This window comes from Serratia sp. Ser99 (assembly GCF_024519545.1).
GTDB lineage: Bacteria > Pseudomonadota > Gammaproteobacteria > Enterobacterales > Enterobacteriaceae > Serratia > Serratia liquefaciens.
In genome coordinates, this window is sequence record NZ_JALJRT010000012.1 from 1 (window position 1) to 113,444 (window position 113,444).

Below are 113,444 nucleotides of genomic sequence, written 5' to 3' on the forward strand. Positions count from 1 at the left end.
CACTGCCAGGCATCAATTAAGCCAAGAGGCCATCCGCAAGGATGGCCTTTTTGCTGTGTGCGAAAGAAAAAGGCGCAGCTAGGCTGCGCTTTTTAACCAGTTCCCGATAAAGTCAGCGATGCACTCTGGGTCATTAAGATCCAACAGTGGGACATTGCCAGTGATTGGCCGATCGCTGGCAATGGCGATCACAAACTCGTCCAGCATATCCTCCAGTGGTTTACACACCTCTTCACGATAGAGAATGATTTTACTGATGGGCTCATGCTTGAACCCTTCGACTAAAATGATATCCACCTTGCCAGTATCAAAACGACTCGCCAAATATTGCAGATCCAGTGGGGGTTGTTCCGGCGTTTCTGTCATTAATGCCCAGCGGTTATTGCTGGCGACCAACGTTTGGTCGGCACCGGCTTTGCGCAGTTCATAACTGTCTTTGCCGGGGGTATCGACATCCATATCATGGTGAGTATGTTTGATCAGCCCTACGCGGATTTGCCGCTGCTTTAATAAAGGAATCATTTGTTTAAGCAGAGTGGTTTTGCCCGTGCCGCTATAGGCAGCAATGGCCAGTAGAGGGGGTTGGTAAGGGCTATTCATGGATAATTCCCCAACGTTGGCAGTCCTCAAGGGTATTAAGATTGTGGAAGGCCGATTGTTGCCCTTTGAACTCCACCTGCAGTGCACCCGCAGCGTCCAGGAACAGCATCAGCTTGCGTTCCCCGCGGGCCAGATAATCTTCCAACGGAGTCGCCAGACTGGTGTGCAATAGCGCTAGCGTTGGGTGAGCCCGTTCCCCATCACTGGCATAGGCGGCTATCGCACTTCCTTTTTGTTGCCAGAGTTTCTCGATAAGCGTTGCAGGAAAGTCAGGAACATCACAGGGGACAAAGGCCACCCACTCGGTCGTTGCGTATTTCAGGCCGGCCAGCATACCGGCGAGCGGGCCTGAAAAGTCAGGGATCAGATCGCCAATTATCGGCAGGCCACTTTCCCTATACCGTGCTTGATTGCGATTGGCGTTGATGGCTATCGGCCCGACCTGTGGCCGTAGCCGGGCAAGCACATACTGATACAGGGGGATGTCGGCAATGGGAACCAGACCTTTATCTTCCCCACCCATGCGAGTGGCACGCCCTCCGGCCAGAATAATGCCGGTAATCTCTTCATGCATATTTCAAATTCCGCATTGTAACTAACGCCATGATTGTAGCGCTAAAGCAGGTATGGCATCAGGATTTACCTTTATTGACAAGCTGCTTCTTTCACTGCGTTGGCAAGCCTGTTACTTTGTGTGTTTATTGATTCTATTGGACAATATTGCGATGAAAACGCACCGCGTAAACGAGCTGATTGAGCTTCTGCACCCGGCCTGGCAGGAAGATCCGGATCTTAATCTGATCCAGTTTTTACAGAAGTTGGCGCAAGAAGCTGGCTTTCAGGGCAATCTGACTGAACTGAGCGATGATATCCTGATCTACCATTTGAAAATGCGCGGTAGCGCCGGCAATGAACAGATCCCCGGTCTGAAAAAGGATTATGAGGAAGATTTCAAAACGGCACTGCTACGCGCCCGTGGCGTGATCAAAGATTAGCATTCGTGCGCCGGGGTGAAGCCGTTGCTCGTGCAACCCGTCATTAATGCTACTATTTCTCAATCCCGGCATTGTGATGTCGCCCAAACGAAACCGAATGTTGTTATGAACAACTCAGCTTTTAATTTTCAGACCCTGTCGCCCGACCTGATTATGGACGCGCTGGAAGGGGTTGGCCTGCGTGTAGACTCCGGGCTAACGGCGCTTAACAGTTATGAAAACCGCGTCTATCAGTTTATGGACGAGGATCGTAAGCGTTATGTGGTGAAGTTTTATCGGCCCGAACGTTGGAGCGCGAAACAAATTGGTGAAGAACATCAGTTCTCCCATGATCTTGCTCTGGCGGAGATCCCTGCAGTTGCCCCATTAGTTCTGCAGGGCAATACGCTGCATACGCACAACGGTTTCTTTTTTACGGTTTTTCCCAGCGTTGGCGGGCGGCAGTATGAGATCGACAATCTCGATCAACTGGAGTGGGTTGGCCGTTTCCTGGGGCGCATTCATCAGGTGGGCAGCGAAAGCCTGTTTGTTGAACGTCCGACGATGGGCATCGAGGAGTACCTCACTTTACCGCGTCAGGTCTTGGCGGGCTGCGAGCTGTTGCCCAAAGCGCAGCGTGACAGCTTTCTTGCAGCGACTGACAAGCTGATTGAGGCGATCAAACAGCATTGGCATCAGGATTGGCAGCCGCGGCGTTTGCACGGTGACTGCCATCCGGGCAATATTCTGTGGCGTGATGGCCCACTGTTTGTTGATCTTGATGACGCGCGTAACGGGCCAGCGATACAGGATCTGTGGATGTTGTTGCACGGTGAGCGTCGCGATCGTTTGATGCAGTTAGATATTTTGTTGGAAGCGTACTCAGAGTTTGCTGAGTTTGATCAAAGTGAGTTGGCGTTGATCGAGCCGCTGCGTGCTATGCGTATGGTTTACTACCTGGCATGGGTTGCTCGCCGCTGGCAAGATCCTGCGTTCCCTAAAAGTTTTCCGTGGATGGCGGAGTCTGATTTTTGGTTATCTCAGACGGCGGCATTCACCGAACAGGTTAAGCTGTTGCAGGAGCCCCCTCTGCAGCTGATGCCAATGTATTGAAGCTTTAACACAATGGAGAGTTTAGTCTTATGAAGAAAATTTGGTTGGCGCTCGTTGGCATGGTAATGGCATTCAGTGCCTCGGCTGCGCAGTTTAGCGATGGTACCCAGTATGTCACCCTGGACAAGCCAGTGACGGGTGAACCTCAGGTACTGGAGTTCTTCTCCTTCTATTGCCCACACTGCTATCAGTTCGAGCAGGTTTATCACGTTTCCGAAAATGTGAAAAAAGCGCTGCCTGCGGGCACTAAAATGACCAAGTACCACGTTGAGTTCCTGGGGCCGTTGGGTAAACAACTGACTCAGGCATGGGCTGTTGCAATGGCCCTGGGTGTGGAAGATAAAGTCAGCCCGCTGATGTTCGAAGCGGTGCAGAAAACCCAGACCGTACAAACGCCTGATGATATCCGCAACGTGTTTGTGAAAGCAGGCGTGAGCGCGGCTGATTATGACGGGGCTCTGAACAGCTTCGTAGTTAAATCCCTGGTGGTTCAACAGGAGAAAGCTGCAGAAGATCTGCAACTGCGTGGCGTACCGGCGGTATTTGTTAACGGCAAATACATGGTCAAAAATGACGGCCTGGACACCAGTTCGATGGATGCTTACGTGAAGCAATTCGCCGACGTGGTTAAATTCCTCAGCGAGCAGAAGTAACCGAAATTTAAAGTAAAAAAGCCGGCTTAGCCGGCTTTTTTTTAACTTCTATTGCCGTTTCAATCTATCCAGCAATCTGTCTTTATCCTGCCACAGCGTGTTCAGCCAAAGCTGGAAACGTCGCTTGAACTGCTTATCGTTAAAGTAATCGCCATGCATGCTTTCCTCGATTGGCAGCAATTCAACCCTTACCACAATGCGTTTTAACCGGCCGCACAGCATATCCATAAAAGGCCGCTCAGTATTATCTGGATAAAGCAGGGTGACGTTTAACACCTTATCGAACTGCTTACCTAATGCACTGAGTGTAAAAGCAATACCGGCAGCTTTAGGGGCTAATAAATTACGGTAGGGCGAACGAGTTTTAATTTTCTTGGCTTCGGTAAAACGCGAGCCCTCTACAAAATTAACGATGGTGGTCGGGCGTTTACGAAACTTCTCGCAGGAACGGCGTGTGGTCTCGATATCATTACCGCGCTTTTCCGGGTGTTTGAGCAAATAGGCGCGCGAATAGCGTTTCATGAAGGGCATATCCAGCGCCCAGCAGGCCAGACCGACAAAAGGGACCCAGGCCAATTGCTGTTTAAGAAAGTACTTATTCATTGGAATATGGTTACGGAACAATACGCACAGCACCACAATATCCGACCAGCTTTCGTGATTACTGATCAGCAGATACCAGTTTTTTCGATCCAGGCCTTCCAACCCTTCTATATCCCAGCGCAGTTGGCCGTTAATACGTAATAGCAGCGATAACCCCAGGCACCAGCACCACATCATAAAGTCGGCGAAGGCGGAGATACGTCGCCATACGGCAGGAAAGGGCACCAGTAACTTAATGACGCCGGCGATCGTAATGGGGATCGAACACAGTACGGTGACCAAAATGGCGAGCAGGCTGGAAACGATAAAAATAACAGGGGATAGCAATCTTGGCATGGTTATAGGCTGACGGTTGGTGAGAACAGCGTTACATGCCAGTATGCATGAACAAAAAATATTTTAACGACATTATAGGGGGAAAACTCCTGCCAGCAGTAGCTGTTTTAGAGGGGAAGAAATAGGCATTTGCTGCGTTTTCGTGCAACTTGCTCACCTTGTGCTATGGTAATTGAGGCGCCAAATTTGATTAATAGTGCGATTAAAATCGGGCGCAAGTTATATCCACAAATTGTGTAAAAGTCGATAATAACCTTCAGTTAAAATAGCACTGTTTAACGCAGTGATTTTAATAGGATTTTTATTTCCCATTATAACGATAAACTCATCGTTATAATTTGTTGTCTTTTCTATGCACAAAGTTATCCACAGGCAGGATCTTGCGGATCGCTTTGCAGAATCACATGATTTTCGCCCTTAATGCACGCTAAGGTTCGTCTCAGGCGGCCAGCTATGGCATGCTTACCGTCATGTCCGATCACGATAAAGAAACGCTATGGCCCAGATTGCAGAAAACCCATTAATCCTGGTTGACGGTTCCTCGTACCTCTACCGCGCTTACCACGCCTTCCCTCCGCTGACCAACTCTGCGGGTGAACCTACCGGGGCAATGTATGGCGTGCTGAACATGCTGCGCAGTCTATTGCTGCAGTACCAGCCAAGCCATGTTGCGGTGGTGTTTGATGCCAAAGGAAAAACCTTCCGCGATGAGCTGTTCGCAGAATACAAATCGCACCGGCCGCCGATGCCGGACGACCTGCGCGCGCAAATCGAACCGTTGCACAAAATGGTCAAGGCGATGGGGTTGCCGCTGCTGGTCACGCCCGGCGTAGAAGCCGACGATGTGATTGGCACTTTGGCACTGGAGGCAGAAAAAGCCGGCCATGCGGTGCTGATCAGCACCGGCGATAAAGACATGGCGCAGTTGGTCACACCGAACGTCACCCTGATCAACACCATGAACAACACCATCCTTGGTCCACAGGAAGTGTGCGATAAGTACGGTATTCCGCCGGAGCTGATTATCGACTTCCTGGCGTTGATGGGTGATTCCTCGGATAACATCCCTGGCGTACCTGGTGTGGGCGAGAAAACCGCGCAGGCGCTGTTACAGGGGCTTGGGGGGCTGGATGCGCTCTATGCCAACCTCGATAGCATCGCCACGCTCAGCTTCCGCGGCGCCAAGACCATGGCGGCCAAGCTGGAACAGAACAAAGAGGTGGCTTACCTCTCCTACAAGCTGGCGACCATCAAAACCGACGTCGAACTGGATCTTACCTGCGCCGATCTCGAAGTATCAGCGCTGGATGTCGATGTGCTGCAGCAGTTGTTTAAACAATACGAATTTAAACGCTGGCTGGCGGATGTTGAAGCCGGTATTTGGCTGGAAGGTAAAAAGGGTACCGGCGTGAAAGCTGCCAGTGCGCCAAAGGCTACGGCGGTAGCAGACAAAGCACCTGCCGAAGCGACGTTATCGCAAGAAGGTTATGTCACCATCCTGGATGAAGATACTTTCGTGCAGTGGCTGGAAAAGCTGAAAAAAGCCGAGGTATTTGCGTTTGATACCGAAACCGACGGTTTGGACACCCTGACCGCCAATCTGATCGGCCTGTCGTTTGCCATTGCACCGGGCGAAGCCGCCTATTTGCCGGTAGCGCATGACTATCTCGATGCCCCGGCACAGCTGGATCGCGATTATGTGCTGGCCACCTTGAAGCCGCTGCTGGAAGACGAGAAAGCGCTCAAGGTCGGGCAAAATCTGAAGTTCGATATGGGCCTGCTGGCGCGTTACGACATTACCCTGCGCGGCATTGCCTTCGACACCATGCTGGAATCTTATGTGCTGGACAGCGTGGGCGGTCGTCACGATATGGACAGCTTGTCCGATCGTTACCTCGGCCATAAAACCGTGACCTTCGAAGAGATAGCCGGCAAGGGGAAAAAGCAGCTCACCTTCAACCAGATTGCACTGGAGCAGGCGGCTCCTTACGCTGCCGAAGATGCCGACGTTACCTTGCAATTGCATTTGGCGATGTGGCCGCAATTGAAGGAAAGCGCCGAGCTGCTGAAAGTATTCAATGAGATTGAAATGCCGCTGTTGCCGGTGTTGTCGCACATCGAACGCACCGGGGTGCTGATTGATCAAAGCATTCTGGCCACGCACTCCATCGAATTGACCAAACGCCTGGCCGAGCTGGAAATTCAGGCTCATGAACTGGCGGAAGAGCCTTTCAATCTGGCGTCAACCAAACAGCTGCAGGCGATCCTCTACGAAAAGCAGAAGCTGCCGGTACTGAAGAAAACGCCGGGTGGTGCCCCTTCTACTAACGAAGAAGTGTTGGCCGAACTGGCGTTGGATTACCCGTTGCCTAAGGTGATCCTGGAATACCGTGGCTTGGCGAAGCTGAAGACGACCTACACCGACAAGCTGCCGCTAATGATCAATCCGGTCAGTGGCCGGGTGCATACCTCTTATCATCAGGCGGTGACGGCTACTGGACGTCTCTCCTCGAGCGATCCTAACCTGCAGAATATCCCGGTGCGTAACGACGAAGGGCGCCGGATCCGCCAGGCCTTTATTGCTCCTGAGGGTTACCGCATCGTTGCGGCCGACTATTCGCAAATCGAACTGCGCATTATGGCCCATCTGTCACAGGATGAAGGGTTACTGAAGGCCTTTGCGGCCGGTGAGGATATCCACCGTGCCACCGCAGCCGAGGTATTTGGCCTGCCGCTTGATAAAGTGACCCACGAACAGCGTCGCAGCGCCAAGGCCATTAACTTTGGCCTGATTTATGGCATGAGCGCGTTTGGTCTGGCACGCCAATTGGGCATTCCGCGTGGTGAAGCGCAGCGCTACATGGATCTCTACTTCGAGCGCTACCCGGGCGTATTGGAATATATGGAGCGTACCCGCCAGCAGGCTGCCAGTCAGGGCTATGTAAGCACGCTGGACGGCCGCCGTCTCTATCTGCCGGATGTCAGCTCCAGTAATGGCATGCGTCGCAAGGCGGCCGAGCGCGCGGCGATTAACGCCCCTATGCAAGGGACTGCCGCCGATATCATCAAACGTGCGATGATCGAGGTGGACGCCTGGTTGCAAGCTCAGGAAGAGCCGCTGGTGCGTATGATCATGCAGGTACACGATGAATTGGTGTTCGAGGTGCATGAATCGGTGCTGGAAACCTCTAACCAACGCATTCGCGAGCTGATGGAAAATAGCATGACGCTGGCTGTCCCACTGAAAGTGGATGTCGGCGTGGGAGCCAACTGGGACGAAGCCCACTGATTGCGCGGCCGTTCGCTGGCCTCGTTCTTAAAGGATGGGCTAACTGGCGATAACCTAAGCAGTTTTTGTAATTAAGCTACAGGATACGGCGATTGTTTCCCCAACCTCGCCGTTATTACGCGCCAAACTGTGTAAGTAAACTACAAAAAATTCTTTTGCACTGCGAAAAAATCATGTAGAGTTACTGGCGTAGGGTACAGAGGTAAGATGTTCTATCTTTCAGACCTTTTACTTCACGTAATCGGATTTGGCTGAATATTTAGCCGCCCCAGTCAGTATTGACTGGGGCGTTTTTTATTGTAAAAACAAAGCCAAACCATAGGTTCTTCTTATTCGTCCCGCGACCTCTTTCCTTCAGATTTTCCCCCGAAATGGCCTGCTCATCGGATTCTCAATACCAAGTCATCATAAGTATTTGTGATGGATTTCAGTCAGAACTGTAATTAGATAACGAAAATAGCCTGGCGCCCGAATAACGCGCATAAAAAAGCCGATGCGTTTCCACATCGGCTATTGCAGCGCAGCGGCTTTTTATTCGCCGGCGGCTTCATCATCTTCCGGTAGCACTTCCGGCGGGATCTCGTTAAACCAGGTGTTCAGTTTCTGGCTCAGTTTGTCGACGCCCATTTTTTTCGGTGAGGAGAAGGCCTCAACCTGGATATCACCCATAAACGGCACTACCGCTTCACGCACCATATTCAGTTGCGCCTTACGTGCGCCGGATGCCAGTTTGTCCGCTTTGGTCAGCAGAACCAGAACCGGCGTGCCGACATCGACAGCCCATTGGATCATCTGCTGGTCGAGATCTTTCAACGGATGGCGAATGTCCATCAGCACCACCAGGCCTTTCAGGCAGTTGCGCATTTGCAGGTATTCACCCAGCGCCCGCTGCCATTTGCGTTTCATCTCTTCAGGCACTTCGGCGTAGCCATAACCCGGCAGGTCGACCAGGCGAATGCCTTCTTCCACTTCAAACAGGTTGATAAGCTGGGTACGCCCCGGCGTTTTACTGGTACGCGCCAGGCTTTTCTGGTTGGTCAGGGTATTTAACGCGCTGGACTTACCGGCGTTAGAACGGCCGGCGAACGCAACTTCAATACCTTCATCCCCCGGCAGATGGCGAATATCGGGCGCACTGGTGACGAAATGGGTCACATGATAATTGTAATTCTTGCTGGTCAAAATTTTTCGTCTCCGTGAGGATGGCTAACTGGTTGGCGATTATAACTGCATCAGCGCTAAAAATGGTGTGTTTCTCTGTTTTTAAGCGCCGGGCCAGTTGGGTGTGGCAATTTATGTGGGGCAGGCTTGTGAGACATTTGCCATTCGAATAGGGGGTAATGTCGCTTTTATTCGAAAGTTGTTTTTATTCTTTTTATTATAAAACATGATGTTAATTCTCCGATGCGTATTTTTATCAGCCTATTACGCAGCGGGTGCCTTGAGCCTGACCCCTGATAGCGTAAAGTAAGTTGCAGCACAGGACTGTGCAGGATTAAGGAACATCCGGGAAGGGTGATAAATCTCAGGGAGAGCACGGGACGTGCTAATGAGTGCCAGGACGAATAACCGAAGGAATGGGTCTATTTGCATCGGAATTTGCAAATAGCACAGGGATGGTGAAGTTACCGCAATTGGGATGCCGGCAGGAAGCAAACTCAGGAAGAGTGGACACGAACGGATTTCGCCATGGATGATTTTCCCTTCAGGATGAAGGAAGTAGTGCGGCAGGGAATGCGCTTACAGCAAAAGGAAAAACCTGGATGTTGAGTGTGCGCACGGAATGCGTAGCAGGAATATCCTTCGAAAGAGGGTGCAAAAAGGCGGCGGGTTTAACCTGCCGCCTTTTTTCTTTGTTCGCTTTCTGCTAGATTCCGCCGCAATCGTATAGCATCTATCTCTATACTGAATCTACATACCTAAGAGCATACGCTATGAACCAGCCATCAAAAGCACCTCGCGCCCCACGCAGCAGCGCGGCGACGTCGAAAACCAAAAAGAAAAGCCGTGTGGAGCTCGATCAGGAAGCCCGTGAGCGCAAGCGTCTGAAAAAGCGCCGTGGTCTTGCTTCCGGTTCTCGCACCCAGGTTGAGTCTGCCAATCAAAAGAACAAGGCCGACGCGCAGACCAAAGATCCGCGCATTGGCAGCAAAGTGCCGGTAGCGCTGGTGGTCGAAGCCAAGCCAAAAGCCAAGCCGCAGCCAAAACCTAAGGCCGAAGCCAAACCACGTCTGTCCCCGGAAGAAGAGCTGGCGAAGCTGGAAAATGATGAGCGTCTGGACGCACTGCTGGATCGTATTGACGACGGCGAGACGCTGAGCGCAGAAGATCAGAGTTATGTTGACCAGACTCTGGATCGCATTGATGCCCTGATGGAGCAACTGGGCATTGAGCTGGGCGACGATGAAGACGACGAAGAAGAAGAGAAAAAGGAAGATATCCTGAAACTGCTGAAAGGCGGTAACCCGAAAGACGTAATTTAACGCGTCATGTGGCTGATCCCGTCAATAGCCCTACTCTTGATGTGTTATCTGCTGTGGTTATTCGGTAAACTATGGCGGCTGTCTAAACGCAAAAAGCGTTTTCGCAGCGCTTCCGCGGCCAGACAGCGTAGACAACTGCCCATCTCCCGGCCCGGTAGGAAAAAATATCGGAAGGAGTGAGCATGTCAGAGCAGGCAATTGTCTGGGATCTGGCCCTGATCCAGAAATATAACTATTCAGGGCCGCGTTACACCTCATACCCCACAGCGCTGGAATTCAACCAGAGCTACGACGAAGCGGCGTTTCAACGCGCCGCGGTGCGTTATCCTGAGCGCCCTTTATCGCTGTACGTGCATATTCCTTTCTGCCACAAGCTCTGCTATTTCTGTGGTTGCAACAAGCTGGTGACGCGTCAAACGCACAAGGCCGATGAATATCTGGCGGTGCTGGCGCAAGAGATTGCTCAACGTGCACCGTTGTTTGCCGGGCGTAAGGTCGGCCAGATGCACTGGGGTGGCGGTACGCCAACCTATCTGAGCAAGGCACAAATCAGCCAGTTGGTAACGATGCTGCGCCAACACTTTGATTTCCTACCCGATGCCGAAATGTCGATCGAAGTCGATCCGCGTGAGATTGAGCTGGATGTGCTCGATCATTTACGTAGCGAAGGTTTTAATCGCCTGAGCATGGGGGTGCAGGACTTCAATAAAGAGGTGCAGCGGCTGGTGAACCGCGAGCAGGATGAAGCCTTTATCTTTGCCCTGATTGCTCGCGCTAAAGCGCTTGGCTTTAATTCCACCAATATCGATCTAATCTACGGCTTGCCAAAGCAAACGCCGGAGAGCTTTGCCTACACTCTGCAGCGGGTGGCAGAGCTAAGCCCCGATCGCCTGAGCGTATTTAACTATGCCCATATGCCGAACCTGTTTGCTGCCCAGCGCAAAATCAAAGATGCAGATCTGCCGAGCGCGCAGCAGAAACTGGATATCTTGCAGCACACCATAGCCTCCCTGACCGAATCGGGTTATCAGTTTATCGGCATGGATCATTTCGCACGACCGGACGATGAGTTGGCGGTGGCACAGCGCGAAGGAAAACTTCATCGTAACTTCCAGGGGTACACCACCCAGGGCGACAGTGATTTGCTGGGGCTGGGTGTCTCCGCCATCAGCATGCTGGGGGACAGCTATGCGCAGAACCAGAAAGAGCTGAAGGTTTATTACAGCAGCGTTGAAGCGCAAGGTCATGCACTGTGGCGCGGCCTGGCCATGACCGAAGACGACTGCTTGCGGCGTGAGGTGATCAAAACGCTGATCTGCAATTTCAAACTGGACTATCTGGCCATAGAACGTCAGTTCGACATCAACTTTGCCGATTATTTTGCCGAGGATTTGCAATTGTTGGCGCCGTTTGAACGCGATGGGCTGGTGGAGCGTGACGAGCAGGGCATTCAGGTTACGCCGCGTGGCCGGTTACTGATCCGCAATATTTGCATGTGCTTTGATATCTACCTGCGTCAACAGGCCCGCACTCAGCAATTCTCTCGGGTTATTTGATGAGTAAAACATCGGCCGCTTTCGCGGCCGTTGTTTTAACTGAAGAAATTAATCAGTGCGGCGCACAATACCGCAGCAACGGCTGCCTGCGGCGTGTGGCTGGCGGCAGAACCAAGTTCTGCGCCTTGAGAAATGAATGCGATTAACGAATCCAGCATGGAAGCCTCCAGGGTGTGCGCCCCGATCATACTGCGGCCTCTTCGGCTGTAAAGCCTGAAATAGCCGTTTTTTTGTGCGCTTGATTGTATTTTCTATCATCAATGCCGCAAACTATTCCATTCCCAATTCTTTCAACTTACGCGTTAACGTATTGCGCCCCCACCCCAGCAAACGGGCGGCTTCCTGCTTATGCCCTTGGGTATGACGCAGTGCAGTGGTGAGCAAGGTGCGCTCCATCTCCGGTTGCGCTTCCGACAGCAGGTTTTGATGACCGGAACGCAGCGCGCGGTCTGCCCACTGTGCCAGCAGCGTGGCCCAACTGTCGGGCAGGCTATGCCCGGTCGTTTCCGGCGCAGAGGTTTCAAACAGCTCACTCGGCAGATCCTGAATCAGCACCTCCTGCCCAGCGGCCATCACGGTTAACCAACGGCAGGTGTTCTCCAACTGGCGAACGTTACCTGGCCATGGCAGGCGCGTCAGTGCAGTTTCAGTCTCCGGGTGCAGGTTTTTCGCTTCCACACCCAGCTCCTTTGCCGCCACCTGCAGGAAGTAACGCGCCAGACGCGGAATATCCTCACGGCGTTCACGCAACGGCGGAAGGTGCACGCGGATCACATTCAGGCGGTGGAACAAATCCTCACGGAATTTACCTTCCTGTACCCGCATTTCCAGGTTCTGGTGGGTGGCGGCGATGATGCGTACGTCAACCTTCACCGGGGCATAACCACCGACCCGATAGAATTGGCCATCTGCCAGCACCCGCAGCAAGCGGGTTTGCACATCCAGCGGCATATCGCCGATTTCATCCAGGAACAAGGTCCCGCCGTCGGCCTGCTCAAAGCGACCCTGACGGATTTGGTTGGCGCCGGTAAAGGCCCCTTTTTCATGCCCGAAAAGTTCGGACTCGATCAGGTCTTTGGGGATCGCCGCCATATTCAGCGCGATAAAAGGCGATTTGGCGCGCGGACTGTGACGGTGCAGGGCATGGGCAACCAGCTCTTTACCGGTACCTGATTCGCCGTTGATCAGTACGCTGATCGACGAACGCGACAGGCGCCCGATGATGCGGAACACGTCCTGCATCGCCGGGGCTTCACCGATGATGTCTGCCACCGGATCGTTGGCCGGTTGGCTGCGTGCAGGCTGCTGCTGCTCCTGATAATGGCTGATGGCGCGTTCTACCAGCGCTACGGCTTCATCGATATCAAAGGGTTTCGGCAGGTAATCGAACGCCCCTTGCTGGTAGGCGCTGACGGCGGCGTCGAGATCCGAATGTGCGGTCATTATGATGACCGGAAGCATCGGATGACGCTGTTTGATCTGCTTGAGCAACGCAAGACCATCCATACCCGGCATGCGGATGTCAGACAGCAACACGTCAGGAGTTTGCGTGGCCAGGGCTTCGAGCACCGCATTGCCACTGTCGAAGGTCACGCAGCTCACACCGGCTCCAGTGAGCGCACGTTCAAGCACCCAGCGGATGGAGCTATCGTCATCGACGATCCAGACTATCCCTCGTTGCATAGAAAACCTCACTGGCGAATAGGCAGGTAAACCGAGAATTCGGTATGTCCTGGCCAACTGTTAAATTCAATTTTTCCGCAATGCTGATCGATAAGATTACGGGCGATGGATAACCCCAGGCCGGTCCCGCCTTCGCGGCCGCTGACCATCGGGTAAAATAGCGTGTCCTGCAACTGCGCCGGCACACCGGGGCCGTCATCTTCTACGTCGATACGTGCCGCTAACCGGTAGCGGGTGCCGTGCAGGGTGATCTGGAAAGCGGTACGAGTGCGCAGCGTGATGGTGCCACCTGTTTCTCCCAGCGCCTGCAGCGCATTGCGGGTGATGTTCAGCAATACCTGTTCGATTTGATCCGGGTCGTGCGCCATTTCAGGCAGGCTCGGGTCGTAGTCCCGCACCAGCGTCACGTTATCCGGCTTCTCAAGCGACACCAGTTGGCACACACGCTCTGCCACCTGATGAATGCTTTGGGTTATGTGCTGGCCCGGTCGCTGTGGGCCGAGCAGGCGATCGACCAGGTTGCGCAGGCGATCGGCCTGCTCAATGATCACCTTGGTGTATTCGGTCAGCGACGGATCGGGTAGCGCCTTGGCCAGCAATTGAGCCGCACCGCGCAACCCGCCAAGCGGGTTTTTAATTTCATGCGCCAGGCCTCGGACCAGATCGCGGGCTGCCACCTGCTGGGCGTGCTGAAGTTGTTCCTGGCTCAAACGGCGTTGGTTATCCATTGGTGCCAGCTCGATCAGGATATAGCCATCAGGCAACGCCTGAGCGGTCAGGGAGAGGATATGCGCACGCCCGTCAACCACCAGGGTCACTTCGTTATCGGTAAAGCCCTGACCGGCATGCAGGCTCTCACGCATCAGATCGACGTTCAGTGAGAAATAACCGAGCAAATCGGGTAACGGTGTACCGAAAAGTTTACGAGAACTTTGTGCCAGCAGTTGTTGTGCTGCCGGATTGGCGTAATGAACCGCCAGTGAGTCATCCAACAGCAGGATGCTGTTGATGAGAGAATTGAGGATCTGCCCTGCGTCGGGCAGCTTGCCAGTTGCCATATATGCCCTTTATCTTTCAAGACGCAGCGTTGTTGGCTGCTCTTACTCACACCAGTCACTTGGCAGACCAAGCTCCTGTCGGTTCGCTCGGTTGCCGCCTAGCTGCACCGTGAAATCTCTTGGGCATAGCAGACGACTGCACCTTTTTAGTGCATTTATCCTACTCCATCCGTTATGCACGCGGTATGGAATAGTTTTGCAGAAAATACGGTGGAGAAAAAAACCCATCCGAAGATGGGCTGAAAGTTTCCACGGCAACAAAAAAAGACAACTAAATCTGGGCGCCGCCCGCAGACGGCGCGGTAAAACTTAAACGCTGTAGTACAGTTCGAATTCAACCGGGTGTGGCGTCATGCGAACGCGGTCCATCTCTTCTTTGCGCAGATCGATGTAAGCATCGATAGCGTCGTCGGTGAATACGCCGCCACGGGTCAGGAACTCGCGGTCTTCGCTCAGTGCTGCCAGCGCTTCATCCAGGGAGCCTGCAACTTTTGGAATTTCAGCTTCTTCTTCCGGTGGCAGGTCATACAGGTTTTTGTCCATGGCGTCGCCAGGGTGGATTTTGTTAATCACACCGTCCAGGCCTGCCATCAGCAGGGCCGCGAAGCACAGGTACGGGTTAGCCGCTGGATCCGGGAAACGGGCTTCGATACGGCGCGCTTTCGGGCTGGCAACCACTGGGATACGGATGGAAGCGGAACGGTTACGGGCAGAATAAGCCAGCATGACCGGAGCTTCGTAGCCTGGGACCAGACGCTTGTAAGAGTTGGTGGTCGGGTTGGCCAGGGCGTTGATCGCTTTAGCGTGCTTGATGATACCGCCGATGTAGAACAGGGCAGTCTCAGACAGGCCGCCGTATTTGTCGCCGGCGAACAGGTTAGTCCCGTTCTTGGACAGCGACATGTGGCAGTGCATGCCGGAACCGTTATCACCGAACATTGGCTTCGGCATGAAGGTCGCGGTTTTGCCAAATGCGTGAGCCACGTTGTGAACCACGTATTTGTAGATTTGGATTTCGTCGGCTTTCTTGGTCATGGTGTTGAAGCGGGTTGCCACTTCGTTCTGACCTGCGGTTGCCACTTCGTGGTGGTGCGCTTCAACGACCAGGCCCATTTCTTCCATGGTCAGACACATGGTAGAACGGATGTCCTGTGAAGAATCGACCGGAGGAACCGGGAAGTAACCGCCTTTGACTGCCGGACGGTGGCCTTTGTTGCCGCCATCGTATTGGGTGCCGGAGTTCCATGCGCCTTCGATATCGTCGATGGCCACGTGGGAACCGCGGATGCTGCTGCCGAAACGAATGTCGTCAAACAGGAAGAATTCTGGCTCTGGCCCGAACAGAACGGTGTCCGCGATGCCGGAAGAGCGCAGGAAATCTTCTGCACGCTTGGAGATGGAGCGTGGGTCACGATCGTAGCCCTGCATGGTGCCTGGCTCGAGGATGTCGCAGCGAATGATCAGGGTAGATTCTTCGAAGAACGGATCCAGTACCGCAGTGCTGGCGTCTGGCATCAGCACCATGTCAGATTCGTTGATGCCCTTCCAACCGCCGATCGAGGAACCGTCAAACATTTTACCTTCTTCGAAGAAGTCGGCATTTACCTGATGAGCAGGGATGGTGACGTGTTGTTCTTTACCCTTGGTGTCAGTGAAACGCAGGTCTACGAATTTCACTTCATGCTCATTCAGCATCGTCAAAACGTGTTCAGCGGACATACTTAACTCTCCCGGATTTATCATTGTCGTCGTCGTGGAACGAATCTGTGAAACTGGCTTTTTTTGCCTTGAAAAGACTAAAGCGAAAACTGTGCCAACTTTGCTAAAGCGCTTTAATCGCCTTTCTGCATGGGTTTTGCACAGAATCAGTATGCACCATCAGTGACGTTTTGCACTTAAATGGTGCAATCAGTGCGGGGTGGGGCACTGTAATGGTGCAAAAGTGCACCGGATGCTGCTTTTTGCACCGTGAAAGGGATCACATACTGACCTGTACACAGTTGTTTATAAGAGACTGTTGTGATCTTGTTTAGTCCCTCGCTTAATACGTGTACAATAGCGCGCTATTTCTAATGCCTGAGGCAAAGCTGTGATCGAAAATTTGCGTAACATCGCCATTATTGCCCACGTTGACCATGGTAAGACCACCCTGGTTGATAAGCTGCTGCAACAATCCGGTACTTTCGGAGAGCGTGTAGAAGCCACCGAACGCGTAATGGACTCCAACGATTTGGAGAAAGAGCGTGGGATTACCATCCTCGCAAAAAACACCGCCATTAATTGGAAAGACTACCGCATCAACATCGTGGATACCCCAGGACACGCCGACTTCGGCGGTGAGGTTGAGCGTGTGATGTCAATGGTTGACTCGGTGCTGCTGGTTGTGGATGCAATGGATGGCCCAATGCCGCAAACCCGCTTCGTGACCAAAAAAGCCTTCGCTAATGGTCTGAAGCCGATCGTGGTAATCAACAAGGTTGACCGTCCGGGCGCACGTCCTGATTGGGTTGTTGATCAGGTCTTCGACCTGTTCGTTAACCTCGACGCAACCGACGAGCAGCTCGACTTCCCAATCATCTATGCTTCTGCATTGATGGGGATCGCCGGTACTGACCACAATGAGATGGCGGAAGACATGACTCCGCTGTATCAAGCGATCGTAGACCACGTGTCTGCGCCGCAGGTTGAGCTCGAAGCGCCATTCCAGATGCAAATCTCCCAGTTGGACTACAACAACTACCTGGGCGTGATCGGTATCGGCCGTATCAAGCGCGGTAAAGTGAAGCCAAACCAGCAGGTCACCATCATCGATAGCGAAGGTAAAACTCGCAACGGTAAAGTGGGCAAAGTGCTGGGCCACATGGGTCTGGAGCGTATCGAGTCTACCCTGGCTGAAGCGGGCGACATCATCGCTATCACCGGTCTGGGCGAGCTGAACATTTCCGACACCATCTGTGACACCTCTGCAGTGGAAGCACTGCCGGCGCTGTCTGTAGATGAGCCGACCGTAACCATGTTCTTCAACGTCAACACCTCACCTTTCTGCGGTAAAGAAGGTAAGTTTGTGACTTCGCGTCAAATCCTTGAGCGTCTGAACAAGGAACTGGTGCACAACGTGGCACTGCGCGTTGAAGAAACTGAAGATGCTGATGCATTCCGCGTATCTGGCCGTGGTGAACTTCACCTGTCGGTTCTGATCGAAAACATGCGTCGTGAAGGTTTCGAACTGGCGGTATCCCGTCCGAAAGTAATCTTCCGTGAAATCGATGGTCGTAAACAAGAGCCGTTCGAAAACGTGACCTTGGACATCGAAGAACAGCACCAGGGTTCAGTCATGCAAGCCATGGGTGAGCGTAAAGCTGACCTGAAAAACATGGATCCAGACGGTAAAGGCCGTGTGCGTCTCGACTACGTGATCCCAAGCCGCGGCTTGATTGGCTTCCGTAACGAGTTCATGACCATGACTTCCGGTACCGGTCTGCTGTACTCCACCTTCAGCCACTACGACGACGTGCGTCCGGGTGAAGTTGGCCAGCGCCAGAACGGCGTGCTGATCTCTAACGGCCAGGGTAAAGCGGTAGCGTTCGCCCTGTTCGGTCTGCAAGATCGCGGCAAGCTGTTCCTGGGTCACGGTGCGGAAGTGTATGAAGGCCAGATCATCGGTATTCACTCACGTTCCAACGACCTGACCGTGAACTGCCTGACCGGTAAGAAGCTGACCAACATGCGTGCTTCCGGTACTGACGAAGCCACTACCCTGGTTCCGGCTATCAAAATGACTCTGGAGCAAGCTCTGGAATTCATCGATGATGACGAACTGGTAGAAGTCACGCCAACCTCGATCCGTATCCGTAAGCGTCACCTGACGGAAAACGATCGTAAGCGTGCAAGCCGCGGTCCTAAAGAAGCCTAATCGCCGATTTAGTCTGCAACACTTAGGGCGCGCCAGCGCCCTGAGTTTTTTCCTCTGTCTTTTCTCATTTCTGCCGCGTGCTATACGCTTTTCCATCCGCTCTCTATTCAGCCTCTGCTTTTCCCGCTACAGTAAAATCTCACCGGCCCATCAGGAGAGGACTATGTTGTATATCTTTGATTTAGGTAATGTGATCGTCGATATCGATTTCAAACGTGTACTGGGTGTATGGAGCAGTTTGAGCGGTACGCCATTGGCGGTCTTGTCCGAACGTTTTGCTATGGGCGAATTGTTTCAGCAGCACGAGCGCGGTGAAATCAGCGATGAAGACTTTGCCGAAGGGCTGAGTGCCGAAATGGGGATTGCCCTCAGTTTCGAGCAGTTCGCTACCGGTTGGCAGGCGGTGTTTGTCGCCCTGCGTCCAGAAGTGATCGACATCATGAAGCGCCTGCGCAGCGAAGGTCACCGGGTGGTGGTGTTATCGAACACCAACCGCTTGCACTGCAATTACTGGCCGCAGCACTACCCGCAGGTGGCCGAAGCCGCCGATCATCTCTATTTGTCGCAGGATCTTGGCATGCGTAAGCCGGACGCCAACATTTATCTGCACGTACTGGATGCAGAAAATACCTCGCCGGACGACGCGGTGTTCTTTGACGATCACCCGGATAACGTCGCCGCGGCACAGGCGCTTGGCATCAAAACGGTTCACGTGACCGACCGCGACGTAGTACCGGCTTATTTTGCCCAATGACCGCAAAGGGTTAAGCTTAAGGCGTACAAACTGACATCAAGGAGTGGCCATGTCGTTTTTCCGCCGCAAGAAGCTGCCCGCTTCGATCAAACCCAGCGTCACCTTTTTACGACTGCTGATTAAACGCGTCGACAGCGATGGCCTGACCATGTTGGCGGGCCACCTGGCCTACGTCTCACTGCTGTCACTGGTACCTCTGGTGACCGTGGTGTTTGCGCTGTTTGCCGCGTTCCCGATGTTCTCCGACATCAGCGTTCAACTGAAAAGCTTTATCTTTTCCAACTTCATGCCGGCCGCCGGCAACGTAATTCAAAGTTATCTGGAGCAGTTTGTCGCCAACTCCAACAAGATGACCGCCGTCGGGACCTGCGGCCTGATAGTCACTGCGCTGTTGCTGATCTCGTCGGTGGACAGCGTGCTCAACACCATCTGGCGCAGCAAGAATCAGCGTCCTATCGTGTTTTCTTTCGCCGTGTACTGGATGGTGCTGACCCTGGGGCCGCTGTTGGTGGGGGCCAGTATGGCGATCAGTTCCTATCTGCTGTCGCTTAACTGGCTGGCGCAGACCGGCGTCAACAGCCTGGTGGATCAGGTGCTGCGTATTTTCCCGCTGATCCTGTCGTGGATATCGTTCTGGCTGCTGTATTGCATCGTGCCGACGGTTAGGGTGCCACCCAAGGATGCGTTGATTGGCGCACTGGTGGCCGGTTTGCTGTTTGAGCTGGGCAAGAAGGGGTTTGCGCTGTATGTCACCATGTTCCCGTCTTATCAGCTGATTTACGGCGTGTTGGCGGTGATCCCCATTTTATTCCTTTGGGTCTACTGGAGCTGGTGTATCGTGTTACTCGGTGCGGAAATCACGGTTACCATTGGGGAATACCGCGACTACCGACAGCAAAAGGCACAACAACAGGAACAGTCATCAGAAGGGCAGTTATGATTGCGTTAATTCAACGGGTATTAAATGCCAGCGTCACGGTGGAAGGCCAGACGGTAGGCAACATAGGCCCCGGTTTGTTAGTGTTATTGGGCGTGGAGCAGGACGATAACGAACAGAAGGCCGAGCGCCTGTGTGAGCGCGTATTGGGGTACCGCATCTTTGGCGATGAGAACGACAAAATGAATCTCAACGTCCAACAGGCAGGGGGCAGTTTGCTGGTGGTCTCGCAGTTCACGCTGGTGGCCGACACGCAAAAAGGTATGCGTCCGAGTTTTTCTCGCGGTGCGGTACCGCAAGAGGCCGATCGGTTATACCAATATTTTGTTGGCCAGTGCCGCGAACGCGGTATCGAAACCCAAACCGGTGAGTTTGCGGCCGACATGAAAGTCGCGCTGGTGAACGACGGGCCGGTGACGTTTTGGCTTCAAGTCTAAGATTCTGAGAGAGAAGGCGTCTATGTATCACCTACGAGTACCGGTAACAGAGCAAGAACTGAAAGAGTATTACCAGTTCCGCTGGGAAATGCTGCGCAAGCCGTTGCACCAGCCGGTGGGGTCGGAAAAGGATGCCTACGACGCCATGGCACATCATCAGATGGTGGTGGACGAGAGCGGAAAAATTGTCGCCATTGGGCGACTGTACATCAATGCCGATAACGAAGCCGCGATTCGTTTTCTGGCGGTAGACCCGACGGTGCAGGACAAAGGCCTGGGGACGCTGGTAGCCATGACGCTGGAATCCGTGGCGCGCCAGGAGGGCGTGAAGCGCGTAGTCTGTAGCGCCCGTGAAGACGCGGTGGATTTCTTTGCCAAGCTGGGTTTCATTAATCAGGGTGAGATCACCGCGCCGCAAACCACGCCGATTCGCCATTTCCTGATGATCAAACCGGTGGCGACGCTGGACGATATCCTGCATCGGCCCGACTGGTGCGGTCAGCTGCAGCAGGCCTGGTACGATCACATTCCGCTCAGCGAGAAGATGGGGGTGCGCATCAGCCAATATACCGGCCAGCGCTTTGTCACCACCATGCCGGAAATTGGCAACCAGAACCCGCACCACACGTTGTTTGCCGGCAGCCTGTTCTCTCTGGCCACCTTGACCGCCTGGGGCCTGATCTGGCTATTGCTGCGTGAGCGCCATCTCGGTGGCACGATCATTTTGGCTGATGCCCATATTCGTTACAGCAAGCCCATCACTGGCCGACCGCGTGCAGTGGCGGATCTCAGCTCGTTGAGCGGCGATCTGGCCCGTTTGGCCCGTGGCCGCCGCGCTCGCGTGCAGGCGGAAGTCCATTTGTTCGGTGACGACGACAAAGGTGCGGTATTTGAAGGCACTTATATGGTGTTGCCGGCCGAGCCGGAAGTGCCCCTGGATCAGGGCGGCTGTGAGGCGATAGACAGTTAATACCCAGGCCCTCTCTATGCGGAGAGGGCCTATCCAGAATTAAGGCAGTTGCTGGTTGACCGTTTGGCCATCGGCGGCAGTGGCCTGCAACCTGCCCTGCAATGAAGCCTTAAATGGCCCATCGCTGTTCAACAAACCTTTCAACTGTAATTGCAGATTACCGTCGCCTTCCAGCGGTACTGCTTGCCATCCCCATTGTTGTAGCGTATTCAGCGGTACCGAACGCCCATTCAACGACAGCGTAAAAGGCTTGCCCGGCAGCTGCTCGACGGTGGCTTTGGCATCCAACAACCCCTGCGGCATAAAGGCGCTGAGCTCGGTGACGTTGATCTGCTCGTCATTGGCGTTCAGCGCCAGCGATGGTCGGCGCACGTCAATTTTGTTGAAGGTAGCTTCACTGCCGTTCAAATTCAGCGTGCCGGACCAGATGCCCCACTGGTGATCGCGCGCCAGCAGCAGGTTGCTGCCATAACCGTCCAGTGCGGTGATCTGGAAAGGGAAGGCCGGGTTGATATCGATGATCAGGTTACGGTTGGTGGTCAGTTTATTGACATACACCTCCGCCAGCCAGTTCGGCAGCGGTTGTAACCACAATGCGCGCCAGTCTATAGGCAACGTATATTCCAACGCAGCGACCGCGACCTCATCCAGCTGCAGGCGGTTGTTGGCACGCAGCCAGTTGCCCGAGGTGCGCAATAACCCACCTTCCCAGCGGGTGGTGAACTGCTGAATGGCGATGCCGGCCGGCGAGAGTCGCATATTCATGATCGGATCAATCAGATGGAAACTGCCATTGATCAGGTCGCTGGCGTTAAAGTTCAGCGAACCGTCCTGGCTGCTCCAGCCGCCCTGTTGGAAGGTGACATTTTGCAGTGACAGGTCGAGATCGTTAAATGCCCACTCCTTGCCTTCCAGCCGTGCATCTATCAGATCAAAACGTTTGAGCGTGACGGGGGGCAGAGCGGTAAAACGTTGCCAGAACTGTTCCAGTGTCAGGGGAGTTTGCATGCGCACGCCGCTGAGCCTCAGTCGCTCTACCTGCCAACTGCCGTCGGCGGCGCGAGTGGCTACGCCGGTCAAATCCCCCTGCGCCAGGTCGGCGCCGAAATTGCTGAGCAGCAGCTGATTTTGTTTCCGCTCGCCCTGAACCAGCACCTGAGAGGCCGGGATGCCATTGAGCGTCATCGAGCCGGCACTGAACTGGAACTGATTGTTATCACCTAATGGATGGCCGGCTTTGGGTTGCCATGGCGTGATGCCGGCGTTGACCTGCTGCGCGTTGAGCTGCCAGGTTTCATCGTTGGATTGCAGCGCCATATTGCTCAGTTGCAGCACGTCGGCCTGTATTGGCGTTGCTGCGTCCTGCTGCTGCAGATTCAGCGTGCCGTCACGCAGCGTGACGCTATGGAAATGACGAGGTTCGGTAATTTGGCGCAGGCTGAGACCGAGGTCCAGACGTTTGGCCACCAGTGATTGAGGCTGATTTTTTTTGGCCAACTGAACGTCTTCCAGGCTGATTTGGCCCGGCTGGTTCCATGAGTGCGAGATTGCCGCCACCGACAGGCGGTAGTCGCTGTTATCGCTGACCCAGCGGCTGACCCAGCCCGCGGCCCAACGGGTTTGCCCTATGACGTACAACAGTGCAACGGCCAGCACGACCAGCAGCAGCAACGTCAGCAACAGTTTTCCGATAAATTTCATCGTCTACATCCGCGTCGGTCAAAAAAGATACCCTGTTTATGCCGCAATTGGCCGGGCATCTCAAGTGCAATGGTCTGATAGGCAATAAAAAACGGCCGCAAGCGGCCGTTTGTCACAAGGCAGTTCGATGGATTATTGTTTCTCGTGTTCCTGCGGGAACAGCAGGTTCAGCGCGATGGCAGTGATGCCGCCGGCAGCAATGCCTGAGGAGAGTAATGTTTTCAGCCAGTCCGGTGCGAACTGCAAGATCAACGGTTGCTGGGAAACGCCCATCCCCACGGCCAACGACAGCGCCATGATCATGATTGCACGGCGGTTCAGACGCTCTCGCGACACGATACGCACACCGGATGCGGCGATGGTGCCGAACATCACCAGGGTGGCGCCGCCCAATACCGGCTCAGGAATGTGTTGTACGAAGCCGGCCACCGCCGGGAACAGCCCCAGCGCGATCAGCATCAGTGCCACCACGAAGCCGACGTAGCGGCTGGCGACGCCGGTCAGTTGGATCACGCCATTGTTTTGACCGAAGCAGGAGTTAGGGAAGGTATTAAACACCGCCGACAGCATGGAGTTCAGGCCGTTGGCCAGTACGCCGCCCTTAAGGCGCTTCATATACAGTGGGCCACTCACAGGTTGTTCCGACACGTCAGAGGTCGCGGTGATATCGCCGATAGTTTCCAGCGAGGTGACCATAAAGATAAGCATCAGCGGCAGCAGCAGATTCCAGTCAAAACCCAGACCGTAATACAGCGGGGTCGGGATGATGATCGCCGCCGTCTCGGGGGTGGGCTGGCTTTCTGGCAGCATGCCCATGGCCCAGGCCAGCAGATAACCCACCGCCATGGCAATCACCAGTGAGGCGACGCGCAGGTAGGGATTGCGCTGACGGTTAAGCAGAATAATGACCAGTAATACCGCGCCGGCCAGCAGCAGATTTTTGGGGGCGCCGAAGGTACCTCCGTTCATCGCAGCATAGCCGCCGCCGATGGAAGTCAAACCGACCTGAATCAGAGACAAACCGATAATCATCACCACAATGCCGGAGACCAGCGGGGTGATAATGCGCCGTGCCAAGTGCAACACGCGTGACAGCAGGATCTCGGTGCAGGAGGCGACCATCAGCGTACCGAACAGCGCAGCCATCATGGTGGGAACGTCCGCGCCGCCATTTTTCAGCGCCAGCCCGCCCATGATCAGCGGCGAAACAAAGTTAAAGCTGGTGCCCTGAATAGACAGCAAGCCCGAGCCGACGGGTCCCCAGGTTTTGATTTGTAAAATAGAGGCCAGGCCGGAGGCGAACAGCGACATGCTGATAATGTGCTGAGTGTCCTGCGCCGGCAGACCCAGTGCCTGACAAATCAACAGGGCCGGTGTGATCACGGCAACGAACATCGCCAGCAGGTGCTGACCGGCGGCGAACAGCGTTTGCGGCAGCGGTGGGCGATCTTCCAGGCGATAAATCAGTTCACTGTTGCGGGGAGTGGCGGATGCTTTTTGCGCAGCATCGAACTCGGCGGATGGCTGGGTCATGGTGTGGCATTTCCAGAAACGGCAAAGCAGGCATTTTAATGATTTGGCCCATAAAAGCAAACGGTTGCGCGTTAATGCTTTGTTAGCAGTATCGTCACTTATGTCGCATTTTCGTTCATTTTTTCTTGTGTTATCAGCGTTTTTTACTTCTAATCCTGCACTCATCAAGTTTTAAAAACTAAGCGGTTTTCTCTAACTTATTATTTATTAATTGGATCTTTTCCCTTACATGGAGTAACTGGATGTTTCATCTTGATACTTATGGCACGTTAGTCGCAGCAACATTGGTTCTGCTCCTTGGGGGCAAATGCGTCACCAGCATCCCCCTGTTGAGGAAATACACCATTCCCGCTCCTGTCGCCGGTGGTTTACTGGTGGCACTCCTGTTGTTAGCCCTGAAAAAGTTCGTTAACTGGGAAATCAGCTTCGATATGTCGCTGAAAGACCCGTTAATGTTGGCCTTCTTCGCCACCATCGGTTTGAACGCCAACCTGTCGCGGTTGCGCGCGGGTGGCAAGGCATTAATGGTATTCCTGTTTGTGGTGCTGGGCCTGCTGCTGGTGCAGAACGCTATCGGCATCGGCATGGCGAAAATGCTGGGTCTGGACCCGTTGATGGGCCTGATCGCCGGCTCGATTACCCTGTCCGGCGGTCACGGTACCGGGGCGGCCTGGAGCAAGCTGTTTATCGAACGCTACGGCTTTGAAAACGCCACTGAAGTGGCGATGGCCTGTGCCACCTTCGGTCTGGTTCTGGGTGGCCTGATCGGCGGTCCGGTGGCGCGTTACCTGGTGAAGCACTCTTCCACCCCGGAAGGCTCGCCGGATGACAGCGTCCAGCCAAGCGGTTTTGAAAAACCGGAGAGCGGCCGTTTGATCACCTCGCTGATCATGATTGAAACCATCGCGATGATCGCCATCTGCCTGAGCCTGGGGCAGTTTATCTCCGGCTTGCTGAGCGGTACGGTATTTGAATTACCCAACTTTGTTTGCGTGCTGTTCGTTGGGGTGATCCTCAGCAACACCCTGGCCTTCACCGGGTTCTATACCGTGTTTGAGCGTGCGGTGTCGGTGCTGGGCAACGTTAGCCTGTCGCTGTTCCTGGCGATGGCGTTGATGAGCCTGCGTTTGTGGGAGCTGGCTTCTCTGGCGCTGCCAATGCTGGCGATCCTGGCCGTACAAACGCTGGTGATGGCACTGTACGCAATTTTCGTTACCTACCGGGTGATGGGTAAAAATTACGATGCAGCGGTGTTGGCTGCGGGCCACTGCGGTTTCGGCATGGGAGCCACGCCTACGGCGATCGCCAACATGCAGGCGATTACCGATCGCTTCGGTCCATCGCACCTGGCGTTTCTGGTGGTGCCTATGGTGGGGGCGTTCTTTATCGATATCGCCAACGCGATTGTGATTAAGCTGTATCTGCTGTTGCCGGTGTTTCCGGCGATTGGCTGATTAACCGGTCGTAATAACGAAAAAGGCGCCTATCTGGCGCCTTTTCTCTGCCTGAAAATCAGGCGTTGGAGTAACGTGCTTTCTCCGGTAGCCAGCGTTCAATCAGGGCTCTGGCATGCTCCTGGTACTGCTGGTGTATATGGCGGGCGACGCGTTGTACTTCCGGGATCATCGCCTGATCGCGCAGCAAATCCGCCACTTTGAACTCCGCACTGCCGGTTTGGCGGGTGCCCAACAGTTCACCGGGACCGCGGATTTCCAGATCGCGCTGGGCAATAACGAAACCGTCATTACTGTCGCGCAGCACCTGCAGGCGCTTTTGCGCCGTTTTGCTCAACGGGGTTTTGTACAACAACACGCAGTGAGACGCTACGGCGCCACGACCCACGCGCCCCCGCAACTGATGCAGCTGAGCCAGCCCCAGTCGCTCCGGGTTTTCGATGATCATCAGGCTGGCGTTGGGCACGTCGACCCCCACCTCGATCACCGTCGTCGCCACCAACAGCTGCAGCTCACCCTGTTTAAAGGCCTGCATTACCGCCTGTTTCTCTTGTGCTTTCATGCGACCGTGCACCAGCGCCACTTTCAGCTCTGGCAGCGCGGTTTTCAATTCTTCCCAGGTGGCTTCGGCTGCCTGGGCTTCCAGCAGTTCGGATTCTTCGATCAGCGTACAAACCCAGTACGCCTGGCGGCCTTCTTCCATGCAGGCGCTTTTCACCCGCTGAATAATATCGGCGCGCCGGGTGTCTGGAATGGCAACGGTAGTGACGGGCGTTCTGCCCGGTGGCAGTTCGTCGATCACCGAGGTGTCGAGATCGGCATAGGCGGTCATTGCCAGCGTGCGTGGGATTGGCGTGGCGGTCATGATCAACTGATGGGCATGGAAGCCTTGTTCTTCGCCTTTCTCCCACAGTGCCAGCCGCTGGTGTACGCCAAAACGGTGCTGTTCATCGATGATCACCAGCGCCAGACCGGAAAATTGCACCTGTTCCTGGAAGATGGCGTGGGTACCGACCACCATGGAGACCTGCCCGCTGGCAATTGCCTCTTGCTGTGCGATACGCGCCTTGCCTTTTTGCTTGCCAGCCAGCCAGCCAACCTCTAACCCCAGCGGTTCAAACCACTGACGGAAGTTATTGGCGTGCTGTTCGGCCAGCAGTTCCGTTGGGGCCATTAACGCCACCTGCTTGCCGTGAGCGATAGCGCGCAGTGCTGCCAGCGCGGCCACCAGCGTTTTGCCGGAGCCAACGTCGCCTTGCACCAGGCGCATCATCGGGAAGCCTTTTTGCATATCGGCTTCGATATCGGCCACTACGCGATCTTGCGCGCCGGTGGGGGCAAAGGGCAACTGGGCGAGGAATTGCTTTTTAAGCCGGTCGTCGGGCATTAACGGCAGGGCCTGATAGCTCTGCGCACCGGCTCGTACCGCCAGCATGCTGAGGTTATGCGCCAACAGCTCTTCCAGGATCAGGCGTTTTTGCGCCGGATGCTTGCCCTGTTCCAAATCCGCCAATTGGATATCCGGCGGCGGGCGGTGCAGTGTATGCAGCGCCTGTGGCAGGCTCATCAGACCGCCGCTCAGTTCCGGCGGCAGCAGTTCGGCAATAGCGCAGGTATCCAGCAACTCCAGCGCCTGATCGGTCAGCTTGCGCAGCGTGGCCTGGCGTATGCCTTCGGTGGTGGGATAAACCGGTGTCAATGACTCTTGCAGCTCAACTTCGCTGCTTTCCCCTTGAATGCGATATTCAGGGTGAATAATTTCGGCGCCGTGGTTACCGCGTTTGACTTCACCGTAGGCGGTCACGCGACGGCCGGTGGCCAGGCTGTTTTTCATCGCAGCGTTGAAATTGAAGAAACGCAGGGTGAGTAGGCCGGTACCGTCGCTGATCTGGCAGGTTAGCATCCGCCGGCGTCCAAAACTGATGTCGGTACGCAGCACTTCGCCTTCCACCGTGGCAAAAATGCCAGGCTGCAGATCGTTTATCGGGTAGAGGCGGGTGCGGTCTTCATAGCGCAGCGGCAGGTGCAGCAGCAGATCTTGAATGGTTTCCAGGCCAATCTTGGCCAGTTTGCCCGCCTGGCTGGCGCCAACCCCGGAAAGCGTAGTGAGTGGGACAGCATCCAGCAGACGGCCTTTCATTTGCGTACCGTCGCCTGCATGGCCGCCCACCATTCGGCATCGGCGACCACCTGGCCCTGTTGATCGATATGAGGGCGCGGCAGCTTTTTACGCTTGGCCACGTTGGCCAGCACCGGGTAGCCGCCTTCAAACAGCAGACGTTGTTGTTCTTCTGCGTCGAGCATACTGTGCTCACGGCGATACAGGCCGGCATTTTGCCGCTGGCGTTGCGCTTCGTACAGGATCAAGGCTGAGGCAACCGACACGTTGAGTGACTGCACCATACCGATCATCGGAATGATGATGTCCTGATCGGCAAGCGCCAGCGCTTCTTCGGTAATGCCAGTTTTTTCCTGGCCCAGCAGGACGCAGGTAGGGCGAGTGTAATCCACTTCGCGAAAGTCTACCGCCCGGGCGGAAAGGTTAGTCGCCAGGATCTGCATGCCCTGGCCTTTCAGATGAGTTACGGCGTCGCCGATAGTGCGATGGGTTTGAACATTGACCCAGCTGTTGCTGCCGGCGGCGGAGGAAACCAGGGTTCGCATGCGTGTAGTTGGCCACACGGCATGCACCTGATGCACGCCGACAGCGTCGGCGGTGCGGATAATGGCGGAGACGTTATGCGGTTTGTGAACCTGTTCCAGGCAGACGGTTAAATCCGGCTGCCGGGTGGCCAGCATTTCACAAATCCGCGCATAGCGTTCAGGGCTCATAAGCGCTAATTTCGGTTACGGTTAACTTTGATGACATCCGGCATGATACGGATTTTACGCATAATATTTGCCAGATGGATGCGATCGCGGGTGGTCAAGCGGATAAAGGCGCTATAAACCCGGCCGTCTTTCTCTTCGGTATTCAGGCTTTGAATATTGGACTCAGCTGCATTGATGGCTGCCGTCAGGTTGGCCAGTGCCCCCTGATGGTTAAACATGTCCACTTTGATCTCGGCAATGAATTCCTGCTCGATGTCTTTATCCCACTCTACCGCCATGAACTTTTCAGGCTCTTTCTGGTAGCCGCGGATATTACGACAGGATTCATGGTGGATCACCAGGCCTTTACCTGGGCTGACGTGGGCGATAATTGGGTCACCCGGAATAGGTCGGCAGCATTTGGCAAAGGTGATCAGCACGCCGTCTGCGCCCTTGATCGCCAGGTTACGAACGCCGGAAGAGGTGCCCAGATTGGACTGATCGCCCTGCAGGTTTTTCGCGACCACGACGCTCATGGCATTGCCCAGGCCGATTTCAGCCAGCAGATCGTCCAGCGTCGCCAGCTTCATGCGATCCAACTCGTGTTGGATATTTTCCGGCGGGATCTCGGCCAGTTTGCGACTGCCGCCCAACGCATGGTTTAACAAACGGCGGCCGAGGCCAACCGAATCATCGCGCTTGAGGTTTTTCAACATCTGGCGAATTTTAGCGCGCGCTTTGGAACTGACGACAAAGTTCAGCCAGGCGGCGTTTGGTCGTGCGCCCGGAGCGGTGATGATTTCGACCGTCTGGCCGCTGGTCAGTGACTGCGACAGCGGGTATGGCTGACGATCAACCCGTGCGCCAACGCAGGCGTGGCCGATATCGGTATGCACCGCGTAGGCGAAATCGACCGGGGTGGCGCCCGCAGGCAATTCAACGATGCGGCCTTCCGGGGTGAAAACGTAAATCTCATCCGGGAACAGATCGGATTTGACGCTCTCAATAAATTCAAACGAGCTACCGGCGCTCTGTTGCAGCTCCAGCAGGCTCTGCATCCAGCGCTGGGCTCGGATTTGCGCGGTGGTGCCGGTTTCACCCTGTTCTTTTTCTTTATAAGCCCAGTGCGCGGCGACCCCCATTTCGGCCATCTGATCCATATCTTCGGTACGGATCTGCACCTCTACCGGAACGCCATGCGGGCCGATAAGTGAAGTGTGCAGCGATTGATAGCCGTTGGCCTTGGGAATGGCGATATAGTCTTTGACCCTGCCAGGGCGCGGTTTATACAGGCTGTGAGCCTGACCCAGCACGCGGTAGCAGGTATCCACCTCTTTCACGATCACCCGGAACGCATAGATATCCATAATCGAATGGAAGCGCTGTTCTTTCAGGTGCATCTTGAGGTAAATGGAATACAGATGTTTTTCTCGCCCGCTGACGCGGCAGGGGATGCCGGCTTCGGTCAATCGCCCCTCGATTTCGGCGAGAATCTTCTGGATCATCTCTTTACGGTTACCGCGGGCGGCTTTCACCACTTCTTTGATTACGCGATAACGGTTCGGATACAACGCCTCGAAACCCAGCTCTTCCAGCTCGGTTTTCAGGTGGTGAATACCCAGACGATGGGCCAGTGGGCTGTAGATTTCCAGGGTTTCACGCGCAATACGCCGCCGTTTGTCGGGGCGCAGCGAACCTAAGGTACGCATGTTGTGCGTGCGGTCGGCCAGTTTGATCAACACGACGCGGATATCCTGCACCATCGCCATGATCATCTTGCGGAAGTTTTCCGCCTGGGCTTCTTTTTTGTCCTGGAATTTCAGTTTGTCGAGCTTGGATACGCCCTCAACCAATTCGGCGACGCTTTTGCCGAACAGCTGTTCCATATCCTGATAGGTGGCCGGGGTGTCTTCGATGACGTCATGCAGCAGGGCTGCCATCAGCGTCTCATGATCGAGACGCATTTCCGCCAGAATACAGGCCACAGCAACCGGGTGAGTAATGTAGGGCTCACCGCTGGAGCGTGTCTGTCCCTCGTGAGCATCACGTGCAACGAGGTATGCCTGTTTGAGGCGCTTAATCTGCTCCTCAGGCAGGTAACGTTGAATCAGCAGATTCAGGCTTTCAAACAGGTACAAGGCAGGCTCGCAGTCTAATTAATTAACGACGACCTTCAGCAATCGCGGTAACCGCTTGAATTTCTGCGGCTTCCTGCTCTTGCTGCTCCTGACGATCGCGAACATCGAGGATCTGGCTGGTGATCAGGCCTTCTTCGATTTCGCGCAGTGCGATAACGGTGTACTTGTCGTTTTCTTCCGGAACAAGTGCATCTTTACCGCCAGTCTGGATTTGACGTGCCCGACGAGCAGCGACCAACACCAGGTCAAAACGGTTACCAATTTTCTCTACAGCGTCTTGAACAGTTACGCGTGCCATATTTGTGCTACTCCACAGGTGACGAAAAGACTGGGCATAATACTGAAACTGTCTTCAGTCTGCCAATAGTTTGCTGATTAAAGCGTCATGCCGCAGTAATTGGCGGCCTAAACGCAGGCGTTCGGCGCGAATTATGGTTTTCAGATCGGACAGGGCCAGATCGAAATCATCGTTCACGATTAAATAATCATACTCCGCGTAGTGCGTCATTTCCGCCACGGCTTGCGCCATGCGTTTGGCGATCACTTCATCAGAGTCTTGTCCGCGTCCACGAAGGCGACGGCCAAGTTCTTCCTTCGACGGCGGCAAAATAAAGATGCTGCGCGCCTGGGGCATTTTGGCACGAATTTGTTGCGCGCCCTGCCAGTCGATATCCAGGAAAACGTCTACCCCGGTCGACAGCACCTGCTCAATGGCAGCGCGTGAGGTACCGTAATAGTTGCCGAACACTTCGGCGTGCTCAAGAAACGCATCCTGCTCAATCATTCGGCAGAATTCTTCTTTTGAGACGAAGAAATAATGATCGCCATGCTGTTCACCCGGGCGGCTGTCGCGCGTGGTGTGCGAAACCGAAACCTGCGTGTCGTACAGCGGTTGCGTCTTTAACAAAGCCTGAATCAGACTTGATTTCCCTGCGCCACTAGGGGCAGAGACAATATAAAGCGTGCCTTGAGCCATGATGATATTCGTTGATATGCCAATAACAGCGGATGTGTATTTTCTCCGCACAGTATACACGGCTAACGTGCCGGATGCAGCGTTAGCTCGCATTTTGCCCGCCGCTTTATGCTGAAAAAACCTCAAACAGGGTGGTTTGCGCAGCGTATCGCCAAATTTTGACGGTTTTCTGCAATGCCGGCAGGCGTTAATCGAACCGCTGCGCAGAACGCCTCATGGGCCATTGTCTTGCTTTCCTCTTCCGGCTTTACTGCCGGTTATCAGGGAGGTGAAAGATGCGCAAAAGTGTCATGAGAATAGGGATGATGCTGCTGGTCGGTTTGCTGTGCAGTGAGACTGTTCGGGCGCAAGCCTGTCCGGCGTGGCGCCCGGTGCGGATGCAACTGGAGATAACCGCCTTAAAAAACCAGCTTGAACGCTGGGACGTAGCTTATTACCAGCAGGGCAGCAGTTTAATTGAAGATGAAGTCTACGACAGCCTGCGCGAAAAGCTGCGGTTATGGCAGCGTTGCGCCGGGGTAGCGCCGGAGGAGGGGGCTGGCCCGCTTTTACCCGAAGGCAAGGTGCCGCACCCGGTGGCGCATACCGGGTTGCGGAAATTGCCGGATCTTGCCGCCGTCGACCAATGGTTAAAGGGGCGTAGTGATGTCTGGGTTCAACCCAAAGTGGACGGTGTCGCCATCACGCTGGTTTATCACGACGGAAAACTGACGTCGGCGATCAGCCGAGGGAACGGACTGAAAGGCGAGAACTGGCTGGAAAAAGTGCGGACTATTCCTGCGGTGCCGGTCAGTATTAAGGGGGCCCCGCCAACGTTGATTCTGCAGGGCGAGCTGTTTCTGATGGTGAACGGTCATCAACAAAAGGTCAGCGGCGGCATCAACGCCCGTGCCAAGGTCGCCGGTGCGCTGATGAAAAATAAACCCTCGCTGCTACTCCAACAGATTGGGCTGTTTGTCTGGGCCTGGCCCAACGGTCCGCAGGAGATGGCGCAGCGTTTACGCCAGCTTGCTGAAATGGGTTTTCCTCTTGCCCTGACTTTTTCGCAGCCGGTGAACTCCTCGGCGGAGGTGCAACAATGGCGAGAGCATTGGCATAAAACCGCTTTGCCTTTCGTCACCGATGGTGTGGTGATCCATCAGGCACACTCACCCCAGGGGCTCTACTGGCAAGCCAGGCCCGGTGATTGGGCCGTTGCCTGGAAGTATCCGCCCGCGCAGCAGGTGGCGCGAGTAAATGGCATTGATTTCAATATTGGCCGCACCGGAAAAATCGCCGTGGTACTGCGGCTTGACCCCGTCAGGATGGACGATAAATGGGTAACGCGGGTTAACCTCGGCTCGCTATCACGTTGGCGAAAATGGGCGGTTGTGCCCGGCGATCAGGTTGCAATCAGCCTGATGGGACACGGCATTCCACATCTTAATAACGTGGTCTGGCGCGTAACGGACCGGTCGCTACCCAGTGCGCCGTCTGCTGAACGTTATCACGCGTTGAGTTGTTTCAGTTGGCGGCCGGATTGCCGTCAGCAGTTTCTTGCCCGACTGGTGTGGTTGAGCGGCCCGCAGGGGTTAAGTTTGCGCGGCGTTAGTGAATCCACCTGGCAGACGCTGATCGATCAGGGGTTAGTGCGGAATTTGCTGGATTGGCTGTTGCTGACGCCGGAACAACTGATGGCCGCGCCCGGGATCGGCGGTAAGCGAGGGCAAAGCATTCACCGGCAATTTCAGCAGGCGCGACAACAACCGTTCGCGCGTTGGCTGCTCGCTTTAGGTATACCGCTCTCCCCGCAGCAAACGATGGCGCTGACAAACTGGCATCAGGTCCAGCAAATGTCCCCCGTGGCGTGGCGGAAAATCGTCGGTATTGGTGCAAAAAGGGCACAACAGATTGCCGATTTTCTCCAGCACCAGCCAGTCTTGGCGCTGGCCAGCACCCTGGGCTCACAAGGGATTGTGGGTTTTGCCGGCGCGCCTTGATGTGATGTTTCTCTTGGAGTCCATCAACAACGGGATTGCCTATGCTGTTATGGTGCCCTTATTAATGATCCGGATGCTGATAGTTAAACACCGGCAGACCCAGCCGAAAGCGCAGAGCAATCAGTCGGGCGCTGAGGCCGGCCACCAAAGTGATGATCACCACCATATTATGTGGCAGGCTGAAATGTTGCAGACCGATGTACAGCCAGGCGGCGGCGAAGGAGATACCGGCGTAGATTTCTTTCTGGAATACCAACGGAATGCGGTTGCAGAGCATATCGCGCAGAACGCCGCCGAACACGCCGGTGATTACAGCGGCAATCGCGGCAATGATGGCGCCGTGGCCCATGTCCAGCGCGACCTGCGCGCCGATGATTGAAAATACAATCAGCCCAACGGCGTCCAACACCAGAAACAGACGACGCAGGTGGCGCATCAAGGGGGCCAGCCAGGTGGTGACGATCGCGGCAATGGCAACGATAACGATATATTCAGGATGTTTGACCCACCCCAGGGGGAAATGCCCGAGCAACATGTCGCGTACCGAACCGCCACCGATTGCTGTGGCAGAGGCAATAATAATGACGCCAAACATGTCCATTTGGCGGCGGCCGGCAGCCAGTGCGCCAGTCATGGCTTCGGCAGTAATACCGATGATATAAAGAATGCTCAATAACATAAGATATTCACAGGGTAGGCGGGAATGAGAGTCATGGTGGCAGGGTAATGGCCGCGAGGACATAGCACCACTGAGTTTTTCTAACCGATGGCAATTCGGATTACTTTAGTTAATCCATTTTTTGTTTTATTTGCTTATCCATTGCCTTTTTGAACCTTATTCGTTTCAAGAATGGATTAGATATTTCGCATTGGTTTCTATTGCTGACTATGCTTTTTGCATGCGATCCCGAGACCGCTTGGCGGTGAGGGATCTCTGGCTGATGATGGTGTTTACTGAGGAACATGAAGATAAATGAAAGCTACTTCCCTGCTGGCGGCGGCTGCCGCTGTGACCATCCTGTTGAGCGGTTGCGTTGCGCCGGTTCAGAACGCTGGGCCGCAAAAATCGGCGACCTGCCAGGTTGGCGATCCTATGGTCCAAACTACGCTTTATTTTGGCCTTAATCGCCCTGCGGGGCCGGCGATCGGTGCTGCCGAATGGCAGAATTTTGTCGATCGGCAAGTGACGCCGCGTTTTAAAGATGGGTTATCGGTATTTGATGCCAAAGGACAGTGGTTGGGTAATGACGGCAAGCTGGCGCGCGAAAACAGCAAAGCGCTGATGCTGATTCATGCGCCAGGCAAGGAAAGTGAAACCCATATTGAGGCATTGCGCAGCAGCTATAAACAACAGTTTGCACAGGATTCCGTGATGCGGGTTGATGCGCCCGTGTGCGTCGCGTTCTGATAAGCTCCCGGCCCGCAGGCCGGGATAGTGTTTACAGTACCAGTCCGGTGATGGCTGCCGAAAGCAGGCTGACCAGCGTGGAACCATAAACCAGCTTCAAACCAAAACGAGAAACCACGTTACCTTGTCGCTCGTTAAGCCCTTTGATTGCCCCGGCGACGATGCCGATAGAGGCAAAGTTGGCGAAAGACACCAGGAATACCGACAGAATGCCCAGGCCGCGCGGTGACAGCTCCGTAGCGATTTTCTTCAGTTCGATCATTGCCACAAACTCATTGGCCACCAGTTTGGTCGCCATAATGCTGCCCGCTCGTAGCGCATCCGGTGCCGGGATACCGATCAGCCAGGCCAGTGGATAGAATACATAGCCCAGGATTTGCTGGAAGCTGATGCCGAACACGGCGGAGAACAGAGCGTTTACCGCTGAAATCAGCGCAATAAAGCCAATCAGCATGGCGGCGATAATCATCGCGATTTTGAAGCCCGCCAGGATGTACTCGCCCAGCATTTCAAAGAAGCTCTGGTCTTCATGCAGCTTGCTCAGTTTCAGTTCGGGTTCATCGTCCAACTGATAAGGGTTGATGATCGACAATATGATGAAGGTACTGAACATGTTGAGGATCAGCGCGGCTACCACGTATTGCGCATCGATCATCGACATGTAGGCACCGACGATGGACATGGATACCGTCGACATGGCGGTGGCTGCCATGGTGTACATGCGACGCGGCGAGATATCGCCGATGATGCCCTTGTAGGCGATAAAGTTTTCAGACTGGCCGAGCACCAGCGTGCTGACGGCGTTGAAAGATTCCAGTTTGCCCATGCCGTTAACCTTGGACAGCAGGGTGCCGACCAGACGGATAATCAGCGGCAGAATGCGGAAATGCTGCAAAATACCGATCAGCGCGGAAATAAAGATAATCGGGCATAACACGCCCAGGAAGATAAACGCCAGCCCGTCTTTACTCATGCCACCAAACACAAAGTCGGAACCCTGTGCGGCGTAGGTCAGCAGCGTTTCAAAGAAACCGGCAACGTGCTTGATGACGCTCAGGCCGCTTTCTGAATGCAGGAAGAAATAGGCGAGTGCGCCTTCAATGACTAAAAGCTGAATAATATAACGCAGGCGGATTTTCTTGCGGTCATTACTGACCAGTAGTGCCAGGGCGATGATCACCACCAGGGCAAAAATAAATTGCAGAATTTGCGGCATAAAGAGTCCGTACGGCTTAACGGGCAGGAAAAAACACATTTAGCCACAGCTCTCCCGGCCTTTCATTACATTACGTGATAATTAGAACAAAATACTTTCGGTAAGCCGGGTAAGTTGCCGATTGTCATCCTCTCTTACTTATCGGCAGTTTTTCATAAATAAATTCAACGCGAATTTCACGGCGAGAGTCGCTTGTGACCCGGTTTTTTACGGCTGTACTATACTTCAGTCTTTGCGATGGCTTATAAATCGCATGGTTATTTTTGGCTTCACGACACATCGCGACATCCGGTTCTATAACGGAGGCTTTATGGCCTTTTTGCTGAGGAGAACTGTATGAACCAGATTTCAGGCAAGGTTGTGATTATTACCGGCGCCAGTAGCGGATTGGGCGAGGCGACAGCTCGCCATCTCGCCGCTCGGGGCGCAACGTTGGTATTGGCAGCGCGTCGCAAAACGCGTCTTGATGCATTGGCGAATGAAATCATCGCGGCCGGGGGTAAAGCGCTCGCGGTAGCGGTAGATGTCACTCGCCGTAACGACGTGGAGGCAATGGTCGATGCCGCAATAACGGAATTTGGGCGCGTTGATGTGTTGGTGAACAACGCAGGGTTAATGGCGATAGCCCCGCTGAGCGCCACCCGGGTCGACGAATGGGAACGGATGATCGATATCAACCTCAAAGGCGTGCTGTATGGCATTGCCGCTGCGCTACCGGTGTTTGAGCAACAGCAGAGCGGTCACTTTATCAATGTCGCCTCCGTCGCCGGTCTGAAGGTGCTTAGCCCGGGCGGCGCCGTTTACAGCGGCACCAAGTTTGCGGTACGTGCTATTTCCGAAGGCTTGCGTTATGAGGTGGGGGCACATATTCGCACCACCATTATCTGTCCGGGAGCCGTGGATTCTGAACTGAAGCTCGGCACCTCAGACCGTGAAAGCGTGAAGTTCGTTGAGGAGTTTTATCAACAAGCCATCCCGGCGGATTCCGTAGCGCGTGCCATCGCTTATGCCATCGAGCAACCGGCGGAGGTGGATATCAACGAAATTGTTTTGCGGCCAACCCAAGAGCTGTATTAAGCCGCATACCACCGCCGCCCGTTTCAGGTGTAGTCTTCTGCGCCATAAAAAAAGCCCGCGGGTGCGGGCTTAAGCGAATGAAGCAATGTATTACTCGATGTTCTGGATCTGTTCGCGCATCTGCTCGATCAACACTTTCAGCTCGATGGCTGAAGTGGTCACTTCGGCATTGATGGACTTGGATGCCAGCGTGTTGGATTCGCGGTTGAACTCCTGCATCATAAAGTCGAGGCGACGGCCCACGGCTTCTTTCTTCTTCAGGATGTTGTGCGTTTCTTTTACGTGAGCTTCCAGGCGATCCAGCTCTTCGGCAACGTCAATACGCTGCGCCATCAGCACCAGCTCTTGCTCCAGGCGGGTGTTTTCCAGCTGCACCTGGGCTTCTTCCAGTTTGCTGACCAGGCGCTCACGCTGCCATTGCAGAATGTTGGGCATTTGGGCGCGAACCTTGATTACTTCAGCGCTCACGCCTTCCAGACGCTGTTCGATCAGCGCTTTCAGTGCGGTGCCTTCGCTTTCGCGAGCCACAATGAAGTCATCGAGTGCACCATCCAGCGCTTGCATCAGTTGTGCACTGATGGCGTCCAGATCCTGCTCTTGAGCAGACATCACGCCAGGCCAACGCAGGACGTCGATAGGATCGATTTCCCCTTCGTCGCTCTGCATTTTTACCCAGTTGGCGGCTTCAACCAGCTGCTTGGCCAGTTTTTCGTTCAGGATCATCGAGCTTTGCGCGCTCGGATCCAGCTCAAAGCGCAGGTTGCACTCCACTTTGCCGCGGGTCAAACGACCACGAATGCGTTCGCGGATCACCGGTTCCAGGCTGCGGAATTGTTCCGGCAGACGGATGTAGGTTTCCAGATAGCGTTGGTTAACGGAACGCAGCTCCCAAGCTGCGCTGCCCCATTCACCCTTGATTTCTCGCCGAGCGTAGGCTGTCATGCTGCGGATCATTGATGCGTACCCGTAATAGGAAAAGATGGAGCGATTATAGCGTTGGACCTTCGGGCAGGATAGGCATTACGTCACGAAGCCCGTATAATGCGCAGCCAATCGTTGATAAGAAGCCGGAGAGAGCCCATGCGTCCTGCAGGCAGAGCACCACAACAAGTTCGCCCACTGACACTGACCCGTCATTATACCAAACACGCAGAAGGCTCAGTGCTGGTTGAGTTTGGCGATACCAAAGTTTTGTGCACCGCCACGGTAGAAGAGAGTGTGCCGCGCTTCCTGAAAGGTCAGGGCCAGGGTTGGATCACCGCTGAGTACGGCATGTTGCCGCGTTCCACCCACAGCCGTAACGCCCGCGAGGCCGCAAAAGGCAAGCAGGGTGGCCGTACGCTGGAGATCCAGCGCCTGATCGCCCGTTCGCTCCGTGCAGCGGTAGATCTGAAAAAACTCGGTGAGTTCACCATCACTCTCGACTGTGACGTATTGCAGGCCGATGGCGGTACCCGTACCGCGTCCATTTCCGGCGCCTGCGTTGCGCTGGCCGATGCGTTGAATGCGCTGGTGGCCAACGGCAAGCTGAAAGCCAACCCGATGAAAGGGCTGGTGGCGGCAGTTTCCGTCGGTATCGTTAACGGCGAAGCGCTGTGCGATTTGGAGTACGTTGAAGACTCTGCAGCAGAAACCGACATGAACGTGGTGATGATGGAAGATGGCCGTATGATCGAGGTGCAGGGCACCGCCGAGGGCGAGCCGTTCAGCCATGATGAACTGTTGGCGCTATTGGCGCTGGCCCGAGGGGGCATCGATACCATCTTCCAGGCGCAGAAAGCGGCGCTGGCAGACTAATTTTTTAAGGCGACTCAAGAGTCGCCTTTTTTACGCCCGGCGATCGGGCGGCAGTATTAACAGATCTAACCGACCAGACGAGGAGAAGCAGTAATGAAAGCCTATCAGCGCCAGTTTATCGAGTTCGCGCTTAACAAGCAGGTATTGAAATTCGGCGAGTTCACCCTGAAATCCGGCCGTACCAGCCCATATTTCTTTAATGCCGGCCTGTTTAATACCGGGCGTGATCTTGCGCTACTCGGGCGTTTCTACGCTGAAGCTCTGATGGATTCCGGTATCGAGTTCGATCTGCTGTTTGGTCCTGCTTACAAAGGTATCCCGATTGCCACCACCACGGCGGTGGCTTTGGCAGAGCACCATGAGCGCGACGTGCCTTACTGCTTTAACCGTAAGGAAGCCAAGACCCATGGCGAAGGTGGCACGCTGGTAGGCAGCCCGCTACAGGGCCGCGTGATGCTGGTGGATGATGTGATCACTGCCGGTACGGCTATCCGTGAATCCATGGAAATCATCGGTGCCAGCGGCGCAACGTTGGCCGGCGTGCTGATTTCACTCGATCGTCAGGAACGAGGTCGTGCGGATATTTCGGCCATTCAGGAAGTTGAGCGTGACTATCACTGCAAGGTGATTTCCATCGTGACGCTGAAGGATTTGATTGTTTATCTCGAAGAAAAGCCAGAAATGGCGGATCACCTGGCGGCGGTGCGCGCCTATCGTGAGCAGTACGGGGTCTAACTCAGTATCTACGTTACCGGGCGCGTAAAATGCGCCCGGTAACGGGTTTATTGCAGCTGTGCCGCCAGCAGTGGCCAGCGGCCATCGAACTCTTGGGTTGGGCGATAGCGGAATTCAGATCGCACGTAGCGCGACAGCATCCCCTCGCAGAACGCCAGCAGCTGGCTTGCCAGCAGCGTTTCGTCCACGATAAAGCCTTTGCCTTCCCGCAGTTTTCGCTCTTTCAGTACCTGACGCAATTGCGCTTCAATGCGTTCAAACAGCTGGTTGATGCGGCCTTGCAGGCGATCCTGTTCAAACATCAGCGCATGGCCGGTCATGATTCGCGTCAGGCCAGGGTTGCGTTCGGCGAACCCCAATACCAGCAGCAAAATCAGGCGCAGACGGTTAAAGGTCTCTTTTTCATCCTGCAAAATCAGGTTGATGCGCGTGATCAGGCTGTCTTCAATAAACTCGATCAGGCTGTCGAACATCCGTGTTTTGCTGGGAAAGTGCCGGTACAGTGCAGCTTCGGAGACTCCGACGTTAGCGGCAAGTTTAGCGGTGGTAATACGTTGGCTACCGTCGCTGGACTCCAGCATCTGGGCTAATGCCTGCAGTATTTCCTCGCGCCGATTCCTTTTGATATTTTCTTTTTCTGCCATGTCTGATTAGACCCTTGCTAAAACTGCTTAGACTTTCGGAAACCCGGGCACCGGCCGTTGCAGAGAACGCTCTGTGCGGCTTATGTGATAGCTTTTTTACGATGCTGGGGTCAGCGGCCTTAACGACCTGTATTCTCCGTGCGCCCTGGTGTGCGCTGTAATCGTAGTCGGCCAAATCTTGCCATGGAGCTGTCCTTCTCTCCGGGGTAGCAAGATTTAAGGCGACAATTCCTTGTCGTCGGTCAGGTATCAGGCAGCGCTTAGTGGCGGCCTGAGTGGCCAAAGCCACCGGCACCGCGTTCGCTGCTGTCGAACTCTTCTACCAGATTGAATTCAGCCTGTACTACCGGCACGAACACCATCTGCGCGATACGTTCACCTGGCTCAATAGTGAAGGATTTCTGACCACGGTTCCAGACGGACACCATCAGCTGGCCCTGGTAATCGGAGTCGATCAGGCCGACCAGATTGCCCAGCACCACACCGTGTTTATGGCCCAGGCCGGAACGCGGCAGGATCACTGCGGCAAGATCGGTGTCGGCAATATGAATAGCCAGGCCCGTTGGCAGCAGCGTGGTTTCACCCGGCGCCAACTCGACAGCGCTGTCCAGGCAGGCACGTAGATCAAGGCCTGCGGAACCTGGGGTGGCGTAGGTCGGTAAAGGGAAGTCCTTCCCGATACGCGGGTCGAGGATTTTAACGTCGATTTTTTTCATCATAACGGCTGACTATCTCGTCTATTAAACGTTGGCCAAGGAGTGCCTTGTCGCTCAGCGGCAGGCGCTTTTCTCCATTCTGCCAAAAAAGGTGCAAGGCATTGGTGTCACTGTTAAACCCATGCTCTGCAAGCGATACATCGTTAGCGCAAATTAAATCCAGTTTCTTACGCGCCAGTTTTTGTCGCGCGTATTCTTCCACATTCTGGGTTTCGGCAGCAAACCCCACGACAAAAGGCCGATTTTTGGTCATCGCGGCGACGCCGGCAACGATATCGGGGTTTTTTACCATTTTGAGGATGATTTCATCACCCTGTTTTTTTATTTTTTCATCGGAAATCTGCTCGGCGCGGTAATCGGCCACGGCAGCGCAAGATATAAAAATATCCTGTTGGCCGGCACGTTGCTGGACCGCCTGCTCCATTTCCAATGCGCTGTTCACGTCAACCCGAGTGACCCACGGTGGCGTCGACAGAGTGACCGGCCCCGCGATCAGCGTGACCTGTGCACCGCGTACGGCAGCGGCGCGCGCTATGGCAAAGCCCATTTTACCTGAGCTGTGATTACTGATGAAACGCACTGGATCCAGCGCTTCGCGCGTTGGGCCGGCGGTGAGCATAATCTTTAAATGTTTCAGATCTTGCGGTGCGGAGAAATGGCTGTTCGCCAGTTCGACGATTTCCAGCGGATCGAGCATGCGGCCTGGGCCGACGTCGCCACAGGCTTGGCTGCCGCTGTCTGGCCCCCATAGCAGCATTCCGCGCGCTTGTAGCGTTTGCAGATTGGCCTGGGTGGCGACGGCGCGGTACATCTGCTGGTTCATGGCGGGTGCGGCAGCGATCGGTGCCGCCGTGGCCAGGCAGACGGTGGTCAGCAGATCGTTGGCCATTCCGGCGGCGACGCGCGCCAGCAGATCGGCGGTAGCCGGCGCCAGAATCACCAGGTCCGCCCATTTGCCGAGCTCAATATGGCCCATGGCCGCTTCGGCGGCGGGATCCAGCAGATCGTCCGATACCGGGTAGCCGGAAACGGCCTGCAGCGTCAGCGGCGTGATAAAGGCTTTCGCCGCGCCGGTCATTATCACACGCACTTCCGCGCCTCTGTCACGCAGGCGGCGTACCAGTTCTGGGCATTTGTATGCGGCGATGCCGCCACTGATGCCAAGCACAATATGTTTGCCGGAAAGTCCCGTCATCATGATTGTCCGATTGAATCCGAAAGATGTGGCATTTTAGCATAACCGCCCGACAGGTGAGTGATTCCGCTATGCCTGCAACGAGTTACATTGTGCTTTGCGCAGCACTTCGCAATGTTATCAAACACCTGTCGTTGGCCGCGTCACTGCGTGGCATGCTGTGGCGTTTTCGGGAGGGTGTTAATGAGCAGTCAGGTAATCACCCTGTGGCCGGGTACGTTGGCGCCACGGGAAAAATTGTTGCGTTACGGGGCCTCGGTATTGTCCGACGCGGAACTGCTGGCCATTTTCCTGCGCACCGGCTTTCCCGGCGTGCATGTTATGCAGTTGGCGGAGCAGTTATTGGAGCAGTTTGGTTCGCTGTATCACCTGATGTCGGCGGAACATTCGGTTTTTTGCAGTCACAAGGGGCTGGGTAATTCCAGTTATGCCCAACTGCAGGCGATTTCGGAGCTGGCGTTCCGCTTCTTTTCCAGCCATCTGGCCCAGGAAAATGCCATGCTCAATCCGAAGATGACCCAGCATTATCTGCAAAGTTTGTTGGCTCACCATGAGCGAGAAGTGTTTTTGGTATTGTTTTTAGACAATCAGCACCGTGTTATTCGCCATCAGGAGATGTTTGCTGGTACCATCAGCAGCGTCGTCGTATACCCGAGAGAAATTGTGCGCGAAGCGTTGAAGGCTAATGCGGCCGCCATTATTCTGGCGCATAATCATCCTTCGGGTAAGGCTGAACCCAGCCACGCCGACCGTTTGATAACTGAGCAAGTGGTTAATGCCTGCCTGTTATTGGAGATCCGAGTGCTCGATCATTTGGTTATAGGTCGGGGTGAATGCGTCTCTTTTGCCGAACGCGGATGGCTTTAAGCGATTTTTTCGCGATCCTTATGGGATCTTTAGCTGTTCGGGACTTGAGCACTTACGCTTCAGAGCGTATACTACGCCACCTTTGAGAATCTTGGGTTTGGCGCAAGAGCCTATCTCAGCAGGTTTCTAACCTGATGTGTGGTTTCTGACCTGATGACGAGAGTCTCCTCAGTATGAAGTTTGCTGAGATGGGCTCTAAAAGCCTGACGAGGCGGCCATACCCTATACGAAGCTCGAGCTGATTTGATTTTTGGAGAATAGACATGTCCCGAGTCTGCCAAGTTACTGGCAAGCGCCCGGTGAGCGGTAACAACCGTTCCCACGCAATGAACGCGACCAAACGCCGTTTTCTGCCGAACCTGCACTCACACCGTTTTTGGGTTGAGGCTGAGAAGCGCTTTGTAACTCTGCGTGTATCTGCTAAAGGTATGCGTGTTATCGATAAGAAGGGTATTGAGACGGTCTTGGCCGATCTGCGTGCCCGTGGTGAGAAGTATTAAGGAACTGAATCATGGCTAAAGGTGTTCGCGAGAAGATCAAGCTGGTTTCTTCTGCTGGTACTGGTCACTTCTATACCACCACGAAGAACAAGCGTACTAAGCCGGAAAAATTGGAACTGAAGAAATTCGATCCAGTTGTCCGTCAACACGTACTGTACAAAGAAGCTAAAATTAAATAATTTTAGTGGATTAATAAAAACCCGGCCTCGGCCGGGTTTTTTGTTTTATAAAGGTAGGAAATCAACGGGAGAGCGCCAGATGCCTGAATTACCAGAAGTTGAAACCAGCCGACGCGGGATTGAACCTTATCTTGTCGGTCACAGCATTCAATATGCGGTGGTGCGTAATGCCCGCCTGCGCTGGCCGGTTTCCGAGCAAATTCTGGCGCTGAGCGACCAACCGGTGCGCAGCGTGCAACGCCGTGCCAAGTATCTGCTGATTGAACTGGACCACGGTTGGATTATTGTTCACCTGGGCATGTCCGGCAGCCTGCGCATGCTGGCTGAGGAAACCGAAGCCGGCAAGCACGACCACGTCGATCTGGTGATCAGCAATGGCATGACCCTGCGCTATACCGATCCCCGCCGTTTTGGCGCCTGGTTATGGTGCGAGGATCTGGCGGCCAGCAACGTGCTGGCGCACCTGGGGCCGGAACCGCTAAGCGAAGCCTTTAATGGCGCTTACCTGTACGAAAAGTCACGCAACAAGCGCACGCTGATCAAACCCTGGTTGATGGATAACAAGTTGGTAGTCGGGGTAGGCAACATCTACGCCAGTGAATCGCTGTTTACCGCCGGGATCTTACCAGACCGTCCAGCTGGCTCGCTGAGCAAAGCGGAGGCGGAGTTATTGGCGGAGACCATCAAGGCGGTGTTGCTGCGTTCAATCGAACAGGGGGGCACCACGCTGCGCGATTTCCTGCAGTCAGACGGTAAACCGGGTTATTTCGCGCAGGAGTTGCAGGTGTACGGCCGTGCGGGGGAGCCTTGTCGCGCATGCGGCACGCCGATTGAGTCTGCCAAACACGGGCAGCGCAGCACATTTTTCTGCCGTCGCTGCCAGCGCTGATTAGTGTTCGGCGAGCTTTTCGAACAATGCCTGAGTGACTACGGCCGGCAGGAAAGGTGAGATATCGCCGCCGTGCCGTGCAACTTCCTTCACCAGGGTGGAGGAGATGAACGACCACTCTTCGGAAGGCATCAGGAACACGCTTTCCAATGTCGGCATTAAATGGCGGTTCATGTTCGCCAACTGCAATTCATATTCAAAATCAGAGACCGCACGCAAGCCGCGTACCAGAATATTGGCATTCTGATGGGCGGCAAAGTGCGCCATCAGTTCACTGAACCCCAGCACTTCCACGTTATCCAGATGCGACGTCACCTGGCTGGCCAAGGCTACGCGTTCATCCAACGTGAACAGCGGCTTTTTGCTCGGGCTGGCGGCGATGGCCAGGATGACGTGATCGAACATCAAAGATGCGCGTGTCACCAAATCCAGGTGGCCGTTAGTCATGGGATCGAAAGTACCGGGATAAATGGCTTTACGGGTCATGATTCACTTCTCTGAAAAGTTGCGGCCCAATGCCCAGAGTGCGGCATATTTATTGAAGGTATATTGCGCGTTGACCACGGCTAACAGCAACCCCTGTTTACCGTCTAGAAAACCGGCACGCAACAGCCAGGTTTTGCAAAAGGCGCCAAGGGTGTGGGTCAGTATCGACAGATAGCCGCAGCGCTTGCCTGCCTGGTGGCGTTGAATGGCCCACTCTTCGGCATAACGCAGCTGTTTGCGTTGAAAGGCAAAGAAGTCACGGCAGGTCAGGTGCAGCAGATCGCCGCTAAGGGGCACCACTTTCGCCCCGTCAGTATTGAGCGACTCGTGCACCAGATTGTCATTATAGCGATAACGCCGATTGGCATACAGGCGGTTGACGCGGTCGGGATACCAGCCGCTGTGGCGCATAAAGCGCCCCAGGAACAGGTTGCGGCGTGCGCAGCTGTAGACCTTATTCTCATCTGGCGCGGCCAGCGCTTGTTCAATAGACTGGCGCAATTCCGGCGTAACGCGTTCGTCGGCGTCAATCATCAGAATATAGTCGTGGCTGGCGTAACTTTGAGCCAGTTGCCGCTGTTTGCCGAAGCCCTGCCAGTCGGTATGGGTGAATACTTTGGCACCCAAGCTTTCGGCAACGGCGACGCTGTCATCCTGGCTGCCAGAATCGAGCATGATGATTTCGTCTGCCCAGGCAACGGAGTGCAGGCAATCCGGCAGCAGCCCGGCCTCGTTCTTGGCGATAATCACCACCGACAGGCTTTTACGGTCGCTCATTTAATGGCTCCGAGGCGGCAGGTGCGGTTCCAACAGTTGCAGCAGGCGTTGCAGCGCTCCCTGATTTTGATACAGCACTTCCACCGCGTGGCGGCCGTAATAGCGACGATAGTCTTCGTCGGTGAGCAATGTAGCCACTTCCTTGACCAGTGATTCCTCGTCGGTCACGGTGATCAACCCTTCCGCTTGCGACAGTTTGGCGCAAATGTCCTTGAAGTTGAAGGTATGGGGACCCATCAGTACCGGAATGGCATGTGCCGCGGCTTCCAGCGGGTTGTGTCCGCCACGTTCCACCAGGCTGCCGCCAACGAAGGCCAGATCGGCAATGCCGTACAGCAGCATCAATTCGCCCATAGTATCGCCGATCACCACCTGAGTACCGCCGGAAGGGATTTCACCGCTGCTGCGCAGGGTGTAACTGAAACCAGCTTTTTGTACCAGATCTTTAGCGGTAGCGAAGCGTTCCGGGTGGCGAGGCACCAGGATCAACAGCAGGTCAGGGTGTTTCTCCAGCAGTTTTCGGTGTGCAGCCAGCAGAATGCTTTCTTCACCTTCATGGGTGCTGGTGGCGATCCACACCGGGCGACGCGGCGCCCATTGACGGCGTAAAGTGACCGCGCGTGCGGCCAGTTCTGGAGTAACGGAAATATCGAATTTCAGGCTACCGGTAACGGTAAGCTGTGAGCGTTTCAGGCCAAGTTCGATAAAGCGCTCGCCATCTTCCTGATTTTGCGCGGCGATCAGCGTAATGCGGCGCAGCATATCGCGGACAAAACCGCCGATTTTTTTATAACCGGCGGCTGAGCGGGCAGAGAGACGGGCGTTGGCGATCACCAGCGGAATTTGGCGCTGATGCAATGCGTTAATCAGGTTGGGCCACAGCTCGGTTTCCATGATGATGACCAGCTTGGGATTCACCTGATCCAGGAAACGGCGCATCGAGCCAGGCAGATCGTAAGGCAGATAAACGTGGTGAACGTCTTTACCGAAGGCGGACTGCACGCGTTCTGAACCTGTCGGGGTCATCGTGGTCACAGTAATCGGTAAATAGGGGTAGCGGTGGCGTAGCGCGCGGACCAAGGGGATGGCGGCCAGCGTTTCACCCACGGAGACGGAATGCAGCATAATCCCGCCCGGCGCGACTTTACCGGCGCAGAAGCCATAGCGTTCTGCCCAGCGTTTACGGTAGGCTGGAGCTTTGCGGCTGCGCAACAGTAAGCGGAGCCAGATCAGGGGTTGGATAAGGTAGAGTAGTACCTGATATAAACGCAGCAACATTCTATCAATTTCATTTATATGGGTTATTCAGAATAGTACCATAACTGGAAGGGAAAGGCGCTAATTTGGTAACCTTGGGTGTCAGTTTCAGACAACAGGCGAGAGATTTCGCTGATAGGCTTGGAATGAAGAATATTTTAATTATTCGCCGTGACAATATTGGCGATCTTGTTTGTACAACCCCGTTGATCGAAGGGGTGAAAATTGCCTATCCGGACGCCAAACTTTATCTGTTAATCAATAAAGTTAGCCAGGATGTCGTTAAAAATAACCCGCATCTGGAAAAAGTCTTTGTCTATAAAAAAGCAAAGCATAAGGCGAAAAATGAAACCACGCTGGGGGTTTATTTCGAACGGCTGATGATTTTTCTTCAGCTGCGTAAAATAAAATTCGACGCGGCCATCCTGGCCAATCCGGTACCCTGCAAGTACAGCCTGCGATTGGCAAAAATGGCCGGGGTCAGCAATATCATTGGTGCAGATTTAGGCACGCCTGATATTCATCATCCTTTCCGCAAGGCGAATTTCAGCGGAAAACATCAGGTAGAACATACCTTCAGCTACCTCTCGGCTATTACCGAACAACCCATCCCTATCCCGCCGGTGCGGGTGTTTCTGACCGCGGAAGAGCGTCAACAGGCTGCGCAGCGGTTGCAAGCCAGCTTACCGTCGGTCGAGCGGATTTGTGCCGTTCATATCAGCAGCCGCAGCCCTAAGCGGCGCTGGCCGATCGAACGCTATGCTGAAATTATCAATCGTTTAGTTGCTGAACCCAACACGGGGGTCCTGATTTTTTGGTCGCCTCAGGGCACGCTGACGCCGGATGATATTGGCGATCAGAAACGGGCAGAGCAACTGTTGGCGCTGTGCCAGAACGAGCGTGTGGCGCTGTACCCAACGGCGTCGGTGCGGGAATTACTGGCCGGTTTTGATTTATGCGACAGGGTGTTGTGCAGCGATGGTGGGCAGATGCATCTGGCTGCCGCGTTGAATAAAGATATGGTGGTGTTCTTTGGCGATACGGATAAAGAATCCTGGCACCCATGGTCCGGCCGCTATCACATTTTGCAGACCGAATCGGGTGACTGTATTGATGTGCCCGTTGATGATGTGTGGGAAAAAATACAGGCGTTCAATTAATTAAAAATAAGGCAGGGTTTCCCCTGCCTTAATTATTTTTTGAGCGATAAATATTGCTGACAAATAGGCTGTAACCCATAGCTCAGCAGCTGTTGGTGATTAATCTCCGGGGGCGAGGCATACATTTTCGCCATTTTTTCCGCCAGCGATTTTTCATTGAGCTCCGCCAATGCGTTTTCCATTCCCGCTTTTTCCAGAATTTCCGCAGGACCGCCCGGGCAACGGGTGCTGACCACCGGCGTATCGCACAGCAGCGCTTCAACCAGTACGTTGCCAAAGCCCTCACTGTCGGAGCTCAGCACCAGCAGGGATGCGTGGCGAATAAACGGGTAGGGATTGGCCTGGAAGCCGAGAAACAGCACGCGTTCGGCAATGCCTAACTGGTTCGCCAGTTGCTTCACCTGCGCGATATGGGATTCGCTGCCGGTGCCGATCAGCGCCAACGGCGCCTGTATACCCGATTGGGCATAGGCTTTCAGCAGGCGATCGTGCCGTTTGTGCGGATGAAAACGCCCAACGTGCACCAGGTAATCTTTGCCCGCCAACTCGCAGGGCTCTGCCGCCTGCTGCTCGATGCTGGCAATGTCGAACGGATTATTGATCACTTCCAGTCTGCTTGGCTGGATCGGCAGGTTCCGCTGTAAATCGTCCCCGACGGCTTTTGATACCGCAACGATATTTCTGCCTTGGTAAACCGCCGCGATTTTTCGCTGTTTCAACCAGCGATCCAGCCCCTTGCGGTGGCCCAGATAAGAGGTTGAAAGGATGCCGTGAATGCAAAACCACAGGCGATCTGACGAGAGCAGTTTGCTGCGGCTGACGATGCGATCGGTTTTATGCAGGTTGGAGAACACCAGATCATAGGCGCCCTGTTGCCGTTCGTTATCTGCGATGGCCTTGTCCAACGCGGCGGCGCGGCGAGACAGCTCGGTCAGTTTACGCCATGGCGAACGGCTGCTGTCCGCCACCACCTGGTAGTGAATGCCGGTAGGGATAGGGTAGTTACAGACATCGCGCAATGAAATCAGGCTGACGTCATTGCCCATTTGCTGCATGCCCTGGCACAGCGTCAGCACCACTTTTTCTGCGCCGCCGCCGGGCAGACCGTCGATAATCATCAGAATACGCATAGTTAATCCAGCAGCCGGTTATAAAGGGATATCAGCTGTTCCGACAGGTGTGCCGGGGTAGCCGACATGATACGTAATCTTGCGGCTTCACCCATGGTGGAACCCTGAGCCTGATGTGGCAACGCGGTGATCGCCTCGATCAGCGCCGGTACGTCGAGGGCATCGGTCACAAACCCATTTTGCCCCTGAGTGATAAACTCGGCACCGCCACAGGTGGTGCTGGTGATCACCGGCAGTCCACAGGACATGGCTTCAAGAATCACATTGGGGAACGGGTCGTACAACGTCGGTAATAACAGCGCATCGGCAGCCTGGTAGAAGGGCAGTGTTTGTTTCTGCACTCCCATAAACCGCACCCGTTCGCTGCAACCGAGCGACTGCGCCAGCGCCTGATAGCGTTTTTCAGCCTTATCCTTGCCTACCACCAGCAGATAGCTGTCAGTGGCCGCGACGGCGCGAATGGCGGCGGCCAGCCCCTTGCGTTCAAAACCTGAGCCGACAAAAATCAGGCAGTGCGCCTGTTGCGGGATCTGGTATTGCTGACGTAGCTGCTGTCGCTGTTCGGCATTGGCGGGCAGAAATTTTTGATTATCAATGGCGTTGTAGATCACCGTGATTTTATCGGCGGGAACGCCGAAATCATCGATGATTTCCTGTTTAATCATTTCGGCGTTGCAGATAACCGCTTTCAGCTCTGGAGCGGCATACATCGCCCGTTCTGCACACATCACGTAACGGTGGTAGCGGTTGGAGAACAGCCACTTGCGGCGCCATTCCGGCAGCAGGCGCGCCCGCTGCAATAACCAGCGGCGATGCACGCCATCGCCGGCGCGATAAATATCGCAGCCCGGAATGCGCTCATGGCTTTGCACCAAATCGAAGCGTTCCTTTTGCCACAGGGCTCTGGCCGCGTCGGCAAAGCCGCGTTCACGGCTGATGCGGCCAAATTTCAGCGGATTGCACAGGTGAATGTGCCAGTTCGGGTTGGCATCACCCTGCCATTCGCGGGTGATGACGTTAAGATCCAGGTCCTGCTGTTCCAGCGCCTCCAGGGCGCGTGAGACGAAACGCTCAGCTCCACCGTCCGGGCGGTATTTTTGGCGAACGATCGCCAAACGAAATGCTTTCATGCCAGCGTGCTCCGCGCGGCTGCAATCACCGCGTCTGTAGGAATAAGGTCCAGATAACGTTCATCGGTGCCGGTATCAATGGCGTCTGGATCGGGCAAGGTGCCATAATCACCGGCCCATATCACATGGCCAATGACCTGCCATGGACGCCAGAACACCAGCTTGGAAGGGCCAAACAGCGCGACGCAAGGGGTCTGCAGCGCGGCGGCCATGTGCATAGGCACCGAATCTACGCCGATAAACAGTTTAGCGTGGTCGATCAGGGCGGCCAGTTGCCGCAGCGTCAGTTGCCCAGCCAGGGACACTACACCCTGTGGCGGATAGAGCGCCAGAATGCGCGCCACCATTTCGCGTTCTTTTTGATCCGGGCCAGAGGTGATCACCAATGAGTGACCGTCGGCCTGCAACGCGCTGATGGTGGCGGCCATTTTTTCTTCGCTCCAGCATTTGAAGAACCAGCGGGAAGTGGGTTGCACCACAATGTAATCGCCGGTAATGCCCTGTTGCTGCAACAGCTGCTCGCAGGCTTGCCAGTCCTGAGATGGATAGCTCATGGTAACCTGCTGACTGACGCCTGGCAGGCCAAGCGGCTGTAACAGAGACAGGTTTTGTTCAACGGTATGCAAGCGGGCATGATCGCTGACCGGTACCAAATGCGTGTGGCAGTAGCGCCATAAAAAGCCCTGACGCTTGGGGAAATCAAATCCCAGCCGGATACGTGCGCCGGTCAGCCGGGCGAGAATAGCGCTACGCCACTGATCGGCCAGGTTGACCACCAGATCGTAATGCCGGGCCTTAAGCTGTCGGATCAGATTCAGTTCATGACTCAGGTGCGCTTTCGTACCCTGTTTTTTCCATTGACGATCGATCACGAAGACGTTCGACAAGGCCGGATGGCTGGCCAGCATATCCTGGGTTTCTTTATACAGCAGTACGTCGATCTGCGCCTGCGGGTAGTTTTGCTGCAGGGTATTGATGACCGGCGTAATCAGCAACATGTCGCCGTGGTGGCGAAGTTTAACGATCAAAATACGCTGTATCGAGGTATCAGGAGCAAGGGCTGGCGCGTCGTTCATCATGAGTCGCTTTCAGGGAAACCAATCTTTGATTCTAAATGACCCGATCGCATGTGGCTACTGTTGCACGGTTTTCTTGCCGTGAAGAGAAAAAATAGGCTTGGGAAGTGACAAATTGCCTTCAACGTTGTCAAAACCAGGCACTAAAGTCGTTTGCCCTGGCGAAACGCCCTGCGTAACATAATGCATTCTGTTGATATCAGGCCCGATATTTATGACCAAACCGGCATTTCTCATCACCATTGATACCGAAGGCGACAATCTGTGGCAAAACCACGATCGCATTTCGACCGATAACACGCGCTTTTTGCCGCGCTTTCAGGCGTTGTGTGAGAAATATGGCTTTAAGCCGGTGTACCTCACCAACTATGAAATGGCGATGGATGCAGAATATGTCGAGTTCGCTCGCGATGTGATTGCCCGCGGCACCGGCGAAGTGGGAATGCATCTGCATGCCTGGAACAGCCCACCGCTGACGCCGTTGACCGAAGATGACTGGCGACACAAACCTTATCTGATCGAATACCCGGCCGAGCAAATCCGAGCCAAGGTCGATCACATGACCAAACTGCTCGAAGACAGCTTCCAAACAAAAATGCTCAGCCATCGCGCCGGGCGTTGGGCGTTTAACGAATACTATGCCGCCTTGCTGCTGGAGTATGGTTATCAGGTGGATTGCTCGGTTACGCCGCGCGTTAACTGGCAGTACTCACCGGGCAACCCGCAGGGTAACGGCGGCACTGACTATCGCCATTTCCCATCGCAAGCCTATTTTATCGATCCGGAAAATATCGCCAAAGCGGGTTCCTCATCTCTGCTGGAAGTGCCGATGAGCATTCAATATAAGCATTCTGCGCTGATGAATACGCTGAAGCAGGGTTACGATCGGCTGCGTGGCAAACAACGTTCGCCGTCGGTTAACTGGCTGCGCCCAAGCGGCGGCAACCTGGAAAAAATGAAGCTTGTGGCTGAGCGCTGTTTGGCGCAGGGGCATGATTACGTGGAATTTATGCTCCACTCTTCCGAGTTTATGCCGGGGGGCAGCCCAACCTTTAAGACCGAGCAGGATATTGAAGTGTTGTACCGTGATCTAGAGCAACTGTTCGTCTGGCTGCAGCAGCGTACGGTTGGTATGACGCTGGCCGAGTATTATCAACTTAAAGTGAACTGAGATGTCGAAGCAATGGAAATTAAAGTTGGCGAATGCCTGTCTCCGACTTTATACAAAACTTGGTAGTAATTTTAAAGATAAGCGTTCGTTTGATAAAAGCCGTGAGTTTGAGCGTATTGTTATTTTCTCGACAACCGCGCTGGGCGATTTGATGTTTAATACTCCGGCGATTCGCGCTATCCATGAACGCTATCCCGCTGCGGAGATTACTCTGGTCTCAAGTCACAAGAATAGAGGTCTGGTAGGAACTAGTCCTTATTTTAGTAGTGTGATTTATTGGGATCACAAAGCAAAAGATATGCTCAGCGTGATCTGCCAGCTGAAGAAAAAAAGACCGCAATTGGCAATAATTCTGCACTCTAAAGCGCCTTATGATGTCATCACTGCGATATTCGCGGGTTGTGAATACGTATTTAAGGACGTCTATAAGAACGATTTGGCGGGCATGGACCAGTGGCTGACGGGCATTAGCATTCGTGGCAAGGGTCATTTGATTCAGCGTAAACTGGAGCTAGTGGGGTTATTAGGTTGTGACACTGATAACCGAGAAATGTTTATCCCTGTAGATTTTCCGCAACAGCAAAAGCAGCTGAATAAAATTGTGGTGGGCTTCCAAATGGGGGCTTCTGAATCACTACGTTGTTGGCCAGTAGCCAGATTTGTCGGCTTGGCAAAAATGCTGCTGGCGCATTCTCCAGATTACAGTATCGCCCTGATTGGAACGCCGAAAGAACAAGATATTGAGTGTGAATTTATGGCGGGGTTGACGGCGGAAGAGCGAGAGCGAGTGGTCAGCTATATTGGAAAAACTACCCTACCACAACTGTTGGCGGTGATGAAAAACATGGACGTACTGGTTACCGGCGATACCGGTCCGTTACATCTGGCTATTGCGTTGAAAACGAGAACTGTCAGCCTGTTTGCGAGTGCAAATCCAGAACAAACGGGGCCCTATCAGAATCCTGAACTTCATCGGGTGATACACGTCCCGGTAGAAACACAGCAGCTGGGAGCAGAACAACGTTATCAACCCTTAAGCATCATTACCAGTCAAGAGGTGATGGAGAAGGTAATAAAGTTGCTCGGTGAAAAGTCAAAGGTTTAGATAATTACAACAGAATAGCGCCATCATTGATAATGATGGCGCTATTTGATTACGGTAGGTGAGGTTTCAGTCTGGTGGACATAATGACACCCAAAGGGAACCAGAATAGATACCAGGATTCAGATGGGTTACCTACGACGAACATGCCCTGCGAGGTATAAAATAGCAGCATGAAAATAAACAGCGCTGCTTCCAATCGCATGCCGTTGCGCCGGCGTCGCAGTGTTAACATGCAGCTATAGCCCAAAACCGCGAATAACATACCCAATCCGACTAGACCACCCTTCAGTAATGATCCCAAATAAAGGCTGTGTGTAGTGGTTATATTTTCACCAGAGTAATTGGTGAAAGCCAGCTCTGAATTGAAGCCATAACCAAAATAAGGTGCTTGGCTTACCAGGTCGAAAGTATGAAGCCAGATGCTAAAACGTAAGAAACTCTGCACATGTATCTCTTCAAAACGGGCTAACACTAATTGCCCAATTTCGGATGAAAAAATTGTTATCCCAATGGCTATTAAGGCAATGAAGAAACAGGCGACATGTTTGAGTTTCAAATGTTTATAGGGTAATACCACCAGCATCGCAATCAGTAATGAAAGCACGGGTCCACGGCTTTGAGTGAGCAGCATCGTGCCTAAAAATATTGGAATGGTGAGCAAAATCATCCGGCTCTTTTTTTCGCGGAATATGATCAGGCTTAGTATCACCCCGATTCCGGCTAACCCTGCCAGATCAATCACATTTTCTGGGCCTGGATTACTTTTTGATACTTGTCTGCTGATCAAGATATCGTGATAATCAAAAGTGATTGAGAACAGGCACAGACTAGTTAATCCTAAAACAATGCATATAAACAATAAGTTACGTTGCATTCCATTAAGTATGGAGATCAGCATGGCCAAATAAATTAGCAGGTAAACGCTGTGCGTCAGGGTTGATTCGATATTGGCAGGATCGTTTGACCACAGGTTGCTAAAAGAAAAGTAAAGCAGCATTGCAGCAGTAAGGCCCAGGCCGCGACGGATTTCATTGCTACGGAAGAAAGTCAGCCGAAAGTCTTTATCAAAATAAAGAGTAATGACGAAAAAAATAGCCGAAAGATGAAACAAATTATTAACTTTCGTATAGCTATAGAAAATAGCGCTGAAAAATGAAAAAAGGAAAAAAAATACCACATACAATTTTTGTACGTAGTAAGGGTTATTTGAAAGTTTCATCCGGGTCGACCTTGTCGAAAATATCATTACTGATGGCACTGGTGATGGAAAGGTTTTTTATAATAATATTCTTGGCCTTCATCAATTTGCTGGCATGGCTGAAAGAAGGCATAACTTGCACGGTAACCTTGTTTTCGAGCTCGGTTGGCAATTTATTATCTGCAGACTCATAAAATCGCGGCTGGTGGAAATTATTCATATCCAGCCCAATGATATACAACCGTTCAAAACCTAAGAAAGTCAGGATCTGTAAAGCCCAGTAAGCTACCGTTCCAGCGTCGAAGATGCCGCTGCGAATATCGTGATTGAAGGCAATATCCTTTCGATCAGTGGCGAAAATGACATCACGATTATCTTGGTAGACTGACCAGAGTTCATCATTGGTAATTTTGGGTTGATAGATTTTGTATGCAGCATCCTCTATCACAGCAAAGCGGCATTTCACTCGCTCCAGCCCGAACCTGTCGATGATTTTAGCCACGCAGTGCACCGTGGTAAACAGCGTCAGCCGTTGATCATCGATAATATCGCTGATGATTTCCGGTTTTTGATCTATAAAGCCTATATCGACAATGACATAAAATCTAAAATCCACTCTGTCGTGCAGAAAATAAGCGCCATTGACGCCCATTGCTGGCATGCTCGGAAATTTTTCCAAGTGAAGATTTTTCACTGACGGACCGGTGGCTGTTAGCAAGATATCACCAGCGAATTGTCCCTTTAAATCGGCTAACTGTTCTAGCGGTACATGTTGCTTTTTGTACCGTAGTTCGACGATTTCTCCGCTGGCAGCGCGTTTAATTTTTACGTAGGGCCAGAGATTTTCGTTATGCCGAAAAGGACGAGTGTGAGTATAGCGATATATCTGCTTGAAGAATGTTCCCATTATACGGCCATCCTTTCACAAATGAGCTCAGCAACTTTTTGTGCGGTAATGTCTGCCATACTGTTGCCATGAGTGGGGCGACAGGCGTATTGATTCTGACCGTAACCACCGATCAATCCTGGATCGGTGGGACCAAACAGCGTGATATTCGGCCTGTCTAGCGCGGCGGTCAGGTGGCTAAGGCCGGTATCAACCGAGACCACGCATTTCGCACCGGCCAGCACTTCGGCCACCTGCTGCAGACTGAGCTTGGGTAAAACCTCGACGTGCGGGAAACCTTCCGCCAGACGCAGTGCGCGTTGACGCTCGTGCTCTGCGCCCCACGGTAGTTTGATCTTCAAACCGGTTGGCTCAGTTAACGCGATCAGATCGCGCCAGTGTGTTTCCGGCCAGTGTTTCTCATCGCGAGTGGTAGCATGCAAAAACACCAGATACTGGCCGGCATCGGCCGGCAGATGGCTGAGAAAGCGGGCCGCAATGGCGTAATCGCCGACGCTGTCGGGTTTTTCATAGCCCAGGCTTTTGGCAAACAGCTCGCGCGTACGCTCAACGGCATGTTGCTGTTTGTCGATATCGTAGCGGTGGTTGTAGAACCAGCTGGCGAAGGGCTCACGGGCGCTTTTGCTGTCCTGACCGTGTTTGCTACCTTTGGCGATGCGAGTGATCAGCGCGGCGCTTTTGATTAGCCCCTGGGCGTCGATCACCGCGTCGTAATTTCGCTCCTGCACCACGCGTTTAAAGTCGCAGCGTTGCTGGCGAGTTTCACTGCCAAACCAGTTTTTGCGCCAGCGGCGAATCGCCACTGGGATCACGCGGTCCACCGCCGGATGCCAGGTGGGGATTTGGCTGAAGCTTTCCTCAACCACCCAATCAAAGCGAATACCGGGAATGGCCTGCATGGCGTCGGTGAGCGCAGGTAGCGTGTGGAGCACATCTCCCATGGAAGAGGTTTTTACAATCAACACCTGCATGCTTATTCCTCGCTGGCGGCAAGTAACGGCGTCAGCGCGTCCAACACCTGCTGTGGCTGAATATCGATCAGGCTTTGATGGTAACCCTGATCGGCATCGCCTTTGCGTATCTTATGGTAACCGCTAATTAAGCGGATCACTTTGGCCTTGTCGGACAGCGGCGGCGTGAAGTCCGGGCTGCTCGGGCCGTACAAGGCTATCAGCGGTTTATTCAACGCCGCCGCAACGTGCATCAAACCTGAGTCGTTACTGACCACGGCCGAACAGGAGGCCAACAGGATCACCGCTTGCTCCAGCTGAGTTTCCCCAGCCAGGTTCATGCAAAAGCCGCGGGCGTCGTCATCCAGCGCAGCGCGGATCTGTTCGCCCGCCTCGTTATCCTTGGCGGAACCGAACAGGGCGATTTGATAACCCTGATCGATCAGCTTCTGTGCCAGAGCGGCATAGTGATAATGCGGCCAGCGTTTGGCCGGACCGAACTCGGCGCCGGGGCAAAAGCCGATGATCGGCCGATGATCGGTCAGGTTGAAGGCGGCGGTAGTTTCGGCAATCTCTTCGTCGCTGACCTGCAGTTGCGGCCACAGTAGCGGCTGCGGCAGATCTTCTGCGCGTTGAATACGTTGCTTGTCATAGGCTAGCGCGACATAACGCTGCACCATCAGCGGGAAGGCGGCCTTGTCCAGTACGCGAATATCATTCAGCAGGCCATAGCGCATTTCCCCGCGCCAACCAACGCGCCGTGGCACCTGGGCAAAGAAGGGCACCAGCGCAGATTTGAAGGAGTTCGGCAGCACATAAGCGCGATCGTATCCGTTAGCGCGCAGGGCATGCCCGAGACGTCGACGCTCACCGAGTGCCAACGCGCCGTGGCCTAACGGCATCGACAGGGCCTGGTTGACCTCCGGCATACGCGCCAGCAATGGACGGCACCAGGCCGGCGCCATCACATCAATTTCTGCCGTCGGGTGCTCGGCCTTCAGGGTGCGGTAGAGACTTTGCGACATCATCATATCGCCAACCCATGAAGGGCCGATAACCAGTATTTTCATACCCTACGTTTGTTCCTTCAGCTTAGGCGGTGCGGTTCAACCAGGCCATGTACTCTTTCACGCCTTCGGCGACCGTTTTGAACGGTGCGTCATAGCCGGCGGCGCGCAGCTTGGTCAGGTCGGCCTGGGTAAACGCCTGATAACGACCTTTGAGTTTTTCCGGGAACGGGATGTTTTCCACTGCGCCTTTCTGATGGAAGTCGACTACCGCGTCGGCCACCGCCTGGAAGGTTTCCGCACGGCCGGTGCCGCAGTTGAAGATGCCGGAGACGCCGCTTTTCCAGAACCACAGGTTCACTGCCGCTACGTCGCCGACGTAGATGAAATCACGCTTGAAGTTCTGGCTGCCGTCGAACAGTTTCGGGTTCTCGCCGCGGTTGATCTGGCTGTTCAGGTGGAATGCCACGCTGGCCATGCCGCCCTTGTGGCCTTCGCGCGGGCCGTAGACGTTGAAGTAACGGAAGCCGCAGATTTGCGAGTCTGCCTCCGGCAGAATTTCACGCACGTACTGGTCGAACAGGAATTTCGAGTAGCCGTAAACGTTCAGCGGCTCTTCAAACTGGCGCTCTTCGATAAACTCTTCACGACCGCCGTAGGTGGCTGCAGAAGAGGCGTACAGGAACGGAATTTCGCGATCCAGGCAGTAGTGCAGCAGATCTTTAGAGTACTGATAGTTGTTGTCCATCATGTACTTGCCGTCCCACTCGGTGGTGGACGAGCAGGCACCTTCGTGGAAAACCGCGTCGATTTCACCCAGATCGTCACCGGCCACGATATTGGCGATGAAATCTTCTTTGTCGATATAGTCGGCGATGTCGAGATCGACCAGGTTGGCGAATTTGGTGCCATCTTTCAGGTTATCTACCACCAGGATATCGCGATACCCTGTGTCATTCAGCGCTTTAATGATATTGCTGCCGATCATGCCGGCGCCACCAGTGACGATAATCATTGGGTTACCCCTGTTATTCTGCCCGGTGGGACACGGTGTCCCACGCTCAATGCCGCTTATAATAGCATTTCATGCCGCTGCAAACATCGGACGGGCTCTGAATATCCCGTGATGTCGAGCACTGCAGTACTTTGCCGTGATATCTGCTGCAATTTTCATATTCTCTCCCGCTGATTCTCGTCAGTTTGGTTACAAATCAGTAAAATATGTTGAAAACAGCCCAATCCTGGAGATAACCGAATGTCCGCGTCTTTTTATCAGCAGTTGGAACAACAACTTGAGACCACCCGTAGCGAGGGATTGTTCAAAGAAGAGCGCATTATTACTACCGCTCAGCAGGCTGATATCGCCGTAGCCGACGGCAGCCATGTGATCAATTTCTGCGCCAACAACTACCTGGGCCTGGCTAACCACCCGGCGATGATCGCGGCGGCCAAGGCCGGTATGGACAGCCACGGTTTCGGCATGGCGTCGGTGCGCTTTATTTGTGGCACCCAGGATAGCCATAAACAGCTGGAAAAAAAGCTGGCCGATTTCCTCGGGATGGAAGACGCCATCCTGTATTCCTCTTGTTTTGACGCCAACGGGGGTCTGTTCGAAACCCTGCTGGGTCCGGAAGACGCCATTATCTCTGATGCGTTGAACCATGCTTCGATCATCGACGGTGTCCGCCTGTGCAAGGCGAAGCGCTATCGCTACGCCAACAACGATATGACTGAATTGGCCGCACAGCTGAAGCAGGCCAAGGCTGACGGCGCACGGCACATCATGATCGCCACCGACGGCGTGTTCTCCATGGACGGCGTGATCGCCAACCTGAAAGGCGTGTGCGATCTGGCGGACCAATATCAGGCGTTGGTGATGGTGGATGACTCCCACGCGGTTGGTTTCGTTGGCACCAACGGGCGTGGCACCCACGAGTATTGCGAAGTGATGGGGCGCGTCGACATCATTACCGGTACCTTGGGCAAGGCGTTGGGCGGCGCTTCCGGCGGCTATACCGCGGCGAAGAAAGAGGTTGTGGAGTGGCTGCGTCAGCGGTCGCGCCCTTATCTGTTCTCCAACTCGCTGGCGCCGGCGATTGTTGCAGCGTCGATCAAAGTATTGGAATTGCTGGAAGAGGGCGATGCACTGCGCGATCGCCTGTGGGCCAATGCGAGCCTGTTCCGTGAAAAAATGACCGCGGCGGGCTTTGAGCTGGCCGGGGCCGATCACGCCATCATCCCGGTGATGTTGGGTGAAGCAAAACTGGCGCAGGAATTCGCCAATGCGTTGCTCAAGGAAGGCATCTATGTAACAGGTTTCTTCTATCCGGTGGTGCCGAAAGGCCAGGCACGCATCCGTACCCAGATGTCTGCCGATCATACCCCGGAGCAAATTGAGCGTGCTGTTGCGGCGTTCATTCGTATCGGTAAAGATCTTGGCGTTATTGCATAAGGTAAAACCATGAAAGCATTGTCAAAACTGAAAGCGGAAGAAGGGATTTGGATGACCGATGTGCCTCAGCCGGAGCTGGGTCATAACGACATCATGATTAAAATCCGTAAAACCGCGATCTGCGGTACCGATGTTCATATCTATAACTGGGATGAATGGTCGCAGAAAACCATCCCGGTGCCTATGGTCGTCGGCCACGAATACGTGGGTGAAGTGGTTGCCATCGGCCAGGAAGTCAAAGGGTTCAACGTCGGCGACCGCGTTTCAGGCGAAGGCCATATCACCTGCGGCCATTGCCGCAACTGCCGGGGTGGCCGCACGCACCTGTGTCGCAACACCACCGGTGTGGGCGTGAACCGTCCAGGGTCGTTTGCTGAGTATCTGGTGATCCCGGCGTTCAATGCCTTCAAGATCCCGGACAATATCTCCGATGAACTGGCGTCAATCTTCGACCCGTTCGGCAATGCGGTGCACACCGCGCTGTCGTTTGATTTAGTGGGCGAAGACGTGCTGGTTTCCGGTGCCGGCCCGATTGGCATCATGGCCGCAGCAGTATGTAAGCACGTTGGCGCTCGCCATGTGGTGATTACCGACGTCAATGAATACCGTTTGGATCTGGCGCGTAAAATGGGCGTGACCCGTGCGGTGAACGTCAGCAAAGAAAACCTGAACGACGTGATGGCCGAGTTGGGCATGACCGAAGGGTTTGACGTTGGGCTGGAAATGTCCGGTGCGCCACCGGCGTTTCGTTCGTTGCTCAATGCGATGAACCACGGTGGGCGTATTGCCATGCTGGGTATTCCACCGTCGGATATGTCGATCGACTGGAATCAGGTGATCTTCAAAGGGCTGTTTATCAAAGGGATTTACGGTCGTGAGATGTTTGAAACCTGGTATAAGATGGCGGCGCTGATTCAGTCTGGTTTGGATCTGACGCCTATCATTACTCACCGTTTCTCGATCGACCAATTCCAGCAGGGCTTTGATGCCATGCGTTCCGGCCAGTCCGGGAAAGTGATTTTGAGCTGGGATTAACAGTAAAAAGGGCCGGAATTCCGGCCCTGATTTTATGCTTTAGGTTTGTCTGGCGTTGAGTCCGTCCAGCGTTGCCACTGACGTTTAATGAAGGTCACGGCCGGCGACTGGGTAACGCTTTCGCCGATCACACTCATGACCTTGCCCGCGTTGACTTTTTCCTTCGGCAACTTGACCTTACACTGTTTGATCCCGCCATTGAACGGGTTCTTCGGCTGCGGTTTCTGCGGTTTGACCGGTGGTGGAACATAGCTGCCGCCACTACCGCCGCCCTGTGGTTCGTTCAGCAGCGAGCTGGGTTTCACCAACACGATGTCGCTTGGCAGCGTAGGCAGCATTTGCTGCAGCACTTTCACCGTCGCCGGCCGCGGGTGGCCAATGGCAATAGCGGAACCGTTGCGCCGTGCCAATTCGACCGCCCGGTTGAACTGGCGACGGATATCAGCTTCGCTGGCCGTATCGTCCAGGAACACCTTACGCTTGATCACCTTCACATGGGTGCCGGCCGCCGCTCGGGTGGCCTGGCTGTTGCCGATGGTCATGCTGTCGAGGAAATAGAGCTGATAGCTGTCGAGCGCCTGCATGACTTTCTGCATACCGGGCAAGCTGGAGGTCATGGCGCTGCCCATGTGGTTATTCATACCTACCGCATAGGGCACATTATTGACCGCATTGCGGATAATGCGCTGGATTTCTTCGCTGCTCATGGAAGGCTGCAGCGTGTCACGCTCCAGCGGTTGCTTACTGAGCGGCGCCATCGGCATATGGATCAGTACTTCCCGGCCCTGACTGTGGGCGCGGGTGGCCATTAAGCGGGCATGGGGGGCATTGGGCAGCACTGCAACGGAGATGGCCGTCGGCATTTGCAGCACCGCACCCTCTTCGTGCGGGCGATAGCCCACATCATCGATGACGATGGAGAGTTTCCCTGCCTGTGCGGCGCAGACCTGCAGCAGACAGCCAATCAAGACGGCAGTACGGATTTTGTTATAGCGCAAATCTATCTTCCCAACCACGGTAGTGGGTTAACGGCCTGACCCTGGCGACGAATTTCGAAATAGAGCGATGGCGTTCCCTGGCCTCCGCTGGTACCCACCAAGGCTATCGGTTGGCCGGCGCGCACCTGTGCCCCGACGTTAACCAGTGCACTTTGGTTGTAGCCGTACAGGCTCATGTCACCCTTACCGTGTTCGATGACGACAACCAGGCCATAGCCCTGCAGCCAGTCGGCCAGTAGCACGCGACCGTCGGCGATAGCTTTCACTTCGCTGCCTTCGGCGGCGGAGATCACCATGCCTTTCCAGCGTAGTTCACCTTGCAGCTGTTCACCGAAACCATGCAACGTGCGGCCGCGGACCGGCCATATTGCCTGCCCACCCGGTCTGCCAAGGCCGCCGGTACGGGCCATCAGTGAACGGTCGGCTTCGCTTGGCTTATAGCTGGTGCCGGTTTTCTTCGCCTGCTGTTCTTTGACGCGAACCTGCTCGCGAACCTTGGCGGCCTCACGCGCTTCGCGTTCCGCTCGGGCACGGGCTTCTCGTTCGGCACGGGCAATCTTGTCGCGCATGCGGGTTTCGTTCTGGCGCAGTTCCACCAGACGCTGCTGATCTTTTTCCAGCGAGGCTTCCAGCGCGGTCAGCGTTTTCTTACGTGCACCGCGTGCCTGCTCCAGTTTCTGCTGCTGCGTTTGTTGTTCGCCTAGCAGCGATTTCTGTTGGCCCTGCTTGGCCACCAGCGTGGTTTTTTGCTTTGCCAGCTCGGCGCGGGTTTGCTTCAGTTCTTCAATGGTTTGCTGACGCGCGTCGTTCAGGTAGCCGAAGTAAGCCAAAATACGCTCGCTACGCTGGCTCTCTTCACCGCTGAGGATCAATTGCACGGCGCTGTGCTGGCCCTGGCGGAAGGCGGCATCGAGCTGTTTGGCGAGGATTTCCTGCTGGGTGGATTGCTGCTTTTGCAGCTTGGCGATTGAGGCATTCAGGCCGGAGATATCTTTCCCCAGTTGGCTCAATGTGCTTTGGGTGTCACGCAGCAGGCGGCTGGCCTGCGCGATGGTTTTTTCTTGCTGCTTAAGCTGATCCTGCAATGAGCTGCGCTGTTGCTGCTGCTGCTTAACCGCCTTTTCTTTCTCGGCGATGCTTTGCTGGATGTCTTTGAGCTGGGATTTATTGTCTTCCGCCGCCTGGCTGGCTAACGGCAACAACAAGACGCCAGCGTAAAATACGCTGGCGCACAGGGTGGTTAACTTCCTTGGCGCGGTGCGTTCAGGCAGCGGCTGGCTGCCTGGGGTTGCGCTTCGGGTTACCCTTGATAGTGCAAAAAACGCCTTTTCCCTCATAGGGAAGGATTATTCCACGATGAACAGCGGCTTACCAGTCATCTCTTGCGGGATTTCCATTCCCATCAGCGTCAGCATGGTCGGCGCGATGTCCGAAAGCTTGCCGCCGTTGACTGCGCGGGCAGGCTTGCCGATGTAAATCAGCGGTACCGGAAGGCTGGTGTGGGCGGTGTGCGCCTGACCGGTCGCCGGATCGCGCATTTGCTCGGCATTACCGTGGTCGGCGGTGATCAGCAGTTGCCCGTCGACGGCTTTCACCGCTTCGACGACCTGGGCGATGCAGCCGTCCAGCGTTTCCACCGCTTTCACTGCCGCGTCGTAAACCCCGGTATGACCCACCATATCGCCATTTGGATAATTGCAGATGATGGCGTCGTACTTGCCGCTGTTAATGGCGGTTAGCAGTTTGTCGGTCAGTTCGGCGGCGCTCATTTCTGGCTGCAGATCGTAGGTCGCGACCTTCGGTGAGTTGATCAGCACACGTTCTTCCCCGGCAAACGGCTCTTCAACGCCGCCATTATAGAAGAAGGTGACGTGGGCGTATTTTTCGGTTTCCGAAATGCGCAGCTGGGTTTTGTCGTGCTTCATTAACCATTCGCCGAAGGTGTTGTTCAACGATGCCGGCGGATAGGCGCAGGGAACTTTGATGTCGGCCGCGTATTCGGTCAGCATCACGAAATCACCAAAGTTGATGACTTTGGCGCGTGGGAAACCGTCGAAATCCGCATTTACGAAGGCACGAACGATCTGGCGTGCGCGATCGGCGCGGAAGTTCATGAAAATCAGTGCGTCACCGTCGTGCAGTTCGGCCGTGGCCTCCCCGGCAGTCTGGAGAACGGTCGGCTTGACGAACTCGTCGTTCTCGCCGCGCTGGTAAGCGGCCTGCAGGGCAGCAACGGCGTTGTCGGCGACAAAGTCGCCCTTGGCCTGGGTCAGTAAATCATAAGCCAGTTGAACGCGATCCCAGCGGTTGTCGCGGTCCATGGCGTAGTAACGGCCGATCAGCGATGCGATACGCCCGCAGCCGAGGCTGGCAAAGGCATCGCTAAAGCGTTGCAAGGAGGGTTCAGCACTGCGTGGCGGGGTATCGCGACCGTCGAGGAAGGCATGCAGATAAACGGCTTTTGCACCGCGTTGCGCGGCCAGTTCAATCATGGCCAGAATATGGTCTTCGTGGCTGTGCACGCCGCCCGGCGACAGCAACCCCATGATATGCACTGCTTTGCCGGCCTGCACGGCCTTATCGACCGCCGCCGTCAGCGTTGGGTTAGCGAAGAAATCGCCTTCTTTGATTTCTTTATCCAACCGGGTCAGATCCTGATAAACGATGCGCCCGGCCCCCAGGTTGACGTGGCCGACTTCCGAGTTGCCCATCTGACCGTCAGGCAGGCCAACATCCAGCCCGGATGCGGCGATAAGAGTATGCGGCTGTTGTTGCCACAGGCGATCCATCACCGGCGTTTTGGCGTTCACAATGGCGTTGTCCTGTTGCTCCTCACGGTGGCCGTAGCCGTCCAGGATCACCAGTACCATCGGTTTTTTGTTGCTCGACATTGCATTAACCTCATTATGAATTTTAAGTTGTGAATAGCCATCTGCCCGATGCCGGAGCGATGGCTATTCACCCTAAAAACCGGCCGATTTTACAACGCCGACGGTTAAAAAGAGCCCAGAGAGATCAAAGTTGCGGTCAACAAGGGCGGCTTTTAGGCTGTGGCGCAGAGAATTTCTCAGCGTAGCCCGCAGTTTCTGCACTAGCACTTGCTTATTGGCTGTATTTGCTGCACTCGGCAGGTATACTCTGGAACCTTGAGTTATTTTTTCCTTAAACTGACGGGAGTTGTTACACCCCATGCTGCAAGAAATTATGCAATTCGTTAGCAAGCATCCCATACTGAGCCTGGCCTGGATCGCCCTGCTGGTTGCGGTGATCGTCATGACCTTCAAGAGCAGTTTCTCCAAGGTGAAAGAGATCACCCGTGGTGAAGCCACCCGACTGATTAATAAAGAAGATGCCGTTGTGGTGGATACCCGCAGCCGTGATGATTTCCGCAGAGGCCACCTGGCCAACGCCATTAACCTGACCGCCAGCGAAATCAAAAGCGGCAGCCTGGGCGAGCTGGAAAAACACAAGGCTCAGCCAATCATCGTGGTGTGTGCCAACGGCACGACTTCACGTGAGCCGGCAGAAAACCTGCACAAGGCGGGCTTTGAAAACGTCACTACGCTGAAGGACGGGATTGCCGGCTGGAGCGGGGAAAACCTGCCGTTAGTGCGCGGTAAGTAATTGTTTAACGTAGTTGAGGTGGTAATCCATGGCTAACATTGATATCTACACCAAAGCGACCTGCCCGTTCTGCCATCGCGCTAAAGCGCTGCTGAACAGCAAGGGCGCCGCGTTTAACGAAATCGCCATCGATGGCGATAATGAAAAACGCGAAGCGATGATTGCGCGCAGTGGGCGCACCACCGTGCCTCAGATTTTCATCGATGGCCAACATATCGGCGGCTGCGATGATTTATATGAACTCGATGCTCGTGGTGGTCTGGATCCGCTGCTTTAAGCGGGCCGCTACCGGTTACTGAGTGTCAATAAGGACGTTTAACCAAGGGTATTACACACATGTCAGAACAAAACAGCACAGAGATGGCTTTCCAGATTCAGCGCATTTACACCAAGGATATCTCCTTCGAAGCGCCAAAAGCGCCGCAGGTTTTCCAGCAGGAATGGCAGCCAGAAGTTAAACTGGATCTAGATACCGCTTCCAGCCAGTTGGCTGACGAAGTGTATGAGGTTGTACTGCGCGTAACCGTGACGGCGTCTCTGGGCGAAGAAACTGCGTTCCTGTGTGAAGTGCAGCAGGCGGGCATCTTCTCCGTAGCGGGCATCGACGGCACGCAGCTGGCGCATTGCCTGGGCGCATACTGCCCGAACATTCTGTTCCCGTATGCGCGTGAGTGCATCACCAGCCTGGTTTCTCGCGGTACATTCCCGCAGCTGAACCTGGCACCGGTTAACTTTGACGCGCTGTTCATGAACTATCTGCAGCAGCAGGCGGAAGGCGAAGGTGCCGCACCACATCAGGATGCCTGATGAACAGCGTCAATGCTTCAATGACAGTGATCGGTGCCGGCTCGTACGGCACCGCATTAGCTATTACGCTGGCGCGTAACGGCCACTCCGTGGTGCTCTGGGGCCATAACCCCGAGCAGATTCAAAAAATGCAGCACGATCGCTGCAATCAGGCCTTTCTTCCCGACGTCACCTTCCCCGATACGCTGTTGCTTGAAGCCGATTTGGCCCGTGCGCTGGCGGCTAGCCGCGACGTGCTTGTGGTGGTGCCAAGCCATGTATTCGGTGATGTGCTACGCCAGTTGAAACCGCACTTGCGGTCGGATGCCCGTATCGTTTGGGCGACCAAAGGGCTGGAGGCAGAAACCGGTCGGCTGTTGCAGGACGTGGCGCGCGAAGCACTGGGCGAAGCCATTCCGCTGGCGGTGGTCTCCGGACCGACGTTCGCCAAAGAGCTGGCTGCCGGGCTGCCTACCGCCATTGCGTTGGCCTCTACCGATGCGCAGTTCGCCGATGACTTGCAGCAGTTGCTGCACTGCGGAAAAAGTTTCCGCGTCTACAGCAACCCCGATTTTATCGGCGTGCAGTTGGGCGGGGCGGTGAAAAACGTGATTGCCATTGGCGCTGGGATGTCAGACGGTATCGGGTTTGGTGCCAATGCCCGTACCGCATTGATTACCCGCGGCTTGACGGAAATGACACGCCTTGGCTCTGCGCTGGGTGCCGATCCCTCGACCTTCATGGGCATGGCCGGGCTGGGCGATCTGGTGTTAACCTGCACCGATAACCAATCGCGCAACCGCCGCTTCGGTATTATGCTGGGGCAGGGAAAAGGCGTGCAGGAAGCGCAGGACAGTATAGGTCAGGTGGTCGAAGGCTATCGCAATACCAAAGAGGTATTGGCGTTGGCGCAGCGGCACGGCGTTGAAATGCCGATTACCGAACAGATTTACCAGGTGCTGTACTGCCATAAAGATGCCCGCGAGGCCGCGCTAAGCCTGTTGGGGCGGACCAGAAAAGACGAAAAACACAACGCTTGACCTATAAAATAGAATGCGGGGCGGCATGCTGACCCCGGCAACTGAATTGGGCTGCCTGATTGCTATGCGATGAGGCAGCCTGTTTTGCAAGGCGGAGAGGAACCTGATGTCGTCAGAAGAGTTAGAGCAGGTCTGGAATAGCATTAAATCAGAGGCGAGAGAGCTGGCTGAGTGTGAACCGATGCTGGCTAGCTTTTATCATGCGACGTTGCTCAAGCACGATAACCTGGGCGGTGCGCTCAGCTATATTCTGGCAAACAAGCTGGCAAATCCCATTATGCCGGCCATTGCGGTGCGTGAAGTGGTGGAAGACGCCTACTTAGCCGACCAGCAAATGATCGCTTCGGCCGCCCGTGACATCCTGGCCGTGCGCCTGCGAGACCCGGCGGTAGATAAATATTCAACGCCGCTGCTGTACCTGAAAGGTTTTCATGCGCTGCAGGCCTACCGTATCGGCCACTGGCTGTGGCTGCAGGGGCGGCAGGCATTGGCGATATATCTGCAGAATCAGATTTCGGTCGCTTTCGGCGTGGACATCCACCCGGCGGCCACGATTGGCTGCGGCATTATGCTTGACCACGCTACTGGTATCGTGATCGGTGAAACTGCCGTAGTAGAAAATAACGTGTCTATTCTGCAGTCGGTTACCCTTGGTGGTACCGGAAAGACCAGCGGCGATCGCCATCCGAAGATCCGTGAGGGCGTAATGATTGGCGCTGGGGCTAAAATTCTCGGCAATATCGAAGTGGGTAAAGGCGCTAAAATCGGTGCTGGCTCGGTGGTGCTGCAGTCTGTACCTGCGCATACGACCGCCGCGGGCGTGCCTGCACGCCTCGTCGGCCGGCCAGAAAGCGATACGCCGTCGATGGATATGGACCAGTACTTCAACGGTACCAATCACGGCTTTGAATACGGTGACGGGATTTAATCCGGTGAGTTGACGAATAAAATCGGGGGAGCTTTGGCTCCCCTGATTTGTTTCTTCGCAGGGTTAACCCTGTTTAGGGAAGTTGGTGATGTCTTTAACCATGTCGTCGATCGCGGCTTTGACGTCTTCCGCTGTTACCGGTGAGCTGTCGTTGCTGACGGTTTTACCATAGGCTTTACGAGCGACTTCCAGCACCGTTTTGCCGGTGTCCTGATCGATCAATTCACCTTCGATATACAGCGTGGTGTTTTGGGTTCTGTGACCGCTGGCCGCCATGGTGCTGGCAACCACAGCCGCGACCGGTACCACCTCATAGAATTTCATATCTTCGTTTTCTGCAGACACTGCCGTGATGGCGAGTTTAGCCACCAGCACGCGTGACCCGGCCGGACTATTGAGTACGGTAAAGCGATCTTGAAGCGCGGTTTTAATCCGCTGAGAAGCGTAAGCCTTTATTTTATTCAGCGTATCTTGGCTAACGCGCGTCGTCGGTTTTTCAGCAGGGAAATAGACTACTGGCTCAAAATACAGGCCGCGGTAGTTGGACTCTTTGTAGCTTGGGTCGATCCAGCGCAGCGTTTTGTGGCCGCTTGGTGATGTGGTTTCCTGCAATTTGCTGTAGTCAGACAGGAATCCCGAGTACTGATCCGTTTTGGTTACTTTGGACGAACAGCCCGCCAGTAACAGGCCCGCTGCCAAAACCGCCATGGCAACGCCCAAACGTTGTTTTTTCATACGATTTCCTATGATGAATGTCGATTACCCTTACAAAACATAGCTTATTATCCTCCGGGGCAGTGAATGTTTTCGGCGCTCGCCGTGCCCTGTTTCTGCATTCTTTTGACAGTATCGTGATACGCCGCTGGTTTTAGGCACTCAGCGTTCGCGAAAGTGAAAGCAGTGCCTTTTCTGCTTGCTCCCGCGTCGTCTCCAGCGCCATTTGCCACTGCGGCAACAGCGGCCAGAGATCTTGCTGGTTTTCGGCCTGCTGGCACCAGACAAAACGATCGTGCCAATCTCCGAGTGCGCTTTGTGCCGTTTTCAGGCTGGCGACGGTTTCAGGCGTGATGAGGGAGAGTTGAGAATAGGCTTCGGCAACATAACGCAGACGCTTAACCAGCAGGCGCAGTTGGTGCCGATCGTAATGTATGTCGGCCAATGCCAGGCGTAGCTGTTTTACCTGGAGGCGCAGGCGGAGGGCAACACGACGTTTGATGTGTCGGGGTTGAGTTCGGTGGAAGGTTTTTGGCCAGGTATGTAGCAGAGTGGGAAAGTGGGTCAGCAACGGTTGTGACATCAGCGCGAGTTTACGGCGGTACAGCTCGGTTTTGCGCGTATTGGCCTGCCATGCCAACGGGTGTTGTTCCAGTTCGGCGATCAGCACTTCCAGATCGCGTATCGGCGTAGTGATTTTTCCCAAGTCGGCAGCAGCGCTGCTGAGGCCAGTTACGCCGGGGATACCGCGCAATGGTCGCAGCAGACTTCTGATACGCTGCAGGTTGATGCGTACGTCGTGCAAGGCCTCAACGTCTGAGGTGTCCTGCAAACGCAGCAGCGCCTGATTCAGCGCGCGCTCGAGCCTGCGTAGCTGCTCAGTAATGCTCTTAGCCAAAGCCATGCGATGTCCCCGGAGAGGCAACCTTTCAGTATTATCGTCTCCGCAGGAACGGTTGTCATTGATTAAGACTTAATCAGCGCGCCCGCGTAGTCCAACTGCCGCCAGGCTTCGTACACGACTACCGCGACAGCATTGGACAGGTTCATGCTGCGGCTTTGTGCCTGCATTGGGATGCGGATTTTCTGTTGTGCCGGCAAGGCGTCAAGGATCTCGGCGGGCAGACCGCGAGTTTCCGGTCCGAACAACAGGTAGTCGCCGGCCTGGTAGCTGACTGCGCTGTGTGCCGGGGTGCCTTTGGTGGTCAGGGCAAACAGACGCTGCGGATTTTCGCTGGCGATAAAGGCGGCGTAGTCGGCATGACGTCGGATACTGGCGAATTCATGGTAGTCCAGCCCGGCGCGGCGAAGGCGTTTATCGTCCCACGGGAAGCCCATTGGCTCTATCAGATGCAGTTGAAAACCGGTATTGGCGCACAGACGGATGATATTGCCGGTATTGGGTGGAATTTCAGGTTCGAATAAAACGATGTTCAGCATGTAAAAAGCCCCTCATGACGAGGGGCGCAGAATAGCAAAATCTTACCGGCCTGTCTTAGGCTATCAGCGTTGGTGGAGCGGTAACCACAGCACCAGACGCAGGCCGCCGAGCGGACTGTCTTCCGCTTTCACCCAGCCACGGTGCTGGTTAACTGCCGCCTCTACGATGGCCAGGCCCAGACCTGTCCCGCCGGATGCGCGATCGCGTGCTTCATCGGTTCGATAGAACGGTCGGAATATTTGCTCGCGATCTTCCGCGCTGACACCGGGACCGTCGTCGTCGACCACAATGGTGATGCCTTGGTTGTCTGCGCTGAACGCCACGGCAATATGGGTGTTCGAATAACGCAGGGCATTACGCACGATATTTTCCAGCGCGCTATCCAGCGCACCGGCGTTACCGTACAGGGTCCACGGGCCGGGAGGGGAGGTGATCTCCAGCTGTTTGCCCATTTGTTCGGCTTCGAAGCTGGCGTCGTCCAGCACATCGGCCCACAGTTCGTTGGCCAGCAAGCGCTCACGCACCAACTCACTTTTCTGTTGCCCACGCGACAACACCAGTAAATCGTTAATCATCGAGTCCAGGCGCTGTGCTTCGGTTTCGATACGTGCCAGCTCGTGCCCTTCGCCGTGGCGACGGCGCATTAATGCCGTGGCCAGCTGCAAACGGGTTAGCGGCGTGCGCAACTCATGCGAAATATCGGAGATCAGCCGTTGCTGAGCGGTCATCATGCGTTCCAACGCGCTGACCATTTGGTTAAAACTGGCGCCGGTCGCCAGGAACTCTTGTGGCCCGGCCTCCAGCTCAGGATGCTGTTTCAGGTTGCCACGTGCGACATCGTCCGCCGCATTCTTCAGCTTGCGCGCCGGTTTTGCCAGGCTCCAGGCCAGCCATAGCAGCAAGGGGGCGCTGATCAGCATAGTGACGATCAGCAGCAGCAGCGGCCGGTCGAACATCAGGTTGATAAAATCGGATTGTGGGCTGTTGGCAGGGCGGATCAGGTACAGCTGGTAGTTGTCTTCACCATCCCGCACCGAGAAAGGGCCGACCAGTTCGACACGGCCATATTTCTTCTTCTTCGGATGATCGGCGTTATCGGATTGGCCGATAAAATTGCGCACCAACTGCATTTCGTTGCGCTGCATGTTGCCAATCACCCGGCCTTCGCTGGTGACCAGTAGCAGGCGCTGCCCTGGCGGGGCCCATTTTTCAATGGCGCGGAATAAGCGTCGCCACCACATCAGATCGTTGGCCGGATCGTTTTGCAACTCGGCCTCGACGTGTTGTTCCAGCATCAGCCCCTGCCGCTGTTCGCTGTCCAGCAGCGAGGTCATTTGGCGGGAGTCTAACTTGGGCACCATCAACACCAACATCAGCACCAGGGCCAATGTGAACCAGAAAATGGCGAAGATGCGTGCCGTCAAACTGTTGATCATGTTGCAGATACCATTAAGTAACCCCGACCACGCAGCGTTTTGAACCACGGATGACCGTCTTTGCGGTTCGGCAGCTTACGTCGCAGGTTGGAGATGTGCATATCGATAGCGCGATCAAAAGGCGTCAGTCGTTTACCCAGTACTTCCTGGCTCAGCAGTTCGCGTGACACCACTTGACCAAGGTGCTGCGCCAGCAGGTACAGCAGGGTAAATTCGGTGCCGGTGAGATCCAGCGTTTGGCCGTCGAAGCTGGCTTCCTGGCGACCCGGGTTGAGCTGCAGGCCGTCTACGTCCAGCGTTGGTGCGCCGGTATCGACATTCTGCTGTTGTTCGCTCCAGTTGGAACGGCGCAGAATTGCGCGGATACGTGCCACCAGTTCGCGATCGTTAAAGGGTTTTGGCAGGTAGTCATCGGCGCCCAGTTCCAGGCCCAAAACGCGGTCAAGTTCACTGCCGCGAGCGGTCAGCATGATGACCGGCGTCTGGTGATGCTGACGCAGCTCTTTCAACGTATCGATACCGTTTTTCTTCGGCATCATGATATCGAGCAGTAGCAGATCGATGGAGCTGTCCAGTAGCGACAACGCCTGTTCGCCATCGTAAGCAACCACGATGGTAAAGCCTTCCATTTCAAGCAGTTCTTTTAACAGCGAGGTCAGCTCGCGGTCGTCGTCAACTAACAGAATTTTATTCATTATGTTTTACCTCCTGACGCAAAATACGTCATCAACTGTTGGCATTCCATGACTTTACGTAGTTTTACATGCACTGACGCATGTTTGCAGGTGCAGCAGTACACTGCTCCTCGTTGATTCGCAAAGTGAGAAAGCACGAGGATTTGAAATGCGTAAGGTGACCGCATTAGTTATGGCATCAATGCTGGCAATAGGTTCTACCGCTGCGTTCGCTGCCGACACTACATCGGAAACTGCACCGACTCCCGGAAACGATGCGACCACCAGAACACCTGGCCAACACCACATGTTTGACGGTGTCAGCCTGACTGAACAACAGCGCCAGCAAATGCGCGATTTAATGCGCCAGGCGCGCCACGATCTGCCAGGTGTCAATGTAGCTGAAATGGAAGCCATGCATAAGCTGGTGACCGCAGACAAATTTGATGAAGCCGCCGTGTATGCCCAGGCGGAACAGATGGCCCAGCAGCAGGTTAAGCGTCAGGTCGAAATGGCCCGGGTACGCAACCAAATGTATAACCTGCTGACGCCACAGCAAAAAAGCGTTTTAGACCAGAAACATCAGCAGCGCATGCAGCAGATGGAGCAACAGATTTCTGGTTTGCAGCAAACTTCTGCCCAGAAGTTAAGTACGACTGAGTAGTCCCCTGTTTTTTCCTTGCCATAGACACCATCCCTGTCTTCCCCCGCCATGATGGCGGGGTTTTTTTTATCCATCAATTACAGCTTGATAGCCCGCCAGGCAACTCTGCAAGGTTAAACCACAGAGTATGGACCATGACGACGTTTAGCGCCGGTCGCACGGATTGTTTGCATCGATATGGCGACATCCCTTCGCGATATGTACTGCGTTGGCGGCGGTTATCTGAAGGGCTTTTTTGCTCACCATTCCGTTATACTGGCCCTCTGAACGTTTAACCGGGATGGGTTATGGAACCGCAATATGCGCGTTTGGTTAAATCCGCCGCGTTAGCGGCCACCGTTTTGGCCTCAACGCTGTTACTGATCAAAATTGTCGCCTGGTACCGCACCGGTTCGGTGAGCCTGTTGGCCGCGCTGGTGGATTCGCTGGTAGATATTGCCGCGTCGCTGACCAACCTGCTGGTGGTACGTTACTCGCTGCAGCCGGCCGATGAGGAACATACCTTCGGGCACGGCAAGGCCGAATCGTTGGCGGCGCTGGCACAAAGCATGTTCATTTCTGGCTCGGCGCTATTTTTGTTTCTCACCGGTTTTCAGCATCTGTACTCACCGGAAACCTTGCGTGACCCTGGCATCGGTATTGCCGTGACGATAGTGGCGTTGGTCAGCACCCTGCTGTTGGTCACCTATCAGCGTTGGGTGGTAAGAAAAACTCGCAGTCAGGCCGTCCGAGCAGATATGCTGCATTATCAGTCAGATGTCATGATGAATGGTGCTATTCTTATAGCGCTTGCGCTAAGCTGGTACGGTTTTCACCGGGCAGATGCGCTGTTTGCACTGGGAATAGGCGTCTACATTCTTTATAGCGCGCTGCGAATGGGTTATGAAGCCGTGCAATCGCTGCTGGACCGGGCATTGCCGGACAACGAGCGCCAGGCGATTATCGACGTGATCTCCTCATGGCCTGGGGTCAAAGGCGCGCACGATCTACGCACTCGCCAGTCCGGTCCGACGCGTTTTATTCAGCTGCATCTGGAGATGGACGATGCGTTACCGCTGATGCAGGCGCATATTCTGGCTGAACAGGTGGAACAGGCGCTGTTGCACCGTTTCCCGGGGGCTGATGTTCTTATCCATCAGGATCCTTGTTCTGTAGTGCCCGCGGGCCGACAGGGGCGTTGGGAGCTATAATTAATGCAGGACAACGGGAACTCGCACAGCGGATAGATAATGGCATTAGCTCCGCGTGCCATGACGCTTTTTTACCGCAATATTGCGTGACTTGAATCAATTCAGCTGGGTGTTTTTGCTATAATATCCAGCAATAAAGCCGTAAAGCTGGTTTTCTGCAGCCGGAGAGGTTTCAAGACAATCGGCGAATACAGAATTCTTAAGAAATTGCATCTACAGTTCAGAGGTAGTCATGATCAAGAAAATCGGTGTACTGACGAGTGGCGGTGATTCGCCGGGTATGAACGCTGCTATCCGCGGCGTTGTGCGTGCTGCACTTTCGGAAGGTCTGGAAGTTTTTGGTATTTACGATGGCTACCTTGGCTTGTACGAAGATCGCATGGAACAATTGGACCGCTATAGCGTGTCCGATATGATCAATCGCGGCGGCACTTTCCTCGGTTCAGCCCGCTTCCCTGAGTTCAGAGACGACAGCGTACGCGCCAAGGCAATTGAGAATCTGAAAAACCGCGGTATTGATGCGCTGGTGGTGATCGGCGGCGACGGTTCCTATATGGGGGCCAAACGCCTGACGGAAGAAGGTTTCCCTTGTATCGGCCTGCCAGGCACCATCGATAACGATGTGGCCGGTACCGACTACACCATCGGCTTCTTCACCGCGCTAGAAACCGTCGTGGAAGCTATTGACCGTCTGCGCGATACCTCATCTTCTCATCAGCGTATTTCCATCGTTGAAGTGATGGGACGCTACTGTGGCGATCTGACGCTGGCGGCGGCGATTGCCGGCGGTTGTGAATTTATCGTATTGCCTGAAACCGAGTTCAACCGCGAAGACCTGGTCTGCGAAATCAAGGCCGGTATTGCCAAAGGCAAAAAACACGCGATTGTGGCGATCACCGAACACATCTGCGATATCGATGAGTTGGCTCGCCATATCGAACAAGAAACCAAGCGTGAAACCCGCGCGACCGTGCTGGGCCACATTCAGCGCGGCGGCTCGCCGGTAGCTTATGACCGTATTCTGGCTTCCCGCATGGGCGCTTACGCGATTGAGTTGCTACTGCAGGGCTACGGCGGTCGTTGCGTCGGTATCCAGAACGAGAAGATGGTGCACCACGACATCATCGATGCGATCGAAAACATGAAGCGTCCGTTCAAGGGCGACTGGCTGGATACAGCGAAAAAGCTGTACTGATCCCGCATTAATTCAGCTCGAGAAGCCTCCGCACGCGGAGGCTTTTTTTATGCCCGTGGTAGTTATATTCCAGAATCGTCTAGCCCAACATTTTTTATTCTTTAATTGGCGGGAAAGTTTCTGGCAGGCTCTGATGCTAAATCAACCGATTGAGGTTGTGATTAATTTTCCTGGGAGAGCGAGTCGATGCGTATGCGTAAATGGGGTGTAGGTCTGACAATAATGCTGCTGGCGTCCGGCGCCATGGCGAAAGATATCCAACTGCTGAACGTTTCGTACGACCCGACACGCGAGTTCTATCAGGAATATAACACCGCATTCGGTAAATATTGGCAGCAGCAGACCGGCGATAAAGTGACGGTACGTCAGTCACATGGTGGCTCCGGCAAGCAGGCGACCTCGGTGATTAACGGCATTGAAGCCGATGTGGTCACGCTGGCGCTAGCCTATGACGTGGATGCCATTGCCGAACGCGGACGCATCGATAAAGATTGGATCAAACGCCTGCCGGACAACTCGGCACCTTATACCTCGACCATTGTATTTCTGGTGCGTAAAGGCAACCCAAAACAAATTCACGACTGGCCAGACCTGATTAAGCCGGGCGTCTCGGTGATCACCCCGAACCCGAAAACTTCCGGGGGCGCACGCTGGAACTATCTGGCGGCCTGGGGTTACGCACTACACCAGAACAATAACGATCAGGCCAAAGCGCAGGAGTTCGTTAAAAACCTGTATAAGAACGTCGAAGTGCTGGATTCCGGCGCACGCGGTTCAACCAATACTTTCGTAGAACGTGGCATCGGGGATGTGCTGATCGCCTGGGAAAACGAAGCTTTGCTGGCGGAGAAAGAGCTGGGTAAAGACAAGTTTGAAATTATCACCCCAAGCGAATCGATTTTGGCGGAGCCGACCGTCTCGGTGGTGGATAAAGTGGTTGATAAGCGCGGTACCCGTGATGTGGCGACGGCTTACCTGAAATATCTGTATACGCCGGAAGGACAAACCATCGCGGCGAAAAACTACTACCGTCCGCGTGACGCGGCTGTGGCGGCCAAGTTTGCCGAGCAATTCCCGAAACTGAAGCTGTTCACGGTGGATGATACCTTCGGCGGCTGGACTCAGGCACAGAAGGTACACTTCGCCACCGGCGGTGTGTTCGACGAAATCAGCAAACGCTGATGCCTTGATGACAATAATAAAAAACCCCGGCTTGCCGGGGTTTTTTATTTAGCAGCCAGAGAAAGAAATCAGGCTTTTTTAGCAGCGGCAGCGGCTTTGACGATCACAGCGAAAGCATCGGCTTTCAGTGATGCGCCGCCAACCAGAGCGCCGTCGATGTCCGGCTGGGTGAACAGCTCGGCGGCATTTTTATCGTTCACAGAACCGCCGTACTGGATGATCACTTCTGCAGCTACTGCAGCGTCCTGTTTAGCGATGTGATCGCGGATAAATTTGTGTACTGCCTGAGCCTGCGCAGGGGTGGCGGATTTACCGGTACCGATAGCCCAGATTGGCTCATAAGCGATAACCGCGCCTTTGAAGGCTTCTGCGCCCTGAGTTTTCAGCACGGCGTCGATCTGGCGTGCACAAACTTCTTCGGTTTTACCCGCTTCGTTTTCTGCGTCGGTTTCACCGATGCACAGCACTGGGATCAGGCCGGCTTTTTTCAGCACGGCAAATTTCTCGGCGATCGCTGCATCGGTTTCTTTGTGGTAAGTACGACGCTCGGAGTGGCCGATGATGATGTATTGCGCACCGATATCTTTCAGCATGTCGGCGGAAACTTCACCGGTGAATGCGCCGGACAGGTTCACGTCTACGTTTTGAGCGCCCAGAGCAATGCGGCTGCCGGCCAGTGCGTGTTTCGCCTGGTCCAGGTACATCACAGGCGGTGCGATAGCGACGCCACAGCCGTCAACGCTGCTCAGCTCATTGCGCAGAGCGGCGATCAGTTCGTTAACCATGTGAGTGCTGCCGTTAAGCTTCCAGTTACCCATAACTAATGGATGACGCATGTTTTTTCCTCCAACAAGGGAACGCGAGAGTCGAAATAACCACTGCCGGACCGGCAGTTTACCTGCCCAACAGTATAGAGATGATTAAGCGCGAAGGCTTTGCTTTTCGTCATTAAATAGCCTGCCGTTACGGCTCGGATAACGTCAGCTTAACCGGTTCAACAGCGAAAGTTACTCCTTTATCGCCGTTGTCTGCCACTACATAGCGGATCGCACCGACCTGCTGTTGGTAAAAGCGCTGGCCTTTGCCTTTTTCCAGCAGGTTGGCCACTTTACTCAGGCTTTTTTCCACCGTCAGCGTCGGTTCAAACTGGCGCATCAACGCGGCCATATAGCTGACGGCAATGGTGCGAGCGGCTTTTTCTTCGTTGCTCTGCTGTAGCGGCAGGTGGGTAATTTGCAGCGTTTTGATTTTTCCGGTGCCTTTTTCCAGCGCGGTTGAGGCATAGAGATTTTCGTTTAGCTTGCTGGCAGCGCGCGTCAACAGCGGCGTATCGTCTTCGGTCGTGGCAATAGCGCGGAATTCGCCGATCGGTAGCGTCGGGTTATCGCGGTTATATTTTTCGCGGAACTTCACCACCGTCAGATCAAACGTTGGCGCTCCGGCCAGCAGGTAGGGCGCGGTAGGCGAAGCGTTGGCGGGGGCATCCGGCGGATCGGCCCAGGCGCTGCCGATGCCCAGCAACAGGCAGGCAATGGCGATGGTTTTTCTCAGCATGGTATACACGGCATCAATGGCAAAGATGGCTCCGATTAAAGCGAGAACAGAGGGGGGTGTCAAAGATCCCGCGCCATTATCGCTCGCTGACAAGAAAGCTGTGCGTTACTCCGCGTAATGCAGGGCAGAAATCTTCGCCCGGCAGCGCCTATGTTACACTGCACGGCAGAATATGGGCAGGCAAACAACGCAGGATTCAATGACAATACAACAGTGGTGTTTTTCGTTTAAGGGCCGAATTGGGCGGCGTGATTTCTGGATTTGGATGGTGCTGTGGGTAGTGCTGATGGCGGTGGCTTTTTCACTCGCCAGCAATAAGCTGGTGGATATCCAAACCATCGCCTTTTTTATCGTTGGGCTGCTGTGGCCAACGGCGGCGGTGCTGGTGAAGCGTTTGCATGACCGCAATAAAGCCGGTTGGTGGGCGTTGTTACTGATCGTGGCTTGGTTGCTGGCGGCGGGTAACTGGCAAATGCTGGCGCCGGTTTGGCAGTGGGGCGTGGGGCGTTTTATCCCGACGTTGATCATTGTGATGATGATGATCGATTTGGGCGCGTTTGTCGGCACGCCCGAGGATAATCGTTTTGGTCCGCCGGCCAAACCCGTTAAGTTCGGCGCGGATTAAAACCAGAGGCTATCAATTACCAATAGTGTTCGCTGGTGATATGGCCCGGTTTGCGGCGCAGGTGCTTGCGCATCTGGCGCTGATCTTTCAGCGTTTGCTGGGTATCGCGCACCATTTGCGGGTTACCGCACAGCATGACGTGGTCAGTTTCGGCGTCGAGGGTCAAGCCTACCGCCGCTTCCAGCCGGCCATCCTCAATCAGCGCGGGTACGCGTCCCGTCAGCGAGCCAGGGACTTCTTCACGGCTGACGATGGTTTGAATGCGCAGTTTGCCATTGTAACGCTGTTGCAACTGCTGCATCAGCGGCAGGTAGCTGAGGTCACGGGCAAAGCGTGCGGCATGCACCAGCACCAGGTTTTTGAAGCGCTCCAGGCCTTTGCCTTCCTGCAGAATCGACAGGTAAGGGCCGATGGCGGTACCGGTGGCCAACATCCACAGGGTGTCGCATTCCGGCACCTCGTCCAGCACGAAAAATCCGGCGGCCTCTTTGGTCACCATCACGTCCGAACCCGGCCGTAGCTGATTGAGCCGTGGGCTCAGTTTGCCTTCCGGCACGGTAACCAGGTAAAACTCCAGATTCGGATCGCTGGGGGCGTTGACGTAAGAATAGGCGCGCTGCACGCGTTCCCCGTCAACTTCCAGCGCCAGCTTGGCAAACTGCCCGGCAATAAAGGGATCTATGGGGGCGTCGACGATAATGCTGAACAGCCCGTCGGTCCATTGTTTGACTTGCGTAACCTTGCCATTAACCCAATCAGCCATACTCTAAAGCTCCAATGGTCGAATCAAATAAGCGCAATGTCGTGAGCCGGAAATAGCATGCGCAGTGCGCTCTATGCGATAGCCATGGCCAAACAGGCGGTGAAACAGCTGCAGCTCCGAGTTGCACAGGCTGCTGCAGGCGGTGGCCGCTACGCCGATAGGGCAGTGGTTTTCCACCAGCAATGTGCCCTCCGGATGCTCAAGCAGTTCGGCCATATAACCATCCTGCTGCCGCAGACGCACCAGCCGGGCAAGCTTGGCTTGATGACAGGTCTCTTCCGACAGCTCTTCGGCATAGCGCTGATAAAGCTTTTCTTCGCGCTCGCCGAGTAACTGTTCCACCCCTTCAGCGCCAAACAGCGGGTGAGCGGATCCCAATAACGCCGTCGCTAACGTATCGTGGTCATCGGCAAACCGGCTATGGCCTTCATGGGTCAGTGACCAGTAGCGCGTCGGGCGGCCCACTTTGGTTCGTGCTTCCTCGTAACAAACCAGCTCACGTTTTTCCAGGGATTGCAGATGCTGACGAATGCCCATGGGGGTGATATCCAGATGCTCGGCCAGCATTTTGGCAGAGTGTGGCCCCAGGGTTTTTAACTGCAACAAAATCAGCTCTGGTGTCTTCATAATCCAAATCCCTATGGTGTTATTTTATTTCAAGATGATGAAAATAATTATCGATTAAATGCTAAAGCTAAACTACTGAAAATTTACCCTTTTTAACCCTTAAGCGGTAGACGTACAGTTTAATTTACGAGGCTGGTTGCCTTTGCTGCCACTGTGACGCAGATCAATATCTGTCTGAAACTCGCTAAAAAAATCAGATTTGTTAGCTTATGCCGCCATAGAGGGCTGCTCGCCGTTCTGGCTGAAAGTGGGGCCATACCGGGACGCTGTGACGAGTTAAAACGTTAACGAAGATAATGAGAAAAATAGAAAACTTTCACCTGCTGGTGATGCTTATCCTGTTGGTGGCCGTCGGTCAGATGGCACAAACCATTTATGTTCCTGTTATTGCTGATATCGCCAAGGATCTGTCGGTGCGCTCCGGCGCAGTGCAGCGCGTGATGGCGGCGTATCTGATGACCTACGGGTTCTCGCAGTTGATTTACGGCCCGTTGTCGGACCGCATAGGCCGCCGTCCGGTGATCCTGGCCGGGATGATGATCTTCCTGATGGGGGCCCTGGGCGCGCTGTTGTCCAACAGCCTGACGATGCTGGTTGCCGCCAGCGCCATTCAGGGGATGGGCACCGGCGTGGCGGGGGTGATGGCGCGTACCATGCCGCGCGACCTGTATGCCGGCACTTCACTGCGGTATGCCAATAGCCTGCTTAATATGGGCATCCTGGTGAGTCCGCTGCTGGCACCGATCATCGGCGGTGCGTTGGCGATGCTCTTTGGTTGGCGCGCCTGTTATGCCTTCCTGTTGGTATTGTGCGCCGGTGTAGCCTTCTCCATGTTCCGCTGGCTGCCGGAAACCCGGCCGCCGCAAACCGAAAAACGGCGCATGTTGGCGAGTTTCCGCAAGCTGCTGGCTGACGGCACGTTCAGTTGTTATCTGGTCATGCTGATTGGTGCGCTGGCGGGGATCGCCGTATTTGAAGCCAGCTGTGGCGTGTTGATGGGGGGCGTGCTGGGTCTGAGTGGCCTGACCGTCAGTCTGCTGTTTATTCTGCCGATCCCGGCGGCGTTCTTTGGCGCCTGGTATGCCGGTCGCGACGGTAAAACATTCCATACTCTGGTGTGGCATTCGGTTATAAGCTGCCTGTTGGCGGGTCTGATGATGTGGATCCCGGGCTGGTTTGGGGTGATGAACATCTGGACGCTGATTGTGCCGGCTGCGCTGTTCTTCTTCGGCGCGGGGATGATGTTCCCGTTGGCCACCACCGGTGCGATGGAGCCGTTCCCCTATCTGGCCGGCGCGGCGGGGGCATTGGTCGGTGGTATGCAGAATATGGGGTCTGGTTTGGCGACCTGGCTTTCCGCCATGCTGCCGCAAACCGGGCAGTTCAGCCTCGGTCTGCTGATGTTTGCCATGGCGCTGCTGATATTGCTGTGCTGGTGGCCGCTGTCGAATCGAATGCAGCATCAGGGCCATACCGCATAAAATGTGTAGGGAGTTTGATGACAAAGTGGTCTGTGGACCCGAGATACTCGGGCCTAGCGCACCGAGGGGCCATTATGGGACACATCCCTGTGTCCCACCCTACGGGCCGACTGGAAGTCGTTCCCATTTGCTCCCGGCAAATGGGTCGGCGGGCAAGCCGCTACGACCCCATCGGCACGCTCTCCCTAATAACGGGCTTTGTCAGCAGTCTGAGGGCGCCAATCGGCGCCCTGTTTCATTACAGCAGGAACTCGTGCAGCGCCGGATCTTTGCGATCCAGATAATGGGTCGAACGAATGCGGCGGATAGTGCGTGATTTACCGCGGATCAGCAGGGTTTCCGTGGTGGCCATATTTCCCTGGCGGCTGATGCCTTCCAACAGATCGCCCTTGGTGATGCCGGTTGCGGAGAAAATAACGTTGTCGTTGCGCGCCATGTCATCCAACACCAGCACTTTGCCGGCTTCGATGCCCATCGCTTTGCAGCGTGCCAACTCTTCTTCGCCAATACGGCGATTTTCGGCGCTGTCGCCTTTCACCTGATGGCGTGGCAGCAGGCGAGCCTGCATATCGCCATCCAATGCGCGGATCACCGCGGCAGAAATCACCCCTTCAGGCGCGCCGCCGATGCCGTACATCACGTCGACTTCGCTGTCCGGCATACAGGTCAGAATAGAAGCCGCCACGTCACCGTCAGGAATGGCAAATACGCGAACCCCGAGTTGTTGCATCTGGGCGATAACGCCGTCGTGACGCGGCTTGGCCAGAATGACCACGGTCAGTTGAGTCAGCGGTTTGCCCAGGCAGGCCGCCACCTTATTCAGATTTTCCGCCAGCGGCAGGTTAAGATCGATAGCGCCGCGTGCCGCCGGGCCAACCACCAGTTTTTCCATATACATGTCCGGCGCGTGCAGGAAGGTGCCGCGATCGCCGACCGCCAGCACCGCCAATGCATTGGGCTGGCCCATGGCGGTCATGCGGGTACCTTCAATCGGGTCGACCGCGATATCTACCGCATCGCCCTGACCGCTGCCGACCTGCTCGCCGATATACAGCATCGGTGCTTCATCAATTTCGCCTTCGCCGATCACGATGCGGCCATCGATATCCACTTTGTTGAGCATAATGCGCATTGCGTTGACCGCGGCGCCGTCGGCGGCATTTTTGTCGCCGCGTCCCAGCCATTTGTAGCCCGCCAGCGCGGCGGCTTCGGTAACACGGGAAAATTCGATGGCTAATTCACGTTTCATGGCAAAACCTGTCTGTGAGAAAGGAAGAAAATATCGGCAAAGTTTATCACAGCGGGCGACGGCGGGGGCGGGGCAAAAAAAAACGCGCCGCCCGAAGGCAGCGCGTGATCAGGTTAACCAAGCAAAACAGCGTTAGTCGTGCTCTTCCCACGCTTGTGCGCGGGCAACCGCTTTTTTCCAGCCGCTGTAACGGAAGTTACGCTCGGTGGTTTCAATGCTTGGACGGAACTCGCGTTCGATAACCGCCTTGCTCTTCACTTCATCCAGGTCATTCCAGTAGCCGATAGCCAGGCCCGCCAGGAATGCGGCACCCAACGCAGTCGATTCACGCACTTCAGGGCGCTCGACACGGGTACCGAGGATGTCTGACTGGAACTGCATCAGGAAGTTGTTGGCGACCGCGCCACCGTCCACACGCAGCGATTGCAGACGGGTATTGGAGTCTGCCTGCATGGCATCCAGCACGTCGCGCGTCTGATACGCAATGGATTCCAGCGTTGCACGGATGATGTGGTTGCTGTTCGCGCCGCGGGTCAGGCCGAAGATCGCGCCACGGGCATACGGGTCCCAGTAAGGAGCGCCCAGGCCGGTGAAGGCCGGGACCACATACACGCCGTTGCTGTCTTTCACCTTGGTGGCGAAGTACTCGGAGTCGGCCGCATCGCTGATCAGTTTCAGTTCGTCGCGCAACCACTGGATAGAAGCACCGCCGATGAACACAGCACCTTCCAGCGCGTAATTCACTTCGCCGCGTGGGCCGCAGGCGATGGTGGTCAACAGGCCGTGGCTGGAGCGTACCGCTTCTTTACCGGTGTTCATCAGCAGGAAGCAGCCGGTTCCGTAGGTGTTTTTCGCCATGCCCGGTTGAACGCACAGCTGGCCGTACAGCGCCGCCTGCTGGTCACCGGCGATACCGGCGATAGGAATACGCGTACCGCCTTTACCACCGATGTTGGTCTGGCCATACACTTCAGAAGAAGGACGGACTTTAGGCAGCATGGCGCGTGGGATATCCAGCGCTTCCAGCATGCGGTCATCCCAATCCAGCTCATGGATGTTGAACATCATGGTACGTGAGGCGTTGGTGTAATCGGTCACATGCACCCGCCCTTGGGTCATTTTCCACACCAGCCAGGTATCGACGGTACCGAACAGCAGCTCGCCGCGTTTGGCGCGTTCGCGGGCGCCTTCAACGTTGTCGAGGATCCATTTTACCTTGGTGCCGGAGAAGTACGGGTCAACCACCAGGCCGGTGTTGTGCCGGATGTATTCTTCCAGGCCGTCACGTTTGAGCTTTTCGCAGATGTCGGCGGTGCGGCGGCATTGCCAGACGATGGCGTTGTAAATCGGTTTGCCGGTCTCTTTTTCCCAGACGATGGTGGTTTCACGCTGGTTGGTGATGCCGATACCGGCGATCTGATCGGAATTGATATCGGCTTTCGCCAGCACTTCCACCAGCGTGGAGCTCTGTGATGACCAGATCTCCATAGGATCATGCTCAACCCAGCCGGCTTTTGGGTAAATCTGCGTGAACTCGCGCTGGGATACCGCAACAATGTTGGCATCGTGGTCGAGCACTACGGCACGTGAACTGGTGGTACCCTGGTCGAGAGCAACAATGTATTTTTTTTCTACAGTCATGATCTTAGTCCTGCTGTTGTTAACCGTTTTAAAACTGTGCCAATCACGCTTTACGCTGCTGGGCCTTGGCGGCGGGTTGTTCTTCGTCTACACAAACGTCACACGGTAGATTGCGGCCAATGAGCATGCGGTAGCCGAAGGCACCCAGGCAGGCACCGATGATTGGACCAAAGATTGGCACCAGGAAGTACGGAATATCACGTGCACCGGTGAAGGCCACTTTGCCCCAGCCGGCCAGATAAGCGAACATTTTCGGGCCGAAGTCACGCGCCGGGTTCAGCGCAAAGCCGGTTAATGGTCCCATAGAGGCGCCGATCACGGCAATCAGAATACCGATCAACAGCGGGGCCAACGGGCCGCGCGGGATGCCGTTGCCGTCATCGGTCAGTGCTAGGATCAGGCACATCAGGATTGCGGTAATGACCGTTTCAACCAGGAACGCCTGGCCAACGGAAATGTGCGCATTCGGGTAGGTAGAGAAGATGCCGGCCAGGGCCAGGCTTTCGTCGCTGCCGCGTACCATATGATTGGCCGCTTCGAAATCGAAGAACAGGTTGTAGTACAACCCGTAGACCAGGGCTGCTGCACAGAAGGCTCCGGCGATCTGCGCAACAATGTAAGGCAGTACTTTGCGTCCGTCAAAGCAGGCGAACAACCACAGCGCAATGGTCACGGCCGGGTTGAGGTGCGCGCCGGAGATGGCAGCGGTCAGATAGATGGCCATGGCGACGCCCAGGCCCCAAATGATACTGATTTCCCATTGGCCGAAGCTGGCGCCTGCCAGTTTCAGCGCGGCAACGCAGCCTACGCCAAAAAAGATCAACAGACCGGTGCCGAGGAACTCAGCGATGCACTGGCCTTTTAGGGTCGGACTGGTGGTTTGGCTCATAATGTTGTTGTCCTGCAAAACGGCGGTTATAGGTTTATAGGCTCGGAAGGTGTATCGATCCGTCCTAGGGGTACAGTTTTTTTCATCTCGTCCAATTATTAATTGAGGACGTGATGTAAATTTATCGTTAACGAACATAAACGAGAAATAGCGAAATCAAAATGTGTGTGCTTCGTCATAAAATTGAGCGAATTCGCGTCGTTTTGTGTTCTTTCTGCTCCATAAAACTGTGATCTGACCAGTGCTTTTATCCCCGACTGTTAACAAATCAATTTATGACCGAGAGGCATTTTCGGTTTTTGCTGATGGTGGGGGCAGGAAAATTGCAACAGACTGCGCGATGAGCCGGATGTTGCTAGACAGCCGGGGACAGGCTACTTACAATCGTTTTTATCGAAAGAAGCGTTTTATCGAGACAGGCGCGTTATTTTCAATAAAAGCGTGTGTCACTTGGCGCGATGCATATTCGCAGCAGTTGCAACCTGAGTTGCGGCCGTTACCTATAGATGTACGCCTTGCTATCATGAGGGGACTGAAGAATGTCATTTGAAGTATTTGAGAAATTGGAATCAAAAGTTCAGCAGGCGATCGATACCATCACCCTGCTGCAGATGGAAATTGAAGAGCTGAAAGAAAAAAACAATACTCTGTCTCAGGAAGTTCAGGCTGCCTCCGGCAACCAGGAATCGCTGGTACGCGAGAACCAGCAACTGAAAGAAGAGCAGCACGTATGGCAAGACCGCCTGCGCGCGCTGTTGGGCAAAATGGAAGAAGTCTGATTCCGTATTGCACGATCGAAAAGGGCGCCTGAGGCGCCCTTTTTCATGTCGGAAGATTACTCTATATCGAGCGGGTCTTCGGACAGAATAATACCGGTGTTGTCGGCATACAGATGATCGCCGGAGAAGAAGGTCACGCCGCCAAAGTTTACGCGGATGTCGCTTTCGCCGATGCTTTCACTGGCTGCGCCGACCGGAATGGCCGCCATCGCCTGAATGCCGATGTCCAGTTCTTCCAGATCGTCCACCTGGCGTACCGCACCGTAAACCACGATGCCTTCCCATTCGTTCTGGGTAGCCAGGCGCGCCAGTTCTGCGTTGATCAGGGCACGGCGAACCGAACCACCGCCATCAATCACCAGAACACGGCCGCGACCGTTTTCTTCAAGCAGCTCGAATAACAGGCCGTTATCCTCAAAGCATTTCACCGTAGTGATTTGCCCGCCAAATGAAGTACGCCCGCCAAAATTGGAGAATAGAGGTTCAACAACGTTTACCTCTTCATGATAGATGTCGCAAAGTTCGGAAGTATCGTATTTCATAGGATTTTACGTCTGTTTGCCGCTGGAATAACCAGTATATCCCTTTATCCGCCCTGTTGGCAAAATCATCAGTTCGATGGCTAACTGAGCACCACGCCAATCGCGAACAACACATTGGCCAACAGCGCCGCTTTGACCATATGTTCCAGCATCGGGCGCATGCCTGCCGGCGTTGGATCGCGTAACACGCGCAGGCCGTGGCGCACCAGTAACGGGATAGCCAGGACAAACAGCCAGCCCCACGGACTATGCAGGTTAAGCAGCGTGAACAGCGCGAAGCAGGCTACTGCGCCGATCAGCAGCGCCACGTGGTAATAGCGTGCATTCTGTGGCCCAAGGCGTACCGCCAGCGTATTTTTGCCGTTGGCGCGGTCGCTTTCGATATCGCGCAAATTATTGATGTTCAGCACCGCGGTAGCCAGCAGGCCGCAGGCCGTGGCCGGCAACATCACGATACTGTCGAACGCATGGGTTTGCAGGTAGTAGGTGCCCGCTACGCTCAGCCAGCCGAAGAACACCAGCACCGAAATGTCACCCAGCCCCAGATAGCCATAGGGTTTGGTGCCGACGGTATAGGTAATGGCGGCGACGATAGACAGCCCGCCCAGCACCAGGAAGCCCACCACGTCGCTGGGTTGTTCGCAGGCCACGGCGATCAATGAACAGCCGGCAATCGCGATCAATACTACCGTCACCACCAGCGCGCGCTTCATTTGTGCCTGGGTGATCATGCCTTTCTGCATGCCGCGCAACGGCCCGATGCGATCTTCTTTATCGCTGCCTTTTACCGCATCGCCATAGTCGTTCGCCAGGTTGGAGAGGATTTGCAGCAGGCCAGCAGTCAGGAGTGCCAGCAGCGCCACGCCGGGTTTCAGACTGCCTTGCCAGGCGGCAATGGCGGAACCGACGACGATCGAGGCAAAGGCCAGCGGCAGGGTGCGCGGTCGTAAACTTTCAAGCCAGGCTCTGGCCGGGGAGGTGGTAGTTGATGAGCTCATTTTTCGCTTCAGAGTTAGTGGCTGTGTCCGTTAGAAATAATTGTAGGAGGCAATGCCTCCCACAGATGACTGACTGGACATGATTGAGCGATTATAGGATAAAACGACTCAAATCTTCATCCGCTACCAGTTCATCCAGATGATTACGTACGTAATCCGCATCAATTGTAATGGATTGACCATTAATTTCACTCGCATCATAGGAAATATCTTCCATCAGACGCTCAAGCACGGTGTGCAAACGACGCGCGCCGATGTTTTCGGTGCTTTCGTTAACCTGCCATGCGGCTTCTGCGATGCGGCGGATGCCATCGGCGGTGAAGTCGATATTGACGCCTTCGGTACCCATCAGCGCTTTGTACTGCTCGGTCAGCGACGCGCTTGGCTCGGTCAGGATGCGCTCGAAATCTTCGGTGGTCAGCGCCTGCAATTCAACGCGGATCGGCAGGCGGCCCTGCAGTTCCGGGATCAAATCTGACGGGCTGGCGGTCTGGAATGCGCCGGAGGCGATAAACAGAATGTGATCGGTTTTCACCATGCCGTGCTTGGTGGAGACGGTACAGCCTTCCACCAGCGGCAGCAGATCGCGCTGCACGCCTTCACGTGACACGTCCGGGCCGGAGCTCTGGCCACCGCGCTTACAGATTTTGTCGATCTCGTCGATAAACACGATGCCGTGCTGTTCAACCGCTTCAATCGCCTGTTCTTTCAGCTCTTCCGGGTTCACCAGTTTGGCCGCTTCTTCTTCCACCAGCAGTTTGAAGGCTTCTTTAATCTTCAGCTTGCGTGGTTTCTGCTTTTGGCCGCCGAGGTTCTGGAACATCGACTGCAGCTGGTTGGTCATCTCTTCCATGCCCGGAGGAGCCATGATCTCCACGCCCATCGGCGCGGCAGCCAGATCGATCTCGATTTCTTTATCGTCCAACTGGCCTTCACGCAGTTTCTTGCGGAATGCCTGACGTGCAGCAGAAGGCTCTTGATGCTCTTCCGCCTGGCCCCAGTTGTTCTTGGCCGGCGGGATCAGCACATCGAGGATACGCTCTTCGGCCAGCTCTTCGGCGCGGGTGCGGTTCTTGTCGATTGACTGCAGGCGCACCATTTTGATCGCGGCATCGGTCAGATCGCGGATGATGGAATCCACTTCTTTACCGACGTAGCCCACTTCGGTGAACTTGGTGGCTTCAACCTTGATGAACGGCGCGTTGGCCAGCTTCGCCAGACGGCGGGCGATTTCGGTTTTACCGACGCCGGTCGGGCCGATCATCAGAATGTTCTTTGGCGTGACTTCATGGCGCAGCATCTCGTTGAGCTGCATCCGGCGCCAGCGGTTACGCAGGGCGATGGCAACGGCACGTTTGGCTTTGTTCTGGCCAATAATGTAGCTGTCCAGTTCGCTGACGATCTCGCGCGGGGTCATTTCAGACATAGTATTCGATCCTTACGCTTTGGAAGGCAATTCTTCAATGGTGTGGAAATGGTTGGTGTAAATACAGATGTCACCGGCGATGTTGAGGGATTTATCAACAATTTCGCGGGCGCTCAGCTCGGTATTTTCCAACATCGCACGAGCGGCTGCCTGGGCGTACGGACCGCCGGAGCCAATCGCAATCAAATCGTTTTCAGGCTGGATCACGTCACCGTTACCGGTGATGATCAGCGATGAGTTTTCATCCGCGACGGCCAGCAGCGCTTCGAGCTTGCGCAGCATGCGGTCGGTACGCCAGTCTTTCGCCAATTCAACGGCTGCTTTCACCAGGTGACCCTGGTGCATTTCCAGCTTGCGCTCGAACAGCTCAAATAGCGTGAAGGCATCCGCGGTGCCACCGGCAAAACCGGCAATCACTTTATCGTTATACAGGCGACGTACTTTCTTGACGTTGCCCTTCATTACCGTATTGCCCAAGGTGGCCTGGCCATCGCCACCGATCACTACCTGGCCGTTGCGGCGTACGCTTACAATTGTTGTCACGAGCAGACCCTCGTTGAAGACGGAAAGAAGCCCTCGCAGCATCTGCTTGCGCAGACACTACGAGGCATATTGAGAGTATAGATGGGGGGGGATTGACGCTTTTCAACCCCCAACGGAGAGGGGAATGCAACTTGACATGCCTACGCCCTTCAGGCGCGACAGGGTTTTGTCCGCAGCAGCCCGGCTGCTGTATGGGCCAAGTACCACGCGATTCCAGCCTCCGCCGGCGGTGATACGGCTTTCGATGCCTTCAAACGCCAGGCGCGCACGTACGGATTCTGCCTGATCGGTGGCGCGGAACGAGCCGCACTGCACCATCCACTTCTGTTTCGATTCTGGCTTGGTTTCCGTTTCCTGCTTGGCCGTTTCCTGTTTCACTTCCGGCTTCGGCTGCGGTTTTGGCTCAGGATGCTTAACCTGCGCAGGCGGCGGTGTGACCGGCTGCGGTTTGGGTTGCGGCTTAGGCTGTTGCTGCACTGGCTGTGTCGTCGCACCGTTGTTAAATGGATTACGCGGCTGAGTCACCTGCGGCTGCTGTTGGACCTGTTGCTGCTGGATTGGCTGCTGTTGCATCTGCTGTTGCTGCTGGCGGTTGTTACGCGCAGCGGCCTGTGAAGGGTCGTTATACGGCACTTCATTGAGCTGCGTCGGGCGCTGTTGCATATCCGCCTGCATTTGATCCAGCAGTTGGCGCTGCTCGGCGGTCAGCTGAGTCTTGGAGTTGGCTTCGCCGCCGGCCGTCGGTTCGGTCGGGGTTTGTACGCCAATCTGGCGATTCTCCAGCTCTTTGATATAACGCCAACGTTCTTCCGGCTTCGGCGGTAGGCCGTTGCCCGGACGATTGGTGTGCGCAGGCAGCAGCGGCACGTCATCCGGCTTGTTGTGCGTAATGAAATAGAGGCCACCGACAAATATCACCAGAAGTGCGACGGCCAGCGCCAACACGGTTTTGGAGACCTTCGGAGAACTGCGTTTTTTACGGCTGGGGGTTTTTCGCTTAGCTCCTGCTGCGCGCCCACGGCTTACATAGTCTTTTTGTGCCACTATTATTCCGCTGTGTCCTGATGAGGGGATAAGTCCGTCATGTTACTGAACCCTAAAATGTTTGACTAGCGTTTAGGGGCAGCCGTGCTGCCTCTGATAATCAATTCACTGTCCAAAAGCCGGGAGCCGCTGGCCACGTTCTGTCCGTGCAACTGCTCCAACAGCAACAGCATTGCCTGCTGGCCAATCTGGTAGCGCGGTTGAGCCACCGTGGTTAACGGCGGATCGCAATACTGGGCCAGTTTAATGTCGTCAAAGCCAACGATGGAGAGGTCCTGCGGTACCCGCAGCCCCATTTTTTTCGCCTGCGACAGCACGCCAATCGCCATTACGTCGCTATGGCAGAAGACTGCCGTCGGTGGTTTTGGTTGCGCCATTAGCGCCGCCAGCGCCTGAGCGCCAGCTTCGTAGGTGAAATCACCTCGGGTAATATAGCTGCTTTCGACGCTAATGCCATTACGACGTAGCGCCTGAATGTAACCTTGCAGCCGATAATGGCTCAACGGCATCTGTTCAGGCCCGGCGACACAGGCGATTTGCTTGTGTCCGAGCTGATGTAAATAATGCACGGCCTCGAAGGCGGCGGTCAGGTTGTCGATGTGTACCGTCGGCAGTTCCAGCTCCGGGGCAAACTCGTTGGCCATCACCATCGGCGGCAGATTGCGTTGTTCTTCCTTGCTGGCGTCGAACGGCAGGTTGGAGCCGAGCAGCAGCATGCCATCGATTTGCTTGGTGATAATCAAATTGACGAAGGTGCGTTCCTGTTGGTTTTGTTGCGCGCAGTCGCCAATCAGCACCAGATAACCCTGTTGTGCCGCAGTTTGCTCGATCCCCTGGATCACATCGGCGAAAAAGGGATCGCAAATGTCGGGGACGATCACCAGGATGGTGCGGGATTCGTTGCGTTTGATATTACGGGAGAGGGCATGAGGAGAATAGCCTACGGCCAGCACGGCCTGTTCCACTTTCTGACGCGTCGGCGTTGACACCTTTTCCGGATTCATCAACGCACGCGACACGGTTGCCGTTGAAACGCCCGCCATTTCGGCAACGTCTTTCATGGTTGCCATGGATAATTCTTTCTTGTGTTCCAACGCCTTTCTCCTTGCGTTAGCCCCATGCCAACGCGACTACTTCAGTTTGCTCACAAATTCTGGCGTGCGGTGGAGTTGTTATGATTTAGCGCCATCCGCGCTTAAACATTCGGTCACGGTAGTGCAGCGGTGACAAAATTGCCTTCACAGACATTCTAAACAGAATATGTCCTGCCTTTGTTACCTAATTTGCATAAAAAGTGTGACCTGAGGAGGTTTTTTAGCGTTCGCTCGCAATTTCAAGGGTAAACGTTTGCCTGGCAGGAACTGAATCAGACTTTTCTGGGTTCAGCTGTCTATCGGGTCGATGTCCAGCGTCCATTTCACCTTGCGTGCCTGCGGCAAGGTACCGACTAACGGCAAGGTGCTCTTCATCAACCGTTGTAACACCTGCCGTGAAGGGTGCTGCAACAGCAACTGCCAACGAAAACGGCCGCCGCGTTTTGACTGCAGCGCGGGAACCGGCCCCATCACCCACAGGGAATCGTCCTTCAGCGGGCTGGCCTCCAGCAGATTGCGCAATTGCTGCAGGAATTGCGGAGCCTGTTGGTTATCGTGATCTTCCGAACGGACAATGATGTGGCTGGTATAGGGTGGCAGGAATACGCTGTTGCGCTCTGCCAGCGTCTGTTTGGCAAAGGCGTCGTAGCCCTGTTGCAACAGAATTTGCAGCAGCGGATGTTCCGGATGATGGGTTTGCAGCAACACTTCGCCGGCTTTACCTGCCCGGCCGGCACGACCGGAAACCTGGGTATACAACTGGGCAAAACGCTCGGCGGAACGGAAGTCGGCCGAGAACAGCGCACCGTCAACGTCCAGCAAGGCCACCAGCGTGACATCCGGGAAATGGTGCCCTTTTGCCAGCATCTGGGTACCGATCAAAATACGCGCTCCGCCGCGGTGAATATCCGCCAGGTGCTGTTCCAGCGAGCCCTTGCGGCTGGTGGTGTCGCGATCGATGCGGGTGATGGGCGTTTCCGGGAACAGCGGCGCCAGTTCGTTTTCCAACTGTTCGGTGCCGACGCCCACCGACACCAGGTGCGTCGAACCGCACTGCGGACACTGGTGCGGTACCGGGCGCTGGCTGTCGCAGTGGTGGCAGCGCAGTTGACGTTGGTTTTGGTGGAAGGTGTAGTAATGATCGCAGCGCTGGCATTCGGCAATCCAGCCGCATTCGTGACACAGCAACGCCGGGGCGTAGCCACGACGGTTAAGGAACAGCATCACCTGGTTACCGGCCTTCAAATGGTGCTGCATGCTTTTCAGCAACGGCTGCGACAACCCCACCTTCAGCGGCAGGCCTTTCAGATCGATCAGGTGCTGAGCCGCCGGTTTGGCGTTGCCCGCACGCTGGGTGAGTTTCAACTGGCGATATTTGCCCAATTGCACGTTGTGCAACGTTTCCAGCGCCGGTGTCGCGGAGCCCATCACCATCGGGATGTTTTCCTCGCGGGCGCGAAACACCGCCAGATCGCGTGCGTGGTAGCGCCAGCCTTCCTGCTGTTTATAAGAGCTGTCGTGCTCTTCGTCGATGATGATCACGCCCAGGCGTGCAAACGGGGTAAACAGCGCCGAGCGGGTGCCGATGACAATCGCTGCTTCGCCGCTGCGGGCGCGCAACCACACCGACAGCCGTTCGCTGTCGTTAAGACCGGAGTGCAGCACCTCTACCGGCGCATTGAAGCGTTCGCGAAAGCGGGCGATGGTTTGCGGCGTCAGGCCGATTTCCGGCACCAGCACCAGCGCCTGTTTGCCGGCAGCCAGAATGTTTTCCAGCACGCTGAGATAGACCTCGGTTTTGCCGGAGCCGGTGACCCCGGCCAGCAGCCAGGCGGCGAACTGAGTATCTTCGCTGCGGATGGCACCCACGGCGGTTGCCTGCTCGGTGTTCAATCGTAACCGTTCGCCCAGCACTTCAAAGCCTGGCCGCCAGTCTTGCGTTGCTACCGTTTGGGCCCGTAAATCGACCAGCCCCTTGGTGCGCAAGGCCTGCAAAGCGTTCTCGGTTAACGCCAGTTCATTGACCTGGTGGCGATAAACCGGGCGTTGCAGCAATGCCGCCAGCGCCTGCTGTTGTTTGGGGGCGCGCTTCAGGCTTTCCGGCGGCGTGGCGCGGCCCTGTTCGGTCGCGAACCATTGCCACAGCGGGGCCGTTTCCGCCGCTTTCCCCTGACGCAGCAGGATGGGCAGCGCGTGGAACAGCACTTCGCCGATCGGGTAATGGTAATAGTCGCTGGCCCAGCGAAGAATACGCCACAGGCTGGAGGAAAATAAGGAGGCGTCGTCGATCACGCTGTCGATCGGTTTGAGCTTATCCAGCGGCAATTCGCTGGTTTCGCTGCATCCGGTGACGATACCGATCGTCCGCTGCTTGCCCCAGGGAACGCCTACGCGCGCGCCGACCGCAGGCTGCAGGCCTTGCGGCAGCAGATAGTCGAAGGTGCGGGCGAGGGGTACCGGCAAAGCAACGTGAACAACAGGCATTGAGGTCATCCAGAGTAAAAAAACAGTCCATCAGTTTACACGGCGCATCGGCAAATGTACGGTTCCGATTGCGTGGTACTTTTAATTCTGTATAATTTGCCGCCTTTGGTATAATTCGATACCAAATTTTATTATCAACCACGTGTGGTGTCTGGCGAAACAGGGCTGGATAGCGACACGGCCTTAACTGAGGTTTCCCATGAAACAAGGTATCCACCCAAAATACGAAGAAGTTACTGCTAACTGCTCTTGCGGTAACGTGATCAAAATCCGCTCTACCGTGGGTCACGATCTGAACCTGGACGTTTGTGGCGAATGCCACCCGTTCTACACTGGCAAGCAGCGTGACGTTGCTACCGGTGGCCGCGTTGACCGCTTCAACAAGCGTTTCAGCGTGCCAGGCGCTAAGAAATAAGATTTCTTATCGTCAGATGAAAAAGGCGCCTTCGGCGCCTTTTTTCGTTTCTACCGTCTGCTTTCGCAGACCGGCGCTTAGTATTCCCAGGTATCGGGATCCACACCCAATTCACGCATCAACAGCTTCGCGGCTTCCGGGATTTCATCGCTGCGTTCTTTGCGCAGGTCTTCGTCGTTCGGCAGCGGCTGGCCGGTAAAGGCGTGCAGAAACGCTTCACACAGCAATTCGCTGTTGGTGGCGTGGCGCAGGTTATTGACCTGGCGACGGGTCCGTTCATCGGTGAGGATTTTCAGGACCTTCAGCGGAATGGATACCGTGATCTTTTTGACTTGCTCGCTTTTTTTACCGTGTTCAGCGTAAGGGCTGACATACTCGCCGTTCCACTCAGCCATGGGACACCTTAAATTTGTCAGAAAAATTACAAAATTCTAAAAACCGGCCAATTATGCCCGATCTTCACTGTTCTCACTAAATAAATGTCAATTATACGCGACCAGGGTCACTGAATGCGGACGATCAATAGGTGTCGCCTATGCATTCCGGGTTAACATCGTATCGTCATATCAAACCGGCATAATTTTAGCGGGTATTAGGGCATTGCTCAATCTATACGCAAAGAAGTTTAGATGTCCAGATGTGTTGACGTCTATCCTCGCTGCGATTAATCTTTAGGCCTCATTCATCCGAATCCCGAGAGCCGAGCGACCCTATGACGCGTAAACCTGCCACGATTGCCGTACGTAGCGGCCTGAACGATGACGAACAGTACGGCTGCGTTGTTCCGCCGATCCACCTTTCCAGCACCTATAATTTTACCGACTTCAATCAGCCTCGCGCTCATGACTACTCGCGCCGCGGTAACCCGACGCGTGACGTGGTCCAGCGTGCGCTGGCGGAACTGGAAGGCGGTGCCGGTGCGGTGATGACCAGCAGCGGGATGTCGGCGATCCATCTGGTGACCACCGTATTGCTGCAGCCCGGCGATCTGCTGGTGGCGCCGCATGATTGCTACGGCGGCAGCTACCGGTTGTTCGATAGCCTCAGCAAGCGTGGCGCTTACCGCGTGCTGTTTGTCGATCAGGGGAATGAAGAGGCGCTGCAGCAGGCATTGGCGCAAAAGCCCAAGCTGGTGCTGATTGAAAGTCCAAGCAACCCGCTGCTGCGCGTGGTGGATATTGCGGCGATATGCGATGCGGCACACGCAGTGGGGGCCTTGACGGTGGTGGACAACACCTTCCTCAGCCCGGCGCTGCAGCAGCCCATCGGGCTGGGTGCCGATCTGGTGGTGCATTCCTGCACCAAATATCTTAACGGCCATTCCGACGTGGTCGCCGGTGCGGTGATCGCCAAAGATAAAGATCTGGCGGTGGAGCTGGCGTGGTGGGCCAATAATATCGGCGTGACCGGCGGCGCGTTCGACAGCTATTTGTTGCTGCGCGGCATGCGTACCCTGTCGCCGCGTATCAAGGCGGCGCAACAAAACGCCGAAGCTATTGTCAGTTATTTACAGCAGCAACCCTTGGTGAAAAAGCTGTATCATCCTTCTCTGCCACAGAACCCTGGGCACGAGATTGCACGTCGTCAGCAACGCGGTTTTGGCGCGATGCTCAGCTTTGAACTGGACGGTGATGAAGCGCTATTGCGCCGTTTTCTGTCTGCCCTTGAGCTGTTTACTCTGGCAGAATCGTTGGGCGGCGTAGAAAGCCTGATCTCGCATGCAGCGACCATGACCCATGCAGGTATGGCGGCAGAAGCCCGTGCGGCGGCCGGTATTTCCGAGAGCCTGCTGCGTATCTCCGTGGGTATTGAAGACAGTGAAGATTTGATTGCCGATCTGGAACGTGCCTTCCAGGCGGCGGCAACGAGGTAAGCATGAATGCAATTGCGGTAGCAGGGCCGGTGAGCGGGCGTCAACTGCACAAGTTTGGCGGCAGCAGCCTGGCGGACGTGAAGTGTTATCTGCGGGTGGCCGGGATCATGGCCGAATACAGCCAGCCAGGCGACATGATGGTGGTGTCGGCTGCCGGCAGCACCACCAACCAACTGATTAGCTGGCTGAAGCTTAGTCAGAGCGATCGCCTTTCTGCGCATCAGGTTCAGCAGACGCTGCGTCGTTATCACAGCGATTTGATTAGCGGTCTGTTACCGCCGGAAACCGCTGAACCCTTGATCGCCGAGTTTATTCAGGATCTGGAGCGTCTGGCCGTGTTGCTGGACGAAAAGCTCGACGACGTCATCTATGCCGAGGTGGTTGGCCACGGCGAGATCTGGTCGGCGCGCCTGATGGCGGCGGTACTGAACAAGCTGGATATGCAGGCGGCCTGGTTGGACGCGCGCGATTTCCTGCGGGCGGAACGTGCTGCCCAGCCGCAGGTTGATGAAGGCCGTTCTTATCCTCTGCTGCAACAATTGCTGGCACAGCATCCGGGCAAACGCCTGGTGGTGACCGGTTTTATTTCACGCAATGACGCCGGTGAAACCGTGCTGTTAGGGCGTAACGGCAGTGACTATTCCGCCACGCAGGTCGGTGCGTTGGCCGGTGCGGAGCGCGTGACCATCTGGAGCGACGTGGCTGGGGTCTACAGCGCCGATCCCCGCAAGGTGAAAGACGCCTGCCTGCTGCCGCTGCTGCGCCTGGACGAAGCCAGTGAACTGGCGCGTTTGGCGGCTCCGGTGCTGCACACCCGTACTTTGCAGCCGGTATCCGGCAGCGATATCGATCTTCAACTGCGTTGCAGTTATCAGCCGGAACAGGGTTCAACGCGTATCGAACGCGTGCTGGCCTCGGGCACCGGTGCGAAGATCGTCACCAGCCATGACGACGTGTGTTTGATTGAGCTGCAGGTTGCCAGTCAGCATGATTTTAAACTGGCGCAGCAAGAGTTGGATTTGGTGCTTAAGCGCGCGCAGATCAAACCGTTGGCGGTAGGGGTTCATCCGGACCGCAGTCTGGTTCAGCTGTGCTACACCTCCGAAGTGGTGAACAGCGTCCTGCACACGCTGCAAAACGCGGGGCTGCCGGGTGAGCTGCAACTGCGCGAAGGCTTGGCGCTGGTGGCGCTGGTAGGTGCCGGCGTTTGTAAAAACCCGCTGCACAGCCATCGCTTCTATCAGCAACTGAAAGACCAGCCGGTAGAGTTTATCTGGCAGGCTGAAGACGGCATCAGCATGGTGGCGGTGCTGCGTCAGGGGCCAACCGCGCTGCTGATCCAGGGCCTGCATCAGACCCTGTTCCGCGCTGAAAAACGTATTGGTCTGGTGCTGTTCGGCAAAGGCAATATCGGCGCACGCTGGCTGGAGCTGTTTGCCCGCGAGCAGAAAAACATCTCCGCCCGCAGCGGCTTCGAATTCAGCCTGGCGGGCGTGGTGGACAGTCGCCGCAGCCTGCTCAATTACGACGGGCTGGACGCCAGCCGCGTATTGGCCTTCTTCGAGGACGAAGCGCAGGAACTGGACGAGGAGTCGTTGTTCTTGTGGATGCGCGCGCACCCGTTTGACGATCTGGTGGTGCTGGACGTGACCGCCAGTGAAAATCTGGCCGAGCAGTATCTGGACTTCGCCAGCTACGGTTTCCATGTGATCAGCGCCAACAAACTGGCGGGAGCGTCGTGCAGCGCCAACTATCGCCAAATTCGCGATGCCTTTGCCAAGACCGGCCGCCACTGGCTGTATAACGCTACCGTCGGTGCCGGTCTGCCGGTCAACCATACGGTACGCGATCTGCGCGACAGTGGTGACAGCATTCTGGCCATTAGCGGCATCTTCTCCGGTACGCTGTCCTGGCTGTTCCTGCAGTTCGACGGCACGGTGCCGTTCACCGACCTGGTGGATCAGGCCTGGCAACAGGGGCTGACAGAACCGGATCCCCGCGTCGATCTCTCTGGTCAGGATGTGATGCGCAAGCTGGTGATCCTGGCGCGCGAAGCGGGCTACGACATTGAGCCGAATCAGGTGCGGGTGGAGTCGCTGGTGCCTGCGGGCGCAGAGCTTGGCTCCGTGGATCAGTTCTTTGAAAATGGCGATGCGTTGAACCAACAGATGCTGCAGCGCTTTGAGGCCGCCAGTGAAATGGGGCTGGTGCTGCGCCATGTAGCGCGTTTCGATGCCAACGGCAAGGCGCGGGTCGGTGTTGAAGCGGTCCGCCCTGAGCACCCGCTGGCGTCGTTGCTGCCTTGTGATAACGTATTCGCTATCGAAAGCCGCTGGTATCGTGACAATCCGCTGGTTATCCGTGGACCCGGGGCCGGGCGCGACGTTACTGCCGGGGCGATCCAGTCAGACCTTAACCGTTTGGCGCAGCTGCTTTAATTTTCTTGTGGGCGCGCATCCGTCGCGCCCCTCGTTTTCCTGCCATAATTCTCTGTGTTGCGAACATGAAATTCCTTCTCTTAACGGGTGAGGATTAATCATCGTATTCCCCTCACTTTCCTGTTGACTCTTTAGCCAACATACGGCATTTTCTATCTAGACGTCTAAACGTATAGACGCTTATCAAAACAAGCAGAACAGCGATCGATAAGAGGCGGGCAGGGTATGAGTTTTTTCCACGCAAACCAGCGGGAAGCGCTGAATCAGAGTCTGGCGGAGTTAAACGGCCAGATTAACGTATCATTTGAATTCTTCCCGCCGCGCACCAGCGAGATGGAAGACACCCTGTGGCAATCCATTGACCGCCTGAGCAGCCTGAAGCCAAAATTTGTTTCCGTGACCTATGGCGCTAACTCCGGCGAGCGCGATCGCACCCACAGCATCATCAAAGGGATTAAGGATCGCACCGGTCTGGATGCGGCCCCACACCTGACCTGCATCGATGCCAGCCCGGCTCAGCTGCGTGAGATTGCGACCGATTACTGGAACAGCGGCATCCGGCATATAGTGGCACTGCGTGGCGACTTGCCACCGGGCAGCGGCAAGCCGGACATGTACGCGACCGATTTGGTGGCCTTGCTGAAGGAGGTTGGCGATTTCGATATCTCGGTTGCCGCTTACCCTGAAGTGCATCCGGAAGCGAAAAGCCCGCAGGCGGACCTGATAAACCTGAAACGTAAAATCGATGCCGGCGCCAACCGGGCGATTACCCAGTTCTTTTTCGATGTGGAAAGCTACCTGCGCTTCCGCGATCGTTGCGTCGCTACCGGCATTGATGTGGAAATCGTCCCGGGCATTCTGCCGGTATCCAACTTCAAGCAGCTGCAGCGTTTTGCCACCATGACCAACGTACGCGTACCGAGCTGGATGACCAGCATGTTTGAAGGGCTGGATGACGACGCGGAAACCCGCAAAATGGTCGGCGCCAATATCGCGATGGATATGGTGAAGATCCTCAGCCGCGAAGGGGTAAAGGATTTCCACTTCTATACGCTCAACCGTGCCGAGATGAGCTACGCCATTTGCCATACGCTGGGTGTGCGTCCGGTCGCGGCCTGATTCACTCTATTCATCATCATCGGAAGGGCGCTGGATCAATGCAGCGCCCTTTTTGTTGGGCGCAATTTCTTCCAATACCGCTACCGCTGCTGGGCAACCCGTTGAGATGCAGCATCCGTCAGCGGGGGATAAAAAAAAGGCCCCTGCAAGCAGGAGCCGTGCTTTTGGCGCTTAACCTAGCCGGTATTGCGCATCCCGGCAGCAACGCCGGCAATGGTGACCATCAGCGCCTGCTCAACGCGGGCGTCCGGGTGCTCCTGCTGGCGCGAACGGTGCAGCAGCTCAGCCTGCAGGACGTTCAACGGGTCGGTGTACACGTTACGCAGCGCAATGGATTCGGCGATCCACGGCAGGTCTTCCATCAGGTGCGCGTCATTGGCGATGGTCAGCACCACCTTGATGTCGCTTTCCAACTGATCGCGCAGCTGCTGGCCCAGTGGCCACAGCGATTTGTCCACCAGGCGTTGGTCGTAATATTCCGCCAGCCACAGGTCGGCCTTGGCGAACACCATTTCCAGCATCGCAATACGGGTGGAGAAGAACGGCCAGTCGCGGCACATGGCTTCCAGCTGATCCTGCTTGCCGGCTTTTACCGCTTCCTGCAAACCGGCACCGGCGCCCAGCCAGGCCGGTAACATCAGACGGTTCTGCGTCCAGGCGAAGATCCACGGAATGGCGCGCAGGCTCTCTACGCCGCCGTTTGGCTTGCGCTTGGCAGGGCGGGAGCCCAGCGGCAGTTTGCCCAGCTCCAGTTCCGGCGTGGCGGCGCGGAAATAAGGCACAAAATCCGGGTTTTCGCGCACGTAGCCACGGTACATTTTGCATGAGGTGTCTGACAGCTCATCCATCAGCGTACGCCACTCTTTTTTCGGCTCTGGCGGCGGCAGCAGGTTGGCTTCCAGGATGGCACCGGCATACAGCGCCAGGCTGCTGATGGTGACTTCCGGCAGACCGAATTTGAAGCGGATCATCTCGCCTTGCTCGGTCACGCGCAGGCCGCCTTTCAGGCTGCCCGGCGGTTGCGACAGCAGTGCCGCATGCGCAGGTGCGCCGCCGCGGCCAATCGAACCGCCACGGCCGTGGAACAGAGTCAGCGCTACGCCAGCCTTTTCGCAGGTTTTGATCAGTGCGTCTTGAGCGCGGTATTGCGCCCAGGAGGCGGCCATCACCCCGGCGTCTTTCGCCGAGTCGGAATAGCCGATCATCACCATCTGTTTGCCCTGGATAAAGCCGCGATACCAGTCAATATTCAGCAACTGGGTCATCACGTCGTCGGCATTATTCAGGTCATCGAGGGTTTCGAACAGCGGCGCGACAGGCAGCGGGAACGGACAACCGGCTTCTTTCAGCAGCAGGTGAACCGCCAGCACGTCCGAAGGCGTGCGCGCCATGGAGATCACGTAGGCGGCAATCGAGCCTTCTGGCGCCTCGGCGATCACCCGGCAGGTTTCCAGCACTTCCTGGGTGTCGGCGCTCGGTTCCCACTTCAACGGCACCAGCGGGCGTTTGGAATTCAGTTCACGGATCAGGAACGCCTGCTTGTCGGCTTCTGACCAGCTTTCGTAGTCGCCAAGGCCCAGGTAGCGGGTCAGTTCGGCGATGGCTTCGGTGTGGCGGGTGCTTTCCTGGCGAACGTCGATGCGTACCAGCGGCACACCAAAGCAGCGCACGCGACGCAGGGTATCCAGTAATTGGCCGTTGGCGATGATGCTCATGCCGCAGGCCTGCAGCGACTGGTAACAGGCGAACAGCGGTTCCCACAGCTGTTCGTTATTCACCAGCAGATCGTGCGGCTTCAGTACGCGCTCGCCTTTCAGGCGGCCTTCCAGATAGGCCTGAGAGCTCATCAACTGGCTGCGTAGCTGCTTCATGATTTCGCGGTACGGCTCTTGAACCTCGTCACCACCGGCCCGTGCGCGCAGTTCCGGAGTACATTCGGTCATCGACAGTTCGGACACCAGCACCTGAATATCGCGGGTGAACAGATCGCAGGCTTTCCAGCGGCTCAGCAGCAGCACGTGGCGGGTGATCTCGGCCGTGACGTTCGGGTTGCCGTCGCGGTCACCGCCCATCCAGGACGTGAAACGCACCGGCACCGCTTCCGCCGGCAGGCTGTAATCGATGGAGTTTTCCAACTGTTCGTTGAATTCACGCAGGAAGGCAGGCACTCCTTCCCACAGGCTGTTTTCCACCACCGCAAAGCCCCACTTGGCTTCGTCAACCGGGGACGGACGGTGTTTGCGGATCTCGTCGGTATGCCACGATTGAGCCACCAACTGACGCAGGCGGCGCATGATCTTGTTGCGCTCGTAGTCGGCCAGATCGTTATGGTCGAGCTGGCTGAGGCAGGTGTTCACCTCTACCAGTTTGTGGATCAGGGTGCGGCGGGTGATTTCCGTCGGGTGCGCAGTCAGCACCAGCTCGATAGAAAGTTGAGACACCGCATTCTGCAGCTCTTTGGTGCTGAGCTTTTTGTCTTTCAGTCGGGTGAACAGTTGAGCCAGCGCTTCCGGGTTGCTGGCGGCTTCACCGTTGGGTGAAATGCTGTGGTACTGCTCGGCGGTATTGGTCAGATTGAGAAACTGACTGAAGGCGCGTGCGACCGGCAGCAACTCGTCGTTGGACAGGTTTTGCAAGGTGGAAAGCAGCTCCTGACGGTGCGCTTCATTGCCTGCACGTGAAGATTTGGAAAGCTTACGGATAGTTTCAACGCGATCGAGAATATGCTCGCCCAGCGCTTCTTTGATGGTATCGCCGAGCAATTTGCCGAGCATACTGACATTACTTCGCATTGCCGAATATTGTTCGTTCATATAACCCCTGACCCAATTCTGTATTTACCCTTCATCTTTCAAGCCACAGCGGTGTTGGCTTCGCGCTCTCACCCCGTTCACTTGGTTGATCCAAGCTCCCGGGGATTCAAGCGTTCGCCGCCTAGCTGCAACTTGAAATCTATTGGGTAGATGATTTTTATCTTGTAAGTAAATTTCACGTGTCAGGCGAAGAGCGCCTGTTTCATCTCGCCACGTTCCTGTCCAATCGTCAATTGACACTATTTTTAGCAAAAAAACATCAAAATCGGCGCATTTTCTGAAATTTAATTACGGCACGCCGGTTATCAGTCTGGCTTATTTCATTGGTTTAATACGTATTTTGAGGTAGGGGAAATGATAAATCATAACCCCTACTTTGTATCAGGTTTATTGACGGCAGAAATGATCGACCAGTTGGCCCAGCAGTTTGCGCGTGGGTTCGATAAAGCCGGTATCGATGTATTCATCCGGCTGATGCGCCTGGTCGATAGAGCCGGGGCCCAGCACCAGGGTCGGACAGACCTGCTGGACGAACGGCGCCTCGGTGCAATAGTTGACCACCTGTGTACGGGTGCCCAGCAGTTTCTCAATCACCGCCACCATCTGATGATCGGTCGGACACTCGTAGCCCGGTACCGAGGCATGCAGTTCTTCAATGCTCAGGCGGCCCGGCCAGCGTTGGCTGATGGGTTCCAGCGTTTGGTGCATCAGTTCGTTGATATTGTCGAGCGTCATGCCCGGCAGCGGACGGATATCCAGATGCAGTTCACAGCAGGCGCAGATGCGGTTAGCGGCATCGCCGCCGCTGATATGGCCGAAGTTCATGGTGGGATAAGGCACGGCGAATGCCGGGTTGTTGTAGCGCTCCTGCAGCGTTTTACGCAGCTCCATCAAACGGCCGATGGTGTCATGCATCAGATCGATGGCGTTCACGCCGCGCGCCGGGTCGCTCGAATGGCCAGATTGGCCGACAATGCGAATGGCGTTGGCCATATGGCCTTTGTGCGCACGCACCGGCTGCAATGAGGTCGGTTCGCCGATAATCGCGAAGTCAGGGCGGATGCTGGTCGAGGCGGCGAAGTAACGTGCGCCGGCCATCGTCGTTTCTTCATCTGCGGTGGCCAAAATGTACAGCGGCTTGGTCAGCTGGCTGGCATCGATGTCGCGCACCGCATCCAAAATAAAGGCAAAGAAGCCCTTCATGTCGGCGGTACCCAGTCCATACAGCTTATTGTCGTGCTCGGTCAGGGTGAAAGGATCGCGTGTCCAACGGCCTTCATCATAAGGCACGGTATCGGTGTGGCCCGCCAGCAGCAGGCCGCCACTGCCTTCGCCAATGCTTGCCAGCAGGTTGAATTTGTTGCGGCTGTCCGGCACCGGCTGCACGTCGACGCGGAAACCCAAATCGGCAAACCAGCCGGCCAGCAAGTTGATTAACGCTTCATTACTCTGATCGAGGGCACCATCGGTGGCGCTGATCGACGGAGTGGCGATCAACGCCCGGTACAGCTCAATAAATGGAGGTAATTTCATCTTCACTGTTGACAGCCTTTGGTTAGGTTGGTATCAATATTCATGCAGTTATTGTGAATAAAAATACAGTAAGCTGGAGCGTAAGGGAACCCGATTCCCGGATGATTATAAAAACATCAACGCTCGACCTCGTGGGTGAACGGCGAAACAACGCTGGTGAGCCTGGAAACCTGAGTCGAAAACGACCAAACGCAAGTCAAGAAGGTGAAAGGCCCCATGTTGAATACGCTGATTGTCGGTGCCAGCGGTTATGCCGGAGCGGAGCTCACGGCGTACCTTAATCGTCACCCACACATGAACATAACCGCTTTAGCGGTTTCAGCGCAAAGTGCAGATGCAGGAAAATTGCTTTCCGATTTGCACCCTCAGTTAAAAGGCATCGTCGATCTGCCGTTGCAACCACTGGTTGACGTTGCGAAAGCGGCTGAAGGTATCGACGTGGTGTTTTTGGCCACGGCGCATGAGGTCAGCCACGATATCGCGCCGGCGTTCCTGGCCGCCGGTTGCGTGGTGTTCGATCTTTCCGGTGCATTCCGCGTAAAAGATACCGCTTTCTACAGCCAGTACTACGGTTTTGAACATCAGCATGCCGAGCTGCTGGAGCAGGCGGTATATGGCCTGGCGGAGTGGCAGAGCGACGAAATCAAACGGGCGCAGCTGATAGCCGTGCCAGGCTGTTACCCAACGGCAGCGCAGCTGGCACTGAAACCGCTGATCGACCAAGGTTTGCTGAACCTCGACCAGTGGCCGGTCATCAACGCCACCAGCGGCGTTAGCGGCGCGGGCCGCAAGGCCAGCGTTACCACCAGCTTCTGTGAGGTGAGCCTGCAGCCGTACGGGATTTTCAACCACCGCCATCATCCGGAAATCGTCGCGCACCTGGGAGTGCCGGTCATCTTTACGCCACATTTGGGTAACTTCCCGCGTGGTATTCTCGAAACCATCACCTGTCGCCTTAAAGCCGGCGTGACCGCGCAGGACGTGGCCGCCGTTTATCACGCTGCCTATGACGACAAACCGCTGGTGCGGCTGTACGACAAAGGCGTGCCGGCGCTGAAGTCAGTGGTTGGGTTGCCGTTTTGCGATATCGGCTTTGCCGTGCAGGGCGAACACCTGATTGCCGTGGCGGTGGAAGACAACCTGTTGAAAGGCGCAGCCGCCCAGGCGGTGCAATGCCTGAATATCCGTTTTGGGTTCCCGGAAACCCAGTCATTACTTTAATAAATCACCAGCGTGGGATGTAAACAGCGATGAACCCGTTAATTATCAAGTTAGGTGGCGTGTTATTAGACAGTGAAGAAGCGCTGGAGCGTTTGTTTACCGCGCTGGACAGCTACCGCCAGCAGCATCAGCGCCCACTGGTCATCGTCCACGGCGGCGGTTGCGTGGTGGACGAACTGATGAAGCAGCTTTCCCTGCCGGTGGTGAAGAAAAATGGGCTGCGGGTCACCCCGGCCGATCAGATCGACATTATCACCGGCGCACTGGCCGGTACGGCCAACAAAACTTTGCTGGCATGGGCGATCAAACACCAGATTAATGCCGTAGGCCTGAGCCTGGCGGACGGCGGCAGCGTCACCGTCACCCCGCTCGATCCGGCGCTTGGCCACGTAGGCAACGCGCAGCCGGGGTCGCCGGCGTTGCTCAATACCCTGCTGGGTGCCGGCTACCTGCCGGTGATCAGCTCTATCGGTATTACCGCCGATGGGAAGTTAATGAATGTAAACGCCGATCAGGCGGCGACCGCGTTGGCCGCCACGCTGGGTGCGGATCTGATCCTGCTGTCGGATGTCAGTGGCATCCTCGACGGAAAAGGGCAGCGCATCGCAGAAATGACGGCGCAAAAAGCGGAACAACTGATTGCCCAGGGCATCATCACTGATGGTATGGTGGTGAAGGTGAATGCGGCGCTCGATGCGGCCCGCACCCTCGGTCGCCCGGTAGATATCGCCAGTTGGCGCCATGCCGATCAGCTTCCTGCACTGTTTAACGGCGTGTCGATTGGCACCCGGATCCTCGCTTAAATTTAGAATTAAAAAGGAAAAGACCATGCAAAACCAAGGCATCAAAAAAATCGTTCTGGCGTACTCTGGCGGCCTGGATACTTCGGCCATCATTCCCTGGCTGAAAGAAAACTACGGCGGCTGCGAAGTGGTGGCATTCGTGGCAGATATCGGCCAGGAGCGCAGCGATCTGGAAGGCGTGGAGCAAAAAGCCCTGCAATCTGGTGCCTCTGAGTGTCACGTTGTTGATCTGCGTGAAGAATTCATCAGTGATTATGTTTACCCCGTGCTGCAAACCGGTGCTCTGTATGAAGGTAGCTACCTGCTGGGGACCTCAATGGCCCGTCCGATCATCGCCAAGGCGCAGGTTGAGCTGGCGTTGAAGGTCGGTGCTGACGCGCTGTGCCACGGCGCAACCGGTAAAGGTAACGACCAGGTGCGTTTCGAAACCACCTATACCGCACTGGCGCCGCACCTGAAAGTGGTAGCCCCTTGGCGCGAGTGGAACCTGCGTTCCCGTGAAGCGCTGCTGGACTACCTGAAAGAGCGCAACATCCCGACCACGGCGTCGCTGGAAAAAATCTACAGCCGTGACGAAAACGCCTGGCATATCTCTACCGAAGGCGGCGTGCTGGAAAGCCCGTGGAATGCACCGAATAAAGACTGCTGGGTCTGGACCGTCGATCCGCAGGAAGCTCCGGATCAGCCAGAGCAGGTGACTGTCACCGTCGAGAAAGGTCGGGTAGTGGCGGTAAACGGCGAAGCGTTGAGCCCGTACAAATGCCTGGAAACCCTGAACGTGCTGGGCGCCAAACATGGTGTGGGCCGTATCGATATCGTGGAAAACCGTTTGGTGGGTATCAAATCCCGCGGTTGCTACGAAACCCCGGGCGGCACCATCATGGTGGCGGCACTGCGTGGCGTTGAGCAGCTGGTTCTGGATCGCGATAGCTTCAAATGGCGTGAGCAGCTGGGCCTGGAAATGGCTTACGTAGTGTACGATGGCCGTTGGTTCGCGCCGCTGCGTCGTTCACTGCAAGCATCTGCTGAAGCATTGGCCGAAGAAGTGAACGGCGAAGTAGTGCTGCAGCTGTACAAAGGCCAGGTAACGGCAATTCAGAAGAAATCTGCCAATAGCCTGTACTCTGAAGAGTTCGCCACCTTTGGCGAAGACGAAGTTTACGATCACAGCCATGCCGGTGGCTTTATCCGCCTGTTCTCGCTCTCTTCACGCATCCGTGCGCTGAACGAGAAAAAGAACAAGTAACTTTATTGATTATTCGGCGTGACTTGATAAGGGCGCAGCGTGCTGCGCCCTTATTCGCATAAAATTCAGGAGTAAGGTATGGCACTTTGGGGCGGACGGTTCAGTCAGGCGGCAGATCAGCGGTTCAAGCAGTTAAATGATTCTTTGCGCTTCGATTATCGCCTGGCGGAACAGGACATCGTAGGGTCAGTGGCCTGGTCGAAAGCGCTGGTGACCGTCAACGTATTGACGGCGACCGAGCAGCAACAGCTGGAACAGGCGTTGAGCGTGCTGTTGGAAGAGGTACAGGCCGATCCGCAGGCGATTGTCAGCAGCGATGCGGAAGATATTCACAGCTGGGTGGAGCAAAAGCTGATCGACAAGGTCGGCGATCTCGGTAAAAAGCTGCACACCGGCCGTAGCCGTAACGATCAGGTCGCGACCGATCTGAAATTGTGGTGCAAACACCAAATTGGTGAACTGCATCAGGCCATCGTGCAACTGCAACAGGCGCTGGTGGAAACCGCCGAAGCCAACCAGGATGCGGTGATGCCGGGTTATACCCACCTGCAGCGTGCGCAGCCGGTGACCTTCGCGCACTGGTGTCTGGCCTATGTTGAAATGCTGGCGCGTGATGAAAGCCGCCTGCAGGATACGCTGAAACGCCTGGACGTCAGCCCGCTGGGCAGTGGCGCACTGGCCGGCACTGCGTACCCGATCGACCGTGAGCAATTGGCCGGTTGGCTGGGCTTTGCTTCGGCAACCCGTAATAGCCTGGACAGCGTTTCGGATCGTGACCACGTGCTGGAACTGTTGTCTAACGCCTCCATCAGCATGGTTCATCTGTCGCGCTTTGCCGAAGACCTGATCTTCTTCAACAGCGGCGAAGCGGCCTTTGTCGATCTGTCCGACCGCGTGACTTCCGGCTCCTCGCTGATGCCGCAGAAGAAAAACCCGGATGCGCTGGAGCTGATCCGCGGTAAATGCGGGCGTGTACAGGGCGCATTGACGGGCATGATGATGACGCTGAAAGGCCTGCCGCTGGCGTACAACAAAGATATGCAGGAAGACAAGGAAGGGCTGTTCGACGCGTTGGATACCTGGATGGACTGTCTGCAGATGGCGGCGCTGGTGCTGGATGGCATCCAGGTGAAACGTCCGCGTTGTAAGGAAGCGGCAGAGCAGGGCTACGCCAACTCGACCGAACTGGCGGATTATCTGGTCGCCAAAGGCGTGCCATTCCGTGAGGCGCACCATATCGTCGGTGAGGCGGTCGTAGAGGCGATCCGCCAGGGTAAGGCGTTGGAAGCCCTGCCGTTGGCTGATTTGCAGAAATTCAGCGCGGTGATTGGCGACGACGTATACCCAATTCTGGCACTTCAATCATGCCTGGATAAACGTTCCGCCAAGGGGGGCGTATCTCCTCAACAGGTCGCCAGTGCGATCGCCGCAGCGAAACAGCGTTTGGCTTGAGTGGCGTAAGGGCAGCCCGGTGCTGCCCTTTATCGATTATCCCGCCAGCCGTGCGCAAAGATAGCGGTTCAGGCTGACACCTTCCTCTATAGCGTTGATCGCCAGACGTCGATGTTGTTCCGGTGTCATACGCAATACCAGTTTGCCGCTGAAAACTCTCTCGGCCAGCGCCTGTGGCGGTGTTTCACCCTGTGCCAACAGGTCATTGATCACCTCGCTAACCAGTTTTTCAATACCTTCAAGCGCTGCGGTACGCGTTGCGGCCAGCCACGACAGGGAAGGGAATTCTGTGCAGAGGCCGACATATTCGTTGTCCTCTTCCGACCAGGTGATGCGATAAGTGTAATGCTCATGCTTTTCCATGTTCATCCTCCATTTTGACCAATGCGGCAATGACCTGTTTAACCTGATATACCTTTGCCGTGCCTCCATTTCCGCGTTGTATATTAATCCGGGGATCGCCTTGCCAGGGCATGCGGTAAACGTGATGACTGCCGCCGTTCAAACGCGGTGGGCCGAACCAGCGCGTACAAATTGTTATCAACTCAGTGAATCTGATGCTGTTCTGCCGTTGTTGCAGATCTTCAATGGCACTCCTGATTCCTTTCATGCATGCACCTTATTTTAGTATCATTATTGATATCATTTCAATGTGGCGACGTAAAAATGACCTGACATGCGCTGAGCGGCAAGCAGCAAGCGACAAGAGTGGCATTCGAAGCGCAAAAAAACCGGGCACGAAGGCCCGGTGGGGATAGATAGCAGGGGGAAGAACTACTCGCCCGGACAGCGTTGGCAGCGTTCTGCCTCGGCTTCGCCCAGTTTTAGTTTTGACTGCAAGTCACGCAGTGCGGTACGCAGGCCTTCTTCGATCACCGGGTGATAGAACGGCATGTCCAGCATCTGGTTGATGGTCATTTTCTGCTGATGTGCCCAGGCTAACAGGTGAGCAATGTGCTCGACATCCGGCCCCATCATTTCTGCGCCGAGGAAACGCCCGGTACCTTGTTCGCCGTAGACGTGCAGGATGCCTTTATTACGCAGCATCACTCGTGAACGGCCCTGATTTTCGAATGACACTTCACCGATTTCGAAACAGCCGCAGGCGCTGAATTTTTCATTCAGCTCGCGGAAGGTGGAACCGACCATGGCAATCTGCGGATCGGAAAATACCACCGAGATCGCACTGCGGCGCAGGCCCGGGGTCACTTCCGGGAAGCTCCCGGCGTTGGTTCCGGCAATGCGCGCCTGATCGCTGGCTTCGTGCAATAACGGCAGCTGGTTGCTGGCGTCACCGGCGATAAAGATATGCGGCACGTTGGTTTGCATCGTCAGGCGATCGGCCTGAGGCACGCCCCTGGCATCGAGCACCAGACGGGTGTTCTCAAGACCCAGATTATCGACGTTCGGTCGACGACCGGTGGCAGCCAGGACGTAATCCACCATGATCTCCTGCGGTAAGCCGTTCAGACCCTGATAGCGGATAAAGACCTTGTCGCCTTCGCGCTGCATCATGTCCACTTTCACATCGGCATCAAGATAGAACTCTTCGCCCAACGCTTTGGCGGCATAGTTGCGTACCGTACTGTCGGTTAGCGGCCCGACGGCACCACCAACGCCAAATACTTTGGTTTCGACGCCGAGGCGATGCAGCGCCTGACCCAACTCCAGGCCAATTACGCCGGGCCCGAACACGGCCACCGAGTCTGGCAAATCAGTCCAGTTGAACACGTCATCATTGACAATCAAGCGGTCGCCCAGCGCATTCCATGCTGCCGGCCAGCTTGGGCGGGACCCGGTGGCGATAACGATGCGTTGCGCCACAATGCGGGTGTGATCGTCCACCTGCAAAGTATTGTCGTCGATGAAACGGGCGTAACCCTGAATTTTGTCGGTGGCCGGGATTTCGTCGACACCTTCCAGCACGAAGCCGACGAAACGGTCGCGCTCGCGTTTAACACGGTCCATGACTTCACGGCCGTTAATGGTAGTTTTTCCGGCGGGATACACGCCAAAACCCGGTGCCCGCTCGATTTGATGCACCGCCTCGGCGGCGGCAATCAGTAATTTTGATGGCATGCAGCCAACGCGGGCACAGGTGGTGCCATAAGCTCCGCCTTCGATCATCACCACGCTTGGGGTGGCAAGCTTGGCGGCGCGATAGGCGCCCAGACCGGCGGTGCCGCCGCCGATGACCGCGACGTCAACATTCAACTGTTTCATATCCGCTCCTGAAAGCTAAAAAAAGGGCGGGCCGAAGCCCGCCAAAAGTTCACGTTGGCTTTGTTATTACTTATAAATCAGGCTGACAGGAAGGTTTCCAGGTCATCGCTACCGCCGATATGACGGCCGCCGATGAAGACCTGAGGTACGGTTGCGCGGCCGGTGACGGCGCGCAGGCTAACGGTGGTGGCGTCCTGACCCAGTACGATCTCTTCATACTGGATGCCACGTTCCTGCAGCATTTGTTTAGCTTTGGCGCAGAATGGGCAGCCCGGTTTGGTGAACAGGGAAACCGACTCCTGCACTTTGAATTCCGGCGCCAGGTATTTCAGCATGGTGTCGGCGTCAGACACTTCAAACGGGTCGCCCGGCTTGTTAGGTTCGACGAACATTTTTTCCACCACGCCGTTGCGTACCAGCATGGAATAACGCCATGAGCGCGGGCCAAAGCCCAGATCCGCTTTCTCGACCAGCATGTCCATGCCTTTGGTGAACTCGCCGTTGCCGTCTGGAATGAAGGTGATGTTCTCTGCGTGCTGATCGGCCTTCCAGGCGTTCATAACGAAGGTGTCGTTCACTGAAACGCACAGAATGCTGTCAACGCCGTGCTGTTTGAATACGCTGGACAGTTCGTTGTAGCGCGGCAGATGGCTGGAAGAACAGGTTGGGGTAAACGCGCCCG

General features: G+C 55.3%; 107 protein-coding genes (1 of these 107 running past the window's edge). 46 read left to right on the forward strand and 61 right to left on the reverse strand.

Annotated features, from left to right (window positions below; genetic code table 11):
- Positions 1–78 precede the first annotated feature (78 nt).
- Entirely contained in the window at positions 79–600 is a 522-nt protein-coding gene (gene mobB, locus NR114_RS20660) for a molybdopterin-guanine dinucleotide biosynthesis protein MobB (protein ID WP_234529012.1), read from the reverse strand.
- Positions 593–1,174: a molybdenum cofactor guanylyltransferase MobA gene (gene mobA, locus NR114_RS20665; RefSeq protein ID WP_174574933.1), complete on the reverse strand. Its 582-nt coding sequence runs from the start codon at positions 1,172–1,174 to the stop codon at positions 593–595. Before mobA ends, mobB begins: the two co-directional genes overlap by 8 nt.
- A 151-nt stretch (positions 1,175–1,325) precedes the next feature.
- On the opposite strand from mobA, the gene NR114_RS20670 reads away from it, so the two are divergent.
- From NR114_RS20670 to dsbA, 3 genes are all read left to right on the forward strand, one after another.
- Positions 1,326–1,595 carry a YihD family protein gene (locus NR114_RS20670; RefSeq protein WP_046375106.1) on the forward strand — a complete coding sequence of 90 codons (270 nt, stop codon included), beginning with the start codon at positions 1,326–1,328 and terminating at the stop codon, positions 1,593–1,595.
- Positions 1,596–1,700: 105 nt separating this feature from the next.
- The gene (locus NR114_RS20675) at positions 1,701–2,687 is read left to right on the forward strand and encodes a serine/threonine protein kinase (protein ID WP_116691536.1); all 987 of its coding nucleotides are present in this window, start codon (positions 1,701–1,703) and stop codon (positions 2,685–2,687) included.
- 29 nt (positions 2,688–2,716) lie between these two features.
- Positions 2,717–3,340 (forward strand): thiol:disulfide interchange protein DsbA, encoded by a 624-nt coding sequence (gene dsbA / locus NR114_RS20680; protein ID WP_020837681.1) that lies wholly within the window; start codon positions 2,717–2,719, stop codon positions 3,338–3,340.
- Between the two features lie 48 nt (positions 3,341–3,388).
- Here dsbA and NR114_RS20685 read toward each other — a convergent pair whose 3' ends face one another.
- Positions 3,389–4,279 (reverse strand): acyltransferase, encoded by an 891-nt coding sequence (locus NR114_RS20685; RefSeq protein ID WP_048762436.1) that lies wholly within the window; start codon positions 4,277–4,279, stop codon positions 3,389–3,391.
- Between the two features lie 496 nt (positions 4,280–4,775).
- On the opposite strand from NR114_RS20685, the gene polA reads away from it, so the two are divergent.
- On the forward strand, positions 4,776–7,568 hold the full coding sequence (gene polA / locus NR114_RS20690; protein WP_234529011.1) for a DNA polymerase I: 2,793 nt from the start codon (positions 4,776–4,778) through the stop codon (positions 7,566–7,568).
- Between the two features lie 531 nt (positions 7,569–8,099).
- Here polA and yihA read toward each other — a convergent pair.
- On the reverse strand, positions 8,100–8,750 hold the full coding sequence (gene yihA / locus NR114_RS20695; protein WP_046374857.1) for a ribosome biogenesis GTP-binding protein YihA/YsxC: 651 nt from the start codon (positions 8,748–8,750) through the stop codon (positions 8,100–8,102).
- A 752-nt stretch (positions 8,751–9,502) separates the two neighbouring features.
- On the opposite strand from yihA, the gene yihI reads away from it, so the two are divergent.
- Together yihI and hemN are read left to right on the forward strand one after the other, a co-directional pair.
- Entirely contained in the window at positions 9,503–10,051 is a 549-nt protein-coding gene (gene yihI, locus NR114_RS20700) for a Der GTPase-activating protein YihI (protein WP_020837675.1), read from the forward strand.
- A gap of 182 nt (positions 10,052–10,233) precedes the next feature.
- Entirely contained in the window at positions 10,234–11,607 is a 1,374-nt protein-coding gene (gene hemN, locus NR114_RS20705; protein ID WP_116691539.1) for an oxygen-independent coproporphyrinogen III oxidase, read from the forward strand.
- Positions 11,608–11,642: 35 nt separating this feature from the next.
- Here the strand turns inward: hemN and NR114_RS20710 are convergent, their stop codons facing one another.
- The 4 genes from NR114_RS20710 to glnA form a co-directional block, all read right to left on the reverse strand.
- Entirely contained in the window at positions 11,643–11,765 is a 123-nt protein-coding gene (locus NR114_RS20710; protein ID WP_139285489.1) for a YshB family small membrane protein, read from the reverse strand.
- 112 nt (positions 11,766–11,877) lie between these two features.
- Positions 11,878–13,290: a nitrogen regulation protein NR(I) gene (gene glnG, locus NR114_RS20715; protein WP_041415118.1), complete on the reverse strand. Its 1,413-nt coding sequence runs from the start codon at positions 13,288–13,290 to the stop codon at positions 11,878–11,880.
- An 8-nt stretch (positions 13,291–13,298) separates the two neighbouring features.
- Positions 13,299–14,348 (reverse strand): nitrogen regulation protein NR(II), encoded by a 1,050-nt coding sequence (gene glnL, locus NR114_RS20720; RefSeq protein WP_020837668.1) that lies wholly within the window; start codon positions 14,346–14,348, stop codon positions 13,299–13,301.
- A 309-nt stretch (positions 14,349–14,657) separates the two neighbouring features.
- A complete protein-coding gene (gene glnA, locus NR114_RS20725; protein ID WP_020837667.1) occupies positions 14,658–16,067 on the reverse strand; it encodes a glutamate--ammonia ligase in 1,410 nt (469 codons plus the stop codon).
- Positions 16,068–16,437: 370 nt separating this feature from the next.
- On the opposite strand from glnA, the gene typA reads away from it, so the two are divergent.
- From typA to fabY, 5 genes are all read left to right on the forward strand, one after another.
- Complete coding sequence (gene typA, locus NR114_RS20730; protein ID WP_020837665.1) at positions 16,438–18,261, forward strand: ribosome-dependent GTPase TypA; 1,824 nt, start codon at positions 16,438–16,440, stop codon at positions 18,259–18,261.
- A gap of 163 nt (positions 18,262–18,424) precedes the next feature.
- The gene (yihX, locus tag NR114_RS20735; protein ID WP_020837663.1) at positions 18,425–19,015 is read left to right on the forward strand and encodes a glucose-1-phosphatase; all 591 of its coding nucleotides are present in this window, start codon (positions 18,425–18,427) and stop codon (positions 19,013–19,015) included.
- 49 nt (positions 19,016–19,064) lie between these two features.
- On the forward strand, positions 19,065–19,955 hold the full coding sequence (locus NR114_RS20740) for a virulence factor BrkB family protein (RefSeq protein ID WP_020837662.1): 891 nt from the start codon (positions 19,065–19,067) through the stop codon (positions 19,953–19,955).
- Complete coding sequence (dtd, locus tag NR114_RS20745; protein WP_020837661.1) at positions 19,952–20,389, forward strand: D-aminoacyl-tRNA deacylase; 438 nt, start codon at positions 19,952–19,954, stop codon at positions 20,387–20,389. The genes NR114_RS20740 and dtd overlap by 4 nt, the downstream gene beginning before the upstream one ends.
- Before the next feature lie 22 nt (positions 20,390–20,411).
- Positions 20,412–21,359, forward strand: coding sequence for a fatty acid biosynthesis protein FabY (fabY, locus tag NR114_RS20750; RefSeq protein ID WP_020837659.1), 948 nt, complete (start codon positions 20,412–20,414; stop codon positions 21,357–21,359).
- Between the two features lie 39 nt (positions 21,360–21,398).
- On the opposite strand, the gene NR114_RS20755 is transcribed toward fabY, so the two are convergent.
- Together NR114_RS20755 and NR114_RS20760 are read right to left on the reverse strand one after the other, a co-directional pair.
- Complete coding sequence (locus tag NR114_RS20755) at positions 21,399–23,060, reverse strand: AsmA family protein (RefSeq protein WP_234529010.1); 1,662 nt, start codon at positions 23,058–23,060, stop codon at positions 21,399–21,401.
- 132 nt (positions 23,061–23,192) lie between these two features.
- Positions 23,193–24,593, reverse strand: coding sequence for an NCS2 family protein (locus NR114_RS20760; RefSeq protein WP_020837657.1), 1,401 nt, complete (start codon positions 24,591–24,593; stop codon positions 23,193–23,195).
- 242 nt (positions 24,594–24,835) lie between these two features.
- Between NR114_RS20760 and gltS the strand changes: the two genes are divergently transcribed.
- On the forward strand, positions 24,836–26,047 hold the full coding sequence (gene gltS / locus NR114_RS20765) for a sodium/glutamate symporter (RefSeq protein WP_020837656.1): 1,212 nt from the start codon (positions 24,836–24,838) through the stop codon (positions 26,045–26,047).
- Between the two features lie 58 nt (positions 26,048–26,105).
- On the opposite strand, the gene recG is transcribed toward gltS, so the two are convergent.
- The 5 genes from recG to gmk are packed head-to-tail and all read right to left on the reverse strand — an operon-like array spanning position 26,106 to position 31,972.
- On the reverse strand, positions 26,106–28,187 hold the full coding sequence (recG, locus tag NR114_RS20770; protein WP_234529008.1) for an ATP-dependent DNA helicase RecG: 2,082 nt from the start codon (positions 28,185–28,187) through the stop codon (positions 26,106–26,108).
- Positions 28,184–28,879, reverse strand: a complete 696-nt coding sequence (trmH, locus tag NR114_RS20775; RefSeq protein ID WP_020837654.1) for a tRNA (guanosine(18)-2'-O)-methyltransferase TrmH — start codon at positions 28,877–28,879, stop codon at positions 28,184–28,186. Before trmH ends, recG begins: the two co-directional genes overlap by 4 nt.
- A 5-nt stretch (positions 28,880–28,884) precedes the next feature.
- On the reverse strand, positions 28,885–30,996 hold the full coding sequence (gene spoT / locus NR114_RS20780) for a bifunctional GTP diphosphokinase/guanosine-3',5'-bis pyrophosphate 3'-pyrophosphohydrolase (RefSeq protein ID WP_020837653.1): 2,112 nt from the start codon (positions 30,994–30,996) through the stop codon (positions 28,885–28,887).
- A 22-nt stretch (positions 30,997–31,018) separates the two neighbouring features.
- Positions 31,019–31,294: a DNA-directed RNA polymerase subunit omega gene (rpoZ, locus tag NR114_RS20785; protein ID WP_004953385.1), complete on the reverse strand. Its 276-nt coding sequence runs from the start codon at positions 31,292–31,294 to the stop codon at positions 31,019–31,021.
- 54 nt (positions 31,295–31,348) lie between these two features.
- Complete coding sequence (gmk, locus tag NR114_RS20790) at positions 31,349–31,972, reverse strand: guanylate kinase (protein WP_041415115.1); 624 nt, start codon at positions 31,970–31,972, stop codon at positions 31,349–31,351.
- 275 nt (positions 31,973–32,247) lie between these two features.
- Here gmk and ligB point away from each other — a divergent pair, with 275 nt between their 5' ends.
- Positions 32,248–33,951, forward strand: coding sequence for an NAD-dependent DNA ligase LigB (ligB, locus tag NR114_RS20795; protein WP_234529007.1), 1,704 nt, complete (start codon positions 32,248–32,250; stop codon positions 33,949–33,951).
- Between the two features lie 61 nt (positions 33,952–34,012).
- On the opposite strand, the gene NR114_RS20800 is transcribed toward ligB, so the two are convergent.
- Positions 34,013–34,630 (reverse strand): trimeric intracellular cation channel family protein, encoded by a 618-nt coding sequence (locus tag NR114_RS20800; RefSeq protein ID WP_020837649.1) that lies wholly within the window; start codon positions 34,628–34,630, stop codon positions 34,013–34,015.
- Positions 34,631–34,924: 294 nt separating this feature from the next.
- Here NR114_RS20800 and NR114_RS20805 point away from each other — a divergent pair, with 294 nt between their 5' ends.
- Complete coding sequence (locus NR114_RS20805; protein ID WP_149573765.1) at positions 34,925–35,359, forward strand: DUF3574 domain-containing protein; 435 nt, start codon at positions 34,925–34,927, stop codon at positions 35,357–35,359.
- A 31-nt stretch (positions 35,360–35,390) separates the two neighbouring features.
- Here NR114_RS20805 and NR114_RS20810 read toward each other — a convergent pair whose 3' ends face one another.
- Positions 35,391–36,575, reverse strand: coding sequence for a NupC/NupG family nucleoside CNT transporter (locus tag NR114_RS20810; protein WP_234529006.1), 1,185 nt, complete (start codon positions 36,573–36,575; stop codon positions 35,391–35,393).
- Positions 36,576–36,911: 336 nt separating this feature from the next.
- Between NR114_RS20810 and NR114_RS20815 the strand changes: the two genes are divergently transcribed.
- Complete coding sequence (locus tag NR114_RS20815) at positions 36,912–37,652, forward strand: SDR family oxidoreductase (protein ID WP_234529005.1); 741 nt, start codon at positions 36,912–36,914, stop codon at positions 37,650–37,652.
- Positions 37,653–37,742: 90 nt separating this feature from the next.
- On the opposite strand, the gene NR114_RS20820 is transcribed toward NR114_RS20815, so the two are convergent.
- Positions 37,743–38,606, reverse strand: a complete 864-nt coding sequence (locus tag NR114_RS20820) for a YicC/YloC family endoribonuclease (protein ID WP_020837642.1) — start codon at positions 38,604–38,606, stop codon at positions 37,743–37,745.
- A gap of 126 nt (positions 38,607–38,732) precedes the next feature.
- Between NR114_RS20820 and rph the strand changes: the two genes are divergently transcribed.
- Together rph and pyrE are read left to right on the forward strand one after the other, a co-directional pair.
- Positions 38,733–39,449, forward strand: a complete 717-nt coding sequence (gene rph / locus NR114_RS20825) for a ribonuclease PH (protein WP_234529004.1) — start codon at positions 38,733–38,735, stop codon at positions 39,447–39,449.
- 93 nt (positions 39,450–39,542) lie between these two features.
- Positions 39,543–40,184: an orotate phosphoribosyltransferase gene (pyrE, locus tag NR114_RS20830; RefSeq protein WP_020837639.1), complete on the forward strand. Its 642-nt coding sequence runs from the start codon at positions 39,543–39,545 to the stop codon at positions 40,182–40,184.
- A 47-nt stretch (positions 40,185–40,231) separates the two neighbouring features.
- On the opposite strand, the gene slmA is transcribed toward pyrE, so the two are convergent.
- From slmA to coaBC, 3 genes are all read right to left on the reverse strand, one after another.
- On the reverse strand, positions 40,232–40,828 hold the full coding sequence (gene slmA / locus NR114_RS20835) for a nucleoid occlusion factor SlmA (protein ID WP_020837638.1): 597 nt from the start codon (positions 40,826–40,828) through the stop codon (positions 40,232–40,234).
- 260 nt (positions 40,829–41,088) lie between these two features.
- On the reverse strand, positions 41,089–41,547 hold the full coding sequence (dut, locus tag NR114_RS20840; RefSeq protein WP_046374864.1) for a dUTP diphosphatase: 459 nt from the start codon (positions 41,545–41,547) through the stop codon (positions 41,089–41,091).
- Positions 41,525–42,742: a bifunctional phosphopantothenoylcysteine decarboxylase/phosphopantothenate--cysteine ligase CoaBC gene (coaBC, locus tag NR114_RS20845; protein WP_234529003.1), complete on the reverse strand. Its 1,218-nt coding sequence runs from the start codon at positions 42,740–42,742 to the stop codon at positions 41,525–41,527. Before coaBC ends, dut begins: the two co-directional genes overlap by 23 nt.
- A 180-nt stretch (positions 42,743–42,922) precedes the next feature.
- On the opposite strand from coaBC, the gene radC reads away from it, so the two are divergent.
- The 4 genes from radC (at position 42,923) to mutM (ending at position 45,174) form a co-directional block, all read left to right on the forward strand.
- The gene (radC, locus tag NR114_RS20850; protein ID WP_234529002.1) at positions 42,923–43,606 is read left to right on the forward strand and encodes a DNA repair protein RadC; all 684 of its coding nucleotides are present in this window, start codon (positions 42,923–42,925) and stop codon (positions 43,604–43,606) included.
- Between the two features lie 263 nt (positions 43,607–43,869).
- A complete protein-coding gene (gene rpmB, locus NR114_RS20855; protein WP_004931195.1) occupies positions 43,870–44,106 on the forward strand; it encodes a 50S ribosomal protein L28 in 237 nt (78 codons plus the stop codon).
- Between the two features lie 11 nt (positions 44,107–44,117).
- The gene (gene rpmG / locus NR114_RS20860; RefSeq protein WP_002208990.1) at positions 44,118–44,285 is read left to right on the forward strand and encodes a 50S ribosomal protein L33; all 168 of its coding nucleotides are present in this window, start codon (positions 44,118–44,120) and stop codon (positions 44,283–44,285) included.
- A gap of 79 nt (positions 44,286–44,364) precedes the next feature.
- Complete coding sequence (gene mutM, locus NR114_RS20865; RefSeq protein ID WP_044554887.1) at positions 44,365–45,174, forward strand: bifunctional DNA-formamidopyrimidine glycosylase/DNA-(apurinic or apyrimidinic site) lyase; 810 nt, start codon at positions 44,365–44,367, stop codon at positions 45,172–45,174.
- On the opposite strand, the gene coaD is transcribed toward mutM, so the two are convergent.
- From coaD to waaA, 3 genes are read right to left on the reverse strand one after another with little or no spacing between them, the layout of a single operon-like run.
- Complete coding sequence (coaD, locus tag NR114_RS20870; RefSeq protein ID WP_020837609.1) at positions 45,175–45,660, reverse strand: pantetheine-phosphate adenylyltransferase; 486 nt, start codon at positions 45,658–45,660, stop codon at positions 45,175–45,177.
- A 3-nt stretch (positions 45,661–45,663) separates the two neighbouring features.
- Entirely contained in the window at positions 45,664–46,437 is a 774-nt protein-coding gene (locus NR114_RS20875; RefSeq protein WP_256814466.1) for a glycosyltransferase family 2 protein, read from the reverse strand.
- Positions 46,438–47,715 carry a lipid IV(A) 3-deoxy-D-manno-octulosonic acid transferase gene (gene waaA, locus NR114_RS20880; RefSeq protein ID WP_115060835.1) on the reverse strand — a complete coding sequence of 426 codons (1,278 nt, stop codon included), beginning with the start codon at positions 47,713–47,715 and terminating at the stop codon, positions 46,438–46,440.
- Between the two features lie 125 nt (positions 47,716–47,840).
- Between waaA and NR114_RS20885 the strand changes: the two genes are divergently transcribed.
- On the forward strand, positions 47,841–48,854 hold the full coding sequence (locus tag NR114_RS20885) for a glycosyltransferase family 9 protein (protein ID WP_046374869.1): 1,014 nt from the start codon (positions 47,841–47,843) through the stop codon (positions 48,852–48,854).
- A 32-nt stretch (positions 48,855–48,886) separates the two neighbouring features.
- On the opposite strand, the gene NR114_RS20890 is transcribed toward NR114_RS20885, so the two are convergent.
- Genes NR114_RS20890 through rfaQ form a run of 3 tightly spaced genes read right to left on the reverse strand, consistent with a single transcriptional unit; the run spans position 48,887 to position 52,193 of the window.
- Positions 48,887–49,984, reverse strand: a complete 1,098-nt coding sequence (locus NR114_RS20890) for a glycosyltransferase (RefSeq protein WP_256814467.1) — start codon at positions 49,982–49,984, stop codon at positions 48,887–48,889.
- A 2-nt stretch (positions 49,985–49,986) separates the two neighbouring features.
- Positions 49,987–51,114 carry a glycosyltransferase family 4 protein gene (locus NR114_RS20895; protein ID WP_256814468.1) on the reverse strand — a complete coding sequence of 376 codons (1,128 nt, stop codon included), beginning with the start codon at positions 51,112–51,114 and terminating at the stop codon, positions 49,987–49,989.
- A complete protein-coding gene (gene rfaQ / locus NR114_RS20900; protein WP_256814469.1) occupies positions 51,111–52,193 on the reverse strand; it encodes a putative lipopolysaccharide heptosyltransferase III in 1,083 nt (360 codons plus the stop codon). Before rfaQ ends, NR114_RS20895 begins: the two co-directional genes overlap by 4 nt.
- 211 nt (positions 52,194–52,404) lie before the next feature.
- Here rfaQ and NR114_RS20905 point away from each other — a divergent pair, with 211 nt between their 5' ends.
- Together NR114_RS20905 and NR114_RS20910 are read left to right on the forward strand one after the other, a co-directional pair.
- Entirely contained in the window at positions 52,405–53,361 is a 957-nt protein-coding gene (locus tag NR114_RS20905; protein WP_116691549.1) for a polysaccharide deacetylase family protein, read from the forward strand.
- A gap of 1 nt (position 53,362) precedes the next feature.
- Complete coding sequence (locus NR114_RS20910; protein WP_116691550.1) at positions 53,363–54,466, forward strand: glycosyltransferase family 9 protein; 1,104 nt, start codon at positions 53,363–53,365, stop codon at positions 54,464–54,466.
- A 49-nt stretch (positions 54,467–54,515) separates the two neighbouring features.
- Here the strand turns inward: NR114_RS20910 and NR114_RS20915 are convergent, their stop codons facing one another.
- From NR114_RS20915 to rfaD, 5 genes are read right to left on the reverse strand one after another with little or no spacing between them, the layout of a single operon-like run.
- On the reverse strand, positions 54,516–55,685 hold the full coding sequence (locus NR114_RS20915; RefSeq protein WP_256814470.1) for an O-antigen ligase: 1,170 nt from the start codon (positions 55,683–55,685) through the stop codon (positions 54,516–54,518).
- Positions 55,669–56,571 (reverse strand): sugar glycosyltransferase, encoded by a 903-nt coding sequence (locus NR114_RS20920; protein ID WP_256814471.1) that lies wholly within the window; start codon positions 56,569–56,571, stop codon positions 55,669–55,671. The genes NR114_RS20915 and NR114_RS20920 overlap by 17 nt, the downstream gene beginning before the upstream one ends.
- Complete coding sequence (gene rfaC, locus NR114_RS20925; RefSeq protein WP_116691553.1) at positions 56,571–57,542, reverse strand: lipopolysaccharide heptosyltransferase RfaC; 972 nt, start codon at positions 57,540–57,542, stop codon at positions 56,571–56,573. Before rfaC ends, NR114_RS20920 begins: the two co-directional genes overlap by 1 nt.
- A gap of 2 nt (positions 57,543–57,544) precedes the next feature.
- Positions 57,545–58,591 carry an ADP-heptose--LPS heptosyltransferase RfaF gene (rfaF, locus tag NR114_RS20930; RefSeq protein ID WP_020837591.1) on the reverse strand — a complete coding sequence of 349 codons (1,047 nt, stop codon included), beginning with the start codon at positions 58,589–58,591 and terminating at the stop codon, positions 57,545–57,547.
- 22 nt (positions 58,592–58,613) lie between these two features.
- Positions 58,614–59,543, reverse strand: a complete 930-nt coding sequence (gene rfaD, locus NR114_RS20935; RefSeq protein ID WP_128865466.1) for an ADP-glyceromanno-heptose 6-epimerase — start codon at positions 59,541–59,543, stop codon at positions 58,614–58,616.
- Positions 59,544–59,783: 240 nt separating this feature from the next.
- Between rfaD and kbl the strand changes: the two genes are divergently transcribed.
- A complete protein-coding gene (gene kbl / locus NR114_RS20940) occupies positions 59,784–60,980 on the forward strand; it encodes a glycine C-acetyltransferase (protein ID WP_256814472.1) in 1,197 nt (398 codons plus the stop codon).
- Between the two features lie 9 nt (positions 60,981–60,989).
- Complete coding sequence (tdh, locus tag NR114_RS20945; RefSeq protein ID WP_044554904.1) at positions 60,990–62,015, forward strand: L-threonine 3-dehydrogenase; 1,026 nt, start codon at positions 60,990–60,992, stop codon at positions 62,013–62,015.
- A 32-nt stretch (positions 62,016–62,047) separates the two neighbouring features.
- Here the strand turns inward: tdh and NR114_RS20950 are convergent, their stop codons facing one another.
- From NR114_RS20950 to gpmM, 3 genes are read right to left on the reverse strand one after another with little or no spacing between them, the layout of a single operon-like run.
- Positions 62,048–63,013: a divergent polysaccharide deacetylase family protein gene (locus tag NR114_RS20950; RefSeq protein WP_115060818.1), complete on the reverse strand. Its 966-nt coding sequence runs from the start codon at positions 63,011–63,013 to the stop codon at positions 62,048–62,050.
- Between the two features lie 2 nt (positions 63,014–63,015).
- The gene (gene envC, locus NR114_RS20955; RefSeq protein ID WP_256814473.1) at positions 63,016–64,350 is read right to left on the reverse strand and encodes a murein hydrolase activator EnvC; all 1,335 of its coding nucleotides are present in this window, start codon (positions 64,348–64,350) and stop codon (positions 63,016–63,018) included.
- A gap of 9 nt (positions 64,351–64,359) precedes the next feature.
- Positions 64,360–65,904: a 2,3-bisphosphoglycerate-independent phosphoglycerate mutase gene (gene gpmM, locus NR114_RS20960; RefSeq protein WP_115060817.1), complete on the reverse strand. Its 1,545-nt coding sequence runs from the start codon at positions 65,902–65,904 to the stop codon at positions 64,360–64,362.
- Positions 65,905–66,202: 298 nt separating this feature from the next.
- On the opposite strand from gpmM, the gene NR114_RS20965 reads away from it, so the two are divergent.
- The 5 genes from NR114_RS20965 (at position 66,203) to cysE (ending at position 69,391) form a co-directional block, all read left to right on the forward strand.
- A complete protein-coding gene (locus tag NR114_RS20965) occupies positions 66,203–66,637 on the forward strand; it encodes a rhodanese-like domain-containing protein (RefSeq protein WP_020837580.1) in 435 nt (144 codons plus the stop codon).
- Positions 66,638–66,665: 28 nt separating this feature from the next.
- Positions 66,666–66,914 carry a glutaredoxin 3 gene (grxC, locus tag NR114_RS20970; protein WP_012147490.1) on the forward strand — a complete coding sequence of 83 codons (249 nt, stop codon included), beginning with the start codon at positions 66,666–66,668 and terminating at the stop codon, positions 66,912–66,914.
- 59 nt (positions 66,915–66,973) lie between these two features.
- Positions 66,974–67,444, forward strand: coding sequence for a protein-export chaperone SecB (secB, locus tag NR114_RS20975; RefSeq protein ID WP_020837579.1), 471 nt, complete (start codon positions 66,974–66,976; stop codon positions 67,442–67,444).
- The gene (gene gpsA, locus NR114_RS20980; RefSeq protein ID WP_256814474.1) at positions 67,444–68,463 is read left to right on the forward strand and encodes an NAD(P)H-dependent glycerol-3-phosphate dehydrogenase; all 1,020 of its coding nucleotides are present in this window, start codon (positions 67,444–67,446) and stop codon (positions 68,461–68,463) included. The genes secB and gpsA overlap by 1 nt, the downstream gene beginning before the upstream one ends.
- 106 nt (positions 68,464–68,569) lie before the next feature.
- Entirely contained in the window at positions 68,570–69,391 is an 822-nt protein-coding gene (gene cysE, locus NR114_RS20985) for a serine O-acetyltransferase (protein WP_046374883.1), read from the forward strand.
- Positions 69,392–69,454: 63 nt separating this feature from the next.
- Here the strand turns inward: cysE and NR114_RS20990 are convergent, their stop codons facing one another.
- The 5 genes from NR114_RS20990 to cpxR all read right to left on the reverse strand — a co-directional run bounded on the left by NR114_RS20990 (position 69,455) and on the right by cpxR (position 73,677).
- Positions 69,455–70,126 (reverse strand): DUF3313 domain-containing protein, encoded by a 672-nt coding sequence (locus NR114_RS20990; protein WP_020837576.1) that lies wholly within the window; start codon positions 70,124–70,126, stop codon positions 69,455–69,457.
- A gap of 133 nt (positions 70,127–70,259) precedes the next feature.
- Positions 70,260–71,009 (reverse strand): CHAD domain-containing protein, encoded by a 750-nt coding sequence (locus tag NR114_RS20995; RefSeq protein ID WP_256814475.1) that lies wholly within the window; start codon positions 71,007–71,009, stop codon positions 70,260–70,262.
- A gap of 62 nt (positions 71,010–71,071) precedes the next feature.
- On the reverse strand, positions 71,072–71,545 hold the full coding sequence (trmL, locus tag NR114_RS21000) for a tRNA (uridine(34)/cytosine(34)/5-carboxymethylaminomethyluridine(34)-2'-O)-methyltransferase TrmL (RefSeq protein ID WP_020837573.1): 474 nt from the start codon (positions 71,543–71,545) through the stop codon (positions 71,072–71,074).
- 63 nt (positions 71,546–71,608) lie between these two features.
- Entirely contained in the window at positions 71,609–72,982 is a 1,374-nt protein-coding gene (cpxA, locus tag NR114_RS21005) for an envelope stress sensor histidine kinase CpxA (RefSeq protein ID WP_020837572.1), read from the reverse strand.
- The gene (gene cpxR, locus NR114_RS21010; RefSeq protein WP_004953234.1) at positions 72,979–73,677 is read right to left on the reverse strand and encodes an envelope stress response regulator transcription factor CpxR; all 699 of its coding nucleotides are present in this window, start codon (positions 73,675–73,677) and stop codon (positions 72,979–72,981) included. Before cpxR ends, cpxA begins: the two co-directional genes overlap by 4 nt.
- Before the next feature lie 148 nt (positions 73,678–73,825).
- Between cpxR and cpxP the strand changes: the two genes are divergently transcribed.
- The 4 genes from cpxP to NR114_RS21030 all read left to right on the forward strand — a co-directional run bounded on the left by cpxP (position 73,826) and on the right by NR114_RS21030 (position 77,887).
- Positions 73,826–74,320: a cell-envelope stress modulator CpxP gene (gene cpxP / locus NR114_RS21015; RefSeq protein ID WP_041415106.1), complete on the forward strand. Its 495-nt coding sequence runs from the start codon at positions 73,826–73,828 to the stop codon at positions 74,318–74,320.
- Positions 74,321–74,607: 287 nt separating this feature from the next.
- Entirely contained in the window at positions 74,608–75,510 is a 903-nt protein-coding gene (gene fieF / locus NR114_RS21020) for a CDF family cation-efflux transporter FieF (protein ID WP_046374885.1), read from the forward strand.
- Between the two features lie 232 nt (positions 75,511–75,742).
- Positions 75,743–76,705, forward strand: a complete 963-nt coding sequence (pfkA, locus tag NR114_RS21025) for a 6-phosphofructokinase (RefSeq protein ID WP_020837567.1) — start codon at positions 75,743–75,745, stop codon at positions 76,703–76,705.
- A 192-nt stretch (positions 76,706–76,897) separates the two neighbouring features.
- On the forward strand, positions 76,898–77,887 hold the full coding sequence (locus NR114_RS21030) for a sulfate ABC transporter substrate-binding protein (protein ID WP_046375108.1): 990 nt from the start codon (positions 76,898–76,900) through the stop codon (positions 77,885–77,887).
- A gap of 68 nt (positions 77,888–77,955) precedes the next feature.
- On the opposite strand, the gene tpiA is transcribed toward NR114_RS21030, so the two are convergent.
- Positions 77,956–78,723 (reverse strand): triose-phosphate isomerase, encoded by a 768-nt coding sequence (gene tpiA / locus NR114_RS21035; protein ID WP_041415104.1) that lies wholly within the window; start codon positions 78,721–78,723, stop codon positions 77,956–77,958.
- 127 nt (positions 78,724–78,850) lie between these two features.
- Positions 78,851–79,441, reverse strand: a complete 591-nt coding sequence (locus NR114_RS21040) for a DUF1454 family protein (protein ID WP_020837562.1) — start codon at positions 79,439–79,441, stop codon at positions 78,851–78,853.
- Between the two features lie 199 nt (positions 79,442–79,640).
- Here NR114_RS21040 and NR114_RS21045 point away from each other — a divergent pair, with 199 nt between their 5' ends.
- Entirely contained in the window at positions 79,641–80,066 is a 426-nt protein-coding gene (locus NR114_RS21045; protein ID WP_041415101.1) for a DUF805 domain-containing protein, read from the forward strand.
- A 16-nt stretch (positions 80,067–80,082) separates the two neighbouring features.
- Here the strand turns inward: NR114_RS21045 and fpr are convergent, their stop codons facing one another.
- Positions 80,083–80,829 carry a ferredoxin--NADP(+) reductase gene (gene fpr / locus NR114_RS21050; RefSeq protein ID WP_020837557.1) on the reverse strand — a complete coding sequence of 249 codons (747 nt, stop codon included), beginning with the start codon at positions 80,827–80,829 and terminating at the stop codon, positions 80,083–80,085.
- Positions 80,830–80,832: 3 nt separating this feature from the next.
- Positions 80,833–81,456: a metalloregulator ArsR/SmtB family transcription factor gene (locus NR114_RS21055; protein ID WP_256814476.1), complete on the reverse strand. Its 624-nt coding sequence runs from the start codon at positions 81,454–81,456 to the stop codon at positions 80,833–80,835.
- A 296-nt stretch (positions 81,457–81,752) separates the two neighbouring features.
- On the opposite strand from NR114_RS21055, the gene emrD reads away from it, so the two are divergent.
- The gene (gene emrD / locus NR114_RS21060) at positions 81,753–82,937 is read left to right on the forward strand and encodes a multidrug efflux MFS transporter EmrD (RefSeq protein ID WP_046374887.1); all 1,185 of its coding nucleotides are present in this window, start codon (positions 81,753–81,755) and stop codon (positions 82,935–82,937) included.
- Positions 82,938–83,175: 238 nt separating this feature from the next.
- On the opposite strand, the gene glpX is transcribed toward emrD, so the two are convergent.
- The 3 genes from glpX to NR114_RS21075 all read right to left on the reverse strand — a co-directional run bounded on the left by glpX (position 83,176) and on the right by NR114_RS21075 (position 86,716).
- A complete protein-coding gene (glpX, locus tag NR114_RS21065) occupies positions 83,176–84,186 on the reverse strand; it encodes a class II fructose-bisphosphatase (protein ID WP_020837550.1) in 1,011 nt (336 codons plus the stop codon).
- A gap of 132 nt (positions 84,187–84,318) precedes the next feature.
- Complete coding sequence (gene glpK / locus NR114_RS21070; RefSeq protein ID WP_020837549.1) at positions 84,319–85,827, reverse strand: glycerol kinase GlpK; 1,509 nt, start codon at positions 85,825–85,827, stop codon at positions 84,319–84,321.
- A 43-nt stretch (positions 85,828–85,870) separates the two neighbouring features.
- A complete protein-coding gene (locus NR114_RS21075) occupies positions 85,871–86,716 on the reverse strand; it encodes an MIP/aquaporin family protein (RefSeq protein ID WP_020837548.1) in 846 nt (281 codons plus the stop codon).
- A gap of 539 nt (positions 86,717–87,255) precedes the next feature.
- Between NR114_RS21075 and zapB the strand changes: the two genes are divergently transcribed.
- Positions 87,256–87,495: a septal ring assembly protein ZapB gene (gene zapB, locus NR114_RS21080; RefSeq protein WP_020837547.1), complete on the forward strand. Its 240-nt coding sequence runs from the start codon at positions 87,256–87,258 to the stop codon at positions 87,493–87,495.
- A gap of 56 nt (positions 87,496–87,551) precedes the next feature.
- On the opposite strand, the gene rraA is transcribed toward zapB, so the two are convergent.
- The 7 genes from rraA to priA form a co-directional block, all read right to left on the reverse strand.
- Positions 87,552–88,037, reverse strand: a complete 486-nt coding sequence (gene rraA, locus NR114_RS21085; RefSeq protein ID WP_020837546.1) for a ribonuclease E activity regulator RraA — start codon at positions 88,035–88,037, stop codon at positions 87,552–87,554.
- 80 nt (positions 88,038–88,117) lie between these two features.
- Positions 88,118–89,035, reverse strand: a complete 918-nt coding sequence (locus NR114_RS21090; protein WP_020837544.1) for a 1,4-dihydroxy-2-naphthoate polyprenyltransferase — start codon at positions 89,033–89,035, stop codon at positions 88,118–88,120.
- A gap of 91 nt (positions 89,036–89,126) precedes the next feature.
- Positions 89,127–90,461, reverse strand: coding sequence for an HslU--HslV peptidase ATPase subunit (gene hslU / locus NR114_RS21095; protein ID WP_020837542.1), 1,335 nt, complete (start codon positions 90,459–90,461; stop codon positions 89,127–89,129).
- Between the two features lie 12 nt (positions 90,462–90,473).
- Positions 90,474–91,004 (reverse strand): ATP-dependent protease subunit HslV, encoded by a 531-nt coding sequence (gene hslV, locus NR114_RS21100; RefSeq protein WP_012147466.1) that lies wholly within the window; start codon positions 91,002–91,004, stop codon positions 90,474–90,476.
- Between the two features lie 102 nt (positions 91,005–91,106).
- Positions 91,107–92,048: a cell division protein FtsN gene (ftsN, locus tag NR114_RS21105; protein WP_020837536.1), complete on the reverse strand. Its 942-nt coding sequence runs from the start codon at positions 92,046–92,048 to the stop codon at positions 91,107–91,109.
- Between the two features lie 65 nt (positions 92,049–92,113).
- Positions 92,114–93,142 carry a DNA-binding transcriptional regulator CytR gene (cytR, locus tag NR114_RS21110; protein WP_020837535.1) on the reverse strand — a complete coding sequence of 343 codons (1,029 nt, stop codon included), beginning with the start codon at positions 93,140–93,142 and terminating at the stop codon, positions 92,114–92,116.
- A 288-nt stretch (positions 93,143–93,430) separates the two neighbouring features.
- The gene (gene priA, locus NR114_RS21115) at positions 93,431–95,626 is read right to left on the reverse strand and encodes a primosomal protein N' (RefSeq protein ID WP_256814477.1); all 2,196 of its coding nucleotides are present in this window, start codon (positions 95,624–95,626) and stop codon (positions 93,431–93,433) included.
- 199 nt (positions 95,627–95,825) lie between these two features.
- Here priA and rpmE point away from each other — a divergent pair, with 199 nt between their 5' ends.
- Positions 95,826–96,041, forward strand: a complete 216-nt coding sequence (gene rpmE, locus NR114_RS21120) for a 50S ribosomal protein L31 (protein ID WP_012147462.1) — start codon at positions 95,826–95,828, stop codon at positions 96,039–96,041.
- 77 nt (positions 96,042–96,118) lie between these two features.
- Here the strand turns inward: rpmE and metJ are convergent, their stop codons facing one another.
- Positions 96,119–96,436, reverse strand: coding sequence for a met regulon transcriptional regulator MetJ (metJ, locus tag NR114_RS21125; protein WP_012147461.1), 318 nt, complete (start codon positions 96,434–96,436; stop codon positions 96,119–96,121).
- Between the two features lie 317 nt (positions 96,437–96,753).
- Between metJ and metB the strand changes: the two genes are divergently transcribed.
- The 3 genes from metB (at position 96,754) to metF (ending at position 101,471) form a co-directional block, all read left to right on the forward strand.
- Complete coding sequence (gene metB / locus NR114_RS21130) at positions 96,754–97,914, forward strand: cystathionine gamma-synthase (RefSeq protein WP_020837533.1); 1,161 nt, start codon at positions 96,754–96,756, stop codon at positions 97,912–97,914.
- 2 nt (positions 97,915–97,916) lie between these two features.
- Positions 97,917–100,352 (forward strand): bifunctional aspartate kinase/homoserine dehydrogenase II, encoded by a 2,436-nt coding sequence (locus NR114_RS21135; protein ID WP_020837532.1) that lies wholly within the window; start codon positions 97,917–97,919, stop codon positions 100,350–100,352.
- A gap of 225 nt (positions 100,353–100,577) precedes the next feature.
- On the forward strand, positions 100,578–101,471 hold the full coding sequence (metF, locus tag NR114_RS21140) for a methylenetetrahydrofolate reductase (RefSeq protein ID WP_020837531.1): 894 nt from the start codon (positions 100,578–100,580) through the stop codon (positions 101,469–101,471).
- Positions 101,472–101,647: 176 nt separating this feature from the next.
- Here metF and ppc read toward each other — a convergent pair whose 3' ends face one another.
- Positions 101,648–104,284 carry a phosphoenolpyruvate carboxylase gene (gene ppc / locus NR114_RS21145; protein WP_046374890.1) on the reverse strand — a complete coding sequence of 879 codons (2,637 nt, stop codon included), beginning with the start codon at positions 104,282–104,284 and terminating at the stop codon, positions 101,648–101,650.
- A gap of 387 nt (positions 104,285–104,671) precedes the next feature.
- Positions 104,672–105,817: an acetylornithine deacetylase gene (gene argE, locus NR114_RS21150; protein ID WP_164171170.1), complete on the reverse strand. Its 1,146-nt coding sequence runs from the start codon at positions 105,815–105,817 to the stop codon at positions 104,672–104,674.
- A gap of 216 nt (positions 105,818–106,033) precedes the next feature.
- Here argE and argC point away from each other — a divergent pair, with 216 nt between their 5' ends.
- The 4 genes from argC (at position 106,034) to argH (ending at position 110,539) form a co-directional block, all read left to right on the forward strand.
- Positions 106,034–107,038 carry an N-acetyl-gamma-glutamyl-phosphate reductase gene (argC, locus tag NR114_RS21155; RefSeq protein ID WP_046374891.1) on the forward strand — a complete coding sequence of 335 codons (1,005 nt, stop codon included), beginning with the start codon at positions 106,034–106,036 and terminating at the stop codon, positions 107,036–107,038.
- 29 nt (positions 107,039–107,067) lie between these two features.
- A complete protein-coding gene (argB, locus tag NR114_RS21160) occupies positions 107,068–107,841 on the forward strand; it encodes an acetylglutamate kinase (protein WP_020837527.1) in 774 nt (257 codons plus the stop codon).
- 25 nt (positions 107,842–107,866) lie between these two features.
- Positions 107,867–109,087: an argininosuccinate synthase gene (locus NR114_RS21165; RefSeq protein ID WP_020837526.1), complete on the forward strand. Its 1,221-nt coding sequence runs from the start codon at positions 107,867–107,869 to the stop codon at positions 109,085–109,087.
- Positions 109,088–109,165: 78 nt separating this feature from the next.
- Positions 109,166–110,539 (forward strand): argininosuccinate lyase, encoded by a 1,374-nt coding sequence (gene argH, locus NR114_RS21170; RefSeq protein ID WP_020837524.1) that lies wholly within the window; start codon positions 109,166–109,168, stop codon positions 110,537–110,539.
- A 36-nt stretch (positions 110,540–110,575) separates the two neighbouring features.
- Here the strand turns inward: argH and NR114_RS21175 are convergent, their stop codons facing one another.
- The 4 genes from NR114_RS21175 to NR114_RS21190 all read right to left on the reverse strand — a co-directional run.
- Positions 110,576–110,902, reverse strand: coding sequence for a type II toxin-antitoxin system HicB family antitoxin (locus NR114_RS21175; protein WP_020837523.1), 327 nt, complete (start codon positions 110,900–110,902; stop codon positions 110,576–110,578).
- A complete protein-coding gene (locus NR114_RS21180) occupies positions 110,889–111,149 on the reverse strand; it encodes a hypothetical protein (protein WP_020837521.1) in 261 nt (86 codons plus the stop codon). The genes NR114_RS21175 and NR114_RS21180 overlap by 14 nt, the downstream gene beginning before the upstream one ends.
- Positions 111,150–111,313: 164 nt before the next feature.
- Complete coding sequence (locus NR114_RS21185; protein WP_115060810.1) at positions 111,314–112,762, reverse strand: dihydrolipoyl dehydrogenase; 1,449 nt, start codon at positions 112,760–112,762, stop codon at positions 111,314–111,316.
- A 77-nt stretch (positions 112,763–112,839) separates the two neighbouring features.
- A protein-coding gene (locus NR114_RS21190; RefSeq protein WP_044554933.1) for a glutathione peroxidase crosses the window boundary here: on the reverse strand, positions 112,840–113,444 show its 3' portion. The gene runs 127 nt beyond the window's last position; 605 of the gene's 732 nt are visible here — the last part of the coding sequence; the start codon falls outside the window, past its right edge; the stop codon is at positions 112,840–112,842.

Excerpts from the sequence above, each read along its gene's own strand:
- NR114_RS20920 (WP_256814471.1), bottom strand. The coding sequence starts at position 56,571 with ATGGGAACATTCTTCAAGCAGATATATCGCTATACTCACACTCGTCCT.
- NR114_RS20990 (WP_020837576.1), bottom strand. The coding sequence starts at position 70,126 with ATGAAAAAACAACGTTTGGGCGTTGCCATGGCGGTTTTGGCAGCGGGC.
- pyrE (WP_020837639.1), top strand. The coding sequence starts at position 39,543 with ATGAAAGCCTATCAGCGCCAGTTTATCGAGTTCGCGCTTAACAAGCAG.
- NR114_RS20965 (WP_020837580.1), top strand. The coding sequence starts at position 66,203 with ATGCTGCAAGAAATTATGCAATTCGTTAGCAAGCATCCCATACTGAGC.
- argC (WP_046374891.1), top strand. The coding sequence starts at position 106,034 with ATGTTGAATACGCTGATTGTCGGTGCCAGCGGTTATGCCGGAGCGGAG.
- rfaQ (WP_256814469.1), bottom strand. The coding sequence starts at position 52,193 with ATGATGAACGACGCGCCAGCCCTTGCTCCTGATACCTCGATACAGCGT.
- NR114_RS21185 (WP_115060810.1), bottom strand. The coding sequence starts at position 112,762 with ATGAAACAGTTGAATGTTGACGTCGCGGTCATCGGCGGCGGCACCGCC.
- polA (WP_234529011.1), top strand. The coding sequence starts at position 4,776 with ATGGCCCAGATTGCAGAAAACCCATTAATCCTGGTTGACGGTTCCTCG.
- secB (WP_020837579.1), top strand. The coding sequence starts at position 66,974 with ATGTCAGAACAAAACAGCACAGAGATGGCTTTCCAGATTCAGCGCATT.
- NR114_RS20890 (WP_256814467.1), bottom strand. The coding sequence starts at position 49,984 with ATGCGTATTCTGATGATTATCGACGGTCTGCCCGGCGGCGGCGCAGAA.
- trmL (WP_020837573.1), bottom strand. The coding sequence starts at position 71,545 with ATGCTGAACATCGTTTTATTCGAACCTGAAATTCCACCCAATACCGGC.
- rpmB (WP_004931195.1), top strand. The coding sequence starts at position 43,870 with ATGTCCCGAGTCTGCCAAGTTACTGGCAAGCGCCCGGTGAGCGGTAAC.
- rraA (WP_020837546.1), bottom strand. The coding sequence starts at position 88,037 with ATGAAATACGATACTTCCGAACTTTGCGACATCTATCATGAAGAGGTA.
- NR114_RS20740 (WP_020837662.1), top strand. The coding sequence starts at position 19,065 with ATGTCGTTTTTCCGCCGCAAGAAGCTGCCCGCTTCGATCAAACCCAGC.
- coaD (WP_020837609.1), bottom strand. The coding sequence starts at position 45,660 with ATGACCCGTAAAGCCATTTATCCCGGTACTTTCGATCCCATGACTAAC.
- NR114_RS20885 (WP_046374869.1), top strand. The coding sequence starts at position 47,841 with ATGAAGAATATTTTAATTATTCGCCGTGACAATATTGGCGATCTTGTT.
- rpmG (WP_002208990.1), top strand. The coding sequence starts at position 44,118 with ATGGCTAAAGGTGTTCGCGAGAAGATCAAGCTGGTTTCTTCTGCTGGT.
- NR114_RS20815 (WP_234529005.1), top strand. The coding sequence starts at position 36,912 with ATGAACCAGATTTCAGGCAAGGTTGTGATTATTACCGGCGCCAGTAGC.
- yihX (WP_020837663.1), top strand. The coding sequence starts at position 18,425 with ATGTTGTATATCTTTGATTTAGGTAATGTGATCGTCGATATCGATTTC.
- metF (WP_020837531.1), top strand. The coding sequence starts at position 100,578 with ATGAGTTTTTTCCACGCAAACCAGCGGGAAGCGCTGAATCAGAGTCTG.
- rpmE (WP_012147462.1), top strand. The coding sequence starts at position 95,826 with ATGAAACAAGGTATCCACCCAAAATACGAAGAAGTTACTGCTAACTGC.
- cpxP (WP_041415106.1), top strand. The coding sequence starts at position 73,826 with ATGCGTAAGGTGACCGCATTAGTTATGGCATCAATGCTGGCAATAGGT.
- tdh (WP_044554904.1), top strand. The coding sequence starts at position 60,990 with ATGAAAGCATTGTCAAAACTGAAAGCGGAAGAAGGGATTTGGATGACC.
- NR114_RS21030 (WP_046375108.1), top strand. The coding sequence starts at position 76,898 with ATGCGTAAATGGGGTGTAGGTCTGACAATAATGCTGCTGGCGTCCGGC.
- cpxR (WP_004953234.1), bottom strand. The coding sequence starts at position 73,677 with ATGAATAAAATTCTGTTAGTTGACGACGACCGCGAGCTGACCTCGCTG.
- tpiA (WP_041415104.1), bottom strand. The coding sequence starts at position 78,723 with ATGCGTCATCCATTAGTTATGGGTAACTGGAAGCTTAACGGCAGCACT.
- priA (WP_256814477.1), bottom strand. The coding sequence starts at position 95,626 with ATGCCTGTTGTTCACGTTGCTTTGCCGGTACCCCTCGCCCGCACCTTC.
- hslU (WP_020837542.1), bottom strand. The coding sequence starts at position 90,461 with ATGTCTGAAATGACCCCGCGCGAGATCGTCAGCGAACTGGACAGCTAC.
- glnG (WP_041415118.1), bottom strand. The coding sequence starts at position 13,290 with ATGCAACGAGGGATAGTCTGGATCGTCGATGACGATAGCTCCATCCGC.
- rfaC (WP_116691553.1), bottom strand. The coding sequence starts at position 57,542 with ATGCAGGTGTTGATTGTAAAAACCTCTTCCATGGGAGATGTGCTCCAC.
- NR114_RS20895 (WP_256814468.1), bottom strand. The coding sequence starts at position 51,114 with ATGAAAGCATTTCGTTTGGCGATCGTTCGCCAAAAATACCGCCCGGAC.
- NR114_RS20995 (WP_256814475.1), bottom strand. The coding sequence starts at position 71,009 with ATGGCTTTGGCTAAGAGCATTACTGAGCAGCTACGCAGGCTCGAGCGC.
- argE (WP_164171170.1), bottom strand. The coding sequence starts at position 105,817 with ATGAAATTACCTCCATTTATTGAGCTGTACCGGGCGTTGATCGCCACT.
- mobB (WP_234529012.1), bottom strand. The coding sequence starts at position 600 with ATGAATAGCCCTTACCAACCCCCTCTACTGGCCATTGCTGCCTATAGC.
- trmH (WP_020837654.1), bottom strand. The coding sequence starts at position 28,879 with ATGAGCCCTGAACGCTATGCGCGGATTTGTGAAATGCTGGCCACCCGG.
- NR114_RS20710 (WP_139285489.1), bottom strand. The coding sequence starts at position 11,765 with ATGCTGGATTCGTTAATCGCATTCATTTCTCAAGGCGCAGAACTTGGT.
- NR114_RS20800 (WP_020837649.1), bottom strand. The coding sequence starts at position 34,630 with ATGTTATTGAGCATTCTTTATATCATCGGTATTACTGCCGAAGCCATG.
- NR114_RS20685 (WP_048762436.1), bottom strand. The coding sequence starts at position 4,279 with ATGCCAAGATTGCTATCCCCTGTTATTTTTATCGTTTCCAGCCTGCTC.
- NR114_RS21135 (WP_020837532.1), top strand. The coding sequence starts at position 97,917 with ATGAATGCAATTGCGGTAGCAGGGCCGGTGAGCGGGCGTCAACTGCAC.
- NR114_RS21055 (WP_256814476.1), bottom strand. The coding sequence starts at position 81,456 with ATGAAGACACCAGAGCTGATTTTGTTGCAGTTAAAAACCCTGGGGCCA.
- glpK (WP_020837549.1), bottom strand. The coding sequence starts at position 85,827 with ATGACTGTAGAAAAAAAATACATTGTTGCTCTCGACCAGGGTACCACC.
- emrD (WP_046374887.1), top strand. The coding sequence starts at position 81,753 with ATGAGAAAAATAGAAAACTTTCACCTGCTGGTGATGCTTATCCTGTTG.
- NR114_RS20805 (WP_149573765.1), top strand. The coding sequence starts at position 34,925 with ATGAAAGCTACTTCCCTGCTGGCGGCGGCTGCCGCTGTGACCATCCTG.
- slmA (WP_020837638.1), bottom strand. The coding sequence starts at position 40,828 with ATGGCAGAAAAAGAAAATATCAAAAGGAATCGGCGCGAGGAAATACTG.
- NR114_RS21045 (WP_041415101.1), top strand. The coding sequence starts at position 79,641 with ATGACAATACAACAGTGGTGTTTTTCGTTTAAGGGCCGAATTGGGCGG.
- argH (WP_020837524.1), top strand. The coding sequence starts at position 109,166 with ATGGCACTTTGGGGCGGACGGTTCAGTCAGGCGGCAGATCAGCGGTTC.
- NR114_RS21090 (WP_020837544.1), bottom strand. The coding sequence starts at position 89,035 with ATGAGCTCATCAACTACCACCTCCCCGGCCAGAGCCTGGCTTGAAAGT.
- rfaF (WP_020837591.1), bottom strand. The coding sequence starts at position 58,591 with ATGAAAATACTGGTTATCGGCCCTTCATGGGTTGGCGATATGATGATG.
- envC (WP_256814473.1), bottom strand. The coding sequence starts at position 64,350 with ATGAGGGAAAAGGCGTTTTTTGCACTATCAAGGGTAACCCGAAGCGCA.
- waaA (WP_115060835.1), bottom strand. The coding sequence starts at position 47,715 with ATGTTGCTGCGTTTATATCAGGTACTACTCTACCTTATCCAACCCCTG.
- mutM (WP_044554887.1), top strand. The coding sequence starts at position 44,365 with ATGCCTGAATTACCAGAAGTTGAAACCAGCCGACGCGGGATTGAACCT.
- fpr (WP_020837557.1), bottom strand. The coding sequence starts at position 80,829 with ATGGCTGATTGGGTTAATGGCAAGGTTACGCAAGTCAAACAATGGACC.
- grxC (WP_012147490.1), top strand. The coding sequence starts at position 66,666 with ATGGCTAACATTGATATCTACACCAAAGCGACCTGCCCGTTCTGCCAT.
- NR114_RS21075 (WP_020837548.1), bottom strand. The coding sequence starts at position 86,716 with ATGAGCCAAACCACCAGTCCGACCCTAAAAGGCCAGTGCATCGCTGAG.
- NR114_RS20670 (WP_046375106.1), top strand. The coding sequence starts at position 1,326 with ATGAAAACGCACCGCGTAAACGAGCTGATTGAGCTTCTGCACCCGGCC.
- ppc (WP_046374890.1), bottom strand. The coding sequence starts at position 104,284 with ATGAACGAACAATATTCGGCAATGCGAAGTAATGTCAGTATGCTCGGC.
- ligB (WP_234529007.1), top strand. The coding sequence starts at position 32,248 with ATGCGCAAAAGTGTCATGAGAATAGGGATGATGCTGCTGGTCGGTTTG.
- yihI (WP_020837675.1), top strand. The coding sequence starts at position 9,503 with ATGAACCAGCCATCAAAAGCACCTCGCGCCCCACGCAGCAGCGCGGCG.
- NR114_RS21175 (WP_020837523.1), bottom strand. The coding sequence starts at position 110,902 with ATGGAAAAGCATGAGCATTACACTTATCGCATCACCTGGTCGGAAGAG.
- NR114_RS20675 (WP_116691536.1), top strand. The coding sequence starts at position 1,701 with ATGAACAACTCAGCTTTTAATTTTCAGACCCTGTCGCCCGACCTGATT.
- radC (WP_234529002.1), top strand. The coding sequence starts at position 42,923 with ATGAGCAGTCAGGTAATCACCCTGTGGCCGGGTACGTTGGCGCCACGG.
- glnL (WP_020837668.1), bottom strand. The coding sequence starts at position 14,348 with ATGGCAACTGGCAAGCTGCCCGACGCAGGGCAGATCCTCAATTCTCTC.
- NR114_RS20760 (WP_020837657.1), bottom strand. The coding sequence starts at position 24,593 with ATGACCCAGCCATCCGCCGAGTTCGATGCTGCGCAAAAAGCATCCGCC.
- NR114_RS20820 (WP_020837642.1), bottom strand. The coding sequence starts at position 38,606 with ATGATCCGCAGCATGACAGCCTACGCTCGGCGAGAAATCAAGGGTGAA.
- NR114_RS21165 (WP_020837526.1), top strand. The coding sequence starts at position 107,867 with ATGCAAAACCAAGGCATCAAAAAAATCGTTCTGGCGTACTCTGGCGGC.
- NR114_RS20875 (WP_256814466.1), bottom strand. The coding sequence starts at position 46,437 with ATGAGCGACCGTAAAAGCCTGTCGGTGGTGATTATCGCCAAGAACGAG.
- argB (WP_020837527.1), top strand. The coding sequence starts at position 107,068 with ATGAACCCGTTAATTATCAAGTTAGGTGGCGTGTTATTAGACAGTGAA.
- recG (WP_234529008.1), bottom strand. The coding sequence starts at position 28,187 with ATGAAAGGCCGTCTGCTGGATGCTGTCCCACTCACTACGCTTTCCGGG.
- glpX (WP_020837550.1), bottom strand. The coding sequence starts at position 84,186 with ATGAAACGTGAATTAGCCATCGAATTTTCCCGTGTTACCGAAGCCGCC.
- kbl (WP_256814472.1), top strand. The coding sequence starts at position 59,784 with ATGTCCGCGTCTTTTTATCAGCAGTTGGAACAACAACTTGAGACCACC.
- cysE (WP_046374883.1), top strand. The coding sequence starts at position 68,570 with ATGTCGTCAGAAGAGTTAGAGCAGGTCTGGAATAGCATTAAATCAGAG.
- dtd (WP_020837661.1), top strand. The coding sequence starts at position 19,952 with ATGATTGCGTTAATTCAACGGGTATTAAATGCCAGCGTCACGGTGGAA.
- pfkA (WP_020837567.1), top strand. The coding sequence starts at position 75,743 with ATGATCAAGAAAATCGGTGTACTGACGAGTGGCGGTGATTCGCCGGGT.
- dsbA (WP_020837681.1), top strand. The coding sequence starts at position 2,717 with ATGAAGAAAATTTGGTTGGCGCTCGTTGGCATGGTAATGGCATTCAGT.
- NR114_RS20915 (WP_256814470.1), bottom strand. The coding sequence starts at position 55,685 with ATGAAACTTTCAAATAACCCTTACTACGTACAAAAATTGTATGTGGTA.
- mobA (WP_174574933.1), bottom strand. The coding sequence starts at position 1,174 with ATGCATGAAGAGATTACCGGCATTATTCTGGCCGGAGGGCGTGCCACT.
- fabY (WP_020837659.1), top strand. The coding sequence starts at position 20,412 with ATGTATCACCTACGAGTACCGGTAACAGAGCAAGAACTGAAAGAGTAT.
- glnA (WP_020837667.1), bottom strand. The coding sequence starts at position 16,067 with ATGTCCGCTGAACACGTTTTGACGATGCTGAATGAGCATGAAGTGAAA.
- metJ (WP_012147461.1), bottom strand. The coding sequence starts at position 96,436 with ATGGCTGAGTGGAACGGCGAGTATGTCAGCCCTTACGCTGAACACGGT.
- NR114_RS20810 (WP_234529006.1), bottom strand. The coding sequence starts at position 36,575 with ATGCCGCAAATTCTGCAATTTATTTTTGCCCTGGTGGTGATCATCGCC.
- gltS (WP_020837656.1), top strand. The coding sequence starts at position 24,836 with ATGTTTCATCTTGATACTTATGGCACGTTAGTCGCAGCAACATTGGTT.
- fieF (WP_046374885.1), top strand. The coding sequence starts at position 74,608 with ATGGAACCGCAATATGCGCGTTTGGTTAAATCCGCCGCGTTAGCGGCC.
- gpsA (WP_256814474.1), top strand. The coding sequence starts at position 67,444 with ATGAACAGCGTCAATGCTTCAATGACAGTGATCGGTGCCGGCTCGTAC.
- zapB (WP_020837547.1), top strand. The coding sequence starts at position 87,256 with ATGTCATTTGAAGTATTTGAGAAATTGGAATCAAAAGTTCAGCAGGCG.
- gpmM (WP_115060817.1), bottom strand. The coding sequence starts at position 65,904 with ATGTCGAGCAACAAAAAACCGATGGTACTGGTGATCCTGGACGGCTAC.
- rph (WP_234529004.1), top strand. The coding sequence starts at position 38,733 with ATGCGTCCTGCAGGCAGAGCACCACAACAAGTTCGCCCACTGACACTG.
- NR114_RS20910 (WP_116691550.1), top strand. The coding sequence starts at position 53,363 with ATGTCGAAGCAATGGAAATTAAAGTTGGCGAATGCCTGTCTCCGACTT.
- rpoZ (WP_004953385.1), bottom strand. The coding sequence starts at position 31,294 with ATGGCACGCGTAACTGTTCAAGACGCTGTAGAGAAAATTGGTAACCGT.
- NR114_RS21180 (WP_020837521.1), bottom strand. The coding sequence starts at position 111,149 with ATGAAAGGAATCAGGAGTGCCATTGAAGATCTGCAACAACGGCAGAAC.
- hemN (WP_116691539.1), top strand. The coding sequence starts at position 10,234 with ATGTCAGAGCAGGCAATTGTCTGGGATCTGGCCCTGATCCAGAAATAT.
- metB (WP_020837533.1), top strand. The coding sequence starts at position 96,754 with ATGACGCGTAAACCTGCCACGATTGCCGTACGTAGCGGCCTGAACGAT.
- cpxA (WP_020837572.1), bottom strand. The coding sequence starts at position 72,982 with ATGATCAACAGTTTGACGGCACGCATCTTCGCCATTTTCTGGTTCACA.
- coaBC (WP_234529003.1), bottom strand. The coding sequence starts at position 42,742 with ATGATGACGGGACTTTCCGGCAAACATATTGTGCTTGGCATCAGTGGC.
- NR114_RS20905 (WP_116691549.1), top strand. The coding sequence starts at position 52,405 with ATGACCAAACCGGCATTTCTCATCACCATTGATACCGAAGGCGACAAT.
- dut (WP_046374864.1), bottom strand. The coding sequence starts at position 41,547 with ATGATGAAAAAAATCGACGTTAAAATCCTCGACCCGCGTATCGGGAAG.
- NR114_RS21040 (WP_020837562.1), bottom strand. The coding sequence starts at position 79,441 with ATGCTGAGAAAAACCATCGCCATTGCCTGCCTGTTGCTGGGCATCGGC.
- rfaD (WP_128865466.1), bottom strand. The coding sequence starts at position 59,543 with ATGATTATCGTCACTGGTGGCGCCGGCATGATCGGCAGCAATATCATT.
- gmk (WP_041415115.1), bottom strand. The coding sequence starts at position 31,972 with ATGGCTCAAGGCACGCTTTATATTGTCTCTGCCCCTAGTGGCGCAGGG.
- NR114_RS20755 (WP_234529010.1), bottom strand. The coding sequence starts at position 23,060 with ATGAAATTTATCGGAAAACTGTTGCTGACGTTGCTGCTGCTGGTCGTG.